110 protein-coding genes (1 of these 110 cut by a window edge) are annotated in these 111,006 nt (G+C 74.3%); 73 read left to right on the top strand and 37 right to left on the bottom strand.

The genetic code is table 11. From position 1 onward, the window contains the following. Nucleotides 1-171: 171 nt before the first annotated feature. The 3 genes from rsmI (at nt 172) to J2X49_RS01340 (ending at nt 3,148) form a co-directional block, all read left to right on the top strand. Entirely contained in the window at nt 172-993 is an 822-nt protein-coding gene (gene rsmI / locus J2X49_RS01350) for a 16S rRNA (cytidine(1402)-2'-O)-methyltransferase (RefSeq protein WP_310121599.1), read from the top strand. A gap of 74 nt (nt 994-1,067) precedes the next feature. Next, nucleotides 1,068-2,618 carry a methionine--tRNA ligase gene (gene metG, locus J2X49_RS01345; RefSeq protein ID WP_310121594.1) on the top strand — a complete coding sequence of 517 codons (1,551 nt, stop codon included), beginning with the start codon at nt 1,068-1,070 and terminating at the stop codon, nt 2,616-2,618. Nucleotides 2,619-2,677: 59 nt separating this feature from the next. Further along, nucleotides 2,678-3,148, top strand: a complete 471-nt coding sequence (locus J2X49_RS01340; RefSeq protein WP_310121592.1) for an SRPBCC domain-containing protein — start codon at nt 2,678-2,680, stop codon at nt 3,146-3,148. A 36-nt stretch (nt 3,149-3,184) separates the two neighbouring features. Here the strand turns inward: J2X49_RS01340 and J2X49_RS01335 are convergent, their stop codons facing one another. Further along, a complete protein-coding gene (locus J2X49_RS01335; RefSeq protein WP_310121591.1) occupies nt 3,185-3,781 on the bottom strand; it encodes a hypothetical protein in 597 nt (198 codons plus the stop codon). Between the two features lie 112 nt (nt 3,782-3,893). On the opposite strand from J2X49_RS01335, the gene J2X49_RS01330 reads away from it, so the two are divergent. Then, nucleotides 3,894-4,847 carry a TatD family hydrolase gene (locus tag J2X49_RS01330; protein ID WP_310121588.1) on the top strand — a complete coding sequence of 318 codons (954 nt, stop codon included), beginning with the start codon at nt 3,894-3,896 and terminating at the stop codon, nt 4,845-4,847. An 18-nt stretch (nt 4,848-4,865) separates the two neighbouring features. Here J2X49_RS01330 and J2X49_RS01325 read toward each other — a convergent pair whose 3' ends face one another. Further along, entirely contained in the window at nt 4,866-5,867 is a 1,002-nt protein-coding gene (locus J2X49_RS01325) for a hypothetical protein (RefSeq protein ID WP_310121585.1), read from the bottom strand. 110 nt (nt 5,868-5,977) lie between these two features. On the opposite strand from J2X49_RS01325, the gene rsmA reads away from it, so the two are divergent. From rsmA to J2X49_RS01305, 4 genes are all read left to right on the top strand, one after another. Then, complete coding sequence (rsmA, locus tag J2X49_RS01320; RefSeq protein WP_310121582.1) at nt 5,978-6,886, top strand: 16S rRNA (adenine(1518)-N(6)/adenine(1519)-N(6))-dimethyltransferase RsmA; 909 nt, start codon at nt 5,978-5,980, stop codon at nt 6,884-6,886. Then, nucleotides 6,887-7,414 carry a hypothetical protein gene (locus J2X49_RS01315; RefSeq protein WP_310121578.1) on the top strand — a complete coding sequence of 176 codons (528 nt, stop codon included), beginning with the start codon at nt 6,887-6,889 and terminating at the stop codon, nt 7,412-7,414. Nucleotides 7,415-7,471: 57 nt separating this feature from the next. Beyond that, nucleotides 7,472-8,395: a 4-(cytidine 5'-diphospho)-2-C-methyl-D-erythritol kinase gene (locus tag J2X49_RS01310; protein WP_310121576.1), complete on the top strand. Its 924-nt coding sequence runs from the start codon at nt 7,472-7,474 to the stop codon at nt 8,393-8,395. A 263-nt stretch (nt 8,396-8,658) separates the two neighbouring features. Then, complete coding sequence (locus J2X49_RS01305; protein WP_310121575.1) at nt 8,659-10,479, top strand: ABC-F family ATP-binding cassette domain-containing protein; 1,821 nt, start codon at nt 8,659-8,661, stop codon at nt 10,477-10,479. 16 nt (nt 10,480-10,495) lie between these two features. Here J2X49_RS01305 and J2X49_RS01300 read toward each other — a convergent pair whose 3' ends face one another. Further along, a complete protein-coding gene (locus tag J2X49_RS01300; protein WP_310121573.1) occupies nt 10,496-11,008 on the bottom strand; it encodes a winged helix-turn-helix domain-containing protein in 513 nt (170 codons plus the stop codon). Nucleotides 11,009-11,073: 65 nt separating this feature from the next. On the opposite strand from J2X49_RS01300, the gene J2X49_RS01295 reads away from it, so the two are divergent. From J2X49_RS01295 to secA, 7 genes are all read left to right on the top strand, one after another. Then, nucleotides 11,074-12,417 carry an MFS transporter gene (locus J2X49_RS01295; RefSeq protein ID WP_310121570.1) on the top strand — a complete coding sequence of 448 codons (1,344 nt, stop codon included), beginning with the start codon at nt 11,074-11,076 and terminating at the stop codon, nt 12,415-12,417. 74 nt (nt 12,418-12,491) lie between these two features. Next, complete coding sequence (gene mtrA, locus J2X49_RS01290; RefSeq protein WP_128190623.1) at nt 12,492-13,175, top strand: MtrAB system response regulator MtrA; 684 nt, start codon at nt 12,492-12,494, stop codon at nt 13,173-13,175. A 7-nt stretch (nt 13,176-13,182) separates the two neighbouring features. Then, nucleotides 13,183-14,889 carry an MtrAB system histidine kinase MtrB gene (gene mtrB, locus J2X49_RS01285; RefSeq protein ID WP_310121566.1) on the top strand — a complete coding sequence of 569 codons (1,707 nt, stop codon included), beginning with the start codon at nt 13,183-13,185 and terminating at the stop codon, nt 14,887-14,889. Beyond that, entirely contained in the window at nt 14,886-16,535 is a 1,650-nt protein-coding gene (locus tag J2X49_RS01280; protein ID WP_310121564.1) for an LpqB family beta-propeller domain-containing protein, read from the top strand. The genes mtrB and J2X49_RS01280 overlap by 4 nt, the downstream gene beginning before the upstream one ends. Nucleotides 16,536-16,607: 72 nt before the next feature. Continuing rightward, nucleotides 16,608-17,249 (top strand): phosphoribosyltransferase family protein, encoded by a 642-nt coding sequence (locus tag J2X49_RS01275; protein ID WP_310121562.1) that lies wholly within the window; start codon nt 16,608-16,610, stop codon nt 17,247-17,249. Nucleotides 17,250-17,333: 84 nt separating this feature from the next. Further along, nucleotides 17,334-18,011 carry a ribosome hibernation-promoting factor, HPF/YfiA family gene (gene hpf, locus J2X49_RS01270; protein WP_128190651.1) on the top strand — a complete coding sequence of 226 codons (678 nt, stop codon included), beginning with the start codon at nt 17,334-17,336 and terminating at the stop codon, nt 18,009-18,011. Nucleotides 18,012-18,124: 113 nt separating this feature from the next. Beyond that, nucleotides 18,125-20,923 (top strand): preprotein translocase subunit SecA, encoded by a 2,799-nt coding sequence (gene secA, locus J2X49_RS01265; RefSeq protein ID WP_310121558.1) that lies wholly within the window; start codon nt 18,125-18,127, stop codon nt 20,921-20,923. A gap of 15 nt (nt 20,924-20,938) precedes the next feature. On the opposite strand, the gene J2X49_RS01260 is transcribed toward secA, so the two are convergent. Then, entirely contained in the window at nt 20,939-22,009 is a 1,071-nt protein-coding gene (locus J2X49_RS01260; RefSeq protein WP_128190302.1) for a serine protease, read from the bottom strand. A gap of 65 nt (nt 22,010-22,074) precedes the next feature. Beyond that, a complete protein-coding gene (locus tag J2X49_RS01255; RefSeq protein ID WP_246990571.1) occupies nt 22,075-22,821 on the bottom strand; it encodes a hemolysin III family protein in 747 nt (248 codons plus the stop codon). Nucleotides 22,822-22,891: 70 nt separating this feature from the next. Between J2X49_RS01255 and uppS the strand changes: the two genes are divergently transcribed. The 3 genes from uppS (at nt 22,892) to J2X49_RS01240 (ending at nt 26,387) form a co-directional block, all read left to right on the top strand. After that, nucleotides 22,892-23,668 carry a polyprenyl diphosphate synthase gene (gene uppS, locus J2X49_RS01250; protein ID WP_225792795.1) on the top strand — a complete coding sequence of 259 codons (777 nt, stop codon included), beginning with the start codon at nt 22,892-22,894 and terminating at the stop codon, nt 23,666-23,668. A gap of 202 nt (nt 23,669-23,870) precedes the next feature. Next, the gene (locus J2X49_RS01245) at nt 23,871-25,199 is read left to right on the top strand and encodes a PhoH family protein (RefSeq protein WP_225792811.1); all 1,329 of its coding nucleotides are present in this window, start codon (nt 23,871-23,873) and stop codon (nt 25,197-25,199) included. 129 nt (nt 25,200-25,328) lie between these two features. Beyond that, nucleotides 25,329-26,387 (top strand): winged helix DNA-binding domain-containing protein, encoded by a 1,059-nt coding sequence (locus J2X49_RS01240; protein ID WP_310121545.1) that lies wholly within the window; start codon nt 25,329-25,331, stop codon nt 26,385-26,387. A gap of 6 nt (nt 26,388-26,393) precedes the next feature. Here J2X49_RS01240 and J2X49_RS01235 read toward each other — a convergent pair whose 3' ends face one another. Genes J2X49_RS01235 through J2X49_RS01220 form a run of 4 tightly spaced genes read right to left on the bottom strand, consistent with a single transcriptional unit; the run spans nt 26,394 to nt 29,347 of the window. After that, nucleotides 26,394-27,191, bottom strand: a complete 798-nt coding sequence (locus tag J2X49_RS01235; protein WP_310121543.1) for an anti-sigma factor — start codon at nt 27,189-27,191, stop codon at nt 26,394-26,396. Beyond that, entirely contained in the window at nt 27,175-27,744 is a 570-nt protein-coding gene (locus tag J2X49_RS01230; protein WP_164877178.1) for an RNA polymerase sigma factor, read from the bottom strand. The genes J2X49_RS01235 and J2X49_RS01230 overlap by 17 nt, the downstream gene beginning before the upstream one ends. A 47-nt stretch (nt 27,745-27,791) precedes the next feature. Further along, a complete protein-coding gene (locus tag J2X49_RS01225; protein WP_310121539.1) occupies nt 27,792-28,535 on the bottom strand; it encodes a class F sortase in 744 nt (247 codons plus the stop codon). Nucleotides 28,536-28,537: 2 nt separating this feature from the next. Further along, entirely contained in the window at nt 28,538-29,347 is an 810-nt protein-coding gene (locus J2X49_RS01220; protein WP_310121537.1) for a DUF4397 domain-containing protein, read from the bottom strand. 157 nt (nt 29,348-29,504) lie between these two features. Here J2X49_RS01220 and J2X49_RS01215 point away from each other — a divergent pair, with 157 nt between their 5' ends. From J2X49_RS01215 to J2X49_RS01185, 7 genes are all read left to right on the top strand, one after another. After that, nucleotides 29,505-30,083, top strand: coding sequence for a hypothetical protein (locus J2X49_RS01215; protein ID WP_310121534.1), 579 nt, complete (start codon nt 29,505-29,507; stop codon nt 30,081-30,083). 63 nt (nt 30,084-30,146) lie between these two features. Continuing rightward, nucleotides 30,147-30,716 (top strand): prepilin peptidase, encoded by a 570-nt coding sequence (locus J2X49_RS01210; RefSeq protein ID WP_310121531.1) that lies wholly within the window; start codon nt 30,147-30,149, stop codon nt 30,714-30,716. Between the two features lie 129 nt (nt 30,717-30,845). After that, nucleotides 30,846-31,739, top strand: coding sequence for a MetQ/NlpA family ABC transporter substrate-binding protein (locus tag J2X49_RS01205; RefSeq protein ID WP_310121529.1), 894 nt, complete (start codon nt 30,846-30,848; stop codon nt 31,737-31,739). 106 nt (nt 31,740-31,845) lie between these two features. Then, nucleotides 31,846-32,877 (top strand): ATP-binding cassette domain-containing protein, encoded by a 1,032-nt coding sequence (locus J2X49_RS01200; RefSeq protein ID WP_310121526.1) that lies wholly within the window; start codon nt 31,846-31,848, stop codon nt 32,875-32,877. After that, the gene (locus J2X49_RS01195) at nt 32,874-33,533 is read left to right on the top strand and encodes a methionine ABC transporter permease (RefSeq protein WP_128190590.1); all 660 of its coding nucleotides are present in this window, start codon (nt 32,874-32,876) and stop codon (nt 33,531-33,533) included. Before J2X49_RS01200 ends, J2X49_RS01195 begins: the two co-directional genes overlap by 4 nt. Before the next feature lie 86 nt (nt 33,534-33,619). Then, nucleotides 33,620-35,851, top strand: a complete 2,232-nt coding sequence (locus J2X49_RS01190) for a carbon starvation CstA family protein (RefSeq protein ID WP_310121523.1) — start codon at nt 33,620-33,622, stop codon at nt 35,849-35,851. A gap of 11 nt (nt 35,852-35,862) precedes the next feature. After that, nucleotides 35,863-36,087 (top strand): YbdD/YjiX family protein, encoded by a 225-nt coding sequence (locus J2X49_RS01185; protein ID WP_310121520.1) that lies wholly within the window; start codon nt 35,863-35,865, stop codon nt 36,085-36,087. Between the two features lie 100 nt (nt 36,088-36,187). On the opposite strand, the gene J2X49_RS01180 is transcribed toward J2X49_RS01185, so the two are convergent. The 8 genes from J2X49_RS01180 to xseA form a co-directional block, all read right to left on the bottom strand. Continuing rightward, a complete protein-coding gene (locus tag J2X49_RS01180; protein ID WP_310121517.1) occupies nt 36,188-36,676 on the bottom strand; it encodes a tetratricopeptide repeat protein in 489 nt (162 codons plus the stop codon). Further along, complete coding sequence (locus tag J2X49_RS01175; RefSeq protein WP_310121515.1) at nt 36,673-38,730, bottom strand: prolyl oligopeptidase family serine peptidase; 2,058 nt, start codon at nt 38,728-38,730, stop codon at nt 36,673-36,675. The genes J2X49_RS01180 and J2X49_RS01175 overlap by 4 nt, the downstream gene beginning before the upstream one ends. A gap of 9 nt (nt 38,731-38,739) precedes the next feature. Beyond that, nucleotides 38,740-39,360, bottom strand: coding sequence for a sigma-70 family RNA polymerase sigma factor (locus J2X49_RS01170; RefSeq protein ID WP_310121511.1), 621 nt, complete (start codon nt 39,358-39,360; stop codon nt 38,740-38,742). Next, complete coding sequence (locus tag J2X49_RS01165) at nt 39,353-40,039, bottom strand: hypothetical protein (protein ID WP_310121508.1); 687 nt, start codon at nt 40,037-40,039, stop codon at nt 39,353-39,355. Before J2X49_RS01165 ends, J2X49_RS01170 begins: the two co-directional genes overlap by 8 nt. A gap of 231 nt (nt 40,040-40,270) precedes the next feature. Further along, nucleotides 40,271-41,677, bottom strand: coding sequence for a class II fumarate hydratase (locus J2X49_RS01160; RefSeq protein ID WP_310121505.1), 1,407 nt, complete (start codon nt 41,675-41,677; stop codon nt 40,271-40,273). Between the two features lie 62 nt (nt 41,678-41,739). Further along, complete coding sequence (locus J2X49_RS01155; RefSeq protein WP_310121502.1) at nt 41,740-42,384, bottom strand: DUF4245 family protein; 645 nt, start codon at nt 42,382-42,384, stop codon at nt 41,740-41,742. Beyond that, entirely contained in the window at nt 42,381-42,641 is a 261-nt protein-coding gene (locus J2X49_RS01150) for an exodeoxyribonuclease VII small subunit (protein WP_146357119.1), read from the bottom strand. Before J2X49_RS01150 ends, J2X49_RS01155 begins: the two co-directional genes overlap by 4 nt. A 32-nt stretch (nt 42,642-42,673) precedes the next feature. Then, nucleotides 42,674-43,909: an exodeoxyribonuclease VII large subunit gene (xseA, locus tag J2X49_RS01145; RefSeq protein ID WP_310121497.1), complete on the bottom strand. Its 1,236-nt coding sequence runs from the start codon at nt 43,907-43,909 to the stop codon at nt 42,674-42,676. A 70-nt stretch (nt 43,910-43,979) separates the two neighbouring features. Here xseA and J2X49_RS01140 point away from each other — a divergent pair, with 70 nt between their 5' ends. Further along, the gene (locus J2X49_RS01140; protein ID WP_146357409.1) at nt 43,980-45,002 is read left to right on the top strand and encodes a 4-hydroxy-3-methylbut-2-enyl diphosphate reductase; all 1,023 of its coding nucleotides are present in this window, start codon (nt 43,980-43,982) and stop codon (nt 45,000-45,002) included. A 46-nt stretch (nt 45,003-45,048) separates the two neighbouring features. Then, the gene (locus tag J2X49_RS01135; RefSeq protein ID WP_128190606.1) at nt 45,049-45,498 is read left to right on the top strand and encodes a hypothetical protein; all 450 of its coding nucleotides are present in this window, start codon (nt 45,049-45,051) and stop codon (nt 45,496-45,498) included. Nucleotides 45,499-45,596: 98 nt separating this feature from the next. Here J2X49_RS01135 and fbaA read toward each other — a convergent pair whose 3' ends face one another. After that, complete coding sequence (gene fbaA, locus J2X49_RS01130) at nt 45,597-46,622, bottom strand: class II fructose-bisphosphate aldolase (RefSeq protein ID WP_310121492.1); 1,026 nt, start codon at nt 46,620-46,622, stop codon at nt 45,597-45,599. 200 nt (nt 46,623-46,822) lie between these two features. Here fbaA and J2X49_RS01125 point away from each other — a divergent pair, with 200 nt between their 5' ends. The 27 genes from J2X49_RS01125 (at nt 46,823) to J2X49_RS00995 (ending at nt 74,566) form a co-directional block, all read left to right on the top strand. Then, nucleotides 46,823-48,550, top strand: a complete 1,728-nt coding sequence (locus J2X49_RS01125; RefSeq protein ID WP_310121489.1) for a dihydroxyacetone kinase family protein — start codon at nt 46,823-46,825, stop codon at nt 48,548-48,550. A 2-nt stretch (nt 48,551-48,552) separates the two neighbouring features. Then, nucleotides 48,553-49,008 (top strand): ribose-5-phosphate isomerase, encoded by a 456-nt coding sequence (locus J2X49_RS01120; RefSeq protein WP_246990590.1) that lies wholly within the window; start codon nt 48,553-48,555, stop codon nt 49,006-49,008. 4 nt (nt 49,009-49,012) lie between these two features. Then, complete coding sequence (locus J2X49_RS01115; protein WP_310121487.1) at nt 49,013-49,780, top strand: triose-phosphate isomerase family protein; 768 nt, start codon at nt 49,013-49,015, stop codon at nt 49,778-49,780. After that, nucleotides 49,777-50,499 carry a GntR family transcriptional regulator gene (locus J2X49_RS01110; protein ID WP_128190338.1) on the top strand — a complete coding sequence of 241 codons (723 nt, stop codon included), beginning with the start codon at nt 49,777-49,779 and terminating at the stop codon, nt 50,497-50,499. Before J2X49_RS01115 ends, J2X49_RS01110 begins: the two co-directional genes overlap by 4 nt. 135 nt (nt 50,500-50,634) lie before the next feature. After that, the gene (locus J2X49_RS01105; protein ID WP_310121477.1) at nt 50,635-51,573 is read left to right on the top strand and encodes a sugar phosphate isomerase/epimerase family protein; all 939 of its coding nucleotides are present in this window, start codon (nt 50,635-50,637) and stop codon (nt 51,571-51,573) included. Nucleotides 51,574-51,577: 4 nt separating this feature from the next. Continuing rightward, on the top strand, nt 51,578-52,531 hold the full coding sequence (locus tag J2X49_RS01100) for a 3-hydroxyacyl-CoA dehydrogenase family protein (RefSeq protein WP_128190340.1): 954 nt from the start codon (nt 51,578-51,580) through the stop codon (nt 52,529-52,531). Nucleotides 52,532-52,551: 20 nt separating this feature from the next. Next, nucleotides 52,552-53,322, top strand: coding sequence for an SDR family NAD(P)-dependent oxidoreductase (locus tag J2X49_RS01095; protein ID WP_128190341.1), 771 nt, complete (start codon nt 52,552-52,554; stop codon nt 53,320-53,322). Nucleotides 53,323-53,461: 139 nt separating this feature from the next. After that, entirely contained in the window at nt 53,462-54,847 is a 1,386-nt protein-coding gene (locus J2X49_RS01090; RefSeq protein WP_225792797.1) for an MFS transporter, read from the top strand. Nucleotides 54,848-55,006: 159 nt separating this feature from the next. Further along, on the top strand, nt 55,007-56,017 hold the full coding sequence (locus J2X49_RS01085) for a 4-hydroxythreonine-4-phosphate dehydrogenase PdxA (protein WP_310121472.1): 1,011 nt from the start codon (nt 55,007-55,009) through the stop codon (nt 56,015-56,017). Nucleotides 56,018-56,048: 31 nt separating this feature from the next. Beyond that, a complete protein-coding gene (locus J2X49_RS01080; RefSeq protein ID WP_310121468.1) occupies nt 56,049-57,026 on the top strand; it encodes a tripartite tricarboxylate transporter substrate binding protein in 978 nt (325 codons plus the stop codon). Next, nucleotides 57,023-57,577 (top strand): tripartite tricarboxylate transporter TctB family protein, encoded by a 555-nt coding sequence (locus J2X49_RS01075; protein ID WP_310121465.1) that lies wholly within the window; start codon nt 57,023-57,025, stop codon nt 57,575-57,577. Before J2X49_RS01080 ends, J2X49_RS01075 begins: the two co-directional genes overlap by 4 nt. Continuing rightward, the gene (locus J2X49_RS01070) at nt 57,577-59,070 is read left to right on the top strand and encodes a tripartite tricarboxylate transporter permease (protein ID WP_310121462.1); all 1,494 of its coding nucleotides are present in this window, start codon (nt 57,577-57,579) and stop codon (nt 59,068-59,070) included. The genes J2X49_RS01075 and J2X49_RS01070 overlap by 1 nt, the downstream gene beginning before the upstream one ends. Nucleotides 59,071-59,265: 195 nt before the next feature. Then, nucleotides 59,266-60,294 carry a class II fructose-bisphosphatase gene (glpX, locus tag J2X49_RS01065; RefSeq protein ID WP_310121460.1) on the top strand — a complete coding sequence of 343 codons (1,029 nt, stop codon included), beginning with the start codon at nt 59,266-59,268 and terminating at the stop codon, nt 60,292-60,294. Nucleotides 60,295-60,359: 65 nt separating this feature from the next. Further along, nucleotides 60,360-61,547 (top strand): heparan-alpha-glucosaminide N-acetyltransferase domain-containing protein, encoded by a 1,188-nt coding sequence (locus J2X49_RS01060; protein ID WP_310121459.1) that lies wholly within the window; start codon nt 60,360-60,362, stop codon nt 61,545-61,547. A gap of 41 nt (nt 61,548-61,588) precedes the next feature. Next, nucleotides 61,589-63,367: an SRPBCC domain-containing protein gene (locus J2X49_RS01055; RefSeq protein WP_310121457.1), complete on the top strand. Its 1,779-nt coding sequence runs from the start codon at nt 61,589-61,591 to the stop codon at nt 63,365-63,367. A 146-nt stretch (nt 63,368-63,513) separates the two neighbouring features. Further along, the gene (locus J2X49_RS01050; protein ID WP_310121455.1) at nt 63,514-64,728 is read left to right on the top strand and encodes a substrate-binding domain-containing protein; all 1,215 of its coding nucleotides are present in this window, start codon (nt 63,514-63,516) and stop codon (nt 64,726-64,728) included. 9 nt (nt 64,729-64,737) lie between these two features. Beyond that, nucleotides 64,738-65,493 carry an ABC transporter ATP-binding protein gene (locus J2X49_RS01045; RefSeq protein WP_128190628.1) on the top strand — a complete coding sequence of 252 codons (756 nt, stop codon included), beginning with the start codon at nt 64,738-64,740 and terminating at the stop codon, nt 65,491-65,493. Further along, nucleotides 65,490-66,197, top strand: a complete 708-nt coding sequence (locus J2X49_RS01040; protein WP_128190629.1) for an ABC transporter ATP-binding protein — start codon at nt 65,490-65,492, stop codon at nt 66,195-66,197. The genes J2X49_RS01045 and J2X49_RS01040 overlap by 4 nt, the downstream gene beginning before the upstream one ends. Next, nucleotides 66,194-67,072, top strand: a complete 879-nt coding sequence (locus J2X49_RS01035; RefSeq protein WP_146357137.1) for a branched-chain amino acid ABC transporter permease — start codon at nt 66,194-66,196, stop codon at nt 67,070-67,072. The genes J2X49_RS01040 and J2X49_RS01035 overlap by 4 nt, the downstream gene beginning before the upstream one ends. Nucleotides 67,073-67,081: 9 nt before the next feature. Next, nucleotides 67,082-68,191: a branched-chain amino acid ABC transporter permease gene (locus J2X49_RS01030; RefSeq protein WP_310121447.1), complete on the top strand. Its 1,110-nt coding sequence runs from the start codon at nt 67,082-67,084 to the stop codon at nt 68,189-68,191. A gap of 4 nt (nt 68,192-68,195) precedes the next feature. Further along, entirely contained in the window at nt 68,196-69,749 is a 1,554-nt protein-coding gene (locus tag J2X49_RS01025) for an AMP-binding protein (RefSeq protein ID WP_310121444.1), read from the top strand. After that, nucleotides 69,746-70,453, top strand: coding sequence for a TetR/AcrR family transcriptional regulator (locus J2X49_RS01020; RefSeq protein WP_310121442.1), 708 nt, complete (start codon nt 69,746-69,748; stop codon nt 70,451-70,453). The genes J2X49_RS01025 and J2X49_RS01020 overlap by 4 nt, the downstream gene beginning before the upstream one ends. After that, nucleotides 70,450-71,196, top strand: coding sequence for a 3-hydroxybutyrate dehydrogenase (locus tag J2X49_RS01015; protein ID WP_128190445.1), 747 nt, complete (start codon nt 70,450-70,452; stop codon nt 71,194-71,196). The genes J2X49_RS01020 and J2X49_RS01015 overlap by 4 nt, the downstream gene beginning before the upstream one ends. Next, complete coding sequence (locus J2X49_RS01010; RefSeq protein ID WP_310121438.1) at nt 71,193-72,125, top strand: alpha/beta fold hydrolase; 933 nt, start codon at nt 71,193-71,195, stop codon at nt 72,123-72,125. The genes J2X49_RS01015 and J2X49_RS01010 overlap by 4 nt, the downstream gene beginning before the upstream one ends. Further along, nucleotides 72,125-72,898: a CoA transferase subunit A gene (locus J2X49_RS01005; RefSeq protein ID WP_146357147.1), complete on the top strand. Its 774-nt coding sequence runs from the start codon at nt 72,125-72,127 to the stop codon at nt 72,896-72,898. Before J2X49_RS01010 ends, J2X49_RS01005 begins: the two co-directional genes overlap by 1 nt. 1 nt (nt 72,899) lies before the next feature. Next, nucleotides 72,900-73,529 (top strand): CoA transferase subunit B, encoded by a 630-nt coding sequence (locus tag J2X49_RS01000; protein ID WP_310121430.1) that lies wholly within the window; start codon nt 72,900-72,902, stop codon nt 73,527-73,529. Continuing rightward, nucleotides 73,526-74,566, top strand: a complete 1,041-nt coding sequence (locus tag J2X49_RS00995; RefSeq protein ID WP_310121427.1) for an alpha/beta hydrolase — start codon at nt 73,526-73,528, stop codon at nt 74,564-74,566. The genes J2X49_RS01000 and J2X49_RS00995 overlap by 4 nt, the downstream gene beginning before the upstream one ends. A gap of 232 nt (nt 74,567-74,798) precedes the next feature. On the opposite strand, the gene J2X49_RS00990 is transcribed toward J2X49_RS00995, so the two are convergent. The 4 genes from J2X49_RS00990 to J2X49_RS00975 all read right to left on the bottom strand — a co-directional run bounded on the left by J2X49_RS00990 (nt 74,799) and on the right by J2X49_RS00975 (nt 78,999). After that, complete coding sequence (locus J2X49_RS00990; RefSeq protein ID WP_128190680.1) at nt 74,799-75,716, bottom strand: glycine betaine ABC transporter substrate-binding protein; 918 nt, start codon at nt 75,714-75,716, stop codon at nt 74,799-74,801. Nucleotides 75,717-75,781: 65 nt separating this feature from the next. Next, nucleotides 75,782-76,735, bottom strand: coding sequence for an ABC transporter permease subunit (locus J2X49_RS00985; RefSeq protein ID WP_310121423.1), 954 nt, complete (start codon nt 76,733-76,735; stop codon nt 75,782-75,784). Further along, nucleotides 76,725-78,044: a glycine betaine/L-proline ABC transporter ATP-binding protein gene (locus J2X49_RS00980; RefSeq protein ID WP_310121421.1), complete on the bottom strand. Its 1,320-nt coding sequence runs from the start codon at nt 78,042-78,044 to the stop codon at nt 76,725-76,727. Before J2X49_RS00980 ends, J2X49_RS00985 begins: the two co-directional genes overlap by 11 nt. Before the next feature lie 325 nt (nt 78,045-78,369). Further along, nucleotides 78,370-78,999: an exonuclease domain-containing protein gene (locus J2X49_RS00975; RefSeq protein WP_310121419.1), complete on the bottom strand. Its 630-nt coding sequence runs from the start codon at nt 78,997-78,999 to the stop codon at nt 78,370-78,372. A 69-nt stretch (nt 79,000-79,068) separates the two neighbouring features. Here J2X49_RS00975 and J2X49_RS00970 point away from each other — a divergent pair, with 69 nt between their 5' ends. Continuing rightward, on the top strand, nt 79,069-79,425 hold the full coding sequence (locus tag J2X49_RS00970) for an SseB family protein (protein WP_310121417.1): 357 nt from the start codon (nt 79,069-79,071) through the stop codon (nt 79,423-79,425). A gap of 56 nt (nt 79,426-79,481) precedes the next feature. Continuing rightward, nucleotides 79,482-79,643: a hypothetical protein gene (locus J2X49_RS00965; protein ID WP_310123997.1), complete on the top strand. Its 162-nt coding sequence runs from the start codon at nt 79,482-79,484 to the stop codon at nt 79,641-79,643. Between the two features lie 21 nt (nt 79,644-79,664). On the opposite strand, the gene J2X49_RS00960 is transcribed toward J2X49_RS00965, so the two are convergent. Further along, on the bottom strand, nt 79,665-80,123 hold the full coding sequence (locus J2X49_RS00960) for a DUF3515 domain-containing protein (RefSeq protein ID WP_310121414.1): 459 nt from the start codon (nt 80,121-80,123) through the stop codon (nt 79,665-79,667). Nucleotides 80,124-80,201: 78 nt separating this feature from the next. Between J2X49_RS00960 and thiL the strand changes: the two genes are divergently transcribed. Continuing rightward, nucleotides 80,202-81,212 (top strand): thiamine-phosphate kinase, encoded by a 1,011-nt coding sequence (gene thiL / locus J2X49_RS00955; protein WP_310121411.1) that lies wholly within the window; start codon nt 80,202-80,204, stop codon nt 81,210-81,212. Nucleotides 81,213-81,332: 120 nt separating this feature from the next. Here the strand turns inward: thiL and rsmD are convergent, their stop codons facing one another. Then, nucleotides 81,333-81,905, bottom strand: a complete 573-nt coding sequence (gene rsmD, locus J2X49_RS00950; protein WP_310121408.1) for a 16S rRNA (guanine(966)-N(2))-methyltransferase RsmD — start codon at nt 81,903-81,905, stop codon at nt 81,333-81,335. A gap of 121 nt (nt 81,906-82,026) precedes the next feature. Between rsmD and J2X49_RS00945 the strand changes: the two genes are divergently transcribed. From J2X49_RS00945 to J2X49_RS00920, 6 genes are all read left to right on the top strand, one after another. Beyond that, the gene (locus J2X49_RS00945) at nt 82,027-84,267 is read left to right on the top strand and encodes an ATP-dependent DNA helicase RecG (RefSeq protein ID WP_310121405.1); all 2,241 of its coding nucleotides are present in this window, start codon (nt 82,027-82,029) and stop codon (nt 84,265-84,267) included. A 70-nt stretch (nt 84,268-84,337) separates the two neighbouring features. After that, a complete protein-coding gene (gene coaD, locus J2X49_RS00940; RefSeq protein WP_128190645.1) occupies nt 84,338-84,820 on the top strand; it encodes a pantetheine-phosphate adenylyltransferase in 483 nt (160 codons plus the stop codon). Beyond that, nucleotides 84,817-85,656 carry a coenzyme F420-0:L-glutamate ligase gene (gene cofE, locus J2X49_RS00935; protein ID WP_310121399.1) on the top strand — a complete coding sequence of 280 codons (840 nt, stop codon included), beginning with the start codon at nt 84,817-84,819 and terminating at the stop codon, nt 85,654-85,656. Before coaD ends, cofE begins: the two co-directional genes overlap by 4 nt. Continuing rightward, nucleotides 85,646-86,629 (top strand): AAA family ATPase, encoded by a 984-nt coding sequence (locus J2X49_RS00930; protein WP_310121396.1) that lies wholly within the window; start codon nt 85,646-85,648, stop codon nt 86,627-86,629. The genes cofE and J2X49_RS00930 overlap by 11 nt, the downstream gene beginning before the upstream one ends. Beyond that, the gene (locus J2X49_RS00925; RefSeq protein WP_310121393.1) at nt 86,629-87,735 is read left to right on the top strand and encodes a DUF58 domain-containing protein; all 1,107 of its coding nucleotides are present in this window, start codon (nt 86,629-86,631) and stop codon (nt 87,733-87,735) included. Before J2X49_RS00930 ends, J2X49_RS00925 begins: the two co-directional genes overlap by 1 nt. Next, nucleotides 87,732-89,996 (top strand): transglutaminase-like domain-containing protein, encoded by a 2,265-nt coding sequence (locus J2X49_RS00920; protein ID WP_310121390.1) that lies wholly within the window; start codon nt 87,732-87,734, stop codon nt 89,994-89,996. Before J2X49_RS00925 ends, J2X49_RS00920 begins: the two co-directional genes overlap by 4 nt. Nucleotides 89,997-90,004: 8 nt before the next feature. Here J2X49_RS00920 and J2X49_RS00915 read toward each other — a convergent pair whose 3' ends face one another. From J2X49_RS00915 to J2X49_RS00905, 3 genes are all read right to left on the bottom strand, one after another. After that, complete coding sequence (locus J2X49_RS00915; RefSeq protein ID WP_310121387.1) at nt 90,005-91,204, bottom strand: Dyp-type peroxidase; 1,200 nt, start codon at nt 91,202-91,204, stop codon at nt 90,005-90,007. Further along, the gene (locus J2X49_RS00910) at nt 91,204-91,785 is read right to left on the bottom strand and encodes a copper chaperone PCu(A)C (RefSeq protein WP_310121384.1); all 582 of its coding nucleotides are present in this window, start codon (nt 91,783-91,785) and stop codon (nt 91,204-91,206) included. The genes J2X49_RS00915 and J2X49_RS00910 overlap by 1 nt, the downstream gene beginning before the upstream one ends. Nucleotides 91,786-91,983: 198 nt before the next feature. Beyond that, the gene (locus J2X49_RS00905) at nt 91,984-92,559 is read right to left on the bottom strand and encodes a hypothetical protein (protein WP_310121381.1); all 576 of its coding nucleotides are present in this window, start codon (nt 92,557-92,559) and stop codon (nt 91,984-91,986) included. Between the two features lie 94 nt (nt 92,560-92,653). Here J2X49_RS00905 and cofC point away from each other — a divergent pair, with 94 nt between their 5' ends. Next, nucleotides 92,654-93,259 carry a 2-phospho-L-lactate guanylyltransferase gene (gene cofC / locus J2X49_RS00900; RefSeq protein ID WP_310121378.1) on the top strand — a complete coding sequence of 202 codons (606 nt, stop codon included), beginning with the start codon at nt 92,654-92,656 and terminating at the stop codon, nt 93,257-93,259. Nucleotides 93,260-93,441: 182 nt separating this feature from the next. Here the strand turns inward: cofC and cofD are convergent, their stop codons facing one another. From cofD to J2X49_RS00880, 4 genes are read right to left on the bottom strand one after another with little or no spacing between them, the layout of a single operon-like run. Next, complete coding sequence (cofD, locus tag J2X49_RS00895; RefSeq protein WP_310121377.1) at nt 93,442-94,413, bottom strand: 2-phospho-L-lactate transferase; 972 nt, start codon at nt 94,411-94,413, stop codon at nt 93,442-93,444. Then, nucleotides 94,410-95,234: an ABC transporter ATP-binding protein gene (locus tag J2X49_RS00890; protein WP_310121374.1), complete on the bottom strand. Its 825-nt coding sequence runs from the start codon at nt 95,232-95,234 to the stop codon at nt 94,410-94,412. The genes cofD and J2X49_RS00890 overlap by 4 nt, the downstream gene beginning before the upstream one ends. Then, the gene (locus tag J2X49_RS00885) at nt 95,231-96,292 is read right to left on the bottom strand and encodes an iron chelate uptake ABC transporter family permease subunit (RefSeq protein ID WP_310121371.1); all 1,062 of its coding nucleotides are present in this window, start codon (nt 96,290-96,292) and stop codon (nt 95,231-95,233) included. The genes J2X49_RS00890 and J2X49_RS00885 overlap by 4 nt, the downstream gene beginning before the upstream one ends. Beyond that, complete coding sequence (locus J2X49_RS00880; protein ID WP_310121368.1) at nt 96,289-97,287, bottom strand: ABC transporter substrate-binding protein; 999 nt, start codon at nt 97,285-97,287, stop codon at nt 96,289-96,291. The genes J2X49_RS00885 and J2X49_RS00880 overlap by 4 nt, the downstream gene beginning before the upstream one ends. A 133-nt stretch (nt 97,288-97,420) precedes the next feature. Here J2X49_RS00880 and J2X49_RS00875 point away from each other — a divergent pair, with 133 nt between their 5' ends. From J2X49_RS00875 to J2X49_RS00840, 8 genes are all read left to right on the top strand, one after another. Further along, complete coding sequence (locus J2X49_RS00875) at nt 97,421-98,740, top strand: aspartate aminotransferase family protein (protein ID WP_310121365.1); 1,320 nt, start codon at nt 97,421-97,423, stop codon at nt 98,738-98,740. Nucleotides 98,741-98,851: 111 nt separating this feature from the next. Then, complete coding sequence (locus J2X49_RS00870; RefSeq protein WP_310121362.1) at nt 98,852-99,568, top strand: Type 1 glutamine amidotransferase-like domain-containing protein; 717 nt, start codon at nt 98,852-98,854, stop codon at nt 99,566-99,568. Beyond that, nucleotides 99,565-100,281 carry a uracil-DNA glycosylase gene (locus J2X49_RS00865; RefSeq protein ID WP_310121360.1) on the top strand — a complete coding sequence of 239 codons (717 nt, stop codon included), beginning with the start codon at nt 99,565-99,567 and terminating at the stop codon, nt 100,279-100,281. Before J2X49_RS00870 ends, J2X49_RS00865 begins: the two co-directional genes overlap by 4 nt. Next, entirely contained in the window at nt 100,281-100,868 is a 588-nt protein-coding gene (locus tag J2X49_RS00860) for an N-acetyltransferase family protein (protein WP_310121359.1), read from the top strand. The genes J2X49_RS00865 and J2X49_RS00860 overlap by 1 nt, the downstream gene beginning before the upstream one ends. A 102-nt stretch (nt 100,869-100,970) precedes the next feature. Beyond that, nucleotides 100,971-101,366 (top strand): hypothetical protein, encoded by a 396-nt coding sequence (locus J2X49_RS00855; protein ID WP_128190568.1) that lies wholly within the window; start codon nt 100,971-100,973, stop codon nt 101,364-101,366. Nucleotides 101,367-101,456: 90 nt separating this feature from the next. Next, complete coding sequence (locus tag J2X49_RS00850; RefSeq protein WP_310121357.1) at nt 101,457-102,449, top strand: hypothetical protein; 993 nt, start codon at nt 101,457-101,459, stop codon at nt 102,447-102,449. 43 nt (nt 102,450-102,492) lie between these two features. Then, nucleotides 102,493-102,894: a hypothetical protein gene (locus tag J2X49_RS00845; protein ID WP_128189015.1), complete on the top strand. Its 402-nt coding sequence runs from the start codon at nt 102,493-102,495 to the stop codon at nt 102,892-102,894. Then, entirely contained in the window at nt 102,891-104,321 is a 1,431-nt protein-coding gene (locus tag J2X49_RS00840; protein ID WP_310121352.1) for an amidase, read from the top strand. The genes J2X49_RS00845 and J2X49_RS00840 overlap by 4 nt, the downstream gene beginning before the upstream one ends. Here the strand turns inward: J2X49_RS00840 and J2X49_RS00835 are convergent. Next, a complete protein-coding gene (locus J2X49_RS00835; RefSeq protein ID WP_310121349.1) occupies nt 104,318-104,821 on the bottom strand; it encodes a hypothetical protein in 504 nt (167 codons plus the stop codon). The two genes, J2X49_RS00840 and J2X49_RS00835, sit on opposite strands and share 4 nt — an antisense overlap. 34 nt (nt 104,822-104,855) lie before the next feature. Between J2X49_RS00835 and J2X49_RS00830 the strand changes: the two genes are divergently transcribed. Next, nucleotides 104,856-106,106: a glycosyltransferase gene (locus J2X49_RS00830; protein ID WP_310121346.1), complete on the top strand. Its 1,251-nt coding sequence runs from the start codon at nt 104,856-104,858 to the stop codon at nt 106,104-106,106. Between the two features lie 44 nt (nt 106,107-106,150). Here the strand turns inward: J2X49_RS00830 and J2X49_RS00825 are convergent, their stop codons facing one another. The 5 genes from J2X49_RS00825 to J2X49_RS00805 all read right to left on the bottom strand — a co-directional run. After that, nucleotides 106,151-106,936: a crotonase/enoyl-CoA hydratase family protein gene (locus J2X49_RS00825; RefSeq protein WP_310121344.1), complete on the bottom strand. Its 786-nt coding sequence runs from the start codon at nt 106,934-106,936 to the stop codon at nt 106,151-106,153. Between the two features lie 80 nt (nt 106,937-107,016). Continuing rightward, nucleotides 107,017-107,829 (bottom strand): PspA/IM30 family protein, encoded by an 813-nt coding sequence (locus J2X49_RS00820; RefSeq protein WP_310121341.1) that lies wholly within the window; start codon nt 107,827-107,829, stop codon nt 107,017-107,019. A 92-nt stretch (nt 107,830-107,921) separates the two neighbouring features. After that, nucleotides 107,922-110,006 (bottom strand): TPM domain-containing protein, encoded by a 2,085-nt coding sequence (locus J2X49_RS00815; protein ID WP_310121337.1) that lies wholly within the window; start codon nt 110,004-110,006, stop codon nt 107,922-107,924. Between the two features lie 101 nt (nt 110,007-110,107). Beyond that, on the bottom strand, nt 110,108-110,818 hold the full coding sequence (locus J2X49_RS00810) for a hypothetical protein (protein ID WP_310121334.1): 711 nt from the start codon (nt 110,816-110,818) through the stop codon (nt 110,108-110,110). Beyond that, nucleotides 110,815-111,006: the 3' portion of a sigma-70 family RNA polymerase sigma factor gene (locus J2X49_RS00805; protein ID WP_225792802.1), read on the bottom strand. It continues 336 nt past the right edge of the window; the window shows 192 of its 528 coding nt (coding positions 337-528); its start codon lies beyond the right edge, outside the window — the gene reads right to left on this strand; its stop codon occupies nt 110,815-110,817. Before J2X49_RS00805 ends, J2X49_RS00810 begins: the two co-directional genes overlap by 4 nt.

Here is a 111,006-nt window from a genome sequence, read left to right as displayed (position 1 = left end):
GAGACCACTCGCTCGCCGCGCGCAGCAGTGGTCTCGACTCGGCCGGCCGCCTGCGGCGGCCGCCCGGCTCGACCAGCGGAGGGAGGCGGCCGCCCGGCTCGACCAGCGAGGGGGGAGCGGCGGCCGCCCGGCTCGACCAGCCGGGGGAGGCGGCGCAGTAGCGTGGGCCGCGTGATCATCCTCGGCGCGACGCCCATCGGCAACCTGGGCGACGCGAGCGGCAGGCTCCGCGAGGCGCTCGCGACGGCCCCCGTGATCGCCGCCGAGGACACCCGCACCACCCGCCAGCTCATCCGCGCGCTCGGCATCGACGCCCAGCCGCAGCTCGTCGCGCTCCACGAGCACAACGAGGAGGCCGCGTCGCCCGCGCTCGTCGAGCGCGCCCGCGACGAGGACGTGCTCGTGCTCACCGACGCCGGCATGCCGACGGTGAGCGACCCCGGCTTCCGGCTCGTGCAGGCGGCCGTCGCCGCCGGCGTCGCCGTCACGTGCCTGCCCGGGCCCTCGGCGGTGCTCACCGCGCTCGCGCTCTCGGGGCTGCCGACCGACCGGTTCGCCTTCGACGGCTTCCTGCCGCGGAAGGGCGGCGAGCGCGACCGCATGCTCGCCGCGCTCGCCCGCGAGGAGCGCACGGTCGTGCTCTTCGAGGCGCCGCACCGCCTCACCGACGCGCTCGAGGCGATCGACCGCGCGATGCCGGGCCGCCGCGTGGCCGTCTGCCGTGAGCTCACGAAGCGCTACGAGGAGGTGCGTCGCGGCACCGCCGCCGAGCTGCTGCCGTGGGCGCGCGAGGGCGTCAAGGGCGAGATCGTGCTCGTGCTCGAGGGCGCGGCGCCCGTGCTCGCCGACCTCGACGCGGCCGTGCAGCAGGTGCTGGGGCTCAAGGCGGCGGGGATGCGCCTCAAGGAGGCCGCGGCCGAGGTCGCGGAGGCGACCGGGCACCCGCGGAACGCGCTCTACCGGGCCGCCCTCACGCATCCGTCTGCCGGGTAGCGGTCTCGACGCGGGTCAGCCCTGCGAGCACGGACCGGCTCGGGCGGCGGGGGAGCGCGCCTAGGATTGACCCCATGCCCGAGCGCTTCACCGTCACGACGCCGATCTACTACGTCAACGACGTGCCGCACATCGGCCACGCCTACAACGAGGTCGCCACCGACGTGCTCGCCCGCTGGCACCGCATGCGCGGCGACGACACGTGGATGCTCACGGGCACCGACGAGCACGGCCAGAAGATCATGCGCACCGCGGCCGCGAACGGCGTGAGCCCGCAGGAGTGGACCGACCGGCTCGTCGAGAGCGCCTGGATCCCGCAGCTCGAGCTGCTGAACATCGCCAACGACGACTACATCCGCACCACGAGCGAGCGGCACAAGGTCGGCGTGCGCATCTTCCTCGAGAGACTCAAGGAGGCCGGGTACATCTACCACGGCGAGTTCGAGGGCCAGTACTGCGTCGGCTGCGAGGAGTACAAGACGGCGAACGACCTGGTGCCCGGCACCGGCGAGTTCGAGGGCCAGCTCGTCTGCGCCATCCACTCCCGCCCGATCGAGGTCGTGCGCGAGGCGAACTACTTCTTCAAGCTCAGCGAGTTCGGCGACCGCCTGCTCGCGCTCTACGAGGAGCGCCCCGACTACGTGCAGCCCGAGCACGTGCGCAACGAGGTGCGCCAGTTCGTGAAGCAGGGCCTCAACGACCTGTCGATCAGCCGCAACACCTTCGACTGGGGCATCAAGGTGCCGTGGGACGAGACGCACGTCGTCTACGTCTGGTTCGAGGCGCTGCTGAACTACATCACCGCCAACGGCTACGGCGTCGATGACGAGCTGTTCGCGCGCCGCTGGCCGGCCGTGCACATCGTCGGCAAGGACATCGCGCGCTTCCACGCGGTCATCTGGCCCGCGATGCAGATGGCGGCGGGCATCGAGATCTCGTCGCACGTCTTCGGCCACGGCTGGCTGCTCGTCGGCGGCGAGAAGATGTCGAAGTCGAAGGCGACGGGCATCGAGCCGAGGCAGATCACCGACGTCTTCGGCGTCGACGCCTTCCGCTACTACTTCATGTCGGCGATCGCGTTCGGCTCCGACGGCTCCTTCTCGTGGGAGGACCTCGACGCCCGATACCACGCCGAGCTCGCCAACGGCCTCGGCAACCTCGCCTCGCGCGTCATCGCGATGGTGCACAAGTACTGCGACGGCGTCGTGCCCGAGGTGGCCGTCGACGCCGACATCCTGGCGCTCACGACGGATGCGGTGGGTCGCGCCGAGCGGGCGATCGACCGGTTCGCGATCGACGAGGCCGTCGACGCGGCCATGTCGATCGTCGAGCGGCTGAACGGCTACATCACCGAGCAGGCGCCGTGGGTGCTCGCGAAGGATGAGGCGCAGCGCGACCGGCTGGCGGCGGTGCTCGCCTCGAACGTGCACGGCATCGGCACGGCCGCGATCCTGCTCGCGCCGGTCATGCCCGAGACGGCGCAGAAGCTGTGGGCGGCGGTCGGCGGCGAGGGCGACGTGCTCGCGCAGCGCATCCAGGCGGCGCACGAGTGGCAGGGCACGGGCCGCGTGACGACCGTGCCGCCGCTCTTCCCGCGCATCGAGCAGGCGCAGCCCGCGAGCTGAGCCCTCCCGCGCAGCCCGCGGCCCTGGCCGAACACCGGGCGCCGTGCGAGGGTGGGGGCATGAGCGAGACCACCCACGAGCGCACCGGCGAGCAGACCGTCGTGCATCGCCGCGAGTTCGACGCGCCCGCCGAGCGCGTGCAGCAGGCGCACACGGTCGCCGAGATCTTCTCGCAGTGGATGGGCCCGCGCGGCTCCCGCCTGCGCATCGAGCACTTCGAGCCGCGCACCGGCGGCGACTTCGACTACGTGGTCGAGGTCGGCGGCGGCGAGCATCGCTTCTGGGGCTCGTACCACGAGGTCGTCGAGGGCCGCATCGTGCACACCTGGGAGTACCAGGGGGAGCCCGGGCACCCGACGCTCGAGATCCTCGAGTTCCGCCAGCTGCCGGGCGAGCGGTGCGCGCTCGAGATCACCTCGGTCTACGCGTCGCGCGCCGACTGCGACGCGATGGTCGCCTCGGGCATCGACGGCGGCATGGACGAGGACTTCGAGCGGCTCGACGAGGCGCTCGCGCATCTCGCGCACTGAGCGCGCGCGGCGCCGTGCGCGGGTCGGCGGTCGTCGCTACGGTGCGGGCAGCGTGAGCACGAGCGGCTCCGGCAGGCCCGTGACCGTCAGCTGCAGCGCCGCATCCGCGTCGACGTCGGCGGGCACCTGCAGCACGTAGGTGCGCGCCGCGTCGGGAGCGCCGCAGACCTGCGGCTGCTCGACCTGCACGGCGAGCGCGGTCGCCGATTCCGCGGTCAGCGGCCCGGCCAGTGCCCAGCAGCCGCTCGACGCGGGGAGCGACAGCGCGATGCGGGCGGGCGGATCGATCCAGGTCGCGACGCCGCCGAGCCGCAGCACGTCGTCGACGGATGCGCCGCTGTGCTCGGGCAGGCCGTCCTCGCCGTCGTCGAGGCCGACCGACGGCTCCGGGGCGACCAGCGCCTCCGCCTCCGCAGCCTGCTCCTCGGCGGCCGCCGCATCGCGCGCGACCGACTGCTGCCCGGCCGCCTGCTGGTCGGCAGCGGTCTGCGTCGACCCCTCTGCCGACTCCGACGACGTGCCCGCCATCCCGGAGTCACCCGCGGTCGGCGGCGAGACGGCGCCGCCGGATGCGCACGCGGACATCGCGAGCGCGGTCGCGATCGCGAGGGGAAGAGCCAGGCGTCTGGGCATGCCGGGAGGACCTCCGTGGACGAAATCGCGGACAACGATAGCGGCTCTTCCCCGACGACCGCCTGGAAGGACCCTCGGCTGCGCCTATGGACGGCTCTCCTAGGCTGGGTGCATGCCCACGAGCCACGACGGCACCGTCCCTGCCCGCACGCCCTCCGAGCCCCTCGCCGAGGCGCCTCGCGGGACGACGCTGCCCGGTGGCGAGTACATCCGGGAGCGCTTCGACGATGGCAAGCGCGACCTCACGCGGCCCGAGGCGCCGGAGCCCCTCGGCGTGCCGATCTACGACAACCACACGCACCTCGAGATCAAGGACGGCGACGACTTCCCCTACTGGCGCGCCCTCGACGCGGCCGAGCGGGCGGGCGTCGCGGGCGTCATCCAGGTGGGCGGCGACGTCGAGTCGTCGGAGTGGTCGGCGGCGCTCGCGGCGCAGGACCGCCGCGTGCTCGCCGCGGTCGCGCTGCACCCGAACGAGGCGCCCGGCTACGCGGCGGCCGGCACGCTGCCCGACGCGCTCGCGACGATCGACGCGCTCGCCGCGCAGCCGCGCGTACGGGCGGTCGGCGAGACCGGCCTCGACTTCTTCCGCACCGGCGACGACGGCCGCCGCGCGCAGCACGAGTCGTTCGAGGCGCACATCGACATCGCGAAGCGGCACGGCATCGCGCTGCAGATCCACGACCGCGACGCGCACGACGCGGTCGTCGAGACGCTCCTGCGCGTCGGGGCCCCCGAGACGACGGTCTTCCACTGCTTCTCCGGCGACGAGGTGCTCGCCCGCATCGCGGCCGAGCACGGCTGGTACCTGTCGTTCGCGGGCACCGTGACGTTCTCGAGCGCGAAGAACCTGCACGCGGCGCTCGCGGTCGCCGATCGCAGCCGCATCCTGGTGGAGACCGATGCGCCGTTCCTCACCCCGACGCCCCATCGCGGCCGCCCGAACAGCCCGTACCTGACGCCGATCACCGTGCGGTCGATGGCGGAGCGCCTCGGCATGGACGCCGACGAGCTCGCGGCGCTCACCGCCGAGAACACGGTGCGCGCCTACGGCAGCTGGGACTGAAGCTCCGGCCGAGCCGGGTCAGCCCAGCTCGACCACGTCCTCCTGCGAGAGCTCGACGACGGCGTCGCCGCCATCCGGGCTCACGCCGGTCACGGTCACCTCGACGCCGAGGCCCGCGGGCACCTGCTCCGGCAGCGTGAAGATCCAGCCGTAGGGCACGGCGTCCGCCGTGCACGCGGTGTCCTCGCCGACCTCCGGGAAGCGGAACTCCACCGCGATCGTGCCCGGGCCGCGGCTCTCCGCAGCGACCGGCTCCGGCACGCACGCCGTCGAGCCGCTCGTGGTCAGGAAGACCGCGAGCGTGCGCCCGGGCTCGACCCAGGCCGCCTGGACCGGGACGCTCCCGCTCGCCGTCGGCAGCGCATCCAGGGCCGGCATCTCGTCGTCGGCGATCGGGGCGGGGTCCGCCGCCTCGCCCGAACCCGGGATGAGGCTCGGCTGCGGGTCGGCGGTCGGGCCGCTCTCGAGCCTGTCGTCGGGGCCGACCTGCAGCTCGAGCACCTCGTCGTCGCCCTGCAGGTTCACGAGCGACACCTGCAGCACCTGGTCGAGCTCGATCGCCGACGGGAGCGCGAGCTCCCAGCCGTGCAGGCGGAAATCGGCGGTGCACATCATCGCGGGGTCGGGCGGGTCGAAGCGGATGGTCGCCGCGGGCTCCGCCTCGTCGAGCTCGAGCGGCTGCGGCTGCGGGATGCACCCGCCGCCCCCGCCCGAGCCGCCGATGATCACCGCGAGCGTCTCGCCGGGCTCGGCCCAGGCGACGACGACGCCCTCGGACGAGACGCGGTCGAAGAGGTAGGAGTCGTTGAGGCGGTCGTCCTCGATCGGCACCGGGGCCGTGCCCGTCGCGCTCGGCGGAGCATCGGGCGCGGAGGGGGAGCCGGAGGGGGTGCCGGGCTGCGCCGTGCAGGCGGCGAGCAGCGCGGCGACGCCGGTGAGCGCCGCGGCCGCGAGCGCCCTCGCGGGCCTGCCCCGACGCATCCGCGATGCTGCGGTGCTGGCTCGGACGGTGCTGCCCATGCGGCCTCCTCGATCGGGGGCGGTGCCGCTTCGACGGCGCTGCCCGCACTCGCATCCTGACGCACGCCCCTGGGCGCCCGGTCAGCGGGCGCTCGGCATAGGCTCGACGCGTGAGCGAGAGCATCGAGGGCGTGTCGAGCGCCGCGACCCTGCTGGGCGGCGCCGAGATCCGCGCGCTCGCGGCGCGGCTCGACCTGACGCCCACGAAGCGGTGGGGCCAGAACTTCGTCGTCGACGCCAACACGGTGCGCCGCATCGTGCGGACCGCGGATGTGTCGGGGCTCGACGTCGTCGAGGTCGGGCCGGGCCTCGGATCGCTCACGCTCGGCCTCACCGAGGCGGGCGCCCGGGTGGCGGCCGTCGAGATCGACCCGCGGCTCGCCGAGCTGCTGCCGGAGACCGTGGCGCGCAAGCAGCCCGGGGCACGGCTCGAGGTCGTGCAGCACGACGCGCTCACCATCGACGCGCTGCCGTTCCCGCCGCAGGCGATCGTCGCGAACCTGCCGTACAACGTGTCGGTGCCGGTGCTCATCCACCTGCTCGAGCGCTTCCCGAGCATCGAGCGCGCGCTCGTGATGGTGCAGGCCGAGGTCGGGCACCGGCTCGCCGCGAAGCCGGGCTCGAAGACCTACGGCTCGCCGAGCGCGAAGGTCGCCTGGTGGGGGCCCTGGGCGCTCGAGGGCGACGTGTCGCGGCAGATCTTCTGGCCAATCCCGGGAGTCGACAGCGTGCTCGTCGGCTTCCGCCGCGGGCCGTCGCGCGGCGACGAGGCGCTGCGGACGCGCACCTTCCGGGTGATCGACGGCGCGTTCGGGCAGCGCCGCAAGATGCTCCGGCAGGCGCTCTCGGGCGTCTACGGCTCGTCGGCCGCCGCCACGGAGGTGCTCGAGCGGGCCGGCGTCGACCCGACGCTGCGCGGCGAGGCGCTCGCGCTCGACGACTTCATCCGCATCGCCGAGGCCGGGCCGACGGCGCCGGCCGCCGCCGACGCATCCGCCCCCGTCCTGCTGGAGGACTGAGTGGTCGAGCGCATCGACAAGAACATGGGGCCGGCCGCCCTCCAGGCGGCGACCGGGCGCACCCACGAGCAGTGGCGCGACCTCATCGAGGGCGCGGGCGGCCTCGAGTGGACGCACCGGGCGACCGTCGACTGGCTCGTCGGCGAGCACGGCGTCGACCCGTGGTGGGCGCAGGGCATCACCGTCGACTTCGAGCAGGACCGCAAGGGGCGGCTGCCCGGCCAGCAGGCCGACGGCACGTTCACGGTCGCGCGCACCCGCACGGTGCCGGGGGAGCGCCTCGCGGCGCTCGCCGCGGTGCGCGCCGCCGTCGAGGCGCGCCACGGCGCTCCCCACCGCGAGAGCCTCGCCGCGGCGCAGCCGGTCGTGCGCTGGCGGCTCGGCGACGGCACGCGGCTCGCGGCGGCGGCGCAGCAGCCGAACCGCTCGGGCACGCCCGTCAGCGTCACGATCGAGCGGCTGCCCGACGCCGAGGCGATGGCGGCCGCGAAAGCCGAGATCGACGCGATCTTCGCCGCCGTCGGCTGAGCGGGCAGGGACGGGCCGTGCAGGGACGACCGCGGCGGGCGCACTAGGTTGGATGCCGTGGTGTCGAGGAGCACGGTGCGGGCGAAAGCGCCCGGCAAGATCAACGTGCACCTCGGCGTGGGCGCGCTGCAGGACGACGGCTACCACGACGTCGCGACCGCCTACCAGGCCGTCAGCCTCTACGAGATCGTCGAGGCGACTGCCGCCCCCGACTTCTCGGTGCGCTTCTCGGGCCCCATCCCGCACGAGACGCTCTCGACCGGCGCCGACAACCTCGCGATCCGCGCCGCGATGGCGCTCGCCCGCCGTGGCCGCGTCTCGGGCGGCGTGGCGCTCTCGATCGAGAAGCACGTGCCGATCGCCGGCGGCATGGGCGGCGGCAGCGCCGACGCGGCCGCGACGCTCGTCGCGTGCGACGAGCTGTGGGGGCTGCACCTCGGCCGCGAGGCGCTGCATGAGATCGCCCGCGACCTCGGCGCCGACGTGCCCTTCGCGCTCGCCGGCGGCACGGCCGTCGGCACGGGCCGCGGCGACCGCCTCACGCCCGCGCTCGCTCGCGGCCAGTTCCACTGGGTGCTCGCCTACGCCGAGGCGGGCCTGTCGACGCCCGACGTGTACCGGGCGCTCGACGAGCACCGCGCGCTGCACGCGGCCGACATCGCGCCCGCCCACGACGTGCCGACGGTGGATGCGCGGGTGCTGCAGGCCCTGCGGGCCGGCGACGCGTCGATGCTCGCCGAGGTGCTGCAGAACGACCTGCAGGCGCCCGCGCTGCGCCTCATGCCGCGGCTCGCGGGCACGCTCGAGCTCGGCGAGCGCTCCGGCGCCCTCGCCGGCATCGTGTCGGGCTCCGGGCCGACCGTCGCGTTCCTCTGCGACGACCTCGAGTCGGCGCTCGAGCTGCAGGTGAGCCTCTCGGCGGCGCAGCTGCTCGCGGTGAAGGTGACCGGCCCCGTGCCCGGCGCTCGCCTGATCGACTGAGCCCGCCGCATCCGTGCGCCGAGTGGCGCCTCCCGCCACTGAGTGGCGCCTCCCGTCGTCGAGTGGCGCCTTGTGCGATCGAGTGGCGCCTTGTGCGATCGAGTGGCGCCACTCGATCGCCGGAGCCGCCACTCGATCGCCGGAGCCGCCACTCGATCGCCGGAGCCGCCACTCGATCGCCGGAGCCGCCACTCGGGGGAGAGGGCGGCTGGCGGATGCGCCGGGCCGCCCACGCCCGCGCGGTGCGGGATGATGGAGGCCATATGGCACATCTCCTGGGCGCCGAGCGCGTCGGCGTCGCGTTCCCGACCCGCACCGTGTTCGAGTCGATCTCCCTCGGCCTCGAGGACGGCGACCGCATCGGCATCGTCGGCCGCAACGGCGACGGCAAGTCGACGCTCCTGCGCGTGCTCGCCGGCAGCCTCGAGCCGACGAGCGGCCGCGTCACGCGCCGCGGCGGCATCCGCGTGGGCGTGCTCGACCAGCAGGACACGCTCGACGGCGCGCTGACGGTCGGCGAGGCGGTCGTCGGCGACCGCCCCGAGCACGAGTGGGCGGGCGACGCGCGCATCCGCGACCTGCTCGCCGGCCTCGTCGGCGACCTCGACTGGCACGCCGCCGTCGGCAGCCTCTCGGGCGGCCAGCGCCGCCGCGTGGCGCTCGCGAAGCTGCTCGCCGGCGACTGGGACGTGCTCTTCCTCGACGAGCCCACCAACCACCTCGACGTGCAGGGCATCGCCTGGCTCGCCGACCACCTGAACGCCCGCTACGCGACCGGCCGCGGCGCGTTCGTCGCGATCACGCACGACCGGTGGTTCCTGGATGCGGTGTGCACGGGCACGTGGGAGGTGCACGACGGCCTCGTCGAGCCCTTCGAGGGCGGCTACGCGGCCTACGTGCTGCAGCGCGTCGAGCGCGACCGGATGGCCGCCGCGACCGAGTCGAAGCGCCAGAACCTCATGAAGAAGGAGCTCGCGTGGCTGCGCCGCGGCGCGCCCGCCCGCACCGCGAAGCCGAAGTTCCGCATCGAGGCCGCCACACAGCTCATCGAGGACGAGCCGCCCGTGCGCGACCCGATCCAGCTCGCGCAGCTCGCCGCCACGCGGCTCGGCAAGGACGTCGTCGACATCGTCGACGCGTCGGTCGAGCTCGGCGGCCGCACGATCCTCGACGACGTCACCTGGCGCATCGCCCCCGGCGAGCGCGCTGGCGTGCTCGGCCGCAACGGCGCCGGCAAGTCGACCCTGCTCGCCCTCATCGCCGGGCGCATCCGCCCCACCTCGGGCCGCGTGAAGACGGGCAAGACGGTGAAGATCGCCGAGCTCACGCAGGAGCTCGCCGAGCTCGCCCAGCACGAGGACGACCCCGTGCGCACCGTCGTCGGCAGCCTGAAGTCGAGCTACGCCTCGGGCGGCAAGGAGCTGACGCCCGGGCAGCTGCTCGAGCGCCTCGGCTTCCGCTCCGGCGAGCTCTCGACGCTCGTCAAGGACCTCTCGGGCGGCCAGCGCCGCCGCCTGCAGCTGCTGCTCATCCTGCTCGACGAGCCCAACGTGCTCATCCTCGACGAACCGACGAACGACCTCGACACCGACATGCTCGCCGCGATGGAGGACGTGCTCGACTCGTGGGCGGGCTGCCTCATCGTCGTCAGCCACGACCGCTACCTCATCGAGCGCGTCACCGACCACCAGTACGCCGTCATCGACGGCGCGCTCGTGCACATGCCGGGGGGCGTGGATGCGTACCTCGAGCGATCGGGGCGCGGCTCGGTCGGGCGGGCCAAGGCGCGGCCGACCGACGCCTCGCCCGGCGACGCCGGCGCATCCGCCGGAGCCGGCGGCGCCGCGGGCGGCGGCCTCAGCGGCGCCGAGCGCCGCGCGCTCGAGAAGGAGGCGGCGAGCCTCGACCGCCGGCTCGCGAAGGCGACGCAGGAGCGCGCCGCGGTGCTCGCCCGCTTCGAGGCCGCCGACCACAGCGACTTCGACGCGCTCGCGGCGCTGCAGGGCGAGCTCGCCGACGTCGATGCCCGCATCGCCGAGCTCGAGGAGCAGTGGCTCGAGGCGCACGAGGGCCTCGAGGCGTAGCGCCCGAGCCGCCGGCTCAGCGCTGCTGCACGTCGGGGTGCGTGGCGATCATGAACGAGGTCGGGTCGCCGTCGGGGGAGTCGCGGGTGCGCAGCCACTCCATGAGCTCGACGGTGCGCCGGTCGAGCTCGGCGCGGTCCTCGGGGCTCAGCCGCACGCCGAGGCGGCCGATGTCGAGATCGCCCGGCTGCACGCCCTGGATCTCCTGCAGGAAGGTCTGCACGAGCACCGGGCCGACGAGCGGCGCCTCCGAGCCGTGCCAGGTCATGCCCGTGGCGCGGTAGGGGATCTCCCTCGCGCCGCGCGCCCCGACCCGGGGCTCCTCGGCGGCGAGGAAGCCGACATCGACGAGCGCCTGCACGTGGTGGTGCATGGTGCCGGCGTTCATCTGCAGGAGCCGCGCGAGCTCCTTGTTCGTGCGCGGCTCGTGCAGGCAGAGGCGCAGGATGCGCCAGCGCAGCGGCGACGAGAGCGCCTTCGCCTTGGCGGTCAGCTCGCTCGATGGCGGCGGCATCGCCTCGTCGGTCATGACCTCAGCGTAGCCGCTCGGAATCAGTGATTGGGAGAACCCAATCACTGCGCTACGCTTCCTGCATGACCACCGAGCCCGAGGCATCCGCGGCCCCCACGCCCGCCTCGACCATCCCCGACACCGTCCCCGCCTCCCCGGCCGCACCGCCGCCGGGCCACCGCGGCCTGTGGCGCGAGCGAGGGTTCCCCGCGTTCTGGCTCGGCCAGGGCCTCAGCCAGCTCGGCGCGCAGTTCGCGGCGCTCGCGATGCCGATCGTCGCGGTCGCGATCCTGCAGGCCGACGACGCGCAGATGGGCTATCTGCACGCCGCCGAGACCGCGGCGTTCCTGCTCGTCGGCCTGCCCGCCGGCGCGTGGCTCGACCGGATGCGCAAGCGCACCGTGATGATCGCGGCGGACCTCGTGCGCGTGGTCGCGGTGGCCGCCGTGCCGCTCCTGTGGCTCGCCGGGACGCTCGAGATGTGGCACCTGTTCGTCATCGGCGCCGTGGTCGGCGTCGCCACCGTCTTCTTCGACGTCGGCTACCAGTCGTTCGTCCCCGTGCTCGTGCGCGACGAGCACGTCGGGCCCGCGAACGGCGCGCTCGAGGCGACCGCGCAGACGATGCGGCTCGGCGGCCCCGCGGTCGCCGGCCTGCTGCTCAAGGTGCTCTCGGCGCCGCTGCTGCTCGCTGCCAACGCAGTCGGCTTCCTGCTGAGCGCCATCAGCCTCATGCTCGTGCGCGACGAGGAGGTCGTGAAGCCGAAGCACGAGCGGCAGCACCTCGTGCGCGAGATCGCCGAGGGGCTGCGGTTCGTCGCCCGCACCGACTTCCTCGTGCGGATCGTCGGCACCACGGCGCTCACCAACCTCGGCACGACGATCGCCATGACGCTCTCGCCCATCCTGATCCTGCGCATCCTCGGCCTCGACCCGGCCATCTACGGCGTGCTCATGACGCTCGGCGCCGTCGGCGGCCTCGTGGGCTCGGTGCTCGCGAACCGCATCGCCCGCTGGATCGGCGAGGGGCCGGCGCTGTCGGCCTCGACGCTGCTGTTCGTCGCCTCGGCGGCGCTGCTGCCCGCCGCGGCGCACTTCCCCGACGCGGCCATCGTGCTGCTCGTGCTGTTCGAGGCGCTGCTCGGCTTCTCGGTGCTCGTCTACAACATCGTGCAGGTCACCGCGCGGCAGCGCATCTGCCCGAAGCCGCTCCTCGGCCGCATGAACGCCTCCATCCGCTTCGTCGTCTGGGGCGTCATGCCCATCGGGGCGCTCGTCGCGGGCTGGCTCGGCACCGCCTTCGGCACGCTGTCGGCGATCTGGGTCGGCTCGATCATCGCGATGCTGGGAGCCCTGCCGCTGCTGCTGAGCCCCTACGCCCGCATGCGGGCGCTGCCGACGCGGGAGGACGCGACGCGGCAGGCCTGACCGGCCGCCACAGCCGACTCGGTTACCCTGGCGGGAGCCGCGCCGACGGGCGCGCGGCACGAGAGGGGGCGACGATGCAGACGATCCTGGTCGTCGACGACGACCCCGCGCTCGCCGAGATGATCGGCATCGTGCTCGCCGGGGAGGGCTACCAGCTCGAGTTCTGCGCCGACGGCGCGGAGGCGGTCGACCGGTTCCACGAGGTCCGTCCCGACCTCGTGCTCCTCGACCTGATGCTGCCGGGCAAGGACGGCATCCAGATCTGCACCGAGCTGCGCGCCGAGTCGGGCGTCCCCATCATCATGCTCACCGCGAAGGGCGACCCGACCGACATCGTCGTGGGGCTCGAGTCGGGCGCCGACGACTACGTCGTGAAGCCCTTCAACCCGAAGGAGCTCGTCGCCCGCGTGCGCACGCGCCTGCGCCCGCAGCGGCAGGAGGACGGCGGCACGCTGCGCGTCGCCGACCTCGAGATCGACGTCGAGGGCCACCAGGTGCGCCGCGCCGGCAGCGTCATCGGCCTCACGCCGCTCGAGTTCGAGCTGCTCGTCACGCTCGCCTCGAAGCCCAACCAGGTGTTCTCGCGCGAGATGCTGCTCGAGCAGGTGTGGGGCTACCACTACAAGGCCGACACGCGCCTCGTGAACGTGCACGTGCAGCGCCTGCGCTCCAAGGTCGAGCGCGACGTCGACAACCCCGTGGTCGTGACGACCGTGCGCGGCGTCGGCTACCGCGCCGGCGCACCCACCCCAAGCTGAGGCAGCGATGGCCGCACGGCGCCCGCCCGGCTGGGGCCGCCTGATCTGGGACCGGGCGACCCGGGTCGTCCGGCACTCGCTGCAGGCGCGCGTCGTCGCGGCCAGCATGGCGATGTCGACCTTCGCGCTCATCGGCGTGTTCGGCTACATGTCGGCGTCGGTGAGCCAGAACCTCTTCGAGACCCGCCGCGACGAGGCGCTCGTCGAGGCCGTGCGCGCGTCGACGGCGATGCAGCAGAGCTTCGACGAGGCCGTGACGCAGAACCTCACGAGCGGTGAGGTGGATGCGCTGCAGGACCGGGCGCTCGACGCCGTCACCGGGCTCATCTCGTCGCGGTCGAGCACCGAGTACGCGATGCTCCGCGCCGAGTCGCAGACCGCGACGCTGCTGCAGATGAACGACGTCCAGTCGCAGTCGTTCGACACCGACCTGCTCACCCCCGAGCTGCGCTCTGCCGTCGCCGCCGCATCCGACACGCCCTACTACCAGTCGGTGCGGCTCGAGGGGAGCGAGGGCTCGCAGCCGGGCATCATCGTCGGCAGCACCGTCGACGTGCCGCTCGCCGGCCGCTACGAGCTGTACCTGCTCACGAGCCTGCAGGCGACGCAGGAGACGCTCGGCTTCATGCAGCTGACGATGATGGCGGGCGGCCTCGCCCTCATCGCGCTCATCGGCGCGATCACGTGGTTCGTCGCCCGCATGGTCGTCGGGCCCGTGCAGACCGCCGCCGACTCGAGCGCCCGCATCGCCGCGGGCGAGCTCGACGTGCGCATCCCCGTCCGCGGCGACGACGAGATCGCGAAGCTCGGCCGCTCGTTCAACGACATGGCCGACTCGATCTCGCGGCAGATCAACGAGCTCGCGACCCTCTCGACCGTGCAGCAGCGGTTCGTCTCCGACGTCTCGCACGAGCTGCGCACGCCGCTCACCACCATCCGGCTCGCGGGCGACGTGCTGCACGACCGGCGGGAGTCGTTCGACCCGGTCACGAGCCGCACGGTCGAGCTGCTGCACGCGCAGATCCTGCGGTTCGAGCAGCTGCTCGCCGACCTGCTCGAGCTGAGCCGCTTCGACGCCGGCGCCGCGCAGCTCGACATCGAGCCGACCAACCTCGTGCGGCTCGCCGAGGCCGAGATCTCGGCCGTCGAGCCCCTCGCCGCGGAGCGCGGCACCGAGCTGCGCCTCGTCGCCCCCGGCGGGCACTTCGAGGCGGAGGTCGACCCGCGCCGCATCCGCCGGATCCTGCAGAACCTGCTCGGCAACGCCATCGACCACGGGGAGGGCCGCCCCGTGGTGGTCACCGTCGACTCGACCAGCGACGCCGCCGCGATCGCCGTGCGCGACCACGGCGTCGGCATGACCGAGGAGGAGGCGGCCCGCGTGTTCGACCGCTTCTGGCGCGCAGACCCGTCGCGGCAGCGCCGCACCGGCGGCACGGGCCTCGGCCTGTCGATCAGCCGCGACGACGCCGCGCTGCACGGCGGCTGGATCGACGTGTGGTCGCAGCCGGGCGAGGGCACCGCGTTCCGGCTCACGCTGCCGCGGGCCGGCGCGCACGCGGTCGCCTCGCCGATCGAGCTGCCGCCCGCCGACACGCAGGCGATCGTGCTGCCGCCGGCGGCGGAGGAGGCACCCGCGCCCGAGGCGATCGACGCCATGGAGATCACCCTCGTCGACCCGCCCGCCGCCTCGACGAAGGAGCCCGGCCGATGAAGCGCATCCTCGCCGCCGCGGCCGCCGTGCTCGTGCTCGCCGGCTGCGTCGCCATCCCCGACTCCGGCCCCGTCACCGAGGGCCACGTCGACGCGGGCGAGCAGGCCGACGACCTGATCTTCCTCGCGCAGGAGCCGCAGCCGGGCGCCACGCAGGAGGAGATCGTGCGCGGCTTCCTGAGCGCCGCGATCAGCCCCGGCGACGACTTCGCGATCGCCCGCGAGTACCTCGCCGGCGAAGCGGCCGAGCAGTGGGACCCGGGTGCGGGCGTGCTCGTGCGCTCGGGGCAGCCCGAGGTGTCGCTCGGCGGCGAGACGACCGCGACGGCCGTGACGACCGCCGTCTCCGAGCTCGACGGCTCGGGCGCCCTGCAGCTGCTCGACGCCGACCGCATGCTCGAGTTCCGGCTGCTGCAGGTGGCGGGGGAGTGGCGCATCTCGCAGGCGCCCGACGGCATCGTGCTGTCGAGCTTCCACTTCGCCCAGCTCTTCCGCCCGCACACCCTGCACTGGCTGACGCCCGACGGCACCCGCACGGTGCCGGAGGTGCGCTGGTTCGAGCGCACCGCGACCACGCTGCCGGGGCGGATGGTCGACGCGCTGCTCGCGGGGCCGTCGAGCTGGATCGCGCCCGCCGTCACGACCGCGGGCGCCCCGGACGCGCGCACCATCGGCGAGCCCGTCGTGTCGGGCACGATCGTCACCGTCACGCTCGACTTCGCGCAGGTCGAGCAGCTCGGCAGCGGCAGCCTCGAGCCGCTCTCGACGCAACTGGCGCTCTCGCTGCGCTCGATCGGCGCCCGCGAGGTGCGCATCCAGGTCGAGGGCCTCGACGGCTTCACCGCCTCGAGCGCGTCGGCGCAGCCCGTGGACGACGGCGACGTCGACCAGCGGCCGCTCGTGCTCGACGGCACGTCGCTGCGCTCGATCGGCGGCGGCGCCGCGGCGATCGAGGACGTCGGGCCGGCGCTCTCGGCCATCGGCGCCACGAGCTACACGGTCGGCGCCGCGGGCGGCGTCGCGACGACGGGCTCCACCGCCGCGTGGCTCGAGCCGGGCGCCGCGCCCGTGGTCATCTCGACGGGCTCGGCGATCGTGCCGACCGTCGACGACACGGGCTGGGTGCTGCTGCAGGAGCAGGGCACGCCGCAGGCGCTCGTCGCGTGGCGCGACGGCGAGCGCAGCGCCCTGCCGCTGCCGCCGGGCGGCACCGCGCGCCTCGCCGCGATGGAGCTCTCGCGCGACGGCGCGCGCCTCGCGGTCACGACCGTGGAGGGCAGCGAGAGCGAGGTGTGGGTCGCGGCCGTCATGCGCGACGCGTCCGGCCGGCCCGTCTCGCTCGGCGAGCCCTACCGGCTGCCGCGCGTCGACGGCGCGGCGACCGACATCACCTGGGTGAGCTCGACCGAGGTGGCGGTGCTGGCCGCGAACGGCGACGAGTCGCAGATCGTGATGCTCGCGGTCGGCGGCGCCGCCGAGCAGCTGCCGGCGCCGGGCGAGGCGGTGCGCGCGATCGTCGGCGGCAGCGAGGGCGCGTCGACGCTGCGGGCGCTCGGCGCCGACGGCTCGCTGCTGTCGCTCCGGGGCCGCGTCTGGACGGCGGCGACGGGGCTCGCGCCCATCACGCTCATCGCGACGCAGCAGTAGGGCCTGACCCGCTCTCCACAGGCGGCGGCGCTCGCGGCCCGCGCCGGCGCATCCGCCCGCCATCCTGCGCGCATGGGGATCGGGGGCGCGCTGCGCGAGGCGGCGAGCGTGCTGTGGCCCGTCGCGTGCGCGGGCTGCGGCGCGCCCGACGTCGCGGTGTGCGCGCCGTGCGCGGCGCTGCTCACCGGCGACCCCGTGCGCGGCGACGTCGACGGCGTGCCGCTTTTCGCGGCCGCCGCGTACGAGGGGGAGGTGCGGATGCTGGTGGCGGCCTGCAAGGAGCACGGCGGCCGGGGGGAGTCGCGGGCCCTCGGCGCGGGCCTGGCGCTCGCGATCGCGCAGGCCCCCGCCGCACCGCTCGTGCGCGTGCCCTCGAGCCGCGCGGGGCTGCGGCGGCGGGGGTTCGACCCGGTCGAGCTCGTGCTGCGGGGCGCGGGGCTGCGCGCCGTGCCGCTGCGCCGCGTCGCGGGCGGCGGCGCGCAGAAGGAGCGCTCGGTCGACGAGCGCGCGAGCGCCGCGCAGGGCACGCTCGCGCTGCCGTGCCGCGATGCGGAGCGCCTCGCGGGCGCGGCGGTGGTGCTCGTCGACGACGTCGTCACGAGCGGCGCGACGATGCGCGAGGCGGTGCGCGCGGTGCGCGCCGCGGGGTGCGATGCGGCCGCGATCGCCGCCGTCGCGCGGGTGCCGAGACGGGTTCCGGGAGCGCTCGGCTGAGCCCGGGGCGCCGGGGGTAGAGTGACGGCACGCAAGTCGGCGCAGCAGCCGCAAGCGCCGACGCCCTACCCATGGGAGGCCACTATGGAGATCACGTTCGGCGCCAAGGGCGCAGACATCACGGACCGCTTCCGCGCCTACGCGGAGGAGAAGCTGGCGAAGGTCACGCAGCTCCTGCCCCGTGCCACTGCCCTCGACGTCAAGCTCACCCGCCACGCGGATGCGCACTCCGCGATCGCCGGCGGACGGGTCGAGATCACCGTCCACGGGCCCGGCTCGATCATCCGTGCCGAGTCCGACGGGCCCGACAAGTACATGGCCTTCGACTCCGCCTACCACCGCATCATGGAGCGCGCGAGGCGCGCCCACGACAAGCGCCACGACCACAGCGCCCGCAAGCGCACCCCGCTGCGGGAGGCCGCTGCGAACGGCTTCGAGCAGGTCGCCATCACGCCCGCCGACCCCGCCGTCGTCGAGGCGGTCGCGACCGGCTCCGTGCCGACCATCGAGCCCGATCGCGAGCAGGAGCACGAGTGGTCGCCCGTGGTGATCCGCGAGAAGCGCTTCCCCGCGAAGCGCATGGGCGTGCGCGAGGCGGTCGACCAGATGGAGCTCGTCGGCCACCCCTTCTACCTCTTCGTCGACGAGGCGAGCGGCGAGTGCGCCGTCGTCTACCGGCGCAAGGGCTGGTCGTACGGCGTGATCTCCCTCGACGAGGAGCAGGCCGAGTCGGCGGCGAGCGCGGAGCGCGCCGCCTCCTGACCCCTCCGAACGGCGTCCCGGCACTGCCTGGGACGCCGTTCGGCGCGCGTTGCTACGATGGGCAGTCGGTTCCCGGACCGCCACCTCGCCCCGATGCACGGAAGGCTCACCTCGTGCCCAACTTCTTCGAGAACATGCTGCGCGCCGGCGAGGGCCGGCTGCGCCGCCGCCTGGAGCGCATCGCCGCCGATGTCGCCGCGCTCGAGGACGCGTTCGAGGAGCTCACCGACGAGGAGCTGGCCGGCGAGACGGCCGAGTTCCGCCAGCGCTACGCCGACGGCGAGGCGCTCGACGTGATGCTGCCCGAGGCCTTCGCGGCCGTCCGCGAGGCCGCGAAGCGCACGCTCGGCATGCGCCCCTACGGCGTGCAGGTGATGGGCGCCGCGGCGCTGCACCTGGGCAACATCGCCGAGATGAAGACCGGTGAGGGCAAGACGCTCGTCGCCCCCATCGCCGCGTACCTCAACGCGATCACCGGCGAGGGCGTGCACATCGTCACGGTCAACGACTACCTCGCGAGCTACCAGTCCGAGCTCATGGGCCGCGTCTTCCGGGCGCTCGGCATGACGACCGGATGCATCATCGCCGGCCAGACGCCGGAGGTGCGGCGCGAGCAGTACGCGGCCGACGTCACCTACGGCACGAACAACGAGTTCGGCTTCGACTACCTGCGCGACAACATGGCGCACTCGAAGGACGCCATGGTGCAGCGCGGCCACGGCTTCGCGATCGTCGACGAGGTCGACTCGATCCTCATCGACGAGGCCCGCACGCCGCTCATCATCTCCGGCCCCGCCGCCGGCGAGGCCAACCGCTGGTTCGGTGAGTTCGCGCGCATCGCGAAGCGCCTGCGCCCCGAGGTCGACTACGAGGTCGACGAGAAGAAGCGCACGGTCGGCGTGCTCGAGCCCGGCATCGAGCGGGTCGAGGACCTCCTCGGCATCGACAGCCTCTACGAGTCGGCGAACACGCCGCTCATCTCCTTCCTCAACACCGCGCTCAAGGCGAAGGCGCTCTTCAAGCGCGACAGCGACTACGTCGTCATGAACGGCGAGGTGCTCATCGTCGACGAGCACACCGGCCGCATCATGCAGGGCCGCCGCTTCAACGAGGGCATCCACCAGGCGATCGAGGCGAAGGAGGGGGTGCAGATCAAGGCCGAGAACCAGACGGTCGCGACGGTCACCCTGCAGAACTACTTCCGCCTCTACTCGAAGCTCGCGGGCATGACCGGCACCGCCGAGACCGAGGCCGCCGAGTTCATGTCGACCTACAAGCTCGGCGTCGTCCCCATCCCGACGAACAAGCCGGTGCAGCGCAAGGACCAGTCCGACCTCGTCTACGCGACCGTCGAGGGCAAGTTCAAGCACGTCGTCGACGACATCGTCGAGCGCCACGAGGCCGGCCAGCCGGTGCTGGTCGGCACGACGAGCGTCGAGAAGAGCGAGTACCTCTCGGGGCTGCTCGCGAAGGCCGGCGTCAAGCACGAGGTGCTGAACGCGAAGAACCACGCCCGCGAGGCCGCGATCGTCGCGCAGGCGGGCCGCCTCGGCGCCGTCACCGTCGCCACGAACATGGCCGGCCGCGGCACCGACATCATGCTCGGCGGCAACGCCGAGCACCTCGCCGTCACGCGCATGACCGAGCTGGGCCTCAGCCCCTCCGAGACGCCGGACGAGTACGAGGAGCGCTGGGACGAGGTCTTCGCCGAGGTGAAGGCCGCCGTCGAGGCGGAGGCGTCGAAGGTGATCGAGGCGGGCGGCCTGTACGTGCTCGGCACCGAGCGCCACGAGTCGCGCCGCATCGACAACCAGCTGCGCGGCCGCTCCGGCCGCCAGGGCGACCCTGGCGAGAGCCGCTTCTACCTGTCGATGCAGGACGACCTGCTGCGACTGTTCGGCGGCTCCGTCGCGCAGCGCTTCATGGCGGTCGACGCCGACGAGGACGAGATCCCGCTCGAGTCGAAGATCTTCACCCGCACCATCCGCTCGGCGCAGGCGCAGATCGAGGCGCGCAACGCCGAGATGCGCAAGAACGTGCTGAAGTACGACGACGTCATGAACCGCCAGCGCGAGGCGATCTACTCCGACCGCCGGCACATCCTCGACGGCGACGACCTCGCGGGGCGCGTGCAGGGCTTCCTCGAGGGCACGATCCGCGACCTCGTCGACGAGCACGCGGTCGGCAACGACAGCGACGAGTGGAACCTCGAGGCGCTCTGGACCGAGCTGCGCACGATCTACCCGGTCGGCATCACGATCGACGAGGTCGTCGCCGAGGCGCAGCCGCGCCTGACGGCCGACTTCCTCTACGAGCAGCTCGTCTCCGACGCGAAGATCGCCTACGCGAAGCGCGAGGAGGCGCTCGGCTCGCCCGCGATGCGCCTGCTCGAGCGCCGCGTCGTGCTGTCGGTCATCGACCGCAAGTGGCGCGACCACCTGTACGAGATGGACTACCTGCGCGAGGGCATCGGCCTGCGCACGATGGCGCAGCGCGACCCGGTGGTGGAGTACCAGAACGAGGGCTTCGCGCTCTACCAGCAGATGATGTCGGCGATCCGCGAGGAGTCGGTGCAGTTCCTCTTCAACCTCGAGGTCAAGGTGCAGCAGGGCGCGAGCCCCGAGGCGCCCGCGATCGAGGGCGGCGGCCTCGAGGAGGTCGAGGAGGACACCACGAGCCTCACCTACTCGGCCCCCGACGAGGACGGCGAGGCGTCGGTGCACGACGCCGCCGGCCACGAGCTCGGCGCCGAGACGGGCAAGGCGCGCGCGAAGAGCGGCAACCCGGCCGTCGCCGCGCAGGCGCGGGCCGCGAGCGGCAACCGCGAGCAGCGGCGCGCGGCCACGAAGCAGGCGAAGGCCGCGCCGAAGGTGGGCGCGTTCGGCCAGGTCGAGGACGACGAGGCGCGGTAGGCGGGTCTCGCCGGCTCAATCGATCGACTGCAGCCCGTTCCAGGCGGTGACGCCGAGCGGCGGTCCGTAGGCGCCGGTGTCGCCGCCATTGGAGTAGACGGCGGTGATGTGGCCGGCGCCGGTCGCCGGGTCGACGTTCGACACCCATCCGGAGCCCGAGGCGCCGTCGCCCATGACGCAGTCGGCGCCGTAGTTCGCGTCGCCGCCCGCGCCGTAGTTCAGCCGGTCCTCGGCGCAGTGCCGCAGCACCTCCGAGTCGAAGGGGTCGTTCCCCGGGTAGCCGGCGATCACGACGCCGTTCGTCTCGGCGGTGAAGCTGATGCCCTGGCCGCCGACGACCTGCTCGAGGGTCCGGCCGCCCTGCGGTGCGAAGCGGATGAAGCCGAAGTCGAAGCCCATCCAGCCGTCGTCGTCGGCGCCGTCGAGCCAGCGCGTGTTGGCCTCGAGGTACTGCTCGGGCACCCACCACCGCTCGGCCTCCCACACGCCGTACGGGGTGTCGCCGCGCTCGTAGCCCGGGGCGAAGAGGATGCGGTCGTACCAGTCGCGCGTCTCGTCGTCGAAGATGCAGTGGGCGGCGGTCGCGACGATGAGCCCCGAGTCGCTGTTGATCACGGTGCCGGTGCAGGTGAAGTCGCCCTCGGAGGTGCTGAGCTCGAGCCTGCCGACGGTGCTCAGCAGCAGGTTGCGGCTCGTGCCGTTGGCCTCCCCGGGCAGCAGCTCGTCGCCGCCGTCGTGCACGGGCAGCGCGATGCCGGGCTGCACGGCCGCCGTGCCGCGGGTCGGCTCGAGCACCATGTCGAACGCGGCGTCGGGCAGGTAGCCGTCGACGGTCTCGCCGCGCGAGCCCGCGTACAGCTCGCCGGTGTCGGCGCCGGTCTCGTCGGCGTCGGTGATGGGCTCGTCGGGCTCGACCGGCAGCGCCTCGCCCTGCTGCGGCTGCGTCGTCGGCGACGGCACCGGCAGCGGCGTGGTCGGCGGCAGCGTGATCTCGCCGGGGAGCGGCGGCGGCAGGATGACGCATCCGCCGACGGCGAGGACGGCGGCGAGAGCGGCGGCGGCTGCCGCGAGGCGGGTCGTGCGCATGGCCCTCCCACGCTAGGCGGATGCGGGCGGCGACGGCTGGGAGCGCGCCCCGAGCCGCGCGGGGATCAGGCGGGCGGCGCGACCGCGACGAGCAGGATGGCCGTCCAGTGGCAGAGGAACGCGATCACGGTGCAGACGTGGAAGATCTCGTGGAAGCCGAAGCGGCCGGGGAACGGGTTCGGCTTCTTCATGCCGTAGATCACGGCGCCCACCGAGTAGGCGAGCCCGCCCGCGATGACAAGCATCGCCGTGACCGCGTTCGCGGCCCAGATCTGCGGCAGGAACGCGACCGCCGCCCAGCCGAGCGCGAGGTAGATCGGCACGTAGAGCCAGCGCGGCGCGCCCAGCCAGAACACGCGGAAGGCGATGCCCACGATCGCGCCGCCCCAGACGACGCTCAGCAGGATCCAGTCGGTCGGCGACGGCAGCGTGAGCAGCGAGATCGGCGTGTAGCTGCCGGCGATGAGCAGGAAGATGTTGGCGTGGTCGAGGCGCTTCAGCAGCACGCGCGTGCGCTCCTGCCAGTGGAAGCGGTGGTAGACCGCCGAGATGCCGAACAGCAGCACGCTCGAGAGCGCGAAGACGGCGGATGCGGTCTTCGCGAGCGCGCCGTCGGCGACGATGACGAGCACGATGCCGGCGATGAGCGCGAGGGGAGCGGTGCCAGCGTGGATCCACCCGCGCCAGGTGGGCTTGTGCTCGATCGCGGCCTCGGCGATCGCGTCGCCCGCTGCCTCGATGAGCGGCAGGTGCGGGGTCTCGGGCTCGCTCGATCGCACCTCGTGGCGCTCGGGCTCGGTCGTGGATGCCATGCCTACAGCGTACGGCGTACGCAGTGCCGCGGCGAGCATCCTCGCGAGCGCAGCCGATAGATTGCGGTCTGTGCGACTCCGCAGCGCCCCAGGCTCCCGCCTCGTCTACCGCTACTACGAGCGGCGGCTGCGGCGCGACCTGCGGCGGGTCGCCGTGCCGCGCCACATCGCCATGATCATCGACGGCAACCGCCGGTGGGCGCGCGAGCAGAACCTCGCCACCGCCGGCCACGGGCACCGGGCCGGGGCCGCGCGGCTGCGCGAGTTCGTCGACTGGTGCGCCGAGATCGACGTGGAGGTCGTGACGCTCTACCTGCTCTCGCGCGACAACCTCACGGGCCGCGCGAGCGCCGAGCTCGGCGAGCTGTGCGAGATCATCGCCGAGCTCGCCGACGACCTCTCCCGCATCCCCGGCCGGCGCATCCGCCACGTCGGCGACACCGCGGGCCTGCCCGCGCCCCTCGTCGCGGCGCTCGAGGGCGCGGTCGCGCGCAGCGCCGACCAGCAGGGCATCTGCGTCAACCTCGCCGTCGGCTACGGCGGGCGCCACGAGCTGGTCGAGGCGGTGCGCCGCATCCTCTCGTCGGCCGGCGCGGCGACGCCCGCCGAGCTCGCCGAGCGGCTCACGCCCGAGCTCATCGCCGAGCACCTATCGACCGCGGGGCAGCCCGACCCCGATCTCGTCATCCGCACGTCCGGCGAGCAGCGGCTGAGCGACTTCATGCTCTGGCAGAGCGCCCACAGCGAGTTCTACTTCGTCGAGGCGCTCGGGCCCGACCTCCGCGAGGTCGACTTCCTGCGCGCGGTGCGCGCCTACGGGCTGCGCGAGCGGCGCTACGGGCGCTGACCGAACGGCACGTGACGATCGTGTGAACTCGCGGCGCGCATCCGTGTGTCGCCGCCGGTCCGCGGCGCCGCGCGAGCGTACATTCGGCGGTGTCGGGCATCTCCGCCCGGCGAGCGAGCGGCCTTCGCGCCAGCGAGCACCACGGGAGGCGACGGCCGCGTGAAATCCGACCCCGGTCGGAAGGGAGCGCCACGTGCCTGAGATCGCCACCACCCCCGCCAGCGGCTCCGTCGAGGTCGAGACGACCGACACCCGCCAGCGCACCTACGTGCTCGACACGAGCGTGCTGCTGTCCGACCCGGGGGCGATCCACCGCTTCGCCGAGCACTCCGTCGTGATCCCCGTGATCGTGATCGCCGAGCTCGAGAAGAAGCGGCACGATCCCGAGATCGGCTACTTCGCCCGCAAGGCCCTGCGCAACCTCGACGACCTGCGCGTCGCGCACGAGCGGCTCGACTTCCCGGTGCCGACCGAGGGCGGCGGCAGCCTGCGGGTCGAGCTCAACCACACGAACCAGCAGGTGCTGCCCAGCGGCCTGCAGCTGGGCGACAACGACTCGCGCATCCTCGCCGTCGCGTCGAACCTCGCCGGCGACGGCCTCGACGTCTGCGTCGTGTCGAAGGACATGCCGATGCGCGTCAAGGCGGCCTCGATCGGCCTCGCCGCCGAGGAGTACCTCGCCGAGCAGGCCGTCGACTCGGGCTGGATGGGCACGGCCGAGCTCGCGCTCTCGGGCGAGCAGATCAACCGGCTCTACGAGGACGAGCGGCTCGAGACGGATGCGGTGGCCGGCATGCCCGTCAACACGGGCCTCGTGATCTCCTCCGAGCGCGGCTCGGCGCTCGGCCGCGTCACCCGCGCGGGCGAGATCACGCTCGTGCGCGGCGACCGCGACGTCTTCGGCGTGCACGGCCGCTCGGCCGAGCAGCGCCTCGCGATCGACCTGCTGCTCGACGAGCAGGTCGGGATCGTCTCGCTCGGCGGCTCGGCCGGCACGGGCAAGTCGGCGCTCGCGCTCGCCGCGGGGCTCGAGGCGGTGCTCGAGCGGCGCCTGCACAAGAAGGTCATCGTCTTCCGCCCGCTGTACGCGGTCGGCGGCCAGGAGCTCGGCTACCTGCCCGGCGACAAGGACGAGAAGATGAACCCCTGGGGCCAGGCGATCTACGACACGCTGGGCGCGCTCGTGAGCGACAACGTGCTCGACGAGGTCGCCGATCGGGGCATGCTCGAGGTGCTGCCGCTCACGCACATCCGCGGGCGCTCGCTGCACGACGCGTTCGTGATCGTCGACGAGGCGCAGTCGCTCGAGCGCAACGTGCTGCTGACGGTGCTGAGCCGCATCGGCCAGAACTCGCGCGTCGTGCTCACGCACGACGTCGCGCAGCGCGACAACCTGCGGGTCGGCCGCCACGACGGCGTCGCGAGCGTCATCGAGACGCTCAAGGGCAACGAGCTCTTCGGGCACATCACGCTCACCCGCAGCGAGCGCTCGCGCATCGCCGCGCTCGTGACGAGCCTGCTGGAGGGCTGAGCGCCGCCCACGCCGACCCGTTCCACCCTGCTGGACCCGGTGCACCGGGTCGGCGGCGGTGGAACGGGTCGGCGGCGCGGGTGCACGGATGCGCGGGCGCGCGTGGGCGGGCACGGCTAGCGTGGCCGCATGGCCGCTCCGAGGTCGCTGACCGCAGCCCAGGCGCGCCGCATGCGGGTCGCCGCGCAGGAGGTGCGCGGCTCGCAGCGCGCGCCGGCCGACGCCGTGCGCCGCATGGTCGCGATGCAGGGGCAGGACCTGCCGCAGGTGCTGCGCGCGATCGCGATCCGCTCGGCACCCGGCACGGGGCTCGCCGTGGTGCGGGCCGCGTTCGACGCGGGCGAGCTCGTGCGATCGTGGGCGATGCGCGGCACGCTCTTCGTCGCGACCCCCGACGACCTCGCGGTGCTGCACGCCGCGACCGTCGATCGCCTGCGGCCTCAGGAGTGGCGCATGTGCGCGGCGCGCGGCATCGACGCGCCGACCGCCGACGCGGCCGCGGCCGTGCTGCGCGAGGTGCTCGCGCCGGGACCCGTCGCGCGACGCGCGCTGCTGGCGGCGTGGGAGGCGGCGGGCATCGCGACGGGCGGCGGGCGCGGCTACCACCTGCTGGCCCTCTCGGCCTACGACGGGCTCGTGCGCTTCGGGCCGTTCGAGGGCGCCGAGCAGCTGCTCGTCGGCGGGCCGCCGCCCGAGGTGCCCGAGCCCGCCGCCGCGCTCGACGAGGCGCTCGCCCGCTGGGCGGCGGCGCGCGGCCCCGCGCGGGCCGACGATGCGGCGTGGTGGACGGGACTGCCCAAGCGGCCCGTCCGCGCGGCGCTCGAGCGCGCATCCGACCCCGATCGCGGCCTGCTCGAGCACGTGCTGGTCGACGGGGTCGAGATGCTGGTGGCCGCCGGGGCCGCCGAGGCGCCGCGCTCCGGGGTCGTGCTCGTGCCGGGGTTCGACGAGTGGCTGCTGGGCTACGGCGACCGCTCGCTCGCGGTGAGCGCGGCGGCGATGCAGGCGATCGTGCCGGGCGGCAACGGCGTCTTCCGGCCGGTGGTGCTCGTCGACGGCGTGGCGGTCGGCACGTGGCGACTGCCCGCCGGCGGCCGCGGCGAGCCGGTGCTCGAGCTCGTCGCGCCCGTGCCGCCGCGCATGCTCGCGGCGATCGAATCGACGCTGCGGCGCTGGCCGCACCGCTGAGCGGGCTCAGCCGCCGAGCGCGCCCCGCCAGACGCTGTTGCCGCTGTGCGTCGGGTCGCCGTCGTACGGCTCGACCGACACGTCGACGATCGGGTAGGCGGCCAGGTCGAGGTCGGCCGGCAGCGCGAGCTGCGTCGTCTCGCGGTCCATGACGCCGAGGCTCACCATCTGCTGCGCGTCGGCGTCGAGCAGCCAGACGTCGAGGTAGCCGTCGACCTCGGGCAGCGCGTCGGCGTCGACGACGAGCAGGCGCTGGCCGTCCTGCTCGACGACCTCGGCGCGCGCGGGCGTCACGCTCGGGCCGAGCTCGCCGAGCGGGTCGAGCGTCGCCTCCGAGACGCCGATCGAGCGCGGCTCGCCGGTGAGCTGGGTCACGACGACGACGGCCGCGCTCGCCGCGACCGCGGCCGAGGCGGCGCAGGCCGCGATGAGCGCGCCGGCGCTGAACCGGCGGCGGCGGCGGCGGGCGACGTCGATCGACGTGACCTCCGCGCCCTCCTCGAGGCCTCGGGCCGCGCCGGACGATGGCGTGAAGGGCAGCGCCGGGGGCACGGCGGATGCGCCGGCCGTCGCGGGCGCGTCGGCGTCGGCGGGCAGGTCGGTCGCGATCTCGGCCGCGATGCGATCCCAGACGCCCGCCGGCGGCGGCAGCGCCGGCAGGTCGGCGAGCCGGAAGCGGTCGGCCGCGGAGCGCAGCGAGTCGACCTCGGACCGGCACGCGGGGCAGTCGTCGAGGTGCGGGGCGCCGTCGGCGGCCTCGCCGAGGGCGAGCGCGGCGAGCGTCTCGTCAGGCAGATGCTGCATGCGTCTCCTCCCATCGGTCCCTCAGCCGTCGCAGTGCCCGCGACAGGTGGCTCTTCACGGTGCCGACCGGCATCGCGAGCGAATCGGCGATCCAGGCGGTCGAGCGGTCCTCCAGCACGGCGAGCCGCACGATGGTGCGCTGGGGCTCGCCGATGTGCTCGAGCTCCTCCTGCACCGTCAGCGAATCCTGCACCGCGTCGAGCACCGGGTCCCCCTCACCTCGATCGAGCGCTCCGGCGAGCGTCTCGGGATCCACGGCCAGCTCGCTCGCCGAGCGCGCCTTCCAGTGGTCGGCGATCCGCCGCCGGGCGATCGTCACGATCCACGCCCCGAGCGGACCCGAGGCGGGGTCGTAGGACTGCCGCGACCGCCACACCGACACGAACGTCTGCTGCACGACATCCTCGGCGTCGTGCGCCGGCATCGCCCGGCACGCGAGCGCGTAGACCAGGCCGCCCCAGCGCTCGTACGCCTGCCGCAGCACCTCCGGCGAGGCGTCCTCGGCGAAGGCGCGTGACAGCACCTCGACCTCCGACGCCTCCTCGCTCGACACGGCCAGAACGTATCACCCTCTCCGCGCGGTCATGGGCCGCCACCCGGTCACGAGGCATCGGGCACGGCCGTGACGACGATGTTGTCCTCGTAGGCACCCGCCGCGGCGTCCCACTCGCCGCCGCACGTGATGAGGCGCAGCACGTGGTCGCCGTCGCGGGCGAAGATCGCGTCGAGCGGCAGCTCGTCCTTCGAGAGCTGCTCGACGGTCGTGATGCGGTAGCGCAGCTGCTCGCCCGACGCCGTCGTGATCTCGACCGACTCGCCCGGGACGGCATCCAGGATCTCCGACATGGGCGCCGGGCCCCGGTCGCTGTCGACGTGCGCGGCGAGCACCGAGGAGCCCTCGGTCGCGCCGGGCTCCGGCCCGAAGCGGTACCAGCCCACCTCGCGCACGAGCTCCGGCACATCCATCTGGCCGTCCTCGCGCACCCCGACCGGGATGACGTCGAGCGCGAGGCCCACGGAGGGCACGCGCACCTCGGTCGGCGCGTCGACCGCCGCTGCCGCGCCCGGGGAGGCGTCGCGCGTGCCGACGCCGGTCGGCACGGCCGCCGCCTGCGCCTCGCTCGACGCGTCGGGCGACGCGGCGGAGGTCGGCGCCGCCGTGGCCGGGGCGCCGACGGTCGACGCCGACGGCTCGACCGGCCGCGGGATCAGTTGCCAGATGCCGAAGGCCGCCGCGCCCACCGCGGCGACCGCCGCGACGAGCGCCACGGCGCGACGCCGCCGCGCGCGCCGAGCGGGCTCCCGCCGCGCGGTGCGCGGCGAGAGCCCGTCGGTGGTGCGCATGATCAGCCGCGCTCCTTGGCGAGGCGCTGCTGGCGCACCGCGACGGTGGCCAGGCCGAGCGCCGCCGCGAAGGCGAGCAGAGCGGTCAGCGCCGACTGCTGCGCGTTGCCGCCGAGGCCCGAGGGCACGCCGCTCGGGGCGCTGTGCGCCTCGACCGTCTGCACCGCGAGCGCCAGGTTGCCGTCCTCGGCGCTGCCCCACGCGGTCACGATGGTGTTGACGCCCTCGGCGAGCTCGAGGTCGGCCGGGCCGATCGCGACGTCGGAGGTGCCGGTGAGCACCACGTCGGCCGAGACGGTGCCGGCTGCGGTCTCGAGCGAGGCCTCATCCGGGTTCGACAGGCCCTCGACGACGACGCTCTCGTTCGCGCGGATGTCGACGGTCGGCGCGGCGGCCAGGTGGCGCACCGTGAGGCGGGCCTCGCCGGCGGCGACGGGCTCGGTGTCGTTCGCGAACGCGCCGAGGGTCGGCTCGCCGCTCTCGGTCAGGTGGGCGACGAGCGTCAGGTTGGCGCCGCCGGGCACCTCGACGCCCATGGCCTCGATGGCCGGCTCGCCCGAGTCGGGGGTCTCGCCGTCGGCGAAGACCTGGATGTCGTAGCTGCCTGCGGCGAGCATCATCGGGTCGGTGAGAGTGCCGGGCTCGAAGTCGCTGATGGCCTCCTCGCCATTGATGTAGACGTCGACCGTGAGCCCCGGGACGCCGTGCAGCACCGAGACGGTGGACTCGTGGTCGGCCGCGAACGCGGGCGCACCGCCGAGGGTCGCCAGAGCGAGAGCGGCGCCGGCGCCGATCGCGAGCTTGCGCTTCATGGTGATCTCCTTGCTGTCTGCGGCGCACCGTGCGCCGTCTGCCCCCATATCGGAGCGGCACCCCGGATCGGTTGCAGCGGCGCCGGCTTCGTGCATCCCGGGCGTGTCGCGAGCCCGCATGCTTGCCTCCGAGCCGGGCGTGCACGATGCTCTGAGCATGCTCGCCCGCATCCCCACCGGATGGCTCGCCACCGGCCTCGCCGCCCTGCTCGCGCTCGCCGTCGTCGGCATCCCGGTGCTCCGCGCGCAGGCGCTCGACGCCGCTGAGGGCGGGGCGCGCTGGGCCGACGCGGTGGGGGATGCGGTCGGCAGCCCGGGCATCGCGATCATCGCCGCGCTGTGCGCCGCGATCGCGCTGCTGACGGTCGTCGTCGCGCAGCAGCAGCTGCGCCGCGATGCGCTCGAGGAGGGCGGCGCGGAGGTCGTCGCCGCCTGGCGCCCCGTGGAGCGGGTCGCGTCGCTCGCCGTCGTCGGCGTGATGGGCGACATCGTCGCCGCGGTCGTCGGCATCGGCATGCAGCCGCTGTGGCTCACGTGGCCGGTCGAGGGGGAGTCGCCGCTCGTGGTGCTCCCGACGGTGCTCGTGCTGCTCGCCGGGCCCGTGCTCGGTGCGGTCTCGCTCGTGATGGCCCGCCGCGCCCGGCGCTCGCTGCACGACGCCGCGGAGGCGCGCGAGCTCGAGCGCCGCACGCGCCACGCGGTCACCGGCATGCGCCACCACGAGCCCACGCGCTGAGCCGACCCGGCCCGCTGTGGAGTGCGCGCGCGGCGGGCCGGGCGCCCTGGCTACGGTGGCCGCGTGCCGAGCACCCTGACAGCAGCAGCGGCAGCGCCGCCGCAGCTGCGGCCGCCGCTGCGGCTGCGCCCGTTCGACGCGCTGGGGCTGCCGCTCGCGGCGGCGACCGCGTGGGCGCTCGCTGCCGGGGGAGCGGATGCGGCGGCTGTCGTCGCGCTCGCGGCCGCGGCGCTCGTAGCACCGGCGCTCACCCGCACCGACCTCGCCCAGCGGCGGCTCCCCAACGCGCTCACGCTGCCGCTGCTCGCGGTCGCCGCGACCGCGTGCGCCGCGCGGCTCGCCGCCGGCGACCTCGCGCCGCTCGTGGGCCTCGCGTGCTGCACGCTCCTGCTCGGCATGGCTGTCGCCGGCGGCATGGGGATGGGCGACGTGAAGCTCGGCGGCGGGCTCGCGCTCGCGACCGCGGCGCTCGGGTGGGCCGCGCCGCTCGCCGGCCTCGGCGCATCCGTCGTCGTCGGGGGCATCGCGGGCGCGCTCGCGCTCGCGACCGGCCGGCGCACCGTCGCGTTCGGGCCGTGGCTGCTCGTCGGGCATGCGCTCGCCGTCGTCGCGGTGCTGCTCGACCCCCTGTGACGCCGAGGCAGATGCGGCCGCTGGGCGCCGGAGGCCTCTGTGACGTCGCGTGACGCGGTGATTCGCCGACCGCGGCGGCCGGTTCCTAGCGTGGGGGGCATCCCCCAGCACTTCTGAAGGAGCCCCACCATGCCCGCTCGTCGCATCCGCCCCATCGCCCTCGTCGGCACCCTCGGCCTCGCCGCGGCCCTCGTCGGCTGCAGCGCCTCCGGCGGCGAGGGCGCCGCGCTCGGCACCGCCGAGAACCCCGTCGACCTCGGCGTCGTCGGCGCGGCCGAGCCGTACTGGGCCGCTTTCGAGGAGGCCGTGGAGGCCGAGGGCATCGAGCTCGAGATCCACGACTTCACCGACTACAACCAGCCGAATCCCGCCACGAGCGAGGGCGAGCTCGACGTGAACCAGTTCCAGCACGTCATCTACCTCGCCAACTACAACGTGCAGTCGGGCGACGACCTGCAGCCGATCGGCTCCACCGCGATCTACCCGATCGGGCTCTACTCCGACAAGCACGAGTCGGTCGAGGAGATCCCCGACGGCGCCGAGGTGATCGTGCCCAACGACGACACCAACCAGGCGCGCGGCCTGCTCGTGCTGCAGTCGGCCGGGCTCATCGCCCTCGAGGACGGCGGCAGCCCCTACTCGACCGTCGAGGACGTCATCCAGGAGGAGTCGCGGGTCACGGTGCGCGCGGTCGACGCCGCGCTGACCGCGACGTCGCTGCCCGACGTCGCCGCGGCGATCATCAACAACGACTTCATCACCGACGCCGGCATCGACCCGGCCGACGCGATCGCGCAGGACGACCCGGCCGACCCCGCCGCGCAGCCCTACATCAACGTCTTCGCGGCGACGGCCGAGCTCGCCGACGACGAGGTGCTGCAGCGCCTGGTCGAGATCTACCAGACGAACGAGGAGGTCCAGGCCGGCGCGCTCGAGGCCTCCGGCGGCACCGCCGTGCTCGTGCAGACGCCCGCCGAGGAGCTGCAGGCGGCACTCGAGGCCGTCGAGGGCGAGCTGCAGTAGCGCGCTGGAGCGGAGGGCGGCGGCCATTGCTGGCCGCCGCCGCGACGCCAGCGCCGACGCCCGTCCCGGGCGTCGGACCACGTGCCAGCGAACGAGAGGAAGCGAAGTGGCCGACCACATCGTGATCGACCGGGTCTCGAAGCGCTTCCCGCCCGCCAAGCGGGGCGGGGACGAGATCGTCGCCGTCGACGACGTCTCGCTGCGCATCGAGCGCGGCGAGGTCTTCGGCATCATCGGCTACTCCGGTGCCGGCAAGTCGACGCTCGTGCGCCTCATCAACCAGCTCGAGCCGGTGAGCGCCGGCCGCATCACCGTCGACGACGTGCCCATCAGCGAGCTGCGGGGCAAGCGGCTGCGCGAGCAGCAGACCGGCATCGGCATGATCTTCCAGCGGTTCAACCTGCTCACCTCGCGCACGGTCGCCGGCAACGTCGCGTACCCGCTCGAGGTCGTGGGCGTGCCGCGCGCCGAGCGGCGGCGCCGCGTCGAGGAGCTGCTCGAGTTCGTGGGGCTCGGCGGTCGCGCCGACGCCTACCCCGAGCAGCTCTCGGGCGGTCAGCAGCAGCGCGTCGGCATCGCGCGGGCGCTCGCCGCGAACCCGCAGGTGCTGCTCGCCGACGAGGCGACGAGCGCGCTCGACCCCGAGACCACCGCCGAGGTGCTCGACCTGCTCGGGCGCATCAACCGCGAGCTCGGCGTCACCATCGTCGTCATCACGCACGAGATGGAGGTCATCACCCGCATCGCCGATCGCGTGGCGGTGATGGATGCGGGACGCGTCGTCGAGAGCGGCACCACGTACGACGTGTTCACGGCGCCGAAGACCGACACCGCGCGGCGCTTCGTGCAGACGGTCGTGCGTGCCCTGCCGGAGGGCGATGAGCTCGCGCAGCTGCGCGCGCAGCACGAGGGCCGCTTCTTCACGATCTCGTTCACCGACGCCGGCGCCTCGGAGGCCCGAGTGTTCGGGGCGCTCGCGCGTGCCGGCGTCGACTTCCACCTCGTGCACGGCGGGGTCGACGACATCCAGGGCCGCGTGTACGGCCTGCTGACGATCGCCGTGCGCGGCGACGACGACGCGATCGAGCGGGCGCTCTCGCAGATCGGACCCGGCGTGACGGTGGAGGAGCAGCGATGACCGACCTCACCTCGATCCTGCCCACGCTCGTCGAGCAGACGGGCATCATGCTCGGCATCGTCGCGCTCTCGCTCGCCTTCGGCGGCATCGGCGGGCTCGTGATCGGCACCGGGCTCTACGTCACGCGACGGGGCGGCATCCTGCAGCAGGGCGCGGTGTGGTGGGTGCTGAACGTGCTCGTCAACACGGTGCGGCCCATCCCCTTCATCATCCTGCTCGCCGCCGTGCAGCCGCTCGGCCGCATCGTGGTCGGCACCGGCATCGGCACCGAGTACGCGATCTTCGCGATCTCGCTCGCCGCGACCTTCGGCATCGCGCGCATCGTCGAGCAGAACCTCGTGTCGATCCCGACCGGCGTGATCGAGGCCGCGCGGGCGACGGGCGCGAGCCCGTGGCGCATCATCCGCACGGTGATCCTGCCCGAGGCACTCGGGCCGCTCGTGCTCGGCTTCACCTTCGCGGTGATCGCGATCGTCGACATGTCGGCGGTCGCGGGCCTCGTCGGCGGGGAGGGGCTCGGCAACTGGGCGGTGACCTACGGCTACCGGCAGTTCGACGAGGTCGTCACGTGGTCGGCGCTGATCGTCGTGGTCATCGTCGTGCAGCTCATCCAGGCGCTCGGCAACTGGCTCGCGCGCCGCATCATGCGGCGCTAGGGGGCGATCCGGCCGCTGCCTGTGACGTGGCTAGGATGCATCTGGGTAATACCCGTACGCATCCACACCCACAGGAAGAGCCGCCGATGGTCGACGTCGCCACATCGAAGCCCCAGCTGCCGCCCACGGCAGTCCCCGAGGCCACCAAGCGGTGGACGCCGCTGAAGATCGCGCTCTGGGCGGCGATCGCGCTGCTGGGCGGGCTCGCCTGGACGATGCTCGCCATCGTGCGCGGCGAGACGGTGAACGCCATCTGGTTCGTCTTCGCCGCGGTCTCGACGTACCTGATCTTCTACCGCTTCTACTCGAAGTACATCGAGCGCAAGCTCGTGCGCCCCGACGACACCCGGGCGACGCCCGCCGAGTACAAGGCGAACGGCCGCGACTTCGTCGCGACCGACCGCCGCGTGCTCTTCGGCCACCACTTCGCCGCCATCGCCGGCGCCGGTCCGCTCGTCGGCCCTGTGCTCGCCGCGCAGATGGGCTACCTGCCGGGCACGATCTGGATCATCGTCGGCGTCGTGCTCGCCGGCGCCGTGCAGGACTACCTCGTGATGTTCTTCTCGATGCGCCGCGGCGGGCGCTCGCTCGGCCAGATGGCCAAGGACGAGTTCGGCCGCTTCGGCGGCGCTGCCGCCATCGTCGCGACGCTGCTCATCATGGTGATCATCACCGCGATCCTCGCCCTCGTCGTCGTGAACGCCCTCGGCGAGAGCCCCTGGGGCGTGTTCTCGGTCGCGATGACCATCCCGATCGCGCTGTTCATGGGCGCGTACCTGCGCTGGATCCGCCCGGGCCGCGTGCTCGAGATCTCGATCATCGGCTTCGTGCTGCTCATGGCGGCCATCATCGGCGGCGGCATGGTCGCCGAGACCGCGTGGGGCCAGGAGCTGTTCACGCTCGACCGCGTCACGATCGCCTGGGGCATCGTGATCTACGGCTTCATCGCTGCCGTGCTGCCGGTGTGGATCCTGCTCACCCCGCGCGACTACCTCTCGACGTTCATGAAGATCGGCGTGATCGTGGCGCTCGCGGTCGCGATCATCGTGGTGCGGCCCGAGATCTCGGTGCCCGCGTTCACCGAGTTCGCCTCGGGCGACTCCGGTCCCGTCTGGCCCGGCTCGCTGTTCCCGTTCCTGTTCGTGACGATCGCGTGCGGCGCCCTCTCCGGCTTCCACGCGCTCATCTCCTCCGGCACCACGCCCAAGATGGTCGAGAAGGAGAAGCAGGTGCGCCTGCTCGGCTACGGCGGCATGCTCATGGAGTCGTTCGTCGCGGTCATGGCGCTCGTCGCCGCGATCTCGATCGACCAGGGCATCTACTACGCCATGAACTCCTCGGCGGCGAACACGCAGGGCACCATCGAGGGAGCGGCCGCCTTCGTGCAGTCGCTCGGCCTCACGGGCGTGAGCGTCACGCCCGACCAGCTCGCCCAGACCGCCGCGGCGGTCGGCGAGGAGTCGATCGTGAGCCGCACCGGCGGCGCCCCGACGCTCGCGCTGGGGCTCGCCCAGATCATGCAGCAGTGGATCGGCGGGCCCGGCATGATGGCGTTCTGGTACCACTTCGCGATCATGTTCGAGGCGCTGTTCATCCTCACCGCGGTCGATGCCGGCACCCGCGTGGCGCGCTTCATGCTGCAGGACTCGCTCGGCAACATCTTCCCGAAGTTCAAGGACACCTCCTGGACGCTCGGCGCCTGGATCTGCACCGCGATCATGGTCGCCGCGTGGGGCGCGGTGCTGATCATGGGCGTCACCGATCCGCTCGGCGGCATCAACACCCTGTTCCCGCTGTTCGGCATCGCGAACCAGCTGCTCGCGGCGATCGCGCTCGCCATCGTGCTGGCGATCGTCGCCAAGCGACGCACGTTCAGGCAGCTGTGGATCGTGGCGCTGCCGCTCGCGTTCATCGCCGTGGTGACCGTCACGGCATCCGCCTTCAAGGTGTTCTCGCCGGTGCCGGCCGTCGGCTACTGGGCCAACCACATCCGCTTCCGCGACGCGCTCGCCGCGGGCGAGACCTCGGTGGGCACGACCGAGGGCGTCGCCGCGCTCGAGGCCGTGGTGCGCAACACCTTCATCCAGGGCTCGCTCTCGGTGATCTTCGTGGTGCTGACGCTCATCGTGATCGGCTTCTCGGTCGCCAACGTCATCAAGGCGTTCCGCATCGACCACGTCGTCGACCAGGAGGACGAGCGCCACGAGTCGCGGATGTTCGCGCCGGCCGGCTTCATCGCCACGCCCGAGGAGCGCGAGCTCGAGAAGCAGTGGGATGCCGTGCCCGACGAGCACAAGACGGTCCGGTCGGGCCACTGATGATGGGTCGCATGCGTGCGAGCGAGGGGCGCCCGGCAGCCGCCGGAGCGCTGCTCGCGCGCGCTGCCGGCGGCATCGTCTGGTGGGCGAAGGGCGTCACCGGCGAGTCGAAGTACCAGGCCTACGTCGACCACGAGCGCCGCGCGCACCCCGATCGCCCGGTCATGACCGAGCGGGAGTTCTGGCGCGACGAGCACCGCAGGCAGGACGCGAACCCCGAGGGCCGCTGCTGCTGACGCCAGCACCGCGCGGGTTGCCGCAGAGATAGGGGCCAGTGGTTCCCACGACAGGGTCGGAGGAACCACTGGCCCTGCACTTGTGGCGCGGGTGCAGGCGTCAGGCGGGCGGATCCGTCAGCTCGGCCGCGTAGGCGAGCACCGATCGCCGGTAGAGCGGGAGCGTCGGCGCGAGGGCCTCGAGCGCGACCCGGAGCGCCTCATCGTGCCTGCCCGCACTGTGCAGCGCGAGCGCGAGGAACGCCTCGCGCGCGGCACCGGAGGGCTCGTGGCGCGGCGCCAGCTCGAGCATCGCGATGGCCTCGTCGACGCGCCCCAGGTTGCGCAGCGTCGACGCGTGCTGGATGCACCGGTACGCCTCGCGGGTCGGGTCGGCCTCGGCGAGCCCCGACTCGGCGGCGGCTCGGTAGAGCGGCTCCGCCTCGGCCTCGCGGCCCGCCGAGTCGTACGCGCCGGCGAGCTCGAAGTGCCCGACCGCGGGGTGCGGGGCATGCGCGACGAGCGCCTGCATGCGCTCGATCCGGTCGTCGTCGCCAATCGTCTCGTCGTCGAAGAGCGCCTCGACGCGGGCGTCCCACTCGGCGCTCACGCGTCGCGCTGCGCCGGCTCGAGGCCCGTGTGGTGCGCCGCGAACGCGAGCTGGTCGGCGAACTCGAGCGCGGCCGCATCCTTCGGCTTGCCCATCCCGTGCCCGGCGCGCGTGTCGACCGAGAGCAGCACGGGCGCATCCGCCCCCGCCGCCGCCTGCGCCCGCTGCAGCTCGGCCGCGAACTTGAACGAGTGGGCCGGCACGACGCGGTCGTCGTGGTCGCCGGTGGTGATGAGGGTCGGCGGATGCGCCGTCTCGCGCACGTTGTGGAGCGGCGAGTAGGCGCGCAGGTAGGCGTGCGCCGCTGCCTCGTCGGGGTCGCCGTAGTCGCTCGCCCATGCCCAGCCGATCGTGAAGCGGTGGTAGCGCAGCATGTCGAGCACGCCGACGCCCGGCAGCACCGCGGCCCACAGCTCGGGGCGCTGCGTGAGCGCCGCGCCGGCGAGCAGGCCGCCGTTCGAGCGGCCGTGCAGCGCGAGCTGCTCGCGGGTGGTGATGCCCGTCTCGAGCAGGTGCTCGGCGATCGCGTAGAGGTCGTCGAAGACCTGCTGCTTGCGCTCCTTCGTGCCACCCTTGTGCCACGCGGAGCCGAACTCGCCGCCGCCGCGCAGGTTCGGCACGACGAGCACGCCGCCCGCGTCGACCCACGCGGCGAGCACCGCGCGGAAGCCGGGGTTCATCGGGATGTTGAAGCCGCCGTAGCCCCAGATGAGCGTCGGGCGCGGCGCGGCGCCGTCGTCGCCAGCCGGGCGCACGAGGAACGCCGGCACCGTCTCGCCGTCGCTCGACGCGGCGCGGATGCGCGTGGTCGTCGCCGCGGGCGCGGCGGGGCCGGGCGCCGGGAGCGTGCGGTGCGCGACGAGCCGGGCGCCGTCGACCTCGACGACGTGGCGGGTGCCGCGGTCGACGAAGCTCGAGGTCGCGACGAGCACCGTGCCGCTCGTCGCGCTCGCCTCCGAGCCGGTGATCGAGATGCCCTCCCCGAGCGGCACGTCGTCGCCGAGGACGCCGTCGAAGGTCGCGAGCTGCATGCGGTGGCTCGCGTCGTGCGAGTACTCGAGCACGAGGCCCGCGGCGGTGAGGGAGGCGTCGAGCAGCACGTCCTCGGCGTGCTCGGGCACGATGGTGCGCTCGTGGGCCGTGGCCAGCTCGAACGCCGCGAGCCGGTAGCGCGGCGCATCCGCGTCGGTGACGGCGTAGAGCAGCCCCTCGTGCACGCCGATCGCGTTCCACTCGTGCTCGTGGCCGACGACCAGCTGGCGCAGCTCGTCGTCGCCGTGCCGGCGGGCGGCGAGGTCGTTGCCGCTCGAGGAGCCGGTGTCGGTCGAGAGCACGAACCACGTGTCGTCGCGCGGCCAGTGGCGCGCGAACAGCCGCGGCTCGTCCGGGCGGGCGAGGAGCACGGCGTCGTCGGCGACGTCGGTGCCGACCTCGTGCCGCATGAGGCGGCCCGCGCCCATCTCGTCGGTGAGCGCGTCGCCGCTGGGGGCGTCGTACGCCCAGTACGAGAACGCGCGACCGCCCGGCAGCCAGACGGGCAAGTTCCACTTCGTCCACGGGACCTCGTCGCCGAGATCCTCGCCGGTCGCGACGTCGCGCACCCGGATCGTGCGCCAGTCGGAGCCGCCGTCGGCGACGCCGTAGGCGAGCAGCGCGCCGTCGGGGGAGACGGATGCGACGGTGACGGCGACCGTGCCGTCGTCCGACAGCGCGTTCGGGTCGAGCAGCACCCGGGCGCCCTCGAGCTCGTCGACCGAGTCGGCGGTGACGAGCACCGGCTGGTTCTGGCCGTCGCTGTGCCAGGCGAAGACCCGACCGCCGCGGATCCACGGGCAGCCGCGCGTCGGCGCCTCGAGCAGCGCCGTCAGGCGCTCGCGGAACGCGGCGCGCGCGGGCAGCGCGGCGAGGATCGGCTCGGCGAACGCGTTCTGCGCCTCGATGAAGGCGCGCGTCTCGGCCGAGTCGCCGTCCTCCAGCCAGCGGTACGGGTCGGCGATCGCCTCCCCGTGGACCTGCTCGACCGTGCCGTCTCTCTTCACCTCGGGGTAGCGCATCCGCCCACACTACGTCGGCTGCGGCCCGACGTTCGATCGAGCAGGGTTGGCCGGGTCGCCGACGCGCCGGAGGCCCGCGCGGATGCCGGGCGCGCGTTCGCGCTCCGCGGTCGCGTCGGGAGCAGAGTCGAGCACGCTGCGGAGCGCCGCCTTCGCGCGCGCGTGCCGAGTGCTCGCCGTGGATGCGCGGATCCCCAGGTGGAGCGCGGCCTCCTGCAGGCTGAACCCGTCCCAGTGGACGAGCATCAGGAGCTCGCGGTCGCGCTGCGGGAGCGTCCGCACTGCGTCGCGCACGCGGCGGCGCAGGAGGTCGCGCTCCGAGCCCGGGTGGCCCGCCGCGTCGATCGCCGCGGCTCGGAGCGCGGCGCGTCGGTGCTCGTCGCGCTGCGCGCGCTGCACGTGCCGCCTGCGCCCGGCCAGCAGCGTGCGCCGAGCGACGCCGAACGCCCATCGTCGTGCGTCCTCTGCGTCGTCGGGGATGCGGTCGGCGCCGGCCGCGAGTGCGAGGAGCGTGTCGCCGAGCAGGTCGGCGGCGTCCTCCGGCGACGGGATCCGCCGGAGGAAGTAGCCGAGCAGGTCGTCCGCGACGTCGGCGGCGAGCGCGGCCAGGCGGCCGTCGCGCTCAGCCATCGGTGCCGCAGACCGTGCTGGTCATGAGGGCAGCCGAGGCTTCGGGCAGGACGCCCGCCGCGGTGCCGGCCTCGAGGAACCGGTCGCTGAGCGCGACCGCGAGCCGGTCGGTCGGGATGCCGGCCGCGACGAGCGCGTCCACCTCCGCGTCCCAGTCGCGGGCGGATGCCCAGGTGGCGACCCGGTCGAACGCCTGCTGGTCGAACGACGCGGGCGCGCCTTCGCCGAGCCACGTGTACGCGATGTGCTGCGGCTGTGCGCCGCCGCTCGCTCCGGTCAGCTGGACGAGGTCTGGCGACCAGGAGAACTCGAGGACGGCGCCATCGTCCCGGTCGGTGCGGGGTGTGAGCCAGGCGCCGACCGCGCAGCCCTCGCCCGTCGATGCCGTGCGCACCGTCGGGCTGGTGAGCGAGTCGGCGCCCAACCACTCGCCGAATGCGGCCTGCAGGCCGCCCGACGCCCATGCGATCCCGGCCGGCGCCGCGATGAGCACGGCGGCCATCGCGCCGATCGCGACCCGCCTCGAGCCGCGCCTCCGTGCTGCCGGAGCATCGGTCGCGCGGCGAGCCTCGTGCACGAGCGCGCTCGCGGCGGCACGGAGAGCACCGCCCTCGTGCGAGCGTTCGCGCACGGCTCGCCCGGGGTCGGCGTCGCGCAGCATCGTCTCGAGCTCATCCATGGTGGCCTCCAGCATCGTGGGTCACCCTGCACATGCGCGTGGCGACACGATCCGTCCCAAGCTCGATCGTGCGACCTCCGCACAACGCAAGCCCGAGCGCGCGCTCCGGCTGCGGATCGGCACGATCGGGCGGCCGCGCCGCGCGGAGACGCGCGCGGGCTTGCATCGTGCACGGCAGGCGCAGACGACGGAGGGGCACCCGCCGCGGCGGATGCCCCTCGTGGAGGGCGGCTACTTCGCGACGCCCGGGTGCGTCATCGAGAGCAGGTCGAGCGCCTTGTCGAGGTCGGCCTCGGTCAGCTCGCCGCGCTCGACGTAGCCGAGGTCGATCACGGCCTCGCGCACGGTGATGCCCTGGGCGACCGAGTGCTTCGCGATCTTCGCGGCGGCCTCGTAGCCGATGAGGCGGTTGAGCGGCGTGACGATCGACGGGCTCATGCCGGCGAGCGCCGCGGCGCGCTCGGTGTCGGCCTCGAGGCCCGCGATGGTCTTGTCGGCGAGCACGCGCGAGGCGTTCGAGAGCAGGCGGATCGACTCGAGCAGCGCCGTGCCCATCACCGGGATCTGCACGTTGAGCTCGAACGAGCCCGACGCGCCCGCCCACGCGACCGTCGCGTCGTTGCCGATGATGCGCGCGCACACCATGAGCACCGCCTCCGGCACGACCGGGTTGACCTTGCCGGGCATGATCGACGAGCCGGGCTGCAGGTCGGGGATGCGCAGCTCGCCGAGGCCCGTGTTGGGGCCCGAGCCCATCCAGCGCAGGTCGTTGTTGATCTTCGTGAGCGACACGGCGATGGTGCGGAGCGCCCCGGATGCCTCGACGAGGCCGTCGCGGTTGGCCTGCGCCTCGAAGTGGTTGCGCGCCTCGGTGATCGGCAGCCCGCTCGACGCGGCGATCTCGGCGATGACCTTCTCGGGGAAGCCGAGCGGGGTGTTGATGCCGGTGCCGACGGCCGTGCCGCCCTGCGGCACCTCGGCGACCCGGGGGAGCGCGGCCTGGATGCGCTCGATGCCGTAGCGCACCTGCGCGGCGTAGCCGCCGAACTCCTGGCCGAGCGTGACGGGCGTCGCGTCCATGAGGTGGGTGCGGCCGGGCTTCACGGCGTCGGCCCACAGCGTCGCCTTCTCCTCGAGCGCGCCCGCGAGGTGCTCGAGCGCGGGGATCGCCTGCTCGACGAGCGCGCCGGTGACCGCGATGTGCACCGAGGTGGGGAAGACGTCGTTCGACGACTGCGAGGCGTTCACGTGGTCGTTGGGGTGGACGGCCTCGCCCCGGTGCTTCGTCGCGAGCGTCGCGAGCACCTCGTTCATGTTCATGTTCGAGGAGGTGCCGGAGCCGGTCTGGTAGGTGTCGACCGGGAACTGGTCGTGGTGCGCGCCGCCGATGACCTCGTCGGCCGCGGCGACGATGGCGTCGGCGACGTCGGCCTCGAGGATGCCGAGCTCGCGGTTGGCGATGGCGGCGGCGCGCTTGATGCGTGCGAGGGCGACGATCTGCGCGGGCTCCAGGCCCGAGCCCGAGATGGGGAAGTTCTCGACCGCGCGCTGCGTCTGGGCGGCGTACAGCGCGTGCTTGGGCACGCGCACCTCGCCCATGGTGTCGTGCTCGATGCGGTACTCGGTCTCGGCGTTCACGTCGTCGTGCCTTCCTGTTGCTGCGTGGTCGTGCTTCGGGTGTGGGGGAGCGGGCGGCGGGCTCAGTCCGCGTCGGCGAGCGCGGCGCTCACGGCCTCGGCGAAGGCCTGCACCTCGGCGTCGTCGGCGGTGCCGGCGATGACGACGGTGGATGCGCCGGCCTCGGTCGTGAGGACGTAGGCGAGGTTGCCGGGATCCTCGGCGTCGCGCTGGTCGTGCTCGCGCCAGGTGAGGCCGCCGATCTCGCGCTCGCCGGTCTGCGGTGCCTCCTCGATGGCGGAGGCGAGCCAGGTCGGGTTCGCGTCGAGGGCCTGCGTGAAGGAGAGGAACTGCTCGCCGGGCGTGACGTAGCCGGCGTACCAGGTGGTGACGTCGTCGCCGCCGGTGCGGATCTCGGCGGCGTTCGACGCCCATCCCTCGGGCAGCTCGGGCGCGATGAGCGTCTCGTCGACGGTCGGCTGGGCCGCGGCGGCCGCGGCCGCGACGTCGATCGGCTCGCGCGGGGAGACGTCGGGGCGCAGCACGACGAGCACCATCACCAGCACGACCGCGAGGCACGCGACGACGGCGACGACGAGGTTGCTGAACGTCTGGTTCTCGCGGTGGCGGCGCGACGCGGCCGCCTTGCGGGCGGCGGTCTCCTCGGGCGTCTCGGGACGGCCGAGCTCGGCGACGACGCGGGGCGTGCGGGGCTGCTTGCGGCTCATGCCCGCTCGGCGCCGTCGGCGGTCGGGGCGGGCGCCGTGGCGCGCGCGGCGTCGAGCCGGGCCTTCGCGCCCTGGAGCCACTCCTCGCAGCGGTCGGCGAGGGCGCTGCCCCGCTCCCACAGCGCGAGCGACTCCTCGAGGGTCGCGCCGCCCGACTCGAGCGCCTGCACGACGCGCACGAGCTCGTCGCGCGCCTGCTCGTAGCCGAGCTCGGCGACTGGCGCGTCGGCGGGCGACTGGGGGTCGGGGGAGGTCACGGAGCCAGTCTAGACGCGGGCGCCGACGGCCGTCAGGCGGTCGCGGCGTCGTCGGGACGCACGGCGACGACGGATGCGTCGAGGCTGCCGGACGCGACGGTGACCAGCAGGCGGTCGCCGGGTCGGGCCGCGTCCGCAGCGCGCAGCACCGACCCGCCTTCCGCCTGCACGACCGCGTAGCCGCGGTCGAGCGTCGACTGCGGGCTGAGCGCGCGCAGCGTCTGCCGCAGGTGGCCGAGCTGCTGGCCGCCCAGCTCGACGACGCGCCCGGCGAGCTCGTCGGCGCGCGCCGTGAGGCGCGCGAGGTCGTCGGCGCGGGTCTCGATCATCGTCTCGGGCCGCGCGAGCGCCGGCCGCGAGCGGAACGACTCGAGCCGCTCGGCCTCGCGGGCGACGTGCTGCGTGACCCTCGCGCGCAGCATCGCCCGCGCCTGCGCGATGCGGGAGAGCTCGTCGGCGACGTCCGGCACGACCCGCTTCGCCGCATCCGTCGGCGTGGATGCGCGCAGGTCGGCGACGTCGTCGAGCAGCGGGCGGTCGTTCTCGTGGCCGATCGCCGACACGACCGGCGTCGTCGCGGCGGCCACCGCGCGCACGAGCGACTCGTCGCTGAAGCCGAGCAGGTTCTGGAAGTCGCCGCCGCCGCGCGCGATCACGATCACGTCGACCTCGGGGTCGGCCTCGAGCCGCGCGAGCGCGGCGAGCACCGTCGGCACGGTCTGGTCACCCTGCACCGCGGCGTGCTCGACCCGGAACCGCACGCCCGGCCAGCGCAGCTGGGCGTTGCGCAGCACGTCCTTCTCGGCGTCGGAGTCGCGCCCCGTGATGAGCCCGACCACGCCGGGCAGGAAGGGGAGGGGGCGCTTGCGCGCCGCGTCGAAGAGGCCCTCGGCGGCGAGCGACCGGCGCAGCGCCTCGAGGCGCGCGAGCAGGTCGCCGATGCCGACGTGCCGCAGCTGCGCCGTCACCATCGACAGCGTGCCGCCGCGCGGCCAGTAGTCGGGCTTCACGAGCGCGACGACGCGGTCGCCCTGCGAGAACTCGCCCTCGATGCGCGAGAGCGTCGACGACCAGACGTTGAAGGCGACCGTGGAGTCGCCCGCGACATCCTTCAGCTTGCCGAAGACGTTGCCGCGCGAGTTCGACCACTGCGTGATCTCGCCCTCGACCCACAGGTGCCCGAGCCGGCCGATGTACGACTTCAGCTCGGCGCCCAGCCGCTCGACGCTCCACGGCTCGTCGGGCGTGCCGGTGATCCGCTCGGCCATGCCGCTCCCGTCGTCGCGCCCCGCCGCCCAGGCGGCCCGTCGGAGACCAACGTAGACTGGACCGGTGACGATCACGAACGGACGAGTCCCGCTCGACGCCCCGCGTCCGGCGCTCCGCCGGGGTCGGCTCCAGGACCTCCCCGTCGAGGGCGGCAAGCGCATCCTGCTGGCCACCCCTCGCGGCTACTGCGCCGGCGTCGACCGCGCGGTGCTCGCGGTCGAGAAGGCGCTCGAGCAGCACGGCGCGCCGATCTACGTGCGCAAGCAGATCGTGCACAACAAGCACGTCGTCGCCGAGCTCGAGCGCGAGGGCGCGATCTTCGTCGACGAGGTGGATGCGGTGCCCGAGGGCGCGCGGGTCATCTTCAGCGCGCACGGGGTGAGCCCGGCCGTCGTGCAGGCCGCCGCCGACCGTGGCCTGTCGGCGATCGACGCGACGTGCCCGCTCGTGACGAAGGTGCACCGTGAGGCGATGCGCTTCGCGCGCGACGACTTCCAGATCCTGCTCGTCGGCCACGAGGGGCACGAGGAGGTCGAGGGCACCGCGGGCCACGCGCCCGATCGGGTCACGATCGTCAACAACCCCGACGAGGCCGACACCGTGCAGGTGCAGGATCCCGACCGGCTCGTCTGGCTCAGCCAGACCACGCTCTCGGTCGACGAGACGATGGAGACGGTGCGCCGGCTGCGCGCGCGGTTCCCCAACCTGCAGGACCCGCCGAGCGACGACATCTGCTACGCCACCCAGAACCGCCAGGTCGCGATCAAGAAGGTGGCGGCCGACGCCGACCTCGTGATCGTGGTCGGCAGCGCCAACTCCTCGAACTCGGTGCGCCTCGTCGAGGTCGCGCTCGAGTACGGGGCGAAGGCCGCCTACCGCGTCGACTTCTCGACCGAGATCCAGCAGGAGTGGCTCGAGGGCGTGCGCAGCGTCGGCGTGACGAGCGGAGCGAGCGTGCCCGAGGGCCTCGTGCGCGAGGTGCTCGCCGAGCTCGAGGACGCCGGCTACCGCGACGTCACCGAGGTGCGCACCGCCGAGGAGGACCTCATCTTCTCGCTCCCCAAGGAGCTGCGGCCCAGCCGCCAGCGCTGACCGGATCTCCTGGCGGACTCCCAGCGCCCGTCGATACGCTCGCGTCATGACTGATCAGCTTCGAGGCGAGGACACCGCCAACCCCACGGATGCCGTCCGTCAGGCGAGCGAGATCGACCGCGACCAGGTCGACGACGCCCCCGAGGCGAGCGGCGCCATCTCGACGACGCCGGTCGACGGCGGCGGCGACTCCGACCCCGACCAGTGGGCCGACCAGATGGCCGACGGCGAGGACTTCGACGAGTCGATGGGGGAGCCCGCCGACGACGACCGCGTGCTCGCGACCGACGAGCTCGACGAGATCGACGACGACGACGCCCCCGAGGGCTCCGAGGCGCGCGACGAGGAGTTCGAGGGCGACGACCCGGCCGACATCCCCGACGAGCACGGCGGCACGCAGGCGGGCGTCGACACCGACGACAACGGCGTCGACGACACCGTGCTGCCCGAGGGCACCGACCGCATCGTCGACACCGGCGACGACGACTGGGAGTGAGTCCCCGCTGACCGCATGAGCACCGCGCCCCGACGGGCGCGCGCAGAAGGGCCCCGCCGATCGACCGGCGGGGCCCTTCCCTGTCGCGGTGCGGGCCGCTACTTGCCCGACCAGCCGGCCGAGCCGAGCTGCTGCGTCGCCGACACCACGCGCGCGGCCATGGCCGTCTCGGCCGTCTTGCCCCACGAGCGGGGGTCGTAGACCTTCTTGTTGCCGACCTCGCCGTCGACCTTCAGCACGCCGTCGTAGTTGGAGAACATCGAGTGCGCGACCGAGCGCGTGTACGCGTACTGCGTGTCGGTGTCGATGTTCATCTTCACGACGCCGTTGCGCACGGCCTCGGCGATCTCCTCGTCGGTCGAGCCGGAGCCGCCGTGGAAGACGAGGTCGAGCGGCTTCGGGCCGGTGCCGTACTTCTCGGCGAGCCCCGCCTGGATCTGGCCGAGGAGCTCGGGGCGCAGGCGCACGTTGCCCGGCTTGTAGACGCCGTGCACGTTGCCGAAGGTGAGCGCCGCCATGTAGCGGCCCTGCTCGCCGAGGCCGAGCGCCTCGACGGTCGCGATCGCGTCGTCGAGGGTCGTGTAGAGCTGGTCGTTGATCTCGTGGCTCACGCCGTCCTCCTCGCCGCCGACGACGCCGATCTCGACCTCGAGGATCTGGTGGAGGGCCGCGGTGCGGGGGAGGATCTGCTTCGCGATCTCGAGGTTCTCCTCGAGCGGCACGGCCGAGCCGTCCCACATGTGCGACTGGAACAGGGGAGCGCGGCCCGCGCGCACCTCCTCCTCGCTCGCCTCGAGGAGCGGCATGACGAAGCCGTCGAGCGCGTCCTTCGGGCAGTGGTCGGTGTGCAGCGCGACGGTGATCGGGTAGGCCTTCGCGACCTCGGTGACGTAGCGGGCGAAGGCGATCGCGCCGCCGGCGCGGTTCTTGACGCTCTGGCCGGCGAAGAAGTCGGCGCCGCCGGTGGTGACCTGGATGATGCCGTCGGAGCCGGCCTCGGCGAGGCCCTGCAGCACGGCGTTGATCGTCGACGACGACGAGACGTTGATGGCGGGGTAGGCGAAGGCGTTGGCCTTCGCGCTGTCGAGCATCGCTGCGTACTGCTCTGGCGTTGCGACGGGCATTGCGGCTCCTGACTCGTCGGGTCGCGGACCGCCAGTCGCGGCCTCGCGGGAACATCGTCAGTCTAGGTCGCCGGGCATGCGGCCGCCCCGGCGGATGCGCACGGTCGGATGGGCCGACCGACGTGACAGGGAACCCAACTTCCTATAGGATTCCAAGGAGTGCCCGCCCCGCTCCGGGGTTCCTACGCGAGGAGAGCGCAATGACGCGACTGTTCAACGATCCGTCCCAGTTCGCCGACGAGATGATCGAGGGCTTCGCGGCCGCGGCATCCCGGTGGGTGCAGGCAGCCCCCGGCGGCGTCGTGCGCTCGACCAAGGCCGACGAGCCCACGGTGGCGCTCGTCGTCGGCGGCGGCAGCGGCCACTACCCGGCCTTCGGCGGCCTCGTCGGCCCCGGCCTCGCGCACGGCGCCGCGATGGGCAACCTCTTCGCCTCGCCGTCGGCGCAGCAGGTCTACGCCATCGCGAAGCAGGCCGACCAGGGCCAGGGCGTGCTGCTCAGCTACGGCAACTACGCCGGCGACGTGCTGCACTTCGACCAGGCCCAGGAGCGCCTGCGCGCCGAGGGCATCGACGTGCGCACCGTCACCGTCACCGACGACATCTGGAGCGCCCCGAAGGAGCGCCTCGAGCAGCGCCGCGGCATCGCGGGCGACCTCGCGGTCTTCAAGACCGCCGGCGCCGCCGCCGAGGCGGGCTACGACATCGACGGCGTCGAGCGCATCGCGCAGACCGCCAACGCCCGCACCCGCTCGTTCGGCGTCGCCTTCTCGGGCTGCACGCTGCCGGGCGCCTCCGAGCCGCTCTTCACCGTGCCCGAGGGCAAGATGGCGGTCGGCCTCGGCATCCACGGGGAGCCCGGCATCGACGAGGTCGACGTGCCCACCGCCGACGAGCTCGCGCAGCTGTTCGTCGACAAGCTGCTCGACGAGGTGCCCGACGGCGTCGAGGTCGAGGGCGCGCGCGTCGTGCCGCTGCTGAACGGCCTCGGCAGCGTCAAGTACGAGGAGATGTTCGTCGTCTACCGCCGCGTGCACGCGCTGCTCGAGGAGCGCGGGCTCACGATCGTCGAGCCCGAGGTGGGCGAGCTCTGCACGAGCTTCGACATGGCGGGCGTCTCGCTGACGCTGCTGTGGCTCGACGAGGAGCTCGAGCGCCTGTGGTGCGCGCCCGCCGACACCGCGGGCTTCCGCAAGGGCTCGGTCGCCCCGCAGCAGCAGGCCGACGCGGTCGACGCCTCGGTCGACGAGCAGGAGGTGCCCGAGTCGACGGCCGAGTCGCGCGACGCGGCCCACGTGATCGCCGCCTCGCTCGCCGCGGTCGCCGACGCGATCGACGACGCCGCCGAGGAGCTCGGCCACATGGACTCCGTCGCGGGCGACGGCGACCACGGCATCGGCATGCAGCGCGGCTCGCGCGCCGGCAGCGCCGCCGCGACCGCGGCCGTCCACGCCGGCGCCGGCGCGCAGACGACGCTCGAGCGGGCGGCGGATGCCTGGAGCGACCGGGCGGGCGGCACCTCCGGTGCGATCTGGGGCGAGATGCTCCGCACGCTCGGCAGGCACGTGGGCGACGACCGCCACGTGACGGCGCAGACCGTCGCCGACGGCGTGGTCGCCGCGAAGGACGCCGTGATGGCGTTCGGCAAGGCCAAGGTCGGCGACAAGACCATGGTCGACGCCATCGTGCCGTTCGCCGACGACCTCGCCCGCCGCATCGCCGACGGCCAGCGCCTGCGCGACGCGTGGGGGCACTCCGCCGGCGTCGCCGACGAGGCCGCGCAGGAGACCGCCGCGCTCGCCGCGACGCTCGGCCGCGCCAAGTCGCACGGCGACAAGTCGATCGGCACCCCCGACCCGGGCGCCGTCTCGTTCGCGCTCATCTGCAGCACCATCTACGACGTCCTCACCACAGACAGGGAGCAGTGACCATGGGCATCCGCCTCATCGTCGGCAGCGACAAGGCCGGCTTCGACTACAAGGAGATCCTGAAGCGCGACATGGAGGCGAACGAGCTCGTCGACTCCGTGGTCGACGTGGGCGTCGACGACGCAGAGGGCTCGACCTCGTACCCGAAGGTCGCCATCGAGGCGGCCGAGCGCGTGGCCCGCGGCGAGGCCGACCGCGCCCTGCTGCTGTGCGGCACGGGCCTCGGCGTCGCGATCGCGGCGAACAAGGTCTCGGGCATCCGCGCCGTCACCGCGCACGACTCGTTCTCGGTGGAGCGCTCGATCCTCTCGAACGACGCGCAGGTGCTCTGCATGGGCCAGCGCGTCGTGGGCATCGAGCTCGCGCGCCGGCTCGCCAAGGAGTGGCTGACCTACACCTTCGACCCCGCCAGCCACTCGCAGGCGAACGTCGACGACATCTGCGCCTACGAGGGCTGACCGGATGGCGGGGATGCTGATCGGCTCGAGCCTGAAGATGTACTTCGGGCGCGCCCGCACGCTCGAGTGGACGCGCGCGGTCGCCGCGATCTGCGCCGAGCACCCGGCCGTGCAGGGCGGGCTCGTGGAGCCGTTCGTCATCCCCACCTTCCCCTCGATCCCCGAGGTCGTGCCGATCGCCACCCACGCGGGCATGCTCGTCGGCGCGCAGGACCTCCACTGGGAGGACGCCGGCGCCTTCACGGGCGAGGTGTCGGCACCGGAGCTCGCCGAGCACGGCGTCGCGCTCGCGGAGATCGGCCACGCCGAACGCCGTGCGATGTTCGGCGAGACCGACGAGACGGTCGCGTGGAAGGTGGCTGCAGCCCTGCGGCACGGCATCGCGCCGGTGCTCTGCATCGGCGAGCCCGACCGGGGCGCACCGGACGCGGCCGCGGCCGCCTGCATCCGCCAGCTCGACGCATCCCTCGCCCTCGCTCGCGACGCGGGCGCGACCGGCCGGCTCGTGGTCGCCTACGAGCCCGTCTGGGCGATCGGCGCACCGGAGCCCGCCGGCGACGACCACATCCGCGCGGTCGGGGCGGCGCTGCGCGCGCACCTCGCCGACGACCCGCTCGACGCGCAGGTCATCTACGGCGGCAGCGCCGGCCCCGGGCTGCTGCCGCGCATCGCCGACAGCGTCGACGGCATGTTCCTCGGGCGCTTCGCGCACGACCCCGCGGCGTTCGGCCGCATCCTCGACGAGGCGCTCGCACTCCAGGAGACACGATGACCACCCAGCTGCCGTTCCGCGGCGTGCGCGAGCTCGAGCGCCGCGGCCTCCGCGATCGGGTCTACGACCTCATCCTCGAGCTGCTGCTCGAGGGCGACGTGGAGCCGGGCTCGCGGCTCTCGATCGACACGCTCGCGAAGCAGCTCGACGTCTCGCCCACGCCCGTGCGCGAGGCGATGGTGCAGCTCGAGCGCACCGGGCTCGTCACGCGCGAGGCGCTCAAGGGCTATCGGGTCGCGCCCCCGCTCGGGCCCGATCAGCTCGCCGAGCTGTTCGACGCGCGCCTCATGCTCGAGGTCGAGGCGACCCGGCTGGCCGCGCCGAAGGCCGCCCAGCTGCTCGAGCGGCTGCGCGTCGCGCACGAGCGGCACCAGGAGTGCGCCGACCGCATCGTCGAGGCGATGGATGCGGGGGCCGACGTGCCCGTGCGCACCACGGCCGAGTACTTCGACGCGGACTCCGCCTTCCACCGCGCGATCTTCGAGGCAGCGGGCAACCGCTACCTCATCTCGATGCACGACGACCTGGGCGCCATGACGCACCGCTTGCGGCAGGCCGTGCTGCGCGGCACGAGCGACGTGCGCGAGGCGCACGCCGAGCACGCGCGGGTGCTCGACGCCCTCGAGCGCGGCGACGCCGACGCCGCCACGGCGGCGATGCGCGCACACATCCAGGGCGTGCGCACGCGCTCGGTGCGCGACGAGGCCGCCGGGTCCTGAGCCGGCCGGCACTGGCGTGGGGGACACGCCCGGGCTCAGCGCGCGCTTGCGCCCGCCGCGTTATCTGACTAGTTTTCCTATAGGATATTTTCAAGGGCGAAGATCGCGCCCGCGGATTGCAACGGAGCAGACGAGATGGCAGAGCAGCCAGCATTCACCGCCGAGACCTGGCCGATCGCCACCTGCCTGCACGGCATCCCCGCCGTCTCGGCCGACGGCGTCGCCCTGCACGACGCGGACCCTGCGGTCTGGGACGACGCGTTCGCCCAGGTCGCCGACGTGGGCTTCTCGCTCGCGGAGCTCGCCGACAGCCACATCCGCCCCGCCGACCTCGAGGCGAGCCGCAAGGACGAGCTGTTCTCGATCCTCGACTCGCACGGCATCCGCATCCCCTCCGTGCACCTGCAGCGCCAGAGCGTGATCATGCCCGGCCACGAGGAGCGCAACCTCGCCTACGCCCACCGCACGATCGACGCCGCGGCGGAGTGGGGCATGGAGGTCTTCTCGACCGGCCTGCACGAGCCGTTCAGCGAGGCGCAGCGCAAGGCGCTGTGGTTCTGGACCGCGCAGGGCCCGACGAACGACCCGGATGACCCGGAGCTCTGGACCGCGGCGGTGACGCGCCTGCGCGAGCTCGGCCGGCACGCTGCCGAGGTGGGGCTCAAGATGTCGCTCGAGATGTACGAGGACACCTTCCTCGGCACCGCCGACTCGGCCGTGCGCCTCGTCGAGGAGATCGGGCTCGACAACGTCGGCCTCAACCCCGACATCGCCAACCTCATCCGCCTCCACCGGCCGATCGAGGACTGGCGCGAGATGCACGCGAAGACGCTGCCGTACGCCAACTACTGGCACGTCAAGAACTACACGCGCGACGAGGCGGCCGACGGCTCGTGGGCGACCAGCGTGCCCTCCACCATGGAGGGCGGGCTCATCAACTACCGCCAGGTCGTGCGCGACGCGCTCGCGCTCGGCTTCGACGGCATCTTCCTCATGGAGCACTACGGCGGCGACAGCCTCGGCAACTGCTCCACCAACCAGCGCTACCTGCGCTCGCTCCTCCCGAAGGGCTGAGACCATGACCACGAAGACCATCGCCGTCGTCGGCTCCGGCTACATGGGCGGCGGCATCGCCCAGGTGCTCGCGCTCGCCGGCTACGACGTGCAGATCGCCGACATCTCGGCCGAGATCGCGCAGCAGAACCGCGCCCGGCTGCTCGACGAGGCGGCGCAGTTCGCCGCCGACGGGCTGTTCCCCGCCGACGCGGTCGAGCGCATCGAGGCGCGCCTCACCGCCGCCGAGTCGATCGAGTCGGCCGTCGCCGACGCCGACTTCATCGAGGAGGCGGTGCCCGAGAAGATCGAGATCAAGCACGCGACGCTCGCGCGCATCTCGGCCGCCGCCCGCCCCGACGCGATCATCGGCTCCAACACGTCGACGATCCTGATCGGCAGCCTCGCCGAGGCCGTCGAGCACCCCGAGCGCTTCCTCGGCGTGCACTTCTCGAACCCGGCGCCGTTCATCCCGGGCGTCGAGCTCATCGCGCACGAGGGCACGGATGCCGCCATCCTCCCCGTGGTCGAGGAGATCGTCGCGGCGACCGGCAAGGAGACGGCACGCGTCGGCGACGCGACCGGCTTCGTGCTCAACCGCCTCCAGTACGCCCTCTTCCACGAGGCCACCCAGCTCGTGGAGGAGGGCGTGGCGACGCCCGACGACATCGACACGATCGTGCGCACGACGTTCGGCTTCCGGCTGCCCGTCTTCGGGCCGTTCGCGATCGCCGACATGGCCGGCCTCGACGTCTACGCGTTCTGCTACGCATCGCTGCAGACGCGCTGGCCCGAGCGCTTCGCGACGCCGGACTCCCTCAAGGAGCTCGTCGACGCCGGCAAGTTCGGCACCAAGTCGGGCGCCGGCTACCTCGAGGTGCCGGCGGAGCGCACCGCAGAGCTCATCGCCTACCGCAACAAGGCGTACGTGGCCATCAAGCAGCTCATGGACGAGCTCGGCCCGGCCCCCATCCACTGATCCACGAAAGGCATCGGCACATGGCCACCGCATTCCCCGAGTCCAAGACCGTCGTCCTCACCGGCGCGGCCTCGCCGCGCGGCATCGGCCGCGCATCCGCCCACTACCTCGCGGAGCACGGCTGGAACGTCGGCATCATCGACCTCGACGCCGACGCGGCCAAGGCGGTCGCCGCCGAGATCGCCGAGCAGCACGGCGTGCAGGCCGCCGGCGCCGGCGCGAACGTCGCCGACGAGGCGCAGGTGCGCGCCGCGTACGACGAGCTCGAGGCGGCCCTGCCGCAGATCGTCGCGCTCGTGAACCTCGCGGGTGTGTCGAGCCCCGTGCCCTACCTCGAGGTGACGGCCGACGAGTGGAACCGCGTCATGGGCATCAACATGAACGGCGTGCACTACGCCACCCGTCGCGCCGTCGAGTCGATGGTGCAGCACGGCGTCGGCCGCGTCGTGAGCCTCTCGTCGGTCTCGGCGCAGCGCGGAGGCGGCACGTTCTCGAAGACGGTGTACTCGGCCGCCAAGGCGGGCGTCATCGGCTTCACGCGCTCCGTCGCCCGCGAGCTCGGCCCGCAGGGCGTGACGGTCAACGCCATCTCGCCCGGCCCCATCGACACCGACATCATGGGCGGCACGCTCACCGAGGAGCGGAAGGCCGCCATGGCGGCCGACGGCGTGCTCCCGCGCATCGGCACGCCCCGCGACATCGCCGCCGCCATCGCCTACCTGATCTCCGAGGACGCCGGATTCGTGACGGGCCAGACCCTGAACGTCGACGGCGGCCTCTACATGCACTGATCGCCATGGGCTCCTGGTCGAAGTCGCGCATCCTCTTCCTCGCCCTGGGCGTCGTCCTCGTGGGCGTCGGCCTGTGGCTGATCCTCCCGTCCGTCCTCAACTGACCGAAACCGAAGCACCGCACTCGAAGGAGAGTCCCGTGTCCGATACGACACTGCAGCCGAAGTCGCAGGGCAACCCCGCCCTCGACTCGGCCATCAAGAAGGCCGCCAAGCACCTGATGCCGATGCTGGTGATCCTGTACTTCGTCGCCTTCCTCGACCGCACGAACGTCGGCTTCGCCGAGGACGCGCTCCAGATGGACCGCGGCATCTCGGCGGGCGCCTTCGCGCTCGGCGCCGGCATCTTCTTCATCGGCTACGCGATCTTCGAGATCCCGTCGAACCTGCTGCTGAAGAAGTTCGGCGCGCGCTTCTGGCTCGCGCGCATCGCGATCACGTGGGGCCTCGTCGCCTCGGCGTTCGCGTTCGTGACCGACGACACGTCGTTCATCGTGCTGCGCTTCCTGCTCGGCGTCACCGAGGCGGGCCTGTTCCCGGGCGTGATCCTCTTCCTCTCCGAGTGGTTCCCGAACAAGCACCGCGTGCAGATGTTCGCGATCTTCTACCTCGCGCAGCCGTTCTCGCAGATGCTCGGCGCCCCGCTCTCGGGCGGCCTGATCAGCTTCGGCGAGCAGGTGACCCCGTGGGCCGGCTGGCAGGTGATGTTCTTCGTCGAGGGCATGATGGCGGTCGCCGCCGGCATCGCGGCGATCTTCTTCCTCATCAACGGCCCGCAGGACGCGAAGTGGCTGAACCAGGAGGAGAAGGACGCCCTCATCGACGTGATGGCCAAGGAGGACTCCGTGCGCGAGTCCGACGGCCCGAGCGGCATCTGGCGCGCGATGGGCAACTGGAAGGTGTGGTACTTCACCATCATCTACTTCTGCCTGCAGATCGCGGTCTACGGCACCACCTTCTACCTGCCGCAGCAAGTCGCGAACCTGCTCGGCCAGGACGTCGGCTGGCAGGTCGGCCTCGTCGCCGCCATCCCGTGGCTCGTGGGCCTGTTCGCCTGCTACTTCTTCGGCAAGGCGGCGAACACGATCGCCCGTCGTCGCAACTGGGGCACGCTCTTCTACATCTCGACGGGCCTGTTCATCCTCGGCTCCGCCTGGGCGGGCGCGAACGGGCAGCCGATCCTCGGCATCCTGTTCATCACCCTCGCGGTCGCGAGCTTCCTCTCGGTGGGCCCGATCACCTGGTCGTACCCGACGGCGTTCCTCACGGGCACCGCTGCGGCCGCCGGCATCGGCCTCATCAACTCGCTCGGCAACCTGGGCGGCTTCGTCGCCCCGATCATGCGCACGGCGATCAACGAGGCCGTCCCGACCGACTCGGGGGCGTGGGGCGTGGTGTCGCTCGGCGTGTTCGCGTTCCTCGCGGCGGCGATGCTCTTCGGCACGAAGCTCTTCAGCGCGAAGGCGGATGCGCTGCTGGAGGCCGAGAAGGACGAGGACGTGGAGTCGGTGGCCCCGGGCCACTGACGCCGTTCCGGCCGACCGCGAGCGGGTCGGGAGCCTCGGCTCCCGGCCCGCTCCGTCGTTACCGGATCGATGCAGAACGCGCTTGCGATCACATCTGATATTTCCTATAGGATTCTGATGCGGTCGCCGATCGGGCGCCGAGGACACGACGGAGTGGACATGACGCAGCAGCACCCCCGCCCCCGCATTGCGCTCACGCTGGGCGACCCGGCAGGCGTCGGCCCCGAGCTGGTCGCGCGGCAGCTCGCCGACCCGGCGACGACCGAGGCGGCCGACATCCTCATCATCGGCGACGAGCAGGAGCTGCGCGACGCCATGGCCGACGCCGGCGTCGAGTTCGCATGGAGCCGCGAGGCCGGCGCCGGTGTGCCGCAGCTCGTCGACGGCGAGGGGGAGCGCCCCGAGGGCGGCTTCGTGCGCAAGCAGGCCACTCGCGAGGGCGGCCTCTGGGCGATGGCCAACCTGCGGCGCGCGCTCGAGCTGTCGAAGGCCGGCGAGGTCGACGCGATCGTCTTCGCGCCGCTCAACAAGTCGTCGCTGCACCTGGCCGGCATGGTCGAGAACGACGAGATGGCGTGGTTCGAGACGGTGCTCGACGACGGCACCGCCGCGACCGAGCTCAACATCCTGCCCGAGCTCGTCACCGGGCGCGTCACGAGCCACTGCTCGATCGCCGAGGTCGCAGGCCTCATCTCCTTCGACCTCATCGTCGAGCGCGGCGAGCTGCTCGAGCGCGTGCTGCAGGCGCGCGGCATCGAGCGGCCCCGCATCGGCGTCTGCGCGCTCAACCCGCACGCGGGGGAGTCGGGCAAGTTCGGCCGCCACGAGATCGCCATCATCGCCCCCGCCGTCGCCGAGCTCCAGGCTCGGGGCGTCGACGCATCCGGCCCCTTCCCGAGCGACACGATCTTCCTCAAGGCCCGCGACGGCGCGTTCGACGGCGTGCTGACGATGTACCACGACCAGGGCCAGATCGCCGTGAAGCTGCTCGGCTTCGACCGCGGCGTCACCATGGCCGGCGGCCTCAGCGTCGCCGTCTGCACCCCAGCCCACGGCACCGCGTTCGACGTCGTCGGCCAGCGCGTCGCCTCCACCGGCGCCTACGAGCACGCCTTCCGCACCGCCGTCGGCGTCGGTGCGCAGGCCCGCGCCGCCCGCCAGCCCTCCTGACCCCCACCCCATCCACAGCAAGGAACCGACAATGAAGTCACGCATCACCACGGCGGCCATCGGCGCCGTCGCCATCGCGGCCCTCGCCGGCTGCTCCTCCACCTCGGGCGCACCGGCGGCCAGCGGCGAGGCCGAGGGCGCGTTCGAGCCCTCGGACGTCCGCATGATCGTGCCGTTCGCCGCCGGCGGCGGCTCCGACGTCTCGGGCCGCGCCATCGCGAGCGGCCTCGAGGAGGCCACCGGCGCCACCATCACGGTCGAGAACCGCGAGGGCGGCTCCGGCGCCGTCGGCTACTCGCACTTCCTCGCGCAGGAGGGCAACGGCAACTACCTCCTGGCGTCCGAGACGGCGCTCCTCGCGCTGCCGCTCACGACCGACGTCGACTTCACCTACGAGTCGTTCACGCCGATCATGAAGCTCGGCGACGACTACACGCTCGTCGTCGTGCCCGGCGACAGCGAGTTCCAGACCTGCACCGACGTGGTGGATGCGGCGCGCGCCGACGGCGTCGTCGTCGCGGTCTCGGGCGCCGTGAGTCTCGACGAGGTCGTGTTCACACTCATCGAGCAGGACCAGGACGTCGAGTTCGACCGCGTGCCCTTCGAGGGCGGCAGCGAGGTCATCGCGGGCCTGCTCGGCGGCACCGTCGAGGTCGGCTCGCTGAACCCCTCCGAGGTGCTCGGCCAGCTCGAGTCCGGCGACCTGCGCGCCCTGTGCGCCCTGTCGGAGGACCGCTACGAGTACGAGCAGATCGCCGACATCCCCACGGCGACCGAGCAGGGCATCGACGTGGCCTTCGCCCAGTGGCGCGGCTTCATCGCGCCGGGCGGCATCAGCGACGAGGCGCGCGACTACTGGACGGCAGCAGCCGAGGAGTTCGCGGCCTCGGAGGCCTACACGGCCTACATCGAGGAGAACCTCATGCAGCCGAACGCCCTCTACGGCGACGAGTTCGTCGAGTACCTCGCCGAGAACTCGGCCGAGCTCGAAGCGGTCGTCGGACAGTGACCCTCTCGCCCCGGATCGCCAGGGCCGCGTTCAGCGCGGCCCTGGCCCTCCTGGGTGTCGGCGCTGCCATCGGCGGATGGGGCTACGGCGTCACCCAGGACAACGGCCAGATCGGCGCCGGCTTCCTGCCCTTCGCGCTGGGCATCGTGATGACGCTGCTCGCCGCGGTCGACGTGGCCGCCATCCTGCGGCGCCGCGAGCCGCAGGGCCTCGCGGAGGAGCTCACGGGCGTCGAGCACGAGGCCGACGCGGCGGCGATCGACACGGTCGCCGAGGCGCCCGACATCGACGCGCTCGGCCGCAGCCAGCGCCAGCGCAACCGCATGCTCGCGATCGTGGCAGGGATGCTCGTCGCGGCGCTGCTGCTCGTGCCCGTGCTGGGCCTGCTCATCTCGCTCGGCCTGCTCATCGTCGCCATCGCGACCGTGGTCGAGCGGCGAGGCATCATCCCCTCGCTCCTCGTCGCCGCCGTCTCGGTCGGCGTGATCCACCTCGTGTTCGCGGTGCTGCTGAAGGTGCCCATGCCCACCGGGCTGATCGGACTCATCTGATGCTCGACAACCTCATCCTGGGCTTCCAGACCGCCCTCACGCTCGAGAACGTGCTCTGGTGCTTCGTCGGCGTGCTGCTCGGCACCGTCATCGGCCTGCTGCCCGGCCTCGGCTCGACGACCGGCGTGGCGGTGCTGCTGCCGATCACGTTCACGCTCGAGCCCGTCACGGCGCTCATCATGCTCGCCGGCATCTACTACGGCGCGCAGTACGGCGGCACGATCACCTCGGTGCTCATCTCGACGCCGGGCGAGGCCGCGAGCGTCGTCACCACCCTCGACGGCTACCAGATGGCCAAGCGGGGGAGAGCGGGAGCCGCGCTCGCGATCAGCGCGATCGGCTCGTTCATCGCCGCGATCATCTCGCTCGCGCTGCTCATCGCGCTCGCGCCGCCGCTCGCCGACGTCGCGCTGCGGTTCGGGCCCGTCGAGATGTTCGCGATCATGATCCTCGGCCTCGTCATCGTGGTGACGTTCCAGGGCGGCGCCTTCGTGCGCGGCGCCATGATGGCCGTCGCCGGCCTGCTCGTCGCCACGGTCGGCATCTCGCCCGGCACGAGCGAGGAGCGCTTCACGTTCGGCAACGTCAACCTGCTCTCGGGCATCCCCTTCGTCGAGGTGATGATCGGCATCTTCGCCCTCGGCGAGGTGCTCTACCAGATCCGCATCGGCGCGGCCGAGCCCATCCGTGCCCGGTTCAAGGACATGGTCATCAAGCGCAAGGACGTCACCGACTCGATGCCGGCCATCCTGCGCGGCTCGGGCATCGGCTTCCTGCTCGGCATCCTGCCGGGCGCCGGGTCGACCCTCGCCTCGTTCATGTCGTACGGCATCGAGCGCCGCATCAGCAGGAACAGGGCCAACTTCGGCAAGGGCGCGATCGAGGGCGTCGCGAGCCCCGAGAGCGCGAACAACGCGGCCGCGAACGCCAACTTCGTGCCGACCCTCGCGCTCGGCATCCCCGGCGGCGCGACCACTGCCGTGCTGCTCGGCGCGTTCACGATCTTCGGCCTCCAGCCGGGACCGCTGCTGTTCGAGACGCAGCCCGAGCTCGTCTGGGGCCTGCTCGTGTCGTTCTTCATCGGCAACGTGCTGCTGCTCGTGCTCAACCTGCCGCTCGCGCCGGTGTTCGCGCAGATGCTGCGCATCCCGTACGGCTACATGTACCCGATCATCCTGCTGACGTCGCTCGTCGGCGCCTACTCGGTGAGCAACAACATGTTCAGCGTGTGGCTCGTGCTGATCTTCGGCATCCTCGGCTACCTCATGAAGGAGCTCGACCTGCCGATGGCGCCGTTCGTGCTGGGCCTCGTGCTCGGCCCGCTCTTCGAGAAGGCCCTCGTGCAGACGAGCGCCATCGGGCAGGGCGACCTCGGCGTGGTCCTCCAGAGCCCCATCTCGGTCGGCGTGCTCGCGCTCGCCGCCGCGATGATCGTGCTGCCGAAGCTCATCGGCGCGCTCCGCGCGCGCCGCAAGGAGACCGTCGGCGCCTGACGCCGGCGGACGACCGTCGCATCGCGACGACGCGCATCCGCCCGGATGCGCACCCAGACCGGGCCGGGACCCGCGACACCCCGGCCCGGTCTGTCGCGTCGGCACGCGTGCGGCCCGCGAAGGAACCGCCGGACTTTCGCCGCGCGCGGGGCGGGCCCACCGCATCCGCTCACTACGCTCGAAGCAGGCTCACCGATGGAGGACACCGTGGCGCAGCAGCCCGACGCTCAGAAGGCCCCGGTCTTCGACAACCCCGACCGCAACCTGGCGATGGAGCTGGTGCGCGCGACCGAGGCCGCCGCGATCCGCGCCGTGCCATTCATCGGCCGCGGCGACAAGAACGCCGCCGACGGCGCGGCGGTCGACGCGATGCGCACGTTCCTCTCGACGGTCGCCTTCGACGGCGTCATCGTCATCGGCGAGGGCGAGAAGGACGAGGCGCCGATGCTCTTCAACGGCGAGCACGTCGGCAACGGCCGCGGCCCCTCGGCCGACATCGCCGTCGACCCGATCGACGGCACCTCGCTCACCGCCGCCGGCCGGCAGAACGCGCTCAGCGTGATCGCCGTCGCCGACCGCGGCACGATGTACGACCCGATCGACGCGTTCTACATGGACAAGCTCGTCGCCGGCCCCGAGGCGATCGGCGTCATCTCGCTCGACCAGTCGATCGGCGACAACATCCGCGAGCTCGCGCGCGCCAAGGGCAAGGATGTCGGCGAGATCGTCGTCGCCGTGCTCGACCGCCCGCGGCACGCCGAGCTCATCGAGGAGATCCGCTCGGCCGGCGCCGGCACGCGCCTCATGCGCGACGGCGACGTGGCCGGCGGTATCAACGCGGCCCGCTGGGAGAGCCGCATCGACATCTGCGCCGGCGCCGGCGGCACGCCCGAGGGCGTCATCACCGCGTGCGCGATCAAGGCGCTCGGCGGCTTCATGGAGGGGCGCCTGTCGCCGCAGTCGGACGAGGAGCACCGCAAGGTCGTCGCCGCGGGCCACGACCTCGACCGGGTGCTGGGCCTCGACGACCTGGTCGCGAGCGACAACACCTACTTCGTCGCCACGGGCGTCACCGACGGGCAACTGCTCGACGGCGTGCGCCGCAAGGGCCCGCTCATCCGCACCGAGTCGCTCGTGCTGCGCTCGAAGACCGGCACCGCGCGCCGCGTGATCGCCGAGCACCGCGCCGAGAAGTGGCTGGAGCAGGGCTCGAGCCGAGGCTGACCGCTCCGGGGGCGTCCTGGGCGGATGCGTGGGGCGCGCCGAGGCCAGTGCGGCACGATGGTCGCGTGAGCGGCTCCGAGCGCCTGGTGGGCGTCGACCTCGCGCGGCTGCTGGCCGTGGTGGGGATGATGGCCGCGCACACGCTGCTCGTGGCCGAGCCGCCCCCGCCCGACGCGGTCGCAGCGCTCGTCGACGGGCCGCCGTCGACGCTCTTCGCGGTGCTCGGCGGCGTGAGCGTGGTGCTCGCCGCCCGCGCCCGGCTCGCCGCGGGCGACCGCTGGGGCGCGCTGCGCTCGACGCTCGTGCGGGGCGCGCTCGTCGCGCTGCTCGGCGCGATCATCGGGCCGTTCGCGGCCGCCGTCTACGTCGTGCTCGTGCCCTTCGGCGTCGCGATCATGCTGGCCGCGGTGCTCGTGCTGCTGCCGTCGTGGCTGCTCGCCGGGGTGACGACCGTGCTGTGGCTCGCCGGCGGCTCGCTGCTCGTCGCGGCGCGCGAGCGGCTGCCGAGCGCCGCGAGCATCGGCGACGGCGCGGCGCTGGGGGAGCGCCTCGCCGCCACTGCTGCCGACGTGCTGCTCACCGGCGTCTACCCGGTGCTCACCTGGGTGGCCTACCTGCTGGTCGGCGTGCTCGCCGCCCGCGCGCTGCTCGCCGCCCGCGCCCGCGATGCCGAGCGGGGCGCGCTCGTGCAGCTCGCGGCCGTCGGCGCCGCGCTCGTCGTCGCCGGCGTCGCCGCGAGCGAGCTCGGCATTCGGCTGCTCGCCGGCCCCCTCGACGACGCCGCGCGCGACGAGCTGCTGCGGAACGGCTACGGCGCCGCGCAGGGCTCGGCGACCGCCTGGCAGCTGGTGGCCGCCCCGCACACGGGCACGCCCGCCGACATGGCGCGCACGGTCGGCATCGCCCTGCTCGTCATCGCGCTGCTCGGGCTGCTGGCGGCGGCGCTGCCGCGCCCGGCGGTGCGCGCGCTCGAGCCGCTGCGGGCGGCGGGCGCGGCGCCGCTCACGATCTACGTGGTGCACGTGCTGCTGCTCACCGCGATGCTCGTGCCCCTGCAGGACGCGGCGCCGGCGCTCGGCGCCGGATGGGCCGCGTGGGCCGTGCAGGTCGTCGTCGCCCTCGCGATCGGGGCCGCGCTCGCCGCGGGCGACGGGCGCGGGCCGCTCGAGCGCGTCGTCGGCCGGGCGGCCGATCGCGCGGCGGGGGATCGCCCGCGGCCGGAGCAGCCGGCGGCCGACCGCGCGCACGGCTGAGGGGATCCTCAGCGATCCGGGCCCGCGCGGGGCGGGCCGTCGTGCAGGATGATGCCGTGGGCGGCGGCGCGCGAGCGGTGGGCATCGACCTCGCGTGGCTCGTCGCCATCGCGGGCCTCGTCGCGGCGCCCACGCTGCTGCGGAGCGGGGAGCACGCGGGCGCGCCGCTCGGCCTCCTGCTCGACGGCCCGCCGGTCGCCCTGCTCGCCGTGCTCGCCGGCTGCTGCGCGGTGCTCGCGGTGCGGCCACGCCTCGCCGCCCGCCACCGCGCGGCGGCCGCGCGCGAGACACTGACGCGAGGGCTGTGGCTCGGCCTCGTCGGCAGCGCCGCCCTCGCGCTCGGGGCGTGGCTCGAGCTCGTGCGCTCGGCCTACCTCGCCTTCGGCGGCTGGGGGACCCCGATCGACGCGTGGCTCTACGGCGCCGACCTGTGGGTGCTGCCGGTCGCGACCGCGCTGCAGGCGCCGCTCGCGCAGCTCGGCGTCGCGCTGGCGCTCGCGGCCGCCGCGCTGCTGCTGCCGGTGTGGGCGCTCGCGGCGCTCGCGGCGGCGTGGACGGCCTGCGGAGGGCTCCTGCTCGCGGCCGTCGGCGACGCGCTCCGCCCCGCGCCGCCCGGGTCGCCCTGGGGGCCGACGGCGGAGTCGGTGCGCGTGCTGCTCATCGGCGACCCGTGGGCGGCGCTCATGCTCCTGCCGTGGGTGCTCGTCGGCATGCTCGCCGGGCGGCTGCTGCTCTCGGCGCGCGAGCGCGGCCGGGAGCGGGCGCTGCACGGCGCGCTCCTGGTCGTGGGCCTCCTGCTGACCGCCGCCGCCATCGCGACGAGCGAGCTCGCGCTCGCGCACCTCGTGCCGGCGGTGCTGCCGCTCGGCGACGCGACCGCGGCGCGCGAGCTGCTCGGGATGCCGGGGGTGCTGCGTGCGATGGGCGGCGAGCCCGTGCTGCAGCTCGTCGCGATGCCCGGCTCCGGCACCGCCGCCGAGGCGGTGCGCGCCGGCGGCCTCGCGCTCGCCGTCGTCGGCGCCGCGGGGCTCGGCGGCGCCTCGGCCGGCCCGCGGGTGCGGCGCGCGCTCGCCCCCGCGCTCGCGGCCGGCGCCGCGCCGGTCACGGTGCTGCTCGCGACCGCCCTCGTGCACGCGCTGCTGCTCGCGGTCGCGCCGCAGGCGCCGGCGCTCGTCGAGGGATGGTCCGGCTGGGCGGTGCTCGTCGTCGCGGCGCTCGGGGTGGGCGCGCTCCTGGCGGCGCTGCGCGCCGACGCGCCGCTCGAGCGCTGGATGGACGCCGCGGCGCTGCGCGCCGGCGGCCCGCGCCGTGCTGCCGAGCCGCTCGCGGTCGCGCTGCCGGACGAGCGCTCGATCTCCTACGCGGTGCGCTTCCGGGCGCCGGCGGAGGCCGTGTGGCAAGCGCTGACCGACCCGCGCCTCGTGCCCTTGTGGCTGCCGGATCCTGGCATGCCGATGACCAGCTGCGCCATCGACGCGCGCACGGGCGGCGGCTACCGCTTCGAGCACCGCGGCGGCGTGCGCCGGCCGGTGGTGGTGGGCGAGTACCTGCGCGTCGAGCGGCCGGTGCGCATCGTCGAGCGGCAGTGGCAGGAGGGCGGGCGCCGGCCCCCGGTGACGGCGTCGACCGTGCTCGAGGAGCACGGGGGCGTGACGGTGCTGCACGGCCACGAGGTCTTCGAGTCGCAGCGCCTGCGCGACTCGGTGCTCCCGCAGCTGGGCATCCCGGCCGCCGCCTACGAGCGGCTCGCGGCGCTCGTGGAGCGCGGAGGAGGGGATGCGCCGGGTCACGATCCGGTCACGGTCGCGGCACCGGTTTGACACGGGCGGCGCGGGCTCGCATGCTGGAACCTGAAACCTGAACCACCTGTCAGGTTTGGTCAGTTCCCGACACCGTGAAGCCGCACGAGGACGTGCTCGCCCGCCGAGCTGCGCCCCAGGGGCTCCCACTGCTCGAAAGGCATCTCATGCGCAGGACAACGAAGTTCGCAGGCGTGGGCATCGCCATCGCGGCGCTCGCGCTCACGGCGTGCGCGCCGACGACGGCCACCCCCGAGGCATCCACCGACGGCTCGGAGGGCGCCGCCGAGTCGGTCGCCGTCAACGTCGGCATGATCACCTCGATCACCGGCCCGCTCGCCGCGTACGGCGAGACCTACCAGCAGGGCTTCGAGGCAGGCCTCGACTACGCCACCGACGGCACCGGCGAGATCGACGGCGTCGAGCTCACGATCGAGTGGGTCGACGACCAGGGCAACCCCGACACCGCCGTCACGCAGGCGAAGGACCTCATCGGCCAGGGCTTCCAGATCATCGGCGGCTCCGCAGCCTCGGGCGTCTCGCTCGCCGTCGCCGAGCAGGCCGCGCAGAACGACGTGCTCTTCCTCTCGGGCCCCGCCGCCGCCGACGCCATCACCGGCGTCAACGACCAGACCTTCCGCTCCGGCCGCCAGACGCTCCAGGACGTCGCCACCGCCGCGACCTTCCTCGACAGCGTCGAGGGCTCGAACATCGTCGTGTTCGCGCAGGACAACGCGTTCGGCCAGGGCAACGTCGCCTCGGTCGAGGCCGTGCTCGGCGCCGAGGGCGCGACGGTCACCCCGATCCTCGTCGCCGAGGACGCCACCGAGTTCACGCCGTTCGCGCAGCAGATCTCGGCCGCGTCGCCCGACCTCGTGTTCGTCGCGTGGGCCGGCGCCACGACGGGCGCCATGTGGGAGGCGCTCGCGCAGCAGCAGGTGCTCGCCGACACCACCGTCGTCACCGGCCTCGCCGACCGCGCGTCGTACCAGGCCTACGGCCCCGGCTCCGCCGACATCCAGTTCCTGAACCACTACTTCCCGGGCGCCACCGACACCGAGGCCGCCCAGGCGATGGATGCGTACCTCGAGGAGGCCGGGCACGAGGCCGACCTGTTCACGGTCGACGGCTTCGTGGGCGCGCAGATGCTCGTGCACGCCATCACCGAGGGCCAGGGCGACGTCGAGGCCATGATCGGGGCGCTCGAGGGCTGGACCTTCGAGTCGGTCAAGGGCGAGCTCACGATCCGCGCCGAGGACCACGCGCTCATCCAGCCGATGTTCCAGGTGCGCCTCGTCGACGAGGGCGGCACGTGGACGCCCGAGCTCATCGAGGTCGTCGACGCCGAGGCGGTCGCCCCGCCCGTCGCCGGCCAGCAGTAGGCACGGCCGATGGAAGACCGATCCGCGCTCGTCCTGGACGCCGTCGGCCTGCAGATCGGGGGCGCGCGCATCCTGCACGACGTCTCGTTCGAGGTCGCGACCGGTGAGATGGTCGGGGTCATCGGCCCCAACGGCGCGGGCAAGACCACGCTGTTCAACGTCATCTCGGGTGTGCTCATCCCCACGAGCGGCCGCGTGCTGCTCGCAGGGAAGGACGTCACCAGCCGGAAGGTGCACCAGCGGGCGCGGGTCGGTCTCGGCCGCACGTTCCAGACCTCCAGCGTCTTCCCGGGCCTGAGCGCCCGCGAGAACGTGCGCCTCGCGGCGCAGTCGAAGCTCGGCGGCGCGACGAGCCCGTGGCGCATGCCGCGGGCCGGTGACGAGGCCACCGCGGTCGCGATGCGCTGCCTCGACGAGGTCGAGCTCGCGCACCACGCGGGCACCGACGCCGGCGTGCTCTCGCACGGCGACAAGCGCAAGCTCGAGATCGCGATGCTCCTCGCGACCGAGCCCGAGGTGGTGCTCCTCGACGAGCCCATGGCGGGCGTCGGCTCCGGCGACGTCGCGGGGCTCGTCGAGGTCATCCGCCGCCTGCACCGCTCCGGCCGCACCGTGCTCATGGTCGAGCACCACATGGAGGTGCTGCTCGGCCTCGTCGACCGGGTCGCGGTCATGCACCACGGCGAGCTGCTCGCCATCGACACGCCCAAGGCCGTCATGGCCGACACCGCCGTCCAGCAGGCCTACCTCGGGGAGACCGTGTGACCGCCATCCTGTCCGTCCGCGGCCTCGAGGCCCGGATCGCCGGCCAGCAGGTCGTCGAGGACGTCTCGTTCGACGTGGCCGCCCACGGCGTCACCGCGCTCCTCGGCCGCAACGGCGTCGGCAAGTCGTCGACCATCAAGGCGCTGCTCGGCCTCTACGAGCGCACGGGCGAGGTGACCTTCGACGGCGAGCGCATCGACCGGCTCCTCACGCACCGCATCGTGCAGCGCGGCATCGCCTACGTGCCCGAGGACCGCGAGGTGTTCGGCGGCCTCACCGTGGAGGAGAACCTGCGGCTCGCCGAGCGCGGCGGCGCCCCGAACCGGGCGATCGTCGGCGAGCTCTTCCCGGAGCTCCTCCAGCGCGCGAAGCAGCAGGCGGGCACGCTCTCGGGCGGCCAGCAGCAGATGGTCTCGCTCTCGCGCGCGCTCATGAACGACAACCGGCTGCTGCTCGTCGACGAGCCCACCAAGGGCCTCGCGCCGCTCATCGTCGGCACCGTGACGAAGGCGCTCGAGGCCGCGGCCGAGCGCACGCCCATGCTGCTCGTCGAGCAGAACCTGCAGGTCGTGCGCGCGCTCGCCCACACCGTGGTCGTGCTCTCGGGCGGCCGCGTCGTGCACACGGGCCCCGCATCCGAGTTCCTCGACTCCGACCTCGTGCACCGGCACCTCGGCGTCTCGACCGACCAGGAGGCAGCGTGAGCACCGTCCTGCTCCTGCTCATCACCGGCGTCGGCCTCGGCGCCCTCTACTTCCTCGTCGCGAGCGGCCTCTCGCTCATCTACGGCCTGATGGGCGTGCTGAACTTCGCGCACGGCTCGTTCCTCACCCTCGCGGGCTTCCTGGGCTGGGAGGTCGGCCGCCGCGTCGGCGACGGCAGCTGGGGCGGACTGCTCGTCGGCATGCTCGTGGGCCTCGTGGTCGGCGCGCTCGTGGCGGCGATCACCGAGCTCGTCTTCATCCGGCCGCTCTACAACCGCCACATCGAGCAGGTGCTCGTCACCGTCGGCCTCGGCCTCGCCTCGGTCGCGCTCTTCGAGGGCATCTGGGGCACCGACCCGATCCAGATCCGGCTGCCGGAGTGGCTCGGCGGCACGACCGATGTGCTCGGCGCGAACATCCCGAACGACCGCTGGCTGCTCATCGGCACCGCGGCCGTCGTGCTCGTGCTCATCGTGCTCTTCCTGCAGCGCACGAGCTACGGCCTCGTCATCCGCGCCGGCGTCGAGAACCGCACGATGGTCACCGCGCTCGGCATCGACGTGCGCCGCGCCTTCACGATCGTCTTCGCCATCGGCGGCGCGGCCGCGGGCCTCGGCGGCGTGCTCGCCTCCGTCTACTACGGCCAGGTGGGCGCCCACCAGGGCACGTCGCTCCTCATCTACGCGTTCATCGTCACCGTCATCGGCGGCCTCGGCTCCCTCACGGGCGCGGCCATCGCCTCCGTGCTCGTGGCCGTCATCCAGCAGTTCGCGAACTTCTACCTCGGCGGCACGGGCGACATCGCCATCGTGCTCGCGCTCGCCGCGGTGCTGCTCGTCCGACCGACCGGCCTCATGGGCAAGGTCACGCACTAGGAGCGGATGATGCGCACATTCCTGCAGTCCACGTGGGGCCGGCTCGCGGTCGGCGCGGCCGTGGTCATCGCGGCGGCGATCCTGCCGCTGCTCGCCATCGACATCCCGGGCGTCCTCCCCGGGCCCACCTACACGCCCGGCACGCTCACGGTGCTCGCCTACGCGATGCTCATCGCCGCGCTCGCGCTCAGCTACCACCTGATCTTCGGGGTGGCGGGGATGCTCTCGTTCGGCCACGCGATGTTCTTCGCCGCGGGCGCGTACGGGCTCGGCATCATCCTGCGGCTGCTCGCGCCGACGGGCATGCCGAGCGAGGCGGTCTTCCTGCTCGCGATCGTGCTGACGCTCGTCATCGCGCTCGTGCTCGGCAACCTCGTCGGCGCGCTCGCGCTGCGGGTGAGCGGCATCTCGTTCGCGATGGTGACGCTCGCGGTCGCGCAGGCGATGAACGTCATGATCCGCCGCAACGTCGGCGGGCTCACGGGCGGCGAGGAGGGCGTGACGCTCGAGGTCGACGTCGTGCCCGACTTCCTCGTCGGCGTCGTCAACACGCGCAACCTCTACTGGATGGCGCTCGCGATCCTCGTGCTCGTCTACCTCGCGTGCGTGTGGGTCGAGCGCTCCCGCCTCGGCCACGTGGTCGCCGCGGCGCGCGAGAACGAGCTGCGCGTGACGGTGCTGGGGCTGCGCCCCTACCTCGTGCGGCTGTTCGTCTTCGCCGCGGCCGCGGTGCTCGCGGCGGTCGCCGGCATGGGCTTCATGATGCTGCAGTCGAGCGCGACGCCGCGCATCTCGACGAGCGACTTCACGCTCACGCTGCTCGTCATCGTCGTGCTCGGCGGCGTCGGCTACCGCTGGGGCGCGATCGTCGGCGGCATCATCTACACGCTGCTCGACCAGCGGCTCGCGGCGCTCGCCTCGGCCGAGTGGATCCAGGGCCTGCCCGACGTGCTGCGCATCCCGCTGTCGGAGCCGCTGTTCATCCTCGGCATGCTCTTCGTGCTCGTCGTCATGTTCGCGCCCGGCGGCATCGTGGGCCTCACGCACCGCGTGACGCGGCGGCGCGGCGGCGCGAAGGACGCCGAGCAGCCTGCCGCCCTGCAGGACGTGGAAGCCTAGGCGCATGGCAAGCAGGGCGACGGTGCACGGCGACGCGACGCCGGGCGCGCTCACGCTCGGCCGCTGGACGACCGACCGTGCCGCGACCGACCCGTCGCGGCCGGCGATCGTCGACCGCGGCGTGACCGTCTCGTACGGCGAGCTCGAGGCCCGCGCGACGGCGCTCGCGCACGCGCTCGTCGAGGCGGGGCACGGCCGCGGCGCCCGCATCGCCACGGTCACGGGCTCCACCGCCGACCAGGTCGTGCTGCTGTTCGCGTGCGCCAAGGCGGGCGCGATGCTCGTGCCGCTGTCGTGGCGGCTCACCGCGCGCGAGCTCGCCGAGCAGCTGCGCATCGCCGACCCCTCGCTGCTGCTCGTCGAGGACGACCACCGGCCCGTCGCCGAGGCCGCGCTCGAGCGCCTCGGCGACCACGGCATCCGCACGACCGCGCTCGGCGCCGCCGGCGCCGAGTCGCACGTGCCGGATGCGCCGGCGCCCGCCGAGCGGGCGGCCGGCGGTGCGGTGCAGGACGACGACGGCCTGCTGATGCTCTTCACCTCGGGCACGACGAGCGCGCCGAAGGCGGTCGTGCTCAGCCACGCCAACTGCGCGTGGGCCAACCTGTCGCTCTCGCGCGCGACGCCGATGACCCCCGACGACGTCGTGCTGCAGGTGCTGCCGCAGCACCACGTGGCCGGCTGGAACATCCAGCCGCTGCTCGCCTGGTGGGTGGGCGCGCAGGTGGTGCTCGAGCGCACCTTCGACGCGGGGCGCGCGCTCGCGCTCATCGAGCGGCACCGCGTCACCGCGACGATGGGCGTGCCGACCACGTTCCGCTCGCTCATCCAGCACCCCGACTTCGCGGTGCGCGACCTGTCGAGCCTGCGCACCGCCGTCGTCGGCGGCGGCATGCTCGACCCGCGCGCGGTGGAGCAGCTCGCGCGCCGCGGCGTGCCGGTGCAGCAGGGCTACGGGCTCACCGAGGCCGCGCCGAATGTCACGATCGCGCGCGACGCCTCCGACGCCGGCACCGTCGGCCGCCCCTACCCGCACGTGGACCTCGCGCTGCTCGTCGACGGGCGCGTCGTGCACGGCGCCGGCACCGGCGAGCTGCTCGTGCGGGGCCCCGCGGTCTTCCAGGGCTACTTCCGCGACCCCGAGGCGACGGCCGCGGCGACGATCGGGCCGTGGCTGCGCACCGGCGACCTCGTCGAGCGCGACCGGGCCGGCCGCATCCGCATCGTCGACCGCGTGAAGGACATCGTGCGCTCGGGCGGCGAGTCGATCGCGCCCATCGAGGTCGAGCTCGCGCTGCTCGAGCACCCGGCCGTCGCCGATGCCGCTGTCGCCGGCGTGCCGAGCGAGCGGTGGGGCGAGGAGCTCGTCGCGTGGCTCGTGCTCGCCGAGCCCGCCGACGAGCGGTCGCTGCGCGACCACCTCGACGGGCGCCTCGCGGGCTTCAAGCACCCGAAGCGCTTCGTCGAGGTCGACCAGATCCCGCGCACCACGAGCGGCAAGCCGCTGCGCCGGGCGCTCATCGCCGCCGTGCAGTCCGAGCGGGCGGAGGCGCGATGAACGAGCCGAGGACGAAGCGCGGCGAGCAGACCAAGGCCAAGCTGCTCGCGGCAGCCGAGGGCGTCTTCGCCGAGCAGGGCTACCAGGCCGCGTCGATCTCGCGCATCACCGAGCGCGCGAAGGTGGCCCAGGGCACCTTCTACCTGTACTTCGAGTCGAAGCTCGACCTGTTCGAGCAGCTCGTCGACGACCTCAACCGCCGCGTGCGGAAGGCCATGAGCGACGGCGCCGCGCGCGGCGCCAACCGCGCCGAGGCCGAGCGCGAGGGCTTCCGCGAGTTCTTCGCCTTCACCGCCGAGCACCCGGCGCTCTACCGCGTGGTGCGCGAGGCCGAGTACGTCTCGCCCGGCGCGATGCGCAGCCACTACGAGCGCATCGTCGAGGGCTACCGCGAGGGCCTCGAGCGGGCCCGCGCGAACGGCGAGATCGGCGAGGTCGACCCGGAGGTCGCCGCCTGGGCGCTCATGGGCGTCGGCGAGATGATCGGGATGCGCTACGTGCTCTGGCCGACGGCCGAGTCGGGGCCCTACGGCTCCGGCGCGACCCCCGTGCCCGACCACGTGTTCGACGAGATGGTGGCGTTCGTGCAGCGCGCGCTCGGCACCGCCCCACCCGCTCCCGCAGCATCCGCCCCCGCGGGCCGCACGCCCGCCACCGCAAGCCACCCCGCCGCGACCGCGGCGCACACCGAGGAGGACGCATGAGCACACTCGAGGGCCGCAGGGCCGTGATCACCGGCGGCGCCGCCGGCATCGGCGCCGCGATGGCGCGCTCGTTCGCCGCGGAGGGCGCGCACGTCGTCGTCGCCGACCGCGACGGGGCCGCGGCCGACGCGCTCGCGCGCGAGATCGGCGGCGAGGCGTGGGAGGTCGACCTGCTCGACGTCGCCTCGCTCGAGTCCCTCGAGCTGCGGGCCGACATCCTGGTGAACAACGCCGGCATCCAGCGCGTCGCGCCGATCGAGGAGTTCGAGCCCGAGATGTGGCGCCGCCTCCACACGCTCATGCTCGAGGCGCCGTTCCTGCTCATCCGCGCGGCGCTGCCGGGCATGTACGAGCGCGGCTTCGGCCGCATCATCAACCTCTCGAGCGTGCACGGCATCCGCGCATCCGCCTTCAAATCGGCCTACGTCGCCGCCAAGCACGGGCTCGAGGGCCTGTCGAAGGTGACCGCGCTCGAGGGCGGCCCGCACGGCGTCACCTCGAACTGCATCAACCCCGGCTACGTGCGCACGGGCCTCGTCGAGTCGCAGGTCGCCGACCAGGCGAAGCGCCACGGCATCCCCGAGAGCGAGGTGCTCGAGAAGGTCATGCTCACCGAGGCCGCGATCAAGCGGCTCGTCGAGCCCGAGGAGGTCGCTTCGCTCGCGACCTGGCTCGCCGGCCCGCACGCGGGCATGGTCACCGGCACCTCCTACGTCATGGACGGCGGGTGGAGCGCCCGATGACGACCGCCGCCACCGAGGCGCCGCTGCGGCTGCCCGTCGCGGGCGGCGAGCTCGTCGCGACCCTGTGGCGGGCGGATGCGGCGGGCACGCCCGTCGTCGCCGTCCACGGGATCACGGCGAACCACCGCTCCTTCTCGCCCCTCGCGGCGCGCGTCGACGGCCCGCTGCTCGCGGTCGACCTCCGCGGCCGCGGCGGCTCGCGCGCGCTGCCGGGCCCCTACGGCCTCGAGCAGCACGCCGAGGACGTCGCCGCCGCGATGGCCGCCGCCGGCATCGAGCGCGCCATCGTCGTCGGCCACTCGATGGGCGCGTACGTCGCGGTGCGCCTCGCCGACGCGCACCCCGAGCGCGTCGCCTCGCTCGTGCTCGTCGACGGCGGCCTGCCGCTGCGTCCCGCGCCCGCAGGCGAGGAGCGCAGCCCCGAGGAGGTGCTCGGCCCAGCCATCGACCGGCTGCGCATGACGTTCCCCTCCGGCGACGCCTACCGCGACTTCTGGCGCGAGCACCCCGCCTTCGGGCCCTACTGGAGCGCGGCGATCGAGGAGTACGTCGACTACGACCTCGTGCCCGTCGACGCGCACGCGGAGGTCGACGGGGCGCTCCGGCCCTCCGCGAACCCCGACGCGGTGGTCGCGAACCTCGTCGAGCTCGACGGCCGCGGCGGCTACGTGGAGGCCCTCGAGTCCCTCGAGGTGCCGGCGGTGCTGCTGCGCAGCCCGCGCGGCCTCTTCGACGAGGCTCCCGGCCTCTACGATGACGAGTGGCTCGCGACGTGGAGGTCGCGGCTGCCCGAGCTCGAGGTCCGGGACATCCCGGGCACGAACCACTACACGATCCTGCTGGGCGCGGGCGTGGATGCGGTGGCCGACGCGGTCGCCGAGGCCGCGCGCGCCGCCGGCGCACCCGCGCAGCAGGGAGAGGGACGCTGATGGCGATCGACAAGACCTACGCGTCCGCGGCCGAGGCGGTCGCGGACATCCCCGACGGAGCGACCCTCGCGGTCGGCGGCTTCGGCCTCTCCGGCAACCCGATGGAGCTCATCCGCGCCCTCGAGGCGCGCGGCGTGACGGGCCTCAAGGTGGTCTCGAACAACTGCGGCGTCGACGACTGGGGCCTCGGCCTGCTGCTGCGGAACGGCCAGATCGACAAGATGACCTCCTCCTACGTCGGCGAGAACAAGGAGTTCGAGCGCCGCTACCTCACCGGCGAGCTCGAGCTCGAGCTCACGCCCCAGGGCACGCTCGCCGAGAAGCTGCGCGCCGGCGGCTCCGGCATCGCCGCGTTCTACACCCGCACGGGCGTCGGCACGCAGGTCGCCGAGGGCGGCCTGCCGCAGCTCTACAACGCCGACGGCACGGTCGCGAAGGCCTCCGAGCCGAAGCCCACGGCGACGTTCGACGTCGACGGCGAGCCGCAGGAGTTCGTGCTCGAGGAGGCCATCACGACCGACTTCGCGCTCGTCCACGCGCTGCGCGGCGACCGGCACGGCAACCTCGTCTTCAACAAGGCCGCCCGGCAGTTCTCGCCGCCCGCGGCGATGGCGGGCCGCATCTGCATCGCGCAGGTCGAGGAGCTCGTCGAGCCGGGCGAGATCGACCCGGATGCGGTGCACCTGCCCGGCGTGTTCGTGCACCGGATCGTCGAGGTCGGCACGGAGATCGAGAAGCGCATCGAGCGCCGCACGGTTCGAGAGGAGTCCTGACATGGCACTGACCCGCAACGAGATGGCCGCGCGCGCGGCCGAGGAGCTCGAGGACGGCATGTACGTCAACCTCGGCATCGGGCTGCCCACGCTCGTGCCGAACTACGTGCCCGACGACGTGACCGTCGTGCTGCAGAGCGAGAACGGCATCCTCGGCGTCGGCCCGTACCCGACCGAGGACGCAGTCGATCCCGACCTCATCAACGCCGGCAAGGAGACCGTCACGACGCTCCCGGGCACGTCGTTCTTCGACTCGGCGACGTCGTTCGCGATGATCCGCGGCGGCAAGATCGACGCCGCGATCCTCGGTGCGATGCAGGTCTCGGCCTCGGGCGACATCGCCAACTGGATGATCCCCGGCAAGATGGTGAAGGGCCCCGGCGGCGCGATGGACCTCGTGCACGGCGCCGCGAAGGTGATCGTGCTCATGGAGCACGTCGCGAAGGACGGCTCGGCGAAGATCGTCGACGAGTGCTCGCTGCCGCTCACCGGCAAGGGCGTCGTCGACCGCATCATCACCGACCTCGCCGTGCTCGACGTCACGCCGGAGGGGCTGCGGCTCGTCGAGCTGGCCCCGGGCGTGACGCTCGACGAGGTGCGCGAGAAGACCGAGCCCGAGGTGCTGGCGTGACGACCCTGCTGGAGGGCATCGAGCGGCAGGTCGTCCACACCGACCGCCTGCGCGCATCCGTCCTCCGCCACGGCGGCGCCGGCCGGCCCGTCGTGCTCGTGCACGGCAACGTCTCGTCGTCGTCGTTCTTCCAGCCGCTCATGCTCGCGCTGCCGCGACCGACGGTCGCGATCGACCTGCGCGGCTACGGGGACAGCGAGGCGCTCCCGGTCGACGCGACGCGCGGCCTGCGCGACTTCGCCGACGACGTCGCGTCGGTGCTCGACGCGATGGGCGTCGCCGACGCGCACCTGCTCGGGTGGTCGATGGGCGGCGGGGTCGTGATGCAGCTCATGCTCGACCGCCCCGACCTCATCCGCTCGGTGACGCTCATGGCGCCGGTGCCGCCGCAGGGCTTCGGCACCCGGCTCGACGGCACGCTGTGCGCGCCCGACGGGGCGGGCACGGGCGGGCTCGCGGCGAACCCCGACTTCATCGCGCGCCTCGCGGCGGGCGACACGACCGATGACGAGCCGACGAGCCCCCGGAGCGTCTTCCGCAGCTCGTACGTCGCCCCCGGGTTCTCCGACGAGCACGAGGACCTCTGGGTCGAGTCGATGCTCTCGACGCGCACGGGCGAGGGCAACCAGCCCGGCGACGGCACGGCGTCGGATGCGTGGCCGGGCTTCGCGGCCGGCGGTCGCGGCGTGCTGAACACGATGTCGGGCGTGCACCTCGACCTCACCGGCATCGTCGACATCGAGCGGAAGCCGGCGATCCTGTGGATCCGCGGCGCGCACGACGCGATCGTGGGCGACGAGTCGTTCTTCGACCTCAACACGCTCGGCAAGCACGGCATCGTGCCGGGGTGGCCGGGGGAGGAGGCGGCGCCGCCGCAGCCGATGGTGTCGCAGACGCGCGCGGTGCTCGACGCCTACGCGGCGAAGGGCGGCTGGTACCAGGAGGTCGTCTTCGAGCACGCGGGCCACTCGCCGCACCTCGAGGACCCGGAGCGGTTCCGGCAGCTGCTGCTCGCGCACGTGACCGCGAACGACTGACCGCGCCCCCTCGCTGGTCGAGCCCAACTTCCGCTGGTCGAGCCGTCGGCCGCAGGCCGACGAGTCGAGACCACCCCTTCTCGCTGGTCGAGCCGTCGGCCGCAGGCCGACGAGTCGAGACCACCCCTTCCCGTTGGTCGAGCCGTCCGCCGCAGGCCGACGAGTCGAGACCACCCGCCCAGGCACGACGAAGGGGCCGCCCCCACCCGGGAGCGGCCCCTCCGCCGTCGCGTCACTCGCCCGCGGTGAGCGAGTCCACGTACTCCTGGTTCTCGGCGATCCACGCGTCGACGATCTCGGGGAAGTCGTCGGAGTCGGCGTCGCTGTTGAACATCTCGTTCTCGAGCGAGAAGAGCAGCTCCGAGTCCATCGTGAACGCCTGCAGCCACTCGGTGAGCTGCGGGAAGTCCTCCTCGAAGCCCGCGCGGGCGATCGAGTGGATGCCCTCGGCGGCGCCGAGCGTGCCCTCCGGGTCCTCGAGGTCGCGGATGGGGAACTCGTCGTAGGCCCAGTGCGGGCGCCACAGCGTGACGACGATGTTCTCGCCGGCGTCGATCGCGCCGCTCAGCTCGGCCAGCATGGCCGGCGTCGACGAGGTCGTGAACTCCATGCCCTCGAGCCCGTAGGTGGGGATGACGGAGTCCTGGGTCGCCGCGGTGAGGCCGGCGCCCGGCTCGATGCCGACGATGCGGTTGCCGAAGGCGTCGGCGTTCTCGGCGAGCTCCTCGATCGAGGTGATCGGCGCGTCCTCGTTGACGGCGAGGGTCAGCACCGCGTCGTCGTTCCACGAGCCGAGGTCGACGAGGTCGTCGCCGAACTCCTCCATGTACGACGCGTGGGTCATCGGCAGCCAGCCGTCGAGCGTGACGTCGTAGTCGCCGCCGGCGACGCCGGCGAACACGGGCCCCGCGTCGGCGTACTCGAGCTCGACGTCGTAGCCCTCCTCCTCGAGGATCGCGGCCCACAGGTAGGAGACGGCCTCGCCCTCGGGCCAGCCGTTGAAGACGCCGATCGTGAGGTCGGTCTGGTCGGCGGTGGCGGTCGCGTCGCCCTCGGGCGCCTCCGCCTCGGAGCCTCCCGCCGAGCACCCGGCCAGGGCCAGGGCTCCGACGGCGGCGACGGCCGCGCCGCGGATGAATCGCTTGTGCATGCTGTGTCCTCTCTCGTTCCGTGTCATTCGTCCGTCGGCGGCCGCGGGCTGCGGTCGCCGAAGTCTCATCGCCCGGTCAGGGCGGCCGGGTCGGTCTCGGCGGCCGCCGGGGCGACCGTGCCGGTTGCAGGCGTCGGCGCCCCCGCGGCGGCGGCGCGGCGCGAGCGCAGCCTCGCGAGCGGGCTGTGCCGCTGCAGGCTGCCGAGCGCGTTCGTGAGCCGGTCGAGGATGATCGCGAGGATCACCACCGACAGGCCGGCCTCGAAGCCGAGCCCCACGTCGATGCGCTGCAGCGCCTGCACGATGTCCTGGCCGAGCCCGCCGGCGCCGACCATCGCGGCGATCACCACCATCGACAGCGACAGCATGATGATCTGGTTGACGCCGGTCATGATCGTCGGCAGCGCGAGCGGCAGCTGGATCTGCCGCAGGATGCGCCCGGGCGACGCGCCGAACGCGGCGCCCGCCTCGACGATCTCTCGGTCGACGCCGCGGATGCCGAGCTCGGTGAGCCGCACGCCGGGCGCCATCGCGAAGGCGATGGTCGCGATGATGCCGGGCACGACGCCGATGCCGAACAGGATGATCGCGGGGATCAGGTAGACGAAGGCGGGCATCGTCTGCAGGAAGTCGAGGATCGGGCGCACGATCGCCGAGACGGTGTCGGAGCGCGCGGCCCAGATGCCGAGCGGGATCGCGATGAGCAGCGCGAAGAGCGCCGCGACCACCGTGAGCGCGAGGGTGCCCATCGCGTTGTCCCACTGGTCGACGAGCACGACGACCAGCAGCCCCACCACGGTGCCGACGCCCATCCGCCACCCCCGCACGGCGAAGGCGACGACGCCCAGGATCGCGATCATGACGAGCGCGGGCGGCTCGGTGAAGGCGACCTCGGCGGCCTCGAACATGCCGAGCACGATCGTGCGGATGAGGTCGAAGAGCACCGAGAGGTTGGCGGTGATCCATTCGACGCCGGTCTCGACCCATGCGCCGAGCGGCAGGCGGACGTCATCGAGCATCGGACACCTCCTGCGTGTCGTCGAGGGTCTGGGCGACGAGCCGCGGGTCGACCGCCGGGGGCAGGTCCACGATCGCGAGCTCGGAGGTGTCGGTGGGCACGTTGCCGAGCGCCGCGAGCAGCATCACCCGCGGGATCACGCCGAGCAGCCGGCCGCCGTCGCCGACGACGGCGATCGGCAGGCCGCTCGTGATGGCGAGCTCTGGCAGGTCGGCGAGGCTCGTGTCGGGGCCGACGCGGTGCACGTCGGCGTCGACGAGCGCGGCGAGGTCGCGGTCGCCGCGCTGCACCGCCCGCAGCACCTCCCGGTCGCGCACGGCGCCGAGCACGGTGCGGCCGGGGCCGGTGACGAGCAGCGTCGACGACTGCACGTCGCGCAGCGCCTTGAGCGCGCCGCGCGGCCCGACGGTGAGGGGCACGGATGCGGCGGGCGGCTCCATCACGCTCGCGGCGGTGAGCACGCGGGTGCGGTCGACGTCCTGCACGAACTGCGCCACGTAGTCGTTGGCCGGGTCGGTGAGGATCTCCTCGGGGCTGCCGATCTGCACGATGCGGCCGTCGCGCATCACGGCGATGCGGTCGCCGAGGAACATCGCCTCGTTGAGGTCGTGCGTGATGAAGACGATCGTCTTGCCGAGCTCGGCCTGCAGCTCGACGAGCTGCTCCTGCATCTCGCGGCGGATGAGCGGGTCGAGGGCGCTGAACGCCTCGTCCATGAGCAGCACGGGGGTGTCGGCGCACAGCGCGCGGGCGATGCCGACGCGCTGCTGCATGCCGCCGGAGAGCTCGCTCGGCAGGCGCTCCTCCCAGCCGGCGAGGCCGACGCGGTCGACGACGCGGCGCGCGAGCTCGAGCCGACGGTCGCGCTCGACGCCCTGGATCTCGAGGCCGTAGGCGACGTTCTCGAGCACCGTCCGGTGCGGCAGCAGGGCGAAGTGCTGGAACACCATCGACACCTGCGACCGCCGCACCGCGCGCAGCCGGCGCGGCTCGATGCCGGTGACGGGCTGGCCGTCGACCTCGACCGAGCCGCGGGTGGCGTCGAGCAGGCCGTTCAGCATGCGGATGAGCGTGGACTTGCCCGAGCCCGAGAGCCCCATCACCACGAAGATCTCGCCGCGGCGCACCTCGAACGAGGCGTCGATGACGGCCGCGGTGCCGAGCTTCGCGACCTCGTCGCGGCTCGCGCCCTCCGCCAGCCGGTCGGCGGCCTCGCCCGCGCGCCGTCCGAACACCTTGGTCAGATGCTCGACGCGCACGGCGATGTCGTCGGCGACGGTCTCGTCGCCGGTCACGCGCGGTTCGCTCATGTCGCTCCTGTCGCGCCCGGAGGGCGTTCAGTCGAGGACGGGTGCAGCCGCGCGAGCGGTCGTTCGTCTGCCGTGGATCGCTGACGAGAGGTCTGCGAAGCGGCACCATACGCTCGCCGGCAGGCGTGCTGCCGGCGGTCGCGTCCGTGGGGGTCCGGGACGGCCTGGGGAGCCGTCCGCGCTCTCCACGGTAACCATGGCCAGAAGTTGGCGTTCGAGCCCGTGAGGCAGGATTCCGCGTGATTCCGCGAAGTCAGGGGGACAGGATCGGCCCGATCGTGATGCTTTCGTTATGGCCGAGGTGCCCAGGCGGCGCTCACTGCCACTAGGGGCGCTCGCGCTGGGCCGCCCGGCGCGACGCCGCGAGCTCCTCCATCTGCTCGTGCCGCTCGCCGATCTCGTGCACCGCCGACGTGCAGCGCTGCACGAGCGACTCGAGGTCGTCGAGCTCGTGCCGCTTCGCCGCGCCGATCACGATCGCGGCGCACGCCTCCGCGTCGCCGGCGGCATCGTGGTGGCGGAAGTCGTCGAAGCCTGCCGCGAGCGCAGCGACCGGCAGCCGGTACGACTCGAGGGCGTACGTCTTGCGGGCGATGCGCAGCGAGTCGGTCCAGCGCATCTCGGGCACGGGCAGCCGCGCGGCCTTGGCCGCCGCGCGCATCACGCCCTTGTCGAAGCCGGCGTTGTGCGCGACGTACACGTCGTCGCCGCCGAAGCCGAGGATGCGCTCCTGCACCTCGACCCAGTCGGGCGCGCCCTGCACCTGGTGGGCCTGGATGCCGTGGATGCGCACGTTCCACTCCCAGAACTCGTCGTACGGGGCCGTGGGGCGGATGAGCGTGGCGAAGCGGTCGACGATGCGGCCGTCGCGCACCTTCACGAGGCCCACCGCGCAGGCGGAGGCGGCGTTGCCGTTGGCGGTCTCGAAATCGATCGCGGTGAAGTCGAGCGCCATGCCCCCAGTCTCCCAGAGGCCGCCGACACCGCCGGCCCCGCCGAGCATCCGTCTGCCACGATGGGAGCCATGGCCAACCCCATCCTCGACGCGCTGCGGGCGATCGACGCGACCGACCACGCGGGCTCCTGGGCGGTCGTGCGCGACGCCGAGCTCTTGGTGCCGGCGGTCGTGGAGAACCCCCGCGACCCGGGCTCCGGGCGCTTCCTCGTGCTGCCGCACGGCGACCTGCAGCTCGTCGTCGCGTTCACCGCGACGAGCCGCATCGGCGGCTTCGCGACGCGCACGCGCCGGCACCTGAAGATGACCGGCGCCGAGCTCGCGGCCGCGATCCCCGCGGGCCACGCGATCGTGCTCGACCCGGGCCACGACGACGGCCGCGTCTTCCTGCCCGACGTGCTGGCGGCCGACCCCGCGGGGCGCTGATCGGGGGCCCCGGCGCCGTCCAGCGCGCGACCAGCAGGGCTCGCTAGCCTGCCCGCATGATCGGCTTCCTCATCGCCCTGCTCGTCATCTGGGCCATCCTCGCCATCCTCGGCTTCGTGATCGAGGGGCTCTTCTGGCTCGCGGTGCTGGGCCTCGTGCTCTTCGTCGCGACGGCGGCGTGGGGCTGGATCAAGCGGAAGACGGGCAGCTCCGCCTGATCTCGCTGCAGCGCGTGCCGCTCAGGTGCAGGCGCCCGTGCGCTCGAGCCGGTCGACGGCGCTCGAGAGCGACTCCAGCGCGGTGACGGCGCTCACGACGCCCGTGTCGATGACGACCTCGGCTGCGGGGGAGCGGCCGTAGCTGACGAAGGTCCAGACGTCGTCCTCCTGCGCCACCTCGAGCCAGTCCACGGCGCCCACCTGGATGCAGCGGCTCGCCGACGGGGCGGGCTCCGGCATGCCGCAGCGCAGCGTCACCGCGCTCGGGTCGCCGTAGGCGGCGGTGCCCTGCGCGGTCGTCTCGCGGCGGTCGAGCGGCTGCGGCAGGCTCGCGTCGCCCAGCTCCTCCGGGAGCGAGACGATCACGCTCGCGCACCCCGGATCGGCCGCGTCCTCGGCCGGCGGCAGCGACACCGAGCGGGCGCAGCCGCTCAGTGCGACGAGGGCCGCGGCAGCGGCGGCGAGGGGGAGCAGGCGCACCCGACGAGCCTACCGAGGGTGCTGCGGTGAGCCCGATGTGCGCGGCGTCCCTCCGCGCGCTGCGGCTACCGTTGCGGCATGGACGACCCCACGTTGCACGAGGCGGGCGAGCTCGAGGCGCTGCGGCGCATCCTCCCGCTGCTGCCGGCAGGCGACGCGACCGAGCTCGGCCCCGGCGACGACGCGGCGGTCGTGCGCGCCCCCGACGGACGCGTCGTCGTCACGACCGACACGATGCTCGAGGGCGCCGACTTCCGGCTCGGCTGGTCGACCTGGCACGACCTCGGCTGGAAGGCCGTCGCGACGAACCTCATCGACGTCGCCGCGATGGGCGCGCGGCCCACGTCGCTCGTCGTGGCGCTCGCGGTGCCGCCGTCGACGCACGTGTCGTCGCTCGAGGACTTCGCCCGCGGCCTCGCCGACGCGGTCGCGTCGATGGCGCCCGGCTGCGGCGTCGTCGGCGGCGACCTCGGCACCGCTCCGCACGCGACCATCGCGGTGACGGCGTTCGGCGACCTCGAAGGTCGCGCGCCGGTGCTGCGCAGCGGCGCGCGGGAGGGGGATGCGGTGTGGTGCGTCGGCGGGCTGGGCCTCGCGGCCACGGGGCTGCGGCACCTCTTCGCGCAGGCCCTCGATGCGGCGGCGGAGCCCGTGCGCGCGGCGGCCGAGCGGCTCCGCGCCGGCGGCGACGGCGCCTCGATCGAGGCGCAGCTCGCGCCCGTCAGCCCGATCGCGGCGGGGACGCTGCTCGCCGACCTCGGCGCCACCGCGATGCTCGACGTCTCCGACGGCCTCGCGCTCGACGCCGCCCGCGTGGCCCGCGCCTCCGGCGTGCGCATCGCGCTCGAGGCGGCGGCCGTCGCCCGGGCGGCGCCCGGCGCGAGCCTCGAGGCGGCGCTGCACGGCGGCGAGGACCACGCGCTGCTCGTCACGCTGCCCGCCGGCGTGCGGCCGCCGGCCGAGCTCGCGGGCCACCCGGTGCGCCGCATCGGCGCCGTCGACGCGCTCGCGGCCGACGAGCGGCACGGCGTCACGCTCGACGGCGCTCCGCTCGAGCCGCGCGGCTGGGACCCCTACCGCGCCGGCTGACCCGCGGGCAGCACCCGCCCTGTCGCGCTTCCGGTACCGGTTCGCGCGTCGAGCCCACCGGCATCCGCGATCCGGTACCGGAGAGCCACCCGGCGCGCCCGCGCCCGAGCGGCAGCGCCCTCAGCGGTCGCCCGGCTCGCCCGTCGTCGCGAGGTAGTGCAGCGTCGTGTCGCCGTAGTCGCGGGTGCGCTCGACCTCGAGGTCGCCCGGCAGGTCGAGCGGCCCGGCGCGCCGCGCCTGCTCGACCACCACGACGGCCGGGTGCTGCAGCAGCGGCGCGAGGTCGGCGAGCGTCGCCGCGAGCTCGCCGCCGGGCAGGTCGTAGGGCGGGTCGATGAAGACGAGGTCGAAGCGGCGGCCGGAGCGGTGCAGGTACTGCGCGACCGCCACCTGCTCGACGATCGCGTGCGCGGCGCCCGAGCGGGCCACCGACTCGGCGTTGCGCTGCGCCACCTTCGCGGCGGCGCGGTCGCGCTCGACGAGCACGACCGACTCGGCCCCGCGGCTCGCCGCCTCGAGCCCGAGCGCGCCCGAGCCGGCGTAGAGGTCGAGCACCCGCGCGCCGTCGCAGAGGCTCCGCGCGTCGAGCGCGCCGAACAGCGCCTCGCGCACGCGCTCCGACGTGGGCCGCGTGCCCCGCAGCGGCACGTGCAGCCGCACCCCGCCCGCGAGGCCCCCGATGATGCGCGTCATGCGGCCCATCCTCGCGCATCCGACCCCCGCTCGCGCTGGGGGCGCCGCCCGCCGGGGGCGGCTCTCCACGAGGGCGGGCGGATGCGCCGCGCGCGTCGGCCGCTCCGCCTACGCTGGGCAGGTGGCGAAGCGGGAGGCGAGCGGGGCGAAGCCCGATCGCGCGGGCGGCGCGCGCGGCGGCGCGGGCTCCGGCGCCGCGACCCCGGAGGGCTTCGGCCGTCCGCTCGAGCGGGTCGTCGGCAAGGCCGCCGCCACGAAGCTCGAGCGCGCCTTCGGCATGACGACGCTCGGCGACCTCGTCTGGCACCTGCCGCGCCGCTACGCGAAGCGCGGGGAGCTCACCGACCTCGCGAGCCTCGTGCCGGGCGAGCACGTCACGGTGGTGGCGCGCGTGCGCGGCGTCGAGACGCGCGACCTGCAGCGCGATGCGAAGGGCCGCCCGCGCACCCTCACGACGATCACGATCACCGACGGCGAGTCGTCGCTCGAGACGGCGTTCTTCAACCAGCCGTGGCGCACGGGCGAGCTGCACCAGGGCGTCACGGCGCTCTTCTCGGGCACGGTCGGCGAGTACAAGGGCAAGCGGCAGCTCGCGCACCCGACGTACGAGGCGTTCGACGAGGCCGAGGGCGTCGACGCCGAGCAGTGGGCGGCGAAGCCGGTGCCCATCTACCCGGCTACGGCGAGCCTGACGACGATGAAGATCGAGGCGCTCGTCGCGCAGGCCCTCGACGCCCTCGGCGACGTGCCCGACCCGGTGCCCGACGAGGTGCGGCGCGAGCACCGGCTCATGCCGCTCGCCGAGGCGCTGCGGCTCGCGCACCAGCCGAAGGCCGAGCAGGACGCCTTCCGCGCGCGCCACACGCTCGCCTGGCACGAGGCGTTCCTGCTGCAGACCTACCTGCTGGCCACCCGCGACTGGTTCGACACGCTGCCGACGGCGCCCCGGCACGCAGGGGCACTGCTCGAGCGCTTCGACGCGGCGCTGCCGTGGCCGCTCACCGATGACCAGCAGTCGGCGGGCGCGGCGATCGCCGCCGACCTCGCGAGCGGCACGGCCATGCACCGGCTCGTGCAGGGCGAGGTGGGCTCCGGCAAGACGGTCGTCGCGACGCGCGCGATGCTCGCGGTCGCCGAGTCGGGCGGGCAGTCGGCGCTCCTCGCGCCCACCGAGGTGCTCGCCGTGCAGCACCTGCGCTCCATCACCCGCTCGCTCGGGCCCGAGCTCGCCGCCGAGCTGCAGCCGACGCTGCTCACGGGCCAGATGCCGGCCGCCGACCGCAAGCGCGCGCTGCTCGCGATCGCCGCGGGCTCGGCGCGCATCGTCGTCGGCACGCACGCGCTGCTCAGCGAGCGCACGACGTTCGCCGAGCTCGCCCTCGTCGTCATCGACGAGCAGCACCGCTTCGGCGTCGCCCAGCGCGAGGCGCTGCGCGCGAAGGGCCTCCACCCGCACACGCTCGTGCTCACCGCGACGCCCATCCCGCGCACCATCGCGATGACGGCCTTCGGCGACCTCGACGTCTCCACGATCCGCACCCTCCCGGCCGGCCGCAGCCCCATCCAGACCTTCGTCGTCGACCAGCTGCGCCAGCCCGCCGCCTTCCACCGCACCTGGGCGCGCATGAGCGAGGAGCTCGCCGCCGGCCGCCAGGCGTTCGTCGTCTGCCCGGCGATCGAGCCCGGCAGGCTCGAGGGCGTCGACGAGCCGGCAGCGGATGCGCCGGCCGTCGGCCCGGCGCCGCCGCCGGTCGCCGACGTGGTCACGACCCTCGCGAACCTGCGGCGCAGTCCCGCGCTCGCCGGCCGCGTCGTCGCCCCGCTCACGGGCGCGATGACGACCGACGACAAGGACCGCACGATGCGCGCGTTCCGCGACCGCGAGATCGACGTGGTCGTCGCGACGACCGTCATCGAGGTGGGCGTCGACGTGCCGAACGCGACGATGATGGTGGTGCTCTCGGCCGACCGCTTCGGCGTCTCGCAGCTGCACCAGCTGCGCGGCCGCGTCGGCCGCGGCGAGCACGCGGGCCTGTGCATGCTCGTCACGGGCGTCGACGAGCTGTCGGATGCGCGGGTGCGGCTCGACGCGGTCGCGAGCACGCTCGACGGCTTCGCGCTCGCCGAGGTCGACCTCGAGCAGCGCGGCGAGGGCGACGTGCTCGGCGTCGCGCAGTCGGGGGGCCGGAGCGGCCTCAAGGTGCTGCGGGTGGCCCGCGACGGCGCCATCATCGAGGCCGCGCGCACCGCCGCGCGCGACGTGCTCGACGCCGACCCGACCCTCGTCGCGCATCCGGCCCTGCGCCTCGCCGTGCACGCGCGGCTCGACCCCGACGCGCGCGCCGCGCTCGTCACCGCGTAGGGGGACAGCCGTTCCCTCGGGCCGGCGCCGATGAGCAAGGCTCATAGGGTCGGCGGTTAGGCTGGGCCGCATGCCTCGCATCGCCGTCGTGCCCGGTTCGTTCGACCCTGTGACCCTGGGTCACCTCGACGTCATCCAGCGCGCCGCCCGGATCTTCGACGAGGTGCACGTCGTCGTCACCCACAACCCCGACAAGGCGGCCTTCCTGCCGGTCGTCGAGCGCGAGCAGCTCATCGAGCGCGCGATCGCCGAGGCCCGCATCGAGGGCGAGATCCGCATCGCGAACTGGTCGATGGGCCTGCTCGTCGACTACTGCCAGCAGGTGGGCGCCGAGGTGCTCGTGAAGGGCATCCGCTCGTCGACCGACCTCTCGTACGAGACGCCGATGTCGATCGTGAACCGCAACCTCGCGGGCGTCGAGACGATCTTCATGCTCCCGAACCCCGAGAACGCGCACGTCTCGTCGAGCCTCGTGCGGCAGGTCTCGGAGCTCGGCGGCGACATCAGCCCGTACGTGCCGCGGGCCGTCGCCACCTTCCTGCAGCAGCGATGACCGATCCCGGCCGCAGCGCGGACCACGACCCGGGCCGGGGCGAGAGCCGAGGCCCCGACCTCGAGCTCCGCGCCGTGCGCGGCATGGGCGAGATCCGGCCGGGCGACGACCTGCCGGCGATCGTCGCCGACGCGCTCGCGCCGCTCGCGCCCCAGGACGGCGACATCGTCGTCGTCACGAGCAAGATCGTCTCGAAGGCCGAGGGGCGCATCCGCCCGGCCGCCGAGCGCGAGCAGGCCATCACCGAGGAGTCGGTGCGCCTCGTCGCGTCGCGCGCGCACCCGGGCGGCATCACCCGCATCGTCGAGCACCGCACGGGCCTCGTGCTCGCCGCGGCCGGCGTCGACGCCTCGAACACCGACGACGACACGATCCTGCTGCTGCCGGTCGACTCGGATGCGTCGGCGCGGGCGATCGCCGAGCGGCTGCGGTCGCGCTTCGGCGCGGCCATCGGCGTCGTCGTGAGCGACACGCTCGGGCGCGCCTGGCGCGTCGGGCAGACCGACGTCGCGATCGGCGCGGCCGGCGTGCGCGTGCTCGAGCCGGTCGGCACCGACGCCAACGGCCGGCCGCTGCTCGTCACCGCGCCCGCGATCGCCGACGAGATCGCCGGCGCCGCCGAGCTCGTCGCGGGCAAGGCCGACGGCGTGCCGGTGGTGCTCGTGCGCGGCCTCGGCCGGCACGTGACCGGCCTCGACGAGCCCGGCGCGCGGCGCCTGGTGCGCCCGCCGGGCGACGACATGTTCCGCCTCGGCAGCGACGAGGCCTACCGGGCCGGCCGCGAGGCGGGCAGGATCGACGCACTGGCAGAGGCGGGGGCGCAGCATGCAGGCTGACGAGCAGGTCGAGGAGGCGGTCGTCGAGAGCGCTCCCGGGCCGACGTCGACGCCCGGCTCCCGCATCGAGGACGCCGTCGCATCCGTCATCTCGGGCAAGGCCGAGGAGATCCGCACCGTGCTCACGGTGCTGCTCGCCGAGGGCCACGTGCTGCTCGAGGACGTGCCGGGCGTCGGCAAGACGCAGCTCGCGCGCGCCTTCGCCGCGGCCGTCGGCGGCACGGTGCGGCGCATCCAGTGCACGCCCGACCTGCTGCCGAGCGACATCACGGGCATGTCGGTGCTCGACCAGGGCACGGGCGAGCTGCGGTTCCAGCCCGGCCCGGTCTTCGCGAACATCGTCATCGCCGACGAGATCAACCGCGCGAGCCCCAAGACGCAGGCGGCGCTGCTCGAGTGCATGGCCGAGGGGCAGGTGACGGTCGACGGCGTCACGCACCGGCTGCCGACGCCGTTCCTCGTCGTCGCGACGCAGAACCCGATCGACATGGAGGGCACCTACGCGCTGCCCGAGGCGCAGCGCGACCGCTTCATGGTGCGGCTCGAGGTCGGCTACCCCGACGAGGCCGCCGAGCTCGCGATGGTGCAGGCGCGCGAGACGGCGCAGCCGCTCGACGCCGTGCGGCCGGTGACGACGCTCGACGAGTTCCGCGCCGACATCGCCGCGGCGCACGCGGTGCGCGCGCACGAGCTCGTCGAGCGCTACGCGGTGCGGCTCGCCCGCGCCACGCGCGAGCACGCCGACGTGCGGCTCGGTGCGAGCCCGCGCGCCACGCTGCAGCTCGTGCGGGCGGCGAAGGCGCGCGCGCACCTGCTGGGCCGCGACTGGCTCTCGCCCGACGACGTGAAGGCGCTCGCCGCGCACGTGCTGCCGCACCACCTGGTGCTGCACGACCCGCACGCGCGGCACGAGGACGCGCGCGCCGTCGTCGCCCAGGCGCTCGCCGGCACGGTCGCGCCCGTCATGCGCTGATGGCCGAGCGCGCCGCCGCGAGGGACCGCACGCGATCCAGGCCGACGGCGCGCGGCGTGGCGCTCACGCTCGTCGGAGCGGGCCTCGTGCTCGCCGCCTACTGGGAGCGGCAGGTCGTGCTGCTCGTGCCCGCTGCGCTGTGCCTCGCCGTCGTGCTGCTGGGCGCGTGGTGGTCGATCGGCGCGGTCGGCAGCCTGCGCCTCCTCGCGCCCGGCGTGCTGCCGGAGGGGCAGGATGCGGTGCTGCGCATCGCGGGCGACGTGCGGCACGCGGGCGCCGAGTGGGCGACGTGGGCGCCCGGCCCCGAGCGGTACCTGCACCTCGAGGGCGAGCTCGACGCGCAGGGGCGCGACGCGGTGCCGCTCGGCGCGCACCCGCGCGGCCGCTGGCGGCTCGCGCCGGTCGAGGTGAGCGCGCTCGACCCGTTCCGCGTGGTGCGCACGACGCGCACGATCGACCCGCGCGCGAGCCTCGTCGTGGGGCCCGAGGTGCTCGAGGTGCCGTCGGCGTCGCTGCGCTCCAACCGCGAGCAGGGCCGCATCGCCCAGTCGCGCACCGCCGACGACGTCGACGCGATGGTGCGCCCGTGGCGGCCGGGCGACCCGCAGCGGCGGGTGCACTGGCGGCAGAGCGCGAAGCGCGGCGAGCTCATGGTGCGGCAGGAGGCGAATCCTGCGACCGACGACGACGTGGTGCTCGTCGACACCGCCGGCGCCGCGGGCCTCGGCCGGGACGCGGAGGACCGGCTCGCGCGCGCGGCGTGCTCGATCGCGAGGGCGCTCGCCGGCCGCGACCGGGTGGTGCAGGTGCGCGAGACGGGCGAGCCGAGCATCCTCGCGGCCGACTGGCGCGATCTGCAGTCGGCGCTCGCGGCCTTCGCATCGCTGCGCGCGCGGGCGCCAGAGGCGCCGCCCGCCCGTGACGGCGCATCCGCCCACGTCGTCGCCCTCGAGGAGTCGGCGCCCGAGCAGTGGACGCTGACGCCGGGCTCGACGCTGTGGCTCGTGGCCGCGCGCGACGCGCCGCCGCGCCGCATCGCACCCGGGTCGCGGGTGCGCAGCGTGCGCTGGATCGACCGCGTCGGCCCGGTGCGGGAGCTGCCGTGAGCACCGTCGCGCGCGAGCGCCCCGCCGCCCGGTCCGCCGCCGGTCCGCCCACGGGCATCCCGCCCCGCGCCGAGCTGCCGGCCGAGCACGGCCGGCGACGGCTGCGGGCCGGGCCGGTCGAGACCGTCGCGCTCGCGGTGCTGCCCGTCGCGTGGCTGTGGTCGACGCAGGAGGTGCTGGGCCAGGACTGGCTCTGGCCCGTGGTCGGCGCCGTCGTCTCGATGGCCATCGTCGCCGGGCTCGTGCGCGCCGTCTGGCCGGCCTTCGCGGGCACCGCCGCGGCGGCGCTCGTGGGCGTCGGCTGGGTGACCGCCGTCTCGGCGCCCGACGAGGCCCTGCTCGGCGTGATCCCCACGCCCGAGGCGCTGCGCGCGACGATGGCGGTGCTCGGCGAGGGCGTGCAGTCGATCGCGTGGGCGCTCTCGACGCCGATCGACGCCGAGGGCGCGGTGCTCGCGGCCGTGGTCGCGGCCGCCGTGGTGCTCACGGTCTTCGTCGACCTGCTCGGGCACGGGCTGCGCGCGCCGGCGATCGCCGTGCTCTGCTGCGCGGTGGCGCTCGTGCTGCCGATCGCGTTCCGCATCGACGTGCCCTGGTTCCACGCGCTGCCGGGCGTCGCTGCCGCGGCGCTCGCGCTCGCCGCGCCGACGATCGACGACCGGGTCGCGCTCGGCCGCGGTTGGGTCGCCCCGGTCGCGCTCGTCGCGGTCGCGGCCGTGCTCGCGGCTGCCGTGCCGCTCGTCGCGCCGAGCCCGCGCGACAGCTCGCTCGACCTGCCGACGATCGAGGACCTCCTGCGGCCGACGACGCCGGTGCTGCGCACCGACATCGACCTCGGCGACGAGCTGCGCAGGCCGGAGGCGAGGCCCGTCTTCACGTACTCGACGACCGACGGCGGCCCGATCGTGACGCGGCTCATGACGCTGCCGCAAGCGGGCCCGGACGGCTTCCTCGCGCTGCCGCCCGAGGCGGCGCAGCCGAGCCCGCTCGTCGAGGGCGCCGACTACGGGCTCGCCATGCAGATGACGGTGCGGATGAGCGACGTGCGCGCCGAGGGGCTGCCGACGCCCGAGCGCGCCTCGGGTGTCGAGCCGCCGGACGGCGCCCGCTGGGACGACGCGAACGACGCGCTGCGCATCGAGGGCTCGCTCGAGACCGCCGGGCTCGAGTACGTCGCCGCGGGGACGCGCTCGACGCCGCTCGCCGAGCTGTCGGGCATCGCGTCGACGGGCCATGAGGAGCTCCTCGCGCTGCCCGACGCCGCCGCCGCGATCGGCCGGCAGGGCGCGGCGCTCGTGCAGCCCGGGATGACCGCCTCGGAGCGCGTCCGGGCCGTGCACGCATACATGACCGAGGGCGTCTGGGACTACTCCGAGCAGCTCGACCTGCCCGGCTTCGGCGGCGCGGGCGGCGACGGCTGGGCTGCGCTCGAGGGCTTCCTCGAGACGCGCAGCGGCTACTGCGTGCACTACGCGAGCGCCACGGCGGCGCTGCTGCGCGGCGCGGGCGTGCCGACCCGGGTGGTGGTCGGGTTCCTGCCCGGCAGCGAGATCAGCGGCGGCTTCGCCGTGTCGACGAACGACATGCACGCGTGGGCGGAGTCGTGGGTCGACGGGCACGGCTGGGTGCGCGTCGAGACGACGCCTGGCGCGGGCACGGGCGACGCCTCGCCGAGCCCGGAGGACGACGAGCAGACGCAGGCGCCGACGCCCACCCCGGAGCCGACGCCGACCGACGCGGCGCCGACGAGCACGCCCACGCCCTCGGCGGCCCCGAGCCCGGGCGCGCCGGAGCCGGGCGCCTCGGAGGCTCCCGGGCAGGGCGCCGGGCCTGGCGGCATCGACCCGGCGGCGCTGCGCGCCTGGCTGCTCGGCATCGGCGCGCTGCTGCTGCTCGCGCTCCCGTGGGCGGTGCGGCAGGCGCAGCGTGCCGTGCGGCTGCGGCGCGGCGCTCCCGGCGCCTGGCAGGAGCTGCGGGCGGCGCTCGCGGATGCGGGCGTGCGGCTGCCGGCGTCGGCCACGCCGGGCGACGTGCAGGGTGCCATCGCCGTGCGCGTGCCGCCCGATGCGGCCGCCGCGGCCGATCGCGTGCGGCTCGGCGCCGAGCGCGCCGTGTTCGCGGGCGGCCCGCGCGAGCCGGGGGCGTGCGACGTGGACGTCGCGCGCGTGCGCCGCGCCCTCGTCGCCTCGGTGCGCCCGGTGCGGAGGGTGCTCGCGGTGCTGCTGCCCGCGAGCCTCCTCCGCATCGATGCCCAGCTCTGACACCGGGGTCAGTCGAAGAGCGTCTCCCCGACGAACCCGCCGGGCTCGCAGCCCGGCGGCACCGCGAACACCGCGGAGCCGATCGGCGTCGTCCACAGGTTGAGCAGGTCGAGATCGGCCAGTCGCTGCTGGACGGGCACGAACTGCCGCAGCGGATCGGCCTGGAAGGCGACGAACGCGAGCGCGGGGTCGCCGTCGTCGACGTTCCACGAGCGCCGCAGCATCCGGTCCTCGGGGGCTGCGGCGCGGGCTCGCCGCACGTGCGCGCCCGGCTGCACCGTCGGCAGGCCGAGCTCCCCGCGGTGCTCCAGATCCACGTCGTCGCGCTCCCGGCCGCCGGTGATCGGCGCGCCGTCGCCCAGCCGCCTCCCGACGGCGAGCTCGCGGCTCCGCCGGTCCACCGCATCCCACGCCCCGAGGTCGAGGCGGATGCGCCGCACCACCATCGCCGTGCCGCCGGCGAGCGGCCCGTCGGCGATCCACACCGCCCGCTCGAGGTCGGGGTCGCCCGGCCGCAGGTTCGCGCTCTCGTCGACCTGGCCGAAGAGGTTGCGCATCGGGGTCCCCTCGGTGGCCGACCCGTGCGCCCGCCGGAAGCCGTCCATCCGCCAGCGCGGCGTGGCGAACGCGCGCGCGGTGCGCTCGAGCACGCGGCGCGCGTGCGCGAGCGCCATCGGGTCGTCGGAGCACAGCTGCAGCAGCACATCGCCGTCCGAGCGCGCGGGCTCGAGCCGGTCGATCGAGAACGCCGGCAGCGGAGCGAGCCACGCCGGCCGGGCGGCCGGCGCGATGCGCTCCACCGCGCCGGCGCCGAGCCCCACGGTGACGGTCAGCGCGGCGGGGCGCTCGCCGAGCTCGGGCTCGAGATCGGCGAGCACCGGCCGGCCTGCCATCAGCTGCGCGCCGTCGTCGCTCAGCAGCCGCAGCAGGCGCCGCATCGCGTCGCGGTCGACGCCGGCGCGGAGGTCGAGCGCGACGAGGCTCGCATGCGCCGGAGGAGGCGTGATGACGCCCGGCTGGTGCGGTCCGTGGAACGGGATGGTCGTGGAGCCGTGCGGTGGGTCGTCGACGGCGCCCAGGGCACGGGTGCCCAGCGCGCCGGCGCCGAGGCCGACGGCGCCGGCCCCCAGCGCCGCGCCCGCCCCGATGAGGAGCGAGCGACGGCTCACGAGTCCCGGGCGGTCGGGCTCGGATGCGGTCGGCGCCATCAGTGGTCGCTCCCGGCGTGCTCCTCGTCCGAGCCGTGGTCCGACGGGTCGCCGGACGGTGCGTAGTCCTCGTCGCCGGCAGCGGCCTCGCGGACGACGAAGTCGACCGACTCGGTCGAGCCGTCGGCGAACGCGAGCTCGATCGCGACCTCGTCGCCCGGCTCCATGGTCGAGCGCAGCTCGAGCAGCATGATGTGCAGGCCCCCGGGGGCGAGCTCGACGGGCTCGGCGGCGGGCAGGTCGATCGCGTCGACCGGAGTCATCCCGCCGTCGACGGTGTCGTGCAGCTCCGCCCTGGAGGCTGCCGTGCTCGACGCGCCGACGAGCCGGGCATCGGCATCGGCGGTGAGCTCGGCGAACGCGCCCGTCATGCCGCCGTCGGTCGCCCTGATCCATCCTCGGGCGACCTCGACCGCGTCGGCCTGGGTGGCGCCCTCAACGGGCGCGCCGGGCTGCGCGGCGCAGCCGGTCAGGAGCGCGACGGCGGCGGCGAGCGCGAGCGCGCCGCGGCGGGCGGAGCGGGGCGGCACGACGGGCGTCGCGGGGAGGGAGGTCTGGAAGGTGGTGGTGGATGCGCGCATGCGCTGCTCTTCTCTGTGCGGTGCGCCGGTCGGCGCGGCCTCTGCGGCGCGCCGACGGCACGGTGCGGTGGCGCACGCCGGTGGACGGGCGCGCCGGGTGGCCGAGCGAGGTTGCTCGCTCGGCAAGGGGTCGTCGGACGACGACGAGCCGCCGCGGCTGCGTCGCAGCGTCGCGGTCGGCGGAGGGCTCGACGCTCGCTAGGCGGGCGGGGCGCGCGAGCGAGCGCGGCGGCGGGGCGCCGTCGCCGGTGCGACGGCGAGCGCCGGCACGGCGAGCCGCACGGGGGCGGCGAGCTCGGTGGCGACGAGGACGGCGCGGGCGAGCCAGCGGTCGACGAGCCCGCGCCCGGCTGCCGCAAGGCGCGCGGCGCCGCGGAGGTAGGCGATCGTCGCCAGCGCGGCGATGAGGTGGAGCGCGGTCATGCCGGCATCCGCTGCCGAGGCTGCCGACGCTCCCGGTGCGACGACGCTCAGCGTCGCTGCGGCACCGTGGACGTGCTCGCCGGGAGCCGCGCTGCCTGTGGGCACGCCGAGCACGAACAGCGCGTGGAAGAGCGCCTGGCTGACGCCGACGCCGAGCGCCGTGCGCAGCAGCGGCAGCCGCCTCCCGACGAGGGCGACGGCGGCGGGCAGGGCGAGGATCCAGGGCACCGCGACGCCGAGCGGTCCCGGCATGGCGCCGCCCGCGGCGACGTGCGCGAGGAGCGCCGCGAAGGTCGCGAGCGAGGCGGTCGCACCGCCGCGCCAGAGCCGCGCGCCCCCGCTGGTCTGCATGCCTCCATCCTGCCGCATCGCCCACGCATCCGCGGGCCGGTCGAGCGTCGGGGGCATGGCGGAGCGGCCGTCGGCGGTGCTCTACCGTGGTGGCATGCGCTGGTCGATCGTGATCCCCGTCAAGGGCTCGGTCGGCAAGTCGCGCCTCGACGCGGGCGACGCCCGCGCGGCGCTCGCGATCGCCTTCGCGCGCGACGCCATCGCCGCCGCGCGCGCGTGCGACGCCGTCGACCTCGTGGTCGTCGTCAGCTGCGACCCGCAGGTGACCGACGGGCTCGACGGCATCCAGGTCGTCGACGACCCGTGCACGGGCCTCCACGCCGCGATCGCCGCCGGCCTCGCGACGCTCGACCCGGCCGCGCCCGCCGCGGTGCTGCTCGGCGACCTGCCCGCGCTCACCGCCGACGAGCTCGGCGCCGCGCTCGCGCTCGCAGCGGGGGAGCACCGCTCGTTCGTGCCCGACGCGATCGCCATGGGCACGACGATGCTCGCGGCGACGCGGGCGGATGCGCTCCGGCCGCGCTTCGGGCCGGGCTCGGCCGAGCTGCACCGCGACGCGGGGCACGTGGCGCTGCCGGTCGCACCGGGCTCGGGGCTGCGCCTCGACGTCGACGAGCTCGCCGACCTGCACGCGGCCGTCGACGTCGGCGTCGGCGCGCACACGCGCGCGGTGCTGCAGCAGGCGTCGCTCTCGGCGTAGCCGCTCCGCGCCGCGGCCCCGCTGGTCGAGCCGCGCGGCCGCTCTAGCCCCCGCCTCGCTGGTCGAGCCGCGCGGCCGCCGGAGGCGGCTGCGCGAGTCGAGACCACCCTCTCGCCGGCGTGCGCCATGGTCTCGACTCGGGCCGTGCCCTGCGGGCGCGGCCCGGCTCGACCAGCGAGGGCTCAGCCCGCGAGGCGCGCCGCGAGCGCGAGCGCGTCCGCCGCCACCTGCTGGGCGGGCGCGCCGGGGGTCAGCAGCAGAGGCCTCGCCTCCGCGACGATGCCGAGCTCCGCGAGCCGCGGGACGGCCGCCGCATCCTGCTCGGCCACGAGCCAGCCGTCGAGCAGCCCGTCATCGGACCGTGCCCCGTAGTGCGCGGCGACCGCCGCCGCATCCGTCTCGACGCCGATGGTGGCGAGGCACGCCGCCGCCATGCCGCGGAGCGCCTGCCCGCCGATGATGGGCGAGACCCCCACGACCGGCGCCCGCGCCGTCTCGATCGCGTCGCGCACGCCCGGGATGCCGACGATCGTCCCGATCGAGACGACCGGGTTCGACGGCGCGACGAGCAGCACGTCGGCCTCGGCGATCGCCGCCCGCGCGGCGTGCGAGATGCGCGAGCGCTCGAGGCCGTGCTGCACGAAGCGGCGCGCCGGCAGCTGCGCCCTCGTGCGCACCCACCACTCCTCGAAGTGCAGCACGCCCTCGTCGGTCACGACGTGCGTGGGCACCTCGTCGTTCGTGACCGGCAGCAGCGTCGCGCCGATCGGCCAGCGGGCCGCGAGCCGCGCGGTCGCCTCGGTGAGGTCGGCGCCGTCGCGCAGCAGCGCCGTGCGCGCGAGGTGGGTGCCGAGGTCGAGGTCGCCGAGCGTGAACCACGGCCAGCCCACCCCGTAGGCGGCGAGCTCGCCGGCGACGCGCTCGCTCTCGCCCGCGCGGCCCCAGCCCCGCTCGACGTCGCCGACGCCCGCGAGCGCGTAGAGGAGCGAGTCGAGGTCGGGGCAGACCTTCACGCCCGAGAGCCACATGTCGTCGCCGACGTTCGCGACGATCGTGATCTCGGCCGCGTCGCCGTGCGCGGCCCGCGCGGCGTCGCGCAGCCCGAGCGCGAAGCGCGCCCCGCCGACGCCGCCGGCCAGCACCGTGATCCTCACGGCTCCATCCTGCGGTAGCGGATCGCCACCCCGCCAGGGGCGGCGTCGATCTCGGCCTCCACGCCGTAGACGGCACGGATGCGCTCGGGCGTGAGCACCGCATCCGGCACCCCCTCCGCCACCACCCGGCCGCGGTCGACGAGCACCACGCGGTCGGCGTGCGTCGCCGCGAGCGCGAGGTCGTGCACGGTCATCACGACCGGGCGGTCGGCGGCGAGCCGCCGCACGAGCTGCAGCAGCTCGAGCTGCCAGGCGACGTCGAGGTGGTTCGTCGGCTCGTCGAGCAGCAGCAGGCGCGGCTGCTGCGCGAGCGCGCGGGCCACGTGCACGCGCTGCAGCTCGCCGCCCGAGAGCTCGCCGAGCGGCCGATCGGCGAGCCCGGCGGCGCCGGCGTCGGCGAGGGCCGCCTCGACGAGCCGCTCGTCGCCGAGCGAGAAGCCGAGCATGCGGTGGTGCGGCGTGCGGCCGAGCCGCACCGCCTCGCGCGCCGTCAACTGCGGCACCGCATCCGCCGTCTGCTCGACGAGCGCGACGCGGCGGGCGCGCTCGCGAGGCGGGAGTGCGCCGGGGCCCGCGAGCGCGGCGCCGTCGAGCAGCACGGCGCCCTCGCGCTGCGAGCGCTCGGGGAGCACCCCCGCGATCGCGCGGAGCATCGTCGACTTGCCCGCGCCGTTCGGGCCGACGAGCGCGGTGATGGCGCCCGCGGGCGCGTGCCAGGAGGCCGCGTCGACGAGCGCGCGGCCGCGCACGGCGACCGTCAGCCCGCGCACCGCGAGGCCCGCCGTCGCCGCCGTCGCGCCGCCCGCCGCCGCGGCGCTCACGTGCGCACCCGCCCGGTGAGCATGAGCGCGGCGAAGACGGGCGCGCCGAGCAGCGCCGTGACGATGCCCACCGGCAGCTCGCGCGGGTCGAACGCGGCGCGCGCGACGGTGTCGGCGACGAGCAGCACGATCGCGCCGGCGAGCCCCGACGCGGGCAGCAGCAGCGCGTGCGAGGCGCCCACGACGAGCCGCACCGCGTGCGGCACGACGAGCCCGACGAAGCCGATCGCGCCCGAGACCGACACGAGCACGCCGGTCACGAGCGCGCACGCGACGAGCAGCGCCCAGCGGGTGCGCCGCGCGTCGACGCCGAGCGCGCCCGCCGCGATGTCGCCGAGCGCGAGCGCGTCGAGCAGCCGCCCGCTCACGAGCAGCGGCAGCGCGAGCGCCGCCCCCACGAGCGCGATTGCGGCGGTCTGCCACGTCGAGGCGGCGAGCGAGCCGAGCAGCCACGCGAGGATCTCGCGGAACGCGTCGCCGTCGGCGCGCCAGAAGATCACGAGGCTCACGAGGGCGCCGGCGGCGGATGCGACCACGACGCCCGCGAGCACGGTGCGGGTGGGCGTCGCCCCGCCCGCGGCCCCGGCGAGCCCGAGCGTCGCGAGCAGCGCGAGCAGCGCGCCGGCGAACGCCGCGACCGGCAGCACGGCCGCGAGACCGGCGACGAGCACGAGCACGGCGCCGACCGAGGCTCCCGAGGAGACGCCCAGCAGGTAGGGGTCGGCGAGCGGGTTGCGCACGAGCGCCTGCATGACGGCGCCGACGATCGCGAGCCCGGCGCCGACGGCGCACGCCGCGACGATCCGGGGCAGGCGCAGGTCGACGACGATCGCGTCGCCGACCGCGTCGAGCGGGCTCGAGCCGATGCCGACGCGCGCGCCCACCGCGGCGAGCGCGTCGGCCGGGGCGACGCCGGCGGCGCCGATCGACGCGGCACCGAGCGCGAGCGCGAGCAGCAGCGCGGCGAGCAGCGGCAGCGCCACGAGGCGCCGCCCGCGTCGCGGCGCGGGCCCGGCCGCCTGCGCGGCCGCGGCGCGGCGCGGTGCCGTGCGGGTCATCCGAGCCCCATCTCCCGGGCCGCCTCGACGACCGCGTCGACCGCCGCGACGGAGCCGACGCCGGCCTCGGCCATCGGGAAGGGCACGACGACGAAGCGCTCCTCGCGCACCGCCTCGAGCTGCGCCGTCGCCGGATTGGCGCGCAGGCGCTCGACCTTCGACGCGGCCGTGTGCCACGCCGCGTCGACGAGCACGATGACGTCGGGGTCGCTCGCGGCGAGCGCCTCCCACGACATGGTCGTCCACGCCTCGTCGACGTCGGCGGCCACGTTCGTCAGCCCCGCCGACTCGAGCACGAGCTGCGGCGCGCCCGTGCCCCCGCCGACGTACGGGGCGTCCTCGCCGGAGGAGTACCAGAGCGCGGTCGCGCCGCCGTCGAGCGGCTCGATCGCCTCGAGCGCGGCGCGCTGCTCGTCCGCGAGCGCCTCGCCCGCCTCCGGCACGCCGAGCACCGCGCCCGCGTCGGCGAGCTCGCCGAGCAGCGCATCCCAGTCGAGCGGCGCGACGTCGACCGAGCGGCACGCGGCGGGGGAGACCCACGTCGTCACGCCGAGCTCGGCGAGCGTGGCGCGGTCGCCGGCCGCCTCGGGGGCGAAGGCCGACTCCCAGCCCGCCACCACCGCATCCGGCTCGAGCGCCAGCAGCGCCTCGCGCGACGGCATCCCCTCGATCGTGGGCGCGTCGGCGCCCTCGAGCGGCCCGTCGAGGAACGCCGTCGACACGAGCGCGTCGCCGAGCCCGAGCGCGACCACGAGCTCGGCCGCCGTCGACTTCACCGCGACGATGCGCTCGGCCGGCTGCGCCATCGGCGCGACGGCGACGCCGCAGTCGTCGATCGTCGCGGCCGCGGCGGCGCTCCCGCTCGCGCTCGCCGACGGCGCCGCCGGCTGCGCGGCGCAGCCCGCGAGCAGCGACAGCCCGACGAGGGCGGCGGCGGCAGAGGCGGCGCGGGCGGCCGTCGGGCGGCGCGTCGAGCGGCGGGGCAGAGCGGGCATCGGGTCTCCTGGGCATGCTGGCGCGAACGGTGTGCAGGGTCCGCGCGCGGAGATGATGCCCGGCGCAGCCTCGAGTGTACGCCCGGGATACGGTGGCGAGGCGGCCACGGCGGCCGGCGCACCGAGGAGGATCATGTCCGAGCACCAGCTCCACCCGGCCGACGGCGACCGCGCGCGCGAGCTCGACCGCCTCATCCTCCACTCCTGGTCGAAGCACGGCTCGACCAACCCGTTCACCGTCGCGCGCGGCGACGGCGTGCGGCTCTGGGACCACGACGGGCGCGAGTACCTCGACTTCTCGAGCCAGCTCGTCAACACCAACATCGGCCACGCGCACCCGCGGGTCGTCGAGGCCATCCAGCGCCAGGCGGCCGAGCTCGCCACCGTCGCCCCCGCCACCACGAACCTGCGCCGCGGCGAGGCGGCCGAGCGCATCCTCTCGACGATCGATGGCCTCGCGGCGGTCTTCTTCACGAACGGTGGGGCGGATGCGGTCGAGAACGCGATCCGGATGGCGCGCGTGCACACGGGCCGCACCAAGGTGCTCTCGCACTACCGGTCGTACCACGGCAACACCGGCGCCGCGATCAACGCGACCGGCGACCACCGCCGCCTCGGCAACGAGTTCGCGCTCGGCCACGTGCACTGCTTCGGGCCGTTCCTCTACCGCTCGGAGTTCTGGGCGACGAGCGAGGAGGAGGAGGGCGAGCGGGCGCTGCAGCACGCGCGCCGCGTGCTCGAGTCGGAGGGCCCGGAGACGTTCGCCGCGATCCTCGTCGAGCCTGTGCCCGGCACCGCCGGCATCCTCGTGCCGCCGCCCGGCTACCTCCAGGGGCTCCGCGAGCTCGCCGACCGCCACGGCATCGTGCTCATCCTCGACGAGGTGATGGCGGGCTTCGGCCGCACGGGGCACTGGTTCGCGCACCAGCACGACGGCGTGCGGCCCGACCTCGTCACCTTCGCGAAGGGCGTGAACTCGGGCTACGTGCCGGTCGGCGGCGTCATCATCGCCGAGCACATCCTCGACACCTTCCGCGAGCGGCCCATCCCCGGCGGCCTCACCTATGCGGGCCACCCGCTCGCCGCCGCCTCGATCGTCGCCACGATCGACGCGATGGTCGACGAGCGGATCGTCGAGCGCGCCGCCCACCTCGGCGCCGACGTGCTCGGCCCGGGCCTGCGCGCGCTCGCCGAGCGGCACCCGGTCATCGGCGAGGTGCGGGGCCGCGGCTGCTTCTGGGCCCTCGACCTCGTGGCCGACCGCGGCACCCGCGAGCCCGTCGACGCATCCGTCGTCGCGCGGTTGAAGTCCCTGCTGCTCGAGCGCGGGTACGTGCCGTTCACCGCCGACAACCGCATCCACGTGACGCCGCCGCTCGTGATGGGCGACGACGACGCGCGTGCGGGCCTCGGGATCCTCGACGAGGCGCTCGCGGCGCTCGGCTCGCCCTGACCCTCGTCCGTCGACCGGCTCCTGCGCTGCCGACCGGGTGGTCCGGTCGTGCACGCGGCTGACCGGTCGACGGACGCAGCTCCGCAGCGTGCGGCTGGCAGACTGGCCCGCATGAGCATCCACCTGCTGGGCGGCGGCTGGGCCGACGACGAGTCGCGCTGGACCGGCCGCTTCGTCGCCGAGGCCCGCGAGCGCGCCGAGGGCGCCCCCGTCATCGTCTGCGTGCTGTGGGCGAAGACCGAGTCGGAGGGCGCCGGCTGGCACGACGACTACGTCGACGACCTGACGAAGCTCGGCGCCGGCGAGGTGCGCATCGTGCAGCTGAGCCCCGAGCGGCAGCTGCAGCCGACCGACCTCGGCAACGCCGAGGGCATCTTCGTCGGCGGCGGGCTCACGCCCGGCTACCACGCCGCGATCATGCCGGCGGCCGACACGATCCGCGGCCTCGTCGCATCCGGCGTGCCCTACGCGGGCTTCTCGGCCGGCGCGATGATCGCCGGCGACGTGGCGCTGCTCGGCGGCTGGCGCATCGGCGGCGTGCCGGTGTGCGCCGAGACGAGCGGCGAGGGCCTCGACGAGGTGACGCTCGACGCGGGCCTCGGCCTCGTCGACCTCGTCGTCGACGTGCACGCCGCGCAGTACGGAACGCTCTCGCGGGCCGTCGCGATCGTGCACGCGGGGCTCGCCGAGCGGGTGGTGGCGATCGACGAGAACACCTCGCTCATCGTCGGCTCCGGCGGGCTGCAGGTCGCGGGCGACGGCTCCGTCTGGACCGCCGACCGCGCCGGCGACAGCGACCGCGTCGCCGTCGGCGTGCTGGCCGCATGACGGCGCGGCCGCTCGCCGAGCTCATCGACCCGGGGTGGGCGGATGCGCTCGCGGGCGTCGAGGAGGTCGTGCACGGGCTCGGCGACCGGCTGCGCGCGGAGGCTGCCGAGGGGCGGCCGTGGCTGCCCGCGGGCGACGCGGTGCTGCGCGCGTTCGCGCAGCCGATGGACGACGTCAAGGTGCTCATCGTCGGCCAGGACCCGTACCCGACGCCGGGGCACCCGATCGGGCTGGCGTTCGCGGTCGAGCGGCACGTGCGCCCGCTGCCGCGCTCGCTGCAGAACATCTACCGCGAGCTCCGCGACGACCTGGGCCACGAGCCGGCCGCCCACGGCGACCTGACCGCGTGGAGCGAGCAGGGCGTGCTGCTGCTCAACCGCGTGCTCACGGTCGGCGCGGGCGCGCCCGCCTCGCACCGGGGGTGGGGCTGGGAGCAGGTGACCGAGGCCGCGATCCGCGCGCTCGTCGCCCGCCGGCGCCCCGACGGCTCGCGCGCGCCACTCGTCGCGATCCTGTGGGGTGCGCAGGCGCAGTCGCTCGCACCCCTGCTCGACGACGTGCCGACGATCGCCTCCCCGCACCCGTCGCCGCTGAGCGCGAGCCGCGGCTTCTTCGGCTCGCGGCCCTTCTCGCGCGCCGATGCCGCGCTCGCGGCGCAGGGTGCGGCGCCGGTCGACTGGCGCATCCCGGCCGAGGCCGAGGCGGCCGGCTGATGCTGCCCGAGGAGTACGAGCGCCGCCGCCGCCTGCCCCGCCACCTGCGCGACCCCGAGCACCGCGACCCCGACTTCGCCTTCCGCATCCGGCCCGCCGAGGCGGCCGACCTGCCTGCGATCCGCGACATCTACCGCCACTTCGTGCTCAACTCGACGGTCACCTTCGACGAGCGGCCGAAGACGCTCGGCCAGTGGCGGCGCACGCTGCGGGAGGCGGGCGAGCTGCGGCTGCCGTTCCTCGTGGCTGAGAGCGCGACCGGCACGGTGCTCGGCTACGCGCTGACGCAGCCGTGGAAGCAGCGCAGCGCCTACCGCTACACGGTCGAGTCGTCGGTCTACCTCGCGCCGGCCGCCGCCGGCCGCGGCCTCGGCCGCGCGCTCATGGAGGCGCTCATCGAGGCGACGCGCGAGCGCGGCGTGCGCGAGATGATCGCGGTGATCGCCGATCAGGGGGCGGATGCGTCGATCGCGCTGCACGAGCGGCTCGGCTTCGAGGAGATCGGGCGGATGGGCCGCGTCGGCGTGAAGTTCGGGCGGGAGCTCGGGATCGTGCTGCTGCAGAAGTCGTTGCGCAAGCGGCGCTGAGGGTAGCCGCAGGGTTCCGTAACAGCGATTGCGAACGCCGGTCGCCGCGGTGGATGCTGACGCTGAGCGGCGGTGCACCACCGCTGCAGGAAGGTCGTCGCCATGGCCGTCGCGCAGCATCGAGCCCCCACCGTCTTCGCCGTGCCGACCGGGTGGGCGGTCGCCGCCGCACTCGGCGCGGGCGTGCTCATCGGCGTCCTGCTCGGGGTGCTGTTCTCGCCCGACGCGCAGGGCCTCCAGGTCGGCGTCACGTACGGCGCGATCCTCGGGCTGCCCGCGGCGGTCGCCGTGGTCTTCTCGCGCCGGTCGATGCAGCAGGGCACCCAGCTGTGGATGCTCGGCCTCGTCGCGGTGGCCTCGGTCGCGATCATGGCGGCGCTGCTGTTCGCGCTCTCGCAGCTGAGCCTCGCGATGGCGCCGGCCGGCCTCGTGCTCGGCGCCGCGACCGCGATCGTGGCGCTGCTGGTCGGGCTCTGGACGGCGCACCGGAGCGCGTAGGCGCGGCGGGGACCGCGCCCGCCGCGCCCGCACGCGCCTCGCCCGCGGGCATGGCCGCGCCACAGCGGCGCGCGGGAGACTGAGCGCACCATGCACCGCACCCTCGTCTGGCTCGCCGCGCTCGTGCTGGCGCTGCCGCCGCTCGTCATCGCCGCGAGCTGGGCGGTGCTCGCGCCGGAGCTGCCGAGCCGCATCGCGACCCACTGGTCCGACGCGGGGGTCGCCGACGGCGTCTCGGAGACGACGCCGATGGGCATCGGGCTGCTCGCCGCGACCGGGGCGATGCTCGTCGCGGCGCTCGTGCTCGCGGCGCTGCGCATCGACGACGGGGCGCGCGCCGTGGTGCTCTCGATCATGGCCGGCGTCAGCGCCATGCTCGCGGCCGCCTGGGTGATCTCGGCGGTGACGACGATCGAGGCCGGCAGCGCCGAGCAGGCGGTGCTCGGGCCGTGGCTCGCGCTGCTCGTGGGCTCGGTGCTGCTGCTCGTGGTGCCGTGGCTCATCCACCCGCGCGGCGAGATGCGCGTGCGCGACACCGATCCGCCGCTGCCGCTCGAGCCGACCGACGCCGAGCGGTGGAGCGCCGACGCGCAGTCGCCCGCGCTCGCCCTGCTCGGCATCGCGCTGCTCGTCGGCGGCGTGCTGGCAGCGCTGCTGCTGCCGCTCGGCGACGGCCCGGTGGCGCGGGTGCTGCTCGCGCTCGTGCTGCTGCTCGCGGCCGCGGTGGTGATCGGCATCGCCCGCATCCGCGTCGTCGTCGACGCCGACGGCCTGCGCGTGCGCAGCGCCCTGCTCGGCTTCCCGCTGCGGCGCATCCCGACCGCGCGCATCCGCGTCGCCGAGGCGCGGCTCGTCGAGCCGCTGCACTGGGGCGGATGGGGCTACCGGGGCCTGCCGGGGCACGTGGCGGTCGTGCTGCGGCGCGGCCCGGGCATCGTCGTCACCACGCGCGAGGGCGCGCGCTTCGCCGTCACCGTCGACGGCGCCCAGGTGGGCGCGGCGGTGCTGGCCGGCGTCGTCGCCCGGCATCGCGCGGAGGAGCGCGAGACCGACGACGGTCGGTGGGCGCAGCCCGAGCCGTGAGCGTCGGCGCGCCGTGTCGGTGCGCGGTGCCACGATGGAGGGCATGACGGAGTTCGAGGCCTGGCGGGCGTCGCGGGAGCAGGCAGACGTGAGCGCAGCGGCGGCGGCTGCGGCCGACGACGTGCGCGCGACGGTCACCGACCTCGGCCCCGGCTTCTGGATGGTGTCGGTCGCGGGCGCCACGCGCGGCTTCATCACGCAGATCGAGGTGAAGGGCGAGGTGCGCTTCGAGGCGCGCCTGCGGCACGTGAATCCCGGCCAGGGCACGCGCATCGGCGAGTACTGGGAGATCGAGAAGGCGGTGCTCGCGATCCTCGCCGAGCCGTCGCGGGTCGTCGGGCGCGACCCGTTCCGCGAGCTGACGAACTACGCGACCCGCGACGAGATGCGCGAGCGCACCGAGCGCAGGCGCCTGCAGCGCCGCGCGGGCCGGTACTTCGGGTGAGCGCGCTCCACGAGCAGGGCGCCCTCGACCTCTGGCGCCTCCTCCACGCGCGCGACGTGAGCGCCGTCGAGGTCGCGCAGCACTTCCTCGAGCGCATCGAGCGCGTCGACGACGCGCACGCCTTCGTCCACGTCGACGCCGAGCTCGCGCTCGCTCGCGCCCGAGCCGTCGACGACGCCGACGACCGCACCGGGCTCATCCACGGCCTGCCGTTCGCCGACAAGGACCTCACGCAGCGCGCCGGGCAGCCGGCGACCTTCGCGAGCCGCTGGATGGCCGGCAACGTCGCCGACGCGACCGATCCCGTCGCGCAGGTGCTCGACGACGCGGGCGGCGTCACGCTCGGCCGCACCGCCGCGCCCGAGCTGGGCTTCGCCGGCTACACCCGCTCGGCGCTGCACGGGGCGACGACGCTGCCCGGCCACCCCGGGCTCCACGCGGGCGGCTCCTCGGGCGGCGCCGCGGCGGCCGTCGCGCAGGGGCTGCTGCCGTTCGCGCCCGGCTCCGACGGCGGCGGCTCCATCCGCATCCCGGCCGCCACGTGCGGCCTCGTGGGGCTGAAGCCCACCCGCGGCCGCATCCCCGCGCAGGGCGGCGTCGGCACGATCGGCGGGCTCGTCACCGCCGGCGCGATCGCGCGCTCGGTCATCGACGTCGCGCTGCTGACCGACGCGCTCATCGGCCGCGTCAACGGGGTCGCGCCGCACGGGCTCACGCTCCGCGCGCCCGAGCGCGACGACGGCTCGCTGCTCGCCGCGGCGGTGCGCGGCCAGGGGCGCTACCGCATCGCGGTCATGACCGGCGGCACGCCCTGGGACGAGACCGACGACATCCGCATCTCGCCCGAGGCCACGGCCGCCGTCGACGCGACCGTCGCGGCGCTGACCGCCTTCGGGCACGAGGTGGGCGAGGTGGCGCTGCCGGATGCGTCGGGGTACCCCGAGGCCTTCACGGCGCTCTGGCGAGGCGGTGCGGCGGCAGCGCCCATCGCGCGCGAGCGCCGGCACCTGCTCGAGCCGCTCGCGCGCTGGATCGTCGAGACGAGCGACGGCCTCACCGCCGGCGGGCTCGCGCGGGCCCAGCTGTGGGCGACCGCCTTCGAGCGGCGCGTCCTGGCCGCGTTCGCGCCGTGGGACGCCGTGCTCACGCCGGCGACGGCGCTCACGCCGCGGCCCCTCGACTGGTACCCGGAGGACGGCGAGGCCGACTTCCGGCACCAGGTGCTCCACACGCCGCACACGTCGTTCGTCAACGTGACGGGGCTGCCGGCGATCGCGCTGCCGGTGCACCGCACCGCCGAGGGGCTGCCGATGGGCGTGCAGCTGATCGGCAGGCCGGGGGAGGAGGCGACGCTGCTCGCCATCGGCCGCCAGCTCGAGCGGCGCATCCCCTGGACGCAGCGCGTCGTCGACGCGATGCGGCCCTAGGCCGGGGGCTCGCCCGGGCGGCCGCCTGTGCGCCCGGCGGCGCGCACGCCAGCCCGTCGCGCGGGCTTCGGCAGGTAGCCGCCCTTCACGAGGTCCGCCTCGATCTCGAAGCGGTTGCGCAGCCCGTCCTGGCCGGCGGCGAGGTACATGGGGATGAACCACAGCCCGTAGCGCTCCCACTGGCGCCGGTGCACGTCCTCGTGCTCGAGGATCTCGGGTGAGAGGGCGCTGCGCGTGAGGAAGGTCGCGCCGATGGTGGTGCCGCCTCGGCCGAAGGCCCAAGTCGGCAGCCCCGAGATGACGGTCAGCTCGCCGACCTGCCGCTCCTCGCCGCCGAGCAGCCGGCCCCAGACGCGCGCCGCCCGCGTCGCGAAGCGGTGCCCGGCACGTGCCACCGGCGGCGCCGTGAGCGCCCGGAGCGCGGGCCCGGAGGCCGAGCGGCCGAGGGCGCCGATCGCGGTGCCGACCGCGCGGAGCGGGCCCGGTCGCGAATCTGCCATGCGGCCGACGATAGCGCCCGGATACGCTGGGTGCATGCGCCAGGAGCCGTACGGCCACACCCCTGGGACGCCCCTCAGGATCGCGATCGTGTCGATGCACACGTCGCCGGCCGACCGCCCGGGGAAGGGCGACGCGGGCGGGCTGAACGTGCTCGTGCTCGAGAGCGCGATGGCGCTCGCCGGCCGCGGCAACCACGTCGACGTCTTCACCCGCTCGGTCGGCGCCCCGCACGCGCACTCGCTCGCGCCCGGCGTCACGCTCTACGCGCTCGAGACGGGCGGCGGCATCGTGCGCAAGCACGAGCTGCCCAACCTCGCCGACGCCTTCGGCGACCAGCTGCAGCGCGCGGCGCTCGCGGCGACCGACCCGTACGACGTGATCCACGCGCACTACTGGCTCTCCGGCCTCGCGGCGCTGCCCGTCTCGCTCGCGCTCGGCATCCCGATCGTGCAGACGTTCCACACGCTCGCCGAGGAGAAGAACCGCCGCCTCGCCGACGGCGACCGGCCCGAGCCCGAGCGCCGCGTCCTCACCGAGCGGTACCTCGCGAGCGAGGTCGACGCGATCGCGGCCGTCTCGCGCGCCGAGATCGACGTGCTGTGCGACGGCGTCGGCGCGCCGGCCGAGCGCGTCTGGCTCGTGCCGCCCGCGGTCGACACGACCGTCTTCCACCCGGCGCCCGTCTCGTCGCGCGAGGCGGTGCGCGCGCGGCTCGGGGTGCGCGCCGACGACGGGCTCGTCGTGTGCGTCGGCCGCGTGCAGGCGGCGAAGGGCCAGGACCTCGCGGTGCGGATGCTGCCGCACCTGCCGGGCACGGTGCTCGTGCTCGCGGGCGACGCGACACCCGGCTCGGAGCGCTACCTCGAGTCGCTGCACGACCTCGCGCGCGAGCTCGGCGTCGCCGACCGCGTCCGTCACATCGGCAGCCTCGAGCGGCCGGCGCTCGCGCAGCTGCTCGACGCGGCCGACGTCGTCGTGGTGCCCAGCCGCACGGAGTCGTTCGGCCTCGTGCCGCTCGAGGCCGCCGCCAGCGGCACCCCGGTCGTCGCCGCGCGCGTGGGGGGCCTCATGGAGTCGGTCATCGACGGCGAGACGGGCGTGCTCGTCGACGGGCGCGACCCGGCCGAGTGGGCGGAGGCGGTGGGCGCGATCCTCGACGACGTCGACCTGCAGCTCGAGTTCGGCCTCGCCGGCCGCCGCGCCGCGAGCCGTCGCGACTGGCAGGACGTCGCGCACGAGCTCGAGGACGTCTACCGCGCGACCGCGGCGGCGCGGGCGCTGTAGGCGGCCCGGGCGCTGCAGCCGGCCCGCGCACTCGCCGCCCGGCGTCAGCTCCCCTCGAACGCGACGGGTGTCCCCGTCAGGTACGATTCCGCGGCGCGCCGCGCATCGCCGGTCGCCGCGAGCCGCTGCACGGCGGGCAGGAGCCCGGCCACCGCATCCGCCGTCTGCGGCTGCGCCGCCCGGGCGGCGGCGAGCGTCGCCTGCACGGCGAGCGGCGCCTGCGCCGCGACGCGCTCGGCGAGCGCGAGCGCGCGCTCGAGCTCGGTGCCGTGCGGCACGATCTCCTGCACGAGCCCGATCCGCAGCGCCTCGGCGGCGTCGAAGCGGTCGCCGGTGAGCATCCAGCGCATGGCGTCGCCCCAGCCGAGCCGCGGGAAGCGCACCGTCGCGCCGCCGAAGGGCATGATGCCTCGCGCCACCTCGAGCTGCGCGAAGACCGTCGAGTCGGCGGCCACGACCACGTCGCTCGCGAGCGCGAGCTCGATGCCGAGCGTGAAGCACGTGCCCTGCACCGCGAGCACGACGGGCTTCGACACCGGCCGCGTCTGCAGGCCCCACGGGTCGAGCCCGCCCTCGGGCACGAGCTCCGGCCTTCCGGTCGCGATCCGAGGCGCGATGTCGGCGAGGTCGAGGCCGGCGGTGAAGTGGTCGCCCGCGGCCGAGACGACGCCGACCCGCAGCGCCGGGTCGCGGTCGAGCTCGCCGTACGCGAGCGCGAGCTCGTGCAGCATGCGCTGGTCGGCGGCGTTGCGCTTGCCGACCCGGTCGAGCCGGATGTGGAGGATGGGTCCGCGCCGCTCGAGGGCGACGCGCGGTGTCGTGTCGGTCACGCCGTCAACCTAGCCCGGGCAGGCGAGGAGGGGGCGGACGGTCGTCCGCCCCCTCCAAGGCCGTGCGCGCGAGCGCGCGATCAGCGGTCGACGACCTCCGCCTCGACGTGGTCGCCTGCGCTCTGCGAGCCGCCCTGCGAGCCGCCGAGCGCCGCGTTGGCGCCGGAGCCCAGCTGCCCCTGCGCGCCGCCGTGCTTGAGCGCGGCGAGGCGCGCCTCGATCTCGGTCTCGCGGCCGACGTCCTCGAGCGCCTCGAACTGCGCGTCGAGCGTCGAGGCGGCGAGCTCCTGCTGGCCCATGACCTTGGCCTCCTCGCGACGGATCTTCTCCTCGAATCGGCCGATCTCGCTCGTGGGGTCGAGGATGTCGATCGACTTCACCGCGTCGTGCACCTGCGACTGCGCGTCGGCGACCTTGGCGCGCGCGATCAGCTCGGAGCGCTTCGACTTCAGCTGGTCGAGCTTGCCCTTCATCGTCTCGAGGCCGGTCTTCAGCTTGTCGACGACCTCGTTCTGCGACTGGATCGACGGCTCGGCCGCGCGGGCCTCCGACTCCGACTGCATCTGCTTGCCGATGGCAACCTTGGCGAGGTTGTCGAACTTCGCGGCGTCGGCCGGGTGTTCGGCGCGCATCTCGTCGGCGCGCTGCGAGGCGGCGAGCGCCTTGCGGCCCCAGTCCTCGGCGGCGCGCACGTCCTCCTGGTAGTCCTGCTCCTGCAGGCGCAGGTTGCCGATGGTCTGGGCGATGGCGGCCTCGGCCTCGGCGATCGAGTTCGTGTAGTCGCGAACCATCTGGTCGAGCATCTTCTCGGGGTCCTCGGCCTGGTCGAGGAGCGCGTTGATGTTGGCCTTCGCGAGCTGCGCGATGCGGCCGAGGATGGACTGCTTGGACATGGTGTTCCTTCCTGCGGGTGCCGCCGGAGCGGCCGGTCGTCGTGTGATGGACAGTGGTGTGGGATGCGCTGCGAGGCCCGGGCGGGCCGGCGTCAGTCGCCGAAGGAGCCGCCTCCGCCGCCGAAGCCGCCGCCTCCGCCGCCGAAGCCGCCCCCGAAGAAGCCGCCGCCTCCGCCGCCGAACGAGCCGCCGCCGCCGGAGAAGAGGTCGCCGAGGCCCCCGCCCCCGCCGCCGCCGGAGCCGCCCGCGAAGGGGTCGCTGTACTGGCCGGGCGCGGCGCCGCCGCCGTGGCCGCCGCCCGAGAGCATGTCGCCGAGGATGTAGCCGAGCAGGCCGCCCGTGAGCATGTCCTGCCCGCGCCCGCCCTGGCGGTAGTAGGGGTTGCGGGGCTGGCCGCCCCAGCCGCCGACGTCGCCCGAGGCGTCCTGCATCGCCTGCTCGGCGTGCTCGGAGGCCGCCTGCGCGTACTGCGCGGCCGTGTGCGGGTCGGCCTCGCGGAGCCGCAGCGCCTGCGCGAGCTCCTGCTGCGCGGTCGAGAGCAGCTGGCGCGCGTGCATGCCGACGCCGATGCGGCGGGTGTGGATGAAGTCCTCGGCGCGGTCGATGTTGGCGCGCGCCGACTCGATCCAGCGATCCAGCGTCATCTGCTGCCGCTGCACCTGCGCGCCGCCCTCGCGCAGCTGGCCGGCCGCCTCGTCGAGGCGCTGGTTGGCGCGCTGCAGGTTGCTCAGCACGGTGAGCGTGTCGGTGGGGCGCCGCTGGGCGATGGCCACCTGCTCCTCGACGTGGTGGATGAGCGGGGCCAGGTCGATCGTCGACGTGCTGCGGAGCGTCTTGGCCGCCGCGATGTCGCCGATGGAGTCCTGCACGAGCTCGCCGAGCTGCTGCCTCGAGTGCTCGAGGTCGCGCTCGGCGCGCTCGACGGCGGCGAGCAGCCCGGAGGCCTGCGCGAGGGCAGCCTCAGCGGCGTGCACGGCGAGCGCGGCGTTGGCGCCGTTGCCAGCCTGCACGGCGTCGCGGCCGGCCGCGAGCGACTGGTCGATGTTGGGCAGCTGCCGCTCGGCGCCGGCGATGTTCTCGCGCACGGGGTCGATCGAGGCGCCCGAGTGCAGGTCGTCGAGCCGGTCGAGGATCTGCCGCGCGCTCGCGATGCGGCCGTCCAGCGCCTGCCGCGACTGCGCGACCGTCTCGAGCACCTGGGGTGCGTTCTGCTCGAGGTTGCGCAGCTGCTCGAAGGAGGTGGCGTGGCTCGCGAGCTCGCGGCCCGCGCCCTCGGTGATCTGCAGGATGCGGCTCGACCAGTCGTGGCGCTCCTGGTCGCTGTCGGGGAAGGCGTCGTCGAGCTGCTGCTGCAGCCCGAAGGCCTCGGCGAGCCCGCCCTTGGCCTTCTCGAGCGCCTGCCGGTAGGGCGCGACGGCCTCCTCGCCGAACTGCGCGTTCGCGAACGCGAGCTCCTGCTCGCTCTGCTGCACCGTGTCGTCGAGCTGCACGAGCGCGATGTCGGCGCGCTGCTTGAGCTCCTCGAGGCTCAGCTGCTGCTGCTGCACGGCGGCCTGCTCGCCGCGGCGCTTGCGGTTCGCGCGCACGCCGCGCGTGATCGCCCACGCGCCGCCGCCGACGACGGCCGCGCCGCCGACGAGCGCGACGACCGGCCAGATGGCCGAGCCGTCGACGTTCACGTCGGTGCCCCCGTCGCCGCCGCCCTCGTTCGCGGCGATCTGGTCGCTGAACTGCGTGATGCCGCCGGCGAAGTCGCCCGAGTTGAGGGCCGGCAGCAGCACGCCCTGCAGCGCGTCGTTCACCTGGGAGGTGTCGCGCGGGAAGCCGTTCGCGACCGAGTAGGCGTACTGGCCGTCGTCGACCGCGATCGCGAGCAGCATCGACGACTGGTCGAGGCCGCTCTGCTCGGCGCTCGTGTTGGCCCACTCGTCGCGCGCCATGCCGTCGAAGGAGTCGACGAAGACCGCGTACACGTCGGCGTCGCTCTCGGCGTTGTTGCGCTCGAGGTGCTCGGCGATCTCGGCGGCGTCGGCCGAGAGCTGCCCGGTCGTGTCGACGAAGACGTCGCCGCCCAGGTCGACGGGCGCCTCGGTGGCGAGCGAGCCGGCAGAGAGCCCCAGGAGCCCGGCGGCACCGAGTGCCACCACCGCGAACGGGCGGACGATCCGGACCTGCATCTGCGCTCCCTTGCGGCCGGCCTGTCGGGCTGCCGACTCGGCGCGAGTCTAGCCAGCGGATCTGGCCGCGAGCCTGGGAGATCGCGCCGACGGTGGCGCTCTCAGCGAACGTCCTCCCAGGGCTCGCCCACGACCGCGACCGGCGCCGACCCGTCGACCGCGACGAGCGCGACGGGGGAGGGGGCGGATGGCGTCCCGGGCCCGCACGCGTCGGCCGGGAGCACGCCGGTGGTCACCCCGAGCACTCCCGCGGCGCCGCCCGCCAGGCGCGCGTCCTGCTCGGTGGTGCCGGCCGTCGCCCGCGCGACACCGCCGTCGACGACGAGCGCGTCGACGTCGACGAAGGTCGCGACGGCGGCCGTGAGCCCCGCGCCCCGCGCCTCGACCCGACCCGGGGGCACCACCGACGCATCCGCCGGGTCCTCGAGGAACCGGAGCGCCAGGCCGATGTCGCCGGCGCGCGTGAGGCCGCACAGCCCGATCGGCGCCGACTCCTCGGCTCCGGCACCGCTGTCGCCGCCCTCGACCGGCGCGCCCTCGGTCTCGGCGCTCGGCTGCGCCGCCTCGGGCGCCGTGCCGCCGTCGTCGCCCTCGCTGAGCACCGACGAGTCGCTCGAGGGCGACAGCGGCGTCAGCCCCGGCGTCACGAACGGCGCGACGATGAGCACGCCGGCGCCGGTCGCGGCGGCCGTCAGCGCCGCGACCTTGGGCCGGCGCCGCCGCTTCGCGCCGTCGATCGCGGCGGCCGCGTCGAGCCTCGCGCGCGGCGCGGGGATCTCCTGCAGCCGCCGCCGCAGCTCCTCGTCGCTCACGGCCTGCCCCTCTCGTCGCGCTGCCCGCGCTCCTGCTCGCGCTCGAGCATCCCGCGCAGCTTGCCGAGCGCATCCGACAGGTAGCGCTTCACCGCGCCCGCCGAGATGCCGAGCTCCGCGGCGACCTGCTCGACCGTGCGGTCCTCGTCGTAGCGCAGCACGACGCACGCGCGCTCGCGCGGCGTGAG

It is taken from the genome of Agrococcus sp. BE272 (assembly GCF_031457935.1).
GTDB lineage: Bacteria > Actinomycetota > Actinomycetes > Actinomycetales > Microbacteriaceae > Agrococcus > Agrococcus sediminis.
This window is presented reverse-complemented; position numbering and strand designations above follow the sequence as displayed.

Excerpts from the sequence above, each read along its gene's own strand:
- J2X49_RS01240 (WP_310121545.1), top strand. The coding sequence starts at position 25,329 with ATGGCCGCTCCGAGGTCGCTGACCGCAGCCCAGGCGCGCCGCATGCGG.
- J2X49_RS01170 (WP_310121511.1), bottom strand. The coding sequence starts at position 39,360 with ATGGCTGAGCGCGACGGCCGCCTGGCCGCGCTCGCCGCCGACGTCGCG.
- J2X49_RS01185 (WP_310121520.1), top strand. The coding sequence starts at position 35,863 with ATGCGTGCGAGCGAGGGGCGCCCGGCAGCCGCCGGAGCGCTGCTCGCG.
- J2X49_RS01155 (WP_310121502.1), bottom strand. The coding sequence starts at position 42,384 with ATGAGCCGCAAGCAGCCCCGCACGCCCCGCGTCGTCGCCGAGCTCGGC.
- J2X49_RS00910 (WP_310121384.1), bottom strand. The coding sequence starts at position 91,785 with ATGCGCGCATCCACCACCACCTTCCAGACCTCCCTCCCCGCGACGCCC.
- J2X49_RS01220 (WP_310121537.1), bottom strand. The coding sequence starts at position 29,347 with ATGAAGCGCAAGCTCGCGATCGGCGCCGGCGCCGCTCTCGCTCTGGCG.
- J2X49_RS01105 (WP_310121477.1), top strand. The coding sequence starts at position 50,635 with ATGGCAGAGCAGCCAGCATTCACCGCCGAGACCTGGCCGATCGCCACC.
- J2X49_RS00880 (WP_310121368.1), bottom strand. The coding sequence starts at position 97,287 with ATGCCCGCTCTGCCCCGCCGCTCGACGCGCCGCCCGACGGCCGCCCGC.
- J2X49_RS00990 (WP_128190680.1), bottom strand. The coding sequence starts at position 75,716 with ATGCACAAGCGATTCATCCGCGGCGCGGCCGTCGCCGCCGTCGGAGCC.
- J2X49_RS01010 (WP_310121438.1), top strand. The coding sequence starts at position 71,193 with ATGACGACCGCCGCCACCGAGGCGCCGCTGCGGCTGCCCGTCGCGGGC.
- J2X49_RS01005 (WP_146357147.1), top strand. The coding sequence starts at position 72,125 with ATGGCGATCGACAAGACCTACGCGTCCGCGGCCGAGGCGGTCGCGGAC.
- cofC (WP_310121378.1), top strand. The coding sequence starts at position 92,654 with ATGCGCTGGTCGATCGTGATCCCCGTCAAGGGCTCGGTCGGCAAGTCG.
- J2X49_RS00855 (WP_128190568.1), top strand. The coding sequence starts at position 100,971 with ATGGCCGTCGCGCAGCATCGAGCCCCCACCGTCTTCGCCGTGCCGACC.
- cofE (WP_310121399.1), top strand. The coding sequence starts at position 84,817 with ATGACCGATCCCGGCCGCAGCGCGGACCACGACCCGGGCCGGGGCGAG.
- J2X49_RS00845 (WP_128189015.1), top strand. The coding sequence starts at position 102,493 with ATGACGGAGTTCGAGGCCTGGCGGGCGTCGCGGGAGCAGGCAGACGTG.
- thiL (WP_310121411.1), top strand. The coding sequence starts at position 80,202 with ATGGACGACCCCACGTTGCACGAGGCGGGCGAGCTCGAGGCGCTGCGG.
- J2X49_RS00975 (WP_310121419.1), bottom strand. The coding sequence starts at position 78,999 with ATGGCGCTCGACTTCACCGCGATCGATTTCGAGACCGCCAACGGCAAC.
- J2X49_RS01120 (WP_246990590.1), top strand. The coding sequence starts at position 48,553 with ATGGGCATCCGCCTCATCGTCGGCAGCGACAAGGCCGGCTTCGACTAC.
- hpf (WP_128190651.1), top strand. The coding sequence starts at position 17,334 with ATGGAGATCACGTTCGGCGCCAAGGGCGCAGACATCACGGACCGCTTC.
- J2X49_RS01050 (WP_310121455.1), top strand. The coding sequence starts at position 63,514 with ATGCGCAGGACAACGAAGTTCGCAGGCGTGGGCATCGCCATCGCGGCG.
- J2X49_RS00985 (WP_310121423.1), bottom strand. The coding sequence starts at position 76,735 with ATGCTCGATGACGTCCGCCTGCCGCTCGGCGCATGGGTCGAGACCGGC.
- J2X49_RS01030 (WP_310121447.1), top strand. The coding sequence starts at position 67,082 with ATGCGCACATTCCTGCAGTCCACGTGGGGCCGGCTCGCGGTCGGCGCG.
- J2X49_RS01125 (WP_310121489.1), top strand. The coding sequence starts at position 46,823 with ATGACGCGACTGTTCAACGATCCGTCCCAGTTCGCCGACGAGATGATC.
- J2X49_RS00915 (WP_310121387.1), bottom strand. The coding sequence starts at position 91,204 with ATGGCGCCGACCGCATCCGAGCCCGACCGCCCGGGACTCGTGAGCCGT.
- J2X49_RS01195 (WP_128190590.1), top strand. The coding sequence starts at position 32,874 with ATGACCGACCTCACCTCGATCCTGCCCACGCTCGTCGAGCAGACGGGC.
- J2X49_RS01205 (WP_310121529.1), top strand. The coding sequence starts at position 30,846 with ATGCCCGCTCGTCGCATCCGCCCCATCGCCCTCGTCGGCACCCTCGGC.
- coaD (WP_128190645.1), top strand. The coding sequence starts at position 84,338 with ATGCCTCGCATCGCCGTCGTGCCCGGTTCGTTCGACCCTGTGACCCTG.
- J2X49_RS00925 (WP_310121393.1), top strand. The coding sequence starts at position 86,629 with ATGGCCGAGCGCGCCGCCGCGAGGGACCGCACGCGATCCAGGCCGACG.
- J2X49_RS01260 (WP_128190302.1), bottom strand. The coding sequence starts at position 22,009 with ATGCGCACGACCCGCCTCGCGGCAGCCGCCGCCGCTCTCGCCGCCGTC.
- J2X49_RS01070 (WP_310121462.1), top strand. The coding sequence starts at position 57,577 with ATGCTCGACAACCTCATCCTGGGCTTCCAGACCGCCCTCACGCTCGAG.
- J2X49_RS00930 (WP_310121396.1), top strand. The coding sequence starts at position 85,646 with ATGCAGGCTGACGAGCAGGTCGAGGAGGCGGTCGTCGAGAGCGCTCCC.
- J2X49_RS00835 (WP_310121349.1), bottom strand. The coding sequence starts at position 104,821 with ATGGCAGATTCGCGACCGGGCCCGCTCCGCGCGGTCGGCACCGCGATC.
- J2X49_RS00820 (WP_310121341.1), bottom strand. The coding sequence starts at position 107,829 with ATGTCCAAGCAGTCCATCCTCGGCCGCATCGCGCAGCTCGCGAAGGCC.
- J2X49_RS01085 (WP_310121472.1), top strand. The coding sequence starts at position 55,007 with ATGACGCAGCAGCACCCCCGCCCCCGCATTGCGCTCACGCTGGGCGAC.
- J2X49_RS00830 (WP_310121346.1), top strand. The coding sequence starts at position 104,856 with ATGCGCCAGGAGCCGTACGGCCACACCCCTGGGACGCCCCTCAGGATC.
- J2X49_RS00965 (WP_310123997.1), top strand. The coding sequence starts at position 79,482 with ATGATCGGCTTCCTCATCGCCCTGCTCGTCATCTGGGCCATCCTCGCC.
- J2X49_RS00860 (WP_310121359.1), top strand. The coding sequence starts at position 100,281 with ATGCTGCCCGAGGAGTACGAGCGCCGCCGCCGCCTGCCCCGCCACCTG.
- J2X49_RS01225 (WP_310121539.1), bottom strand. The coding sequence starts at position 28,535 with ATGCGCACCACCGACGGGCTCTCGCCGCGCACCGCGCGGCGGGAGCCC.
- J2X49_RS01305 (WP_310121575.1), top strand. The coding sequence starts at position 8,659 with ATGGCACATCTCCTGGGCGCCGAGCGCGTCGGCGTCGCGTTCCCGACC.
- J2X49_RS01135 (WP_128190606.1), top strand. The coding sequence starts at position 45,049 with ATGACTGATCAGCTTCGAGGCGAGGACACCGCCAACCCCACGGATGCC.
- J2X49_RS01095 (WP_128190341.1), top strand. The coding sequence starts at position 52,552 with ATGGCCACCGCATTCCCCGAGTCCAAGACCGTCGTCCTCACCGGCGCG.
- rsmD (WP_310121408.1), bottom strand. The coding sequence starts at position 81,905 with ATGACGCGCATCATCGGGGGCCTCGCGGGCGGGGTGCGGCTGCACGTG.
- metG (WP_310121594.1), top strand. The coding sequence starts at position 1,068 with ATGCCCGAGCGCTTCACCGTCACGACGCCGATCTACTACGTCAACGAC.
- J2X49_RS01255 (WP_246990571.1), bottom strand. The coding sequence starts at position 22,821 with ATGGCATCCACGACCGAGCCCGAGCGCCACGAGGTGCGATCGAGCGAG.
- J2X49_RS01335 (WP_310121591.1), bottom strand. The coding sequence starts at position 3,781 with ATGCCCAGACGCCTGGCTCTTCCCCTCGCGATCGCGACCGCGCTCGCG.
- J2X49_RS01025 (WP_310121444.1), top strand. The coding sequence starts at position 68,196 with ATGGCAAGCAGGGCGACGGTGCACGGCGACGCGACGCCGGGCGCGCTC.
- J2X49_RS01300 (WP_310121573.1), bottom strand. The coding sequence starts at position 11,008 with ATGACCGACGAGGCGATGCCGCCGCCATCGAGCGAGCTGACCGCCAAG.
- J2X49_RS01325 (WP_310121585.1), bottom strand. The coding sequence starts at position 5,867 with ATGGGCAGCACCGTCCGAGCCAGCACCGCAGCATCGCGGATGCGTCGG.
- J2X49_RS00850 (WP_310121357.1), top strand. The coding sequence starts at position 101,457 with ATGCACCGCACCCTCGTCTGGCTCGCCGCGCTCGTGCTGGCGCTGCCG.
- fbaA (WP_310121492.1), bottom strand. The coding sequence starts at position 46,622 with ATGCCCGTCGCAACGCCAGAGCAGTACGCAGCGATGCTCGACAGCGCG.
- J2X49_RS00980 (WP_310121421.1), bottom strand. The coding sequence starts at position 78,044 with ATGAGCGAACCGCGCGTGACCGGCGACGAGACCGTCGCCGACGACATC.
- J2X49_RS01340 (WP_310121592.1), top strand. The coding sequence starts at position 2,678 with ATGAGCGAGACCACCCACGAGCGCACCGGCGAGCAGACCGTCGTGCAT.
- J2X49_RS01045 (WP_128190628.1), top strand. The coding sequence starts at position 64,738 with ATGGAAGACCGATCCGCGCTCGTCCTGGACGCCGTCGGCCTGCAGATC.
- J2X49_RS01015 (WP_128190445.1), top strand. The coding sequence starts at position 70,450 with ATGAGCACACTCGAGGGCCGCAGGGCCGTGATCACCGGCGGCGCCGCC.
- J2X49_RS01215 (WP_310121534.1), top strand. The coding sequence starts at position 29,505 with ATGCTCGCCCGCATCCCCACCGGATGGCTCGCCACCGGCCTCGCCGCC.
- J2X49_RS01330 (WP_310121588.1), top strand. The coding sequence starts at position 3,894 with ATGCCCACGAGCCACGACGGCACCGTCCCTGCCCGCACGCCCTCCGAG.
- J2X49_RS01235 (WP_310121543.1), bottom strand. The coding sequence starts at position 27,191 with ATGCAGCATCTGCCTGACGAGACGCTCGCCGCGCTCGCCCTCGGCGAG.
- J2X49_RS00970 (WP_310121417.1), top strand. The coding sequence starts at position 79,069 with ATGGCCAACCCCATCCTCGACGCGCTGCGGGCGATCGACGCGACCGAC.
- J2X49_RS00865 (WP_310121360.1), top strand. The coding sequence starts at position 99,565 with ATGACGGCGCGGCCGCTCGCCGAGCTCATCGACCCGGGGTGGGCGGAT.
- J2X49_RS01275 (WP_310121562.1), top strand. The coding sequence starts at position 16,608 with ATGGGGATCGGGGGCGCGCTGCGCGAGGCGGCGAGCGTGCTGTGGCCC.
- xseA (WP_310121497.1), bottom strand. The coding sequence starts at position 43,909 with ATGGCCGAGCGGATCACCGGCACGCCCGACGAGCCGTGGAGCGTCGAG.
- J2X49_RS01280 (WP_310121564.1), top strand. The coding sequence starts at position 14,886 with ATGAAGCGCATCCTCGCCGCCGCGGCCGCCGTGCTCGTGCTCGCCGGC.
- mtrA (WP_128190623.1), top strand. The coding sequence starts at position 12,492 with ATGCAGACGATCCTGGTCGTCGACGACGACCCCGCGCTCGCCGAGATG.
- J2X49_RS01000 (WP_310121430.1), top strand. The coding sequence starts at position 72,900 with ATGGCACTGACCCGCAACGAGATGGCCGCGCGCGCGGCCGAGGAGCTC.
- J2X49_RS01020 (WP_310121442.1), top strand. The coding sequence starts at position 69,746 with ATGAACGAGCCGAGGACGAAGCGCGGCGAGCAGACCAAGGCCAAGCTG.
- J2X49_RS00815 (WP_310121337.1), bottom strand. The coding sequence starts at position 110,006 with ATGCAGGTCCGGATCGTCCGCCCGTTCGCGGTGGTGGCACTCGGTGCC.
- J2X49_RS01175 (WP_310121515.1), bottom strand. The coding sequence starts at position 38,730 with ATGCGCTACCCCGAGGTGAAGAGAGACGGCACGGTCGAGCAGGTCCAC.
- J2X49_RS00870 (WP_310121362.1), top strand. The coding sequence starts at position 98,852 with ATGAGCATCCACCTGCTGGGCGGCGGCTGGGCCGACGACGAGTCGCGC.
- J2X49_RS01110 (WP_128190338.1), top strand. The coding sequence starts at position 49,777 with ATGACCACCCAGCTGCCGTTCCGCGGCGTGCGCGAGCTCGAGCGCCGC.
- J2X49_RS00885 (WP_310121371.1), bottom strand. The coding sequence starts at position 96,292 with ATGACCCGCACGGCACCGCGCCGCGCCGCGGCCGCGCAGGCGGCCGGG.
- J2X49_RS01165 (WP_310121508.1), bottom strand. The coding sequence starts at position 40,039 with ATGGATGAGCTCGAGACGATGCTGCGCGACGCCGACCCCGGGCGAGCC.
- J2X49_RS01080 (WP_310121468.1), top strand. The coding sequence starts at position 56,049 with ATGAAGTCACGCATCACCACGGCGGCCATCGGCGCCGTCGCCATCGCG.
- J2X49_RS01100 (WP_128190340.1), top strand. The coding sequence starts at position 51,578 with ATGACCACGAAGACCATCGCCGTCGTCGGCTCCGGCTACATGGGCGGC.
- glpX (WP_310121460.1), top strand. The coding sequence starts at position 59,266 with ATGGAGGACACCGTGGCGCAGCAGCCCGACGCTCAGAAGGCCCCGGTC.
- J2X49_RS00905 (WP_310121381.1), bottom strand. The coding sequence starts at position 92,559 with ATGCAGACCAGCGGGGGCGCGCGGCTCTGGCGCGGCGGTGCGACCGCC.
- J2X49_RS01115 (WP_310121487.1), top strand. The coding sequence starts at position 49,013 with ATGGCGGGGATGCTGATCGGCTCGAGCCTGAAGATGTACTTCGGGCGC.
- J2X49_RS00875 (WP_310121365.1), top strand. The coding sequence starts at position 97,421 with ATGTCCGAGCACCAGCTCCACCCGGCCGACGGCGACCGCGCGCGCGAG.
- J2X49_RS01190 (WP_310121523.1), top strand. The coding sequence starts at position 33,620 with ATGGTCGACGTCGCCACATCGAAGCCCCAGCTGCCGCCCACGGCAGTC.
- J2X49_RS01295 (WP_310121570.1), top strand. The coding sequence starts at position 11,074 with ATGACCACCGAGCCCGAGGCATCCGCGGCCCCCACGCCCGCCTCGACC.
- mtrB (WP_310121566.1), top strand. The coding sequence starts at position 13,183 with ATGGCCGCACGGCGCCCGCCCGGCTGGGGCCGCCTGATCTGGGACCGG.